The sequence below is a fragment of the Streptomyces sp. JN8 genome (assembly GCF_055808075.1).
In genome coordinates this window covers 1203638-1316584 of the sequence record NZ_CM147852.1, presented here as the reverse complement: position 1 = coordinate 1316584, position 112947 = coordinate 1203638, and the positions used below count along the sequence as shown (strand labels likewise).

Here is a 112947-nt window from a genome sequence, read left to right as displayed (position 1 = left end):
GTGAGGGAGCGGGCGTCGTCGAAGGTGGCCGGATGGATGCCCAGCCGGTTCAGCTCCGCCCACAGCCCGGTCAGTGACTCGTCGGGGTCGAAGCGGAACTCGCTCTCTCGGATACGCCAGAACGTCCAGCCCACCCGCTGGAGTTCACGATCGCGTCGTTGGTCGCGCCGGATCTGCCCGGGCGTGGAGTGGAATCGGTCGCCGTCGCATTCCACCGCCAGACGGCTGCGGGCACCCACCACCACGAGGTCGATGCGCCTGTTCCCAGCGGGGAACTGCGGGATGACGTGGTAGCCGCGTGCCTTCAGGCGCAGGTAGACCTGCTGCTCGAAGAGGGACTCGAACGGATCCCGTGGGATCTCCGCCGAGACATCGCCGATCTGGTCGGCGGTCGCCAGAACGGCGGGCGGGTTCTCCATGTAAGCGAGGAGATTGAACCGGAGGTCTTCGTTCTTCAGGCGGTCCGGCGGAATCGAGTAGAACAGCCGCATCTGGTCCTGAGCCCGGGAAGCGGCGACGTTGTACGCCTGCCGTTCACTGCGCGCACCACCCGCAATGCGTGGCGGGTTCGTCGCCACCATCGACAGCAGGATGACGTGTCGCTCGTCTCCCTGGAACGAGGCGGGATTGCCCACCCGAATCTGGTGGCGTTCGCGTACCGGCGCCGGAATCCTCTCGTTGATCAGCTGTTCCAGCAGCTTGACCTGCCCCACCGGGCCCTGCAGGGCGATGACGCCCATGGTCTTGTCCTGGTAGGCGGGATCCTCGACCAGCCGGGCCAGGCAGTCGGCAACGGCCTCGGCTTCCTTGGGATTGCGTAGGCGGCTGTCGCGGCCCTGGGTGACGGCTCCGTCGACGAAGTGCGTCACGAGCGGGTCGAGGCGCTCACCGCCGAACTGTCGAAGTGGTTGCAGCTTGTCGTTGTAGAAGGTCCGGGAGGACCAGCCGATGATCTCGGGCATGCAGCGGAAGTGCTCTTCCAGCCGGATCACCTTCGGGAAGAACGTGGACAGCAGCTGGTAGAGATTGGTGGCAGGGGTGTAGAGCTGGCGCAGCATGGGCGGCATATCCGGCAGGTGCGTGAGGAGCCGGTCCTGGATCGCCTGGAGCCGGCCCATGCCGCTGACCGGAGGCGCGCACTGCTTGTCGTCACCAACGACAATCACGCGGGGAGCGAGCCACAGCAGGAACAGCGCGTCCATGCCGGCCTGGCTGGCTTCATCGACGATGACGACGTCGAAGACGTCGCGCTTGGGCGACACCATCTCCGCCACCTGAGAGATGGGCATCACCCATGCGGGCACCGCTCCCTGCGCCGTCCGCATGGCGTCGTGCGCTGCGGCACGGTAGCGGCCCGCGTTGCGCCCCTTGCCCTTGCCGTACGAAGCCATGTGATTGCGGTATGCCTGCAGCGCCGAACGCTGCTCCTGCGTCATGCGCTCCAGGCAGTGCAACCTGCCCCATGCGGCCGCAAGATCGCCGGTCAGCGCCTCCAGACGGCGCTCGCACTCACCCAACTCGCCTTCCAGCTGACGTTCCCTACCCGGCGTGCGTAGGCGCTTCACGAACGCGGAGGCCGTCGCCCAGGCCCATGCCTCGGCCAGGGAGCCCAGCCGCTTTTCCCAGGTTGGGTTGTCGGAATCCTCCGTCAGCTGGTCCGCGAGCAGCGGGTGTGCCCGGCGCAGACTGTCCAGGAGCACAGCGCATCGTCGCTGGCGGTGCTCGCGCCGATGCGCCTCCCGCAACGCGTCAAGTTCCTTGGAATAGCGCTCGGTGTCCTGTTCCCGGATGGCGTGTGCTGCGGCCAGCGCCTCGGGGGCGGGACGCGAACCCTCCGACGGGGTACGCAACTGCTCCTCCCACGAGGCCAGTCGGATCAGCGCCTCGTCCGCGGCCCGCCGATCCGACAACGCTGCCAGTGCCTCGGCGAAGTCCTGCCAGGCCATGCGTGAGGTGAGATCGATGTGCAGGCCGTGGCGGACGAGGACGTCGTCGATGCGCTCGCGGGCGGCACCGAAGGCGTCGACCTGCCTCAGGCGCGTGTACGCCTCCGTCAAGGACGCCAGTCGGAGTTCCAAAGGACCGTCGGAGAGGGGGGCGCCTACCTGCGCCCACCGGTGCGCGATCGCGTCCACGATGGAGAGCGCCTGCAAGTGCGCGAGGACAGCGTCGAGTTCGCTCGTCGTACTGGGCGAATGACCGTCGACAGAGCAGACGTCGAGGAGGTCCTGGGCATCCTTCTGAGCCTTCGAGGCCAGGAGGCTGCCGCGCTTGCGTAGCCTGCCACCCCCGGCGAGATGGGTTCGCAGGGCAGCGCCGGCGGTGCTGAACGCGTCGGCCTGCTGCCCCGTGAGCGCCTGGGGCAGGACCACGCGCCGTGTGACAACGGCTTCCAGCTGCTGTGATACCCCGGTGAGCTGGTCGTTGAGAGCGTCCACCTGTCGCCACATGGCGAAGTTTTCGCGTGACAGGCGGTCGGACAGGGCTTTCGTCGTCCATTTGCCGGTGTCCCACTGCTTGGCGTTTGACGGCAGGCCGAGGTGGTGCAGGGCCGTACGGCAATCGCGCGCGAGCGAGGCCAGTTCGTCGGTGACGGAGGTGTCGAGTTGCGCGAGACTGTCGCGGATGCCGACCGCCTCGAGGGACAGGCCATCGTCGGTGATGCGTCCCGCCTCAATAGCCTGACTCAGGTCCTCGGGGGAGGGGAGGGTGTCGGGATCCGGCAAAGTACCTCCGGCCCGGGGTTCCGCGGCGCCCTCGCGCAGCAGGCTCAGCAGTTCGGCTGCCTGAGCGGGTGACAGCGGCGGGAAGGAGGGTGCCGGATCGCCCTCCGGAATCAGGCCGATCCAGGAGTGGTGCTCGGCGTTGTCGCGGACGCGCTGCACGATGACGGCGAGAACACCCCCGTACCCTGGAGCGATCTCCGGGTGCCGGTACACCTCTGCCTCCCGCAGTGAGATCACCTCCTCGGTGAGCGTGGCAATCCGTTCACGTACCTCCTCGCGCTGCCCCGCAAGTTGGCGGATCTCGTCCCGCAGCTGCTCCGGATCGCTGGCAGCGACCTGGTCAGTCAGTGCGTTGATCGTCCGCTCCAGTTCGTCCGTCCCGTCCTGGCGGGCGGAGCTGAGAAGGAGGACGCACAAGTCGCGTACGGCAGGAGGAAGTTTGTCCCGCAGGACGGTCAGGGCCTGGTCCCGGGCGCTGGTCACCAGGACCCTCTGCCCCTGGGCCAGCAATGCCGAGACAAGGTTGGCGATGGTGTGCGTCTTGCCGGTGCCTGGCGGACCCTGCACGACCACGCCGGTGTCGTGTTCCAGGCGCCGCAGCACACTGCGCTGGCGTTCATTGGTCTTGCCCGGGAAGAGCGGGTCGTCCCCGAACAGGGGCGGGATCTCTCGCCCGTCCCAGTTCGCACGAGCCTCCGCGTCCAGGGGCAGCACCAGCTGTGCCAGTGCCAACGGCGCGTGCGCCTCGGAAGCCACGCTGTCGGCGATCCGCTCATAGAAATTCAGCAGGGCGTTTCGGTCCCGGGGACGCAACACCAACGCCGGGGCATACGTGAGGCGAGCCCCCGGCTCCGGCTCGCGAGGAGGCTGCCACTCGGCGCTGAACGTCACAGGACGCTGCAGTACGCGTTCCTGCCACTGGGCCAGGTGCTCCAAGGTTTCCGAGCCGAGGAGATGCAGCGACTGGGCCGCGATCTCCTCGGCGAGCGCGGCCGACCGCTCGGGGATCCAGCCGTCGTCGGTGTCGAGAAACGCCTGGTCCTCCAGCCGTACCGCTCCTTCGGCCGTCAGCCGGACAGTGAGCCGGGCGGTTTTGCGGTCTACCGAAGTCTCCACCCGGTGGGTGAGGATGTGGCGATGGACTGCGTCGCCGCGTGGGTCACTCCATGTCAACAGACCTGTGACCAGGACGAGTTCGAGCTGGTCGTCCTGCTGGGTCAGTTTCTGGTGCCAGTGGTAGACCTGCTCGTACAGCTCCCGCAGGGCCCGCTCGGCGCGCTCCCGCTCGGCCCAGCGTCGCCACCGCGCCAGCCACGGTCCGTAGGCCCGCAACACTTCGGCCGCGTCCTCGCGGCGGACGCTGTGGTCGTCGGCCTCCTCCAGCCATTGGCGACCGTCCTCGGTACGCACCAACTCCTTCCCCGGTCCCTCGCTCGCGAGCGGCGGATCCTCACCGTCCGCGTCCCGGCACAGTTCAGGGGACACCCAGCCGTCCAGCACCTCCGGCAGTGGCGGCGGGGCAGCCTGGGGCACGTGGTCGAGGGTGAGCAGGGCGCCGTCGGGCCGGTCAACGGGGCGCCGTACAGAGGCCGGCAGACTGGCGAGCCACAAACGCTCCCGTGAACGCCGGTCGTCCCGTAGACGCTGGTGGCTGCTTTGGACGACCTCTCGCAAGAAGCCGATCAGCCCAGAGGTCTGCCCGATGACATCAGGGCTGTTCGCGGCGTACCGTGGCACCTTTACCTGTCTCCCCTCAGCTGGTGACGAACGTTCCAGAATCGGGTGACCGAGGAGGCACGACAACATGGTCCGGGAGAATGGCGCGATCCACACACTGTATAGGCTGGATTAACGCACTGTAATTGGACGGCGATGGGCTCCCTTCTGAGGGGACCGCGCAGAGCGTGGGGCCGTTGCGTAGCGATTCAGGTCCTTGCACCGCCCTCCCTTTGCGGCCCTTCTCGCGTTGTGGAGAGCTGAGCTTGCAGGGGGAGCCGCGCAGTGCCCGACGGAACTGCACGGCCAATGTCGGTGGCAACGTCTAGAGTCCGCCGCATGTCTGCTTCGTCAACTGAGCTCAAGGCTGAGGAACCCCTGGCGCCGGTCTACCCCTTCAATGCGCCAGGGGAGCCGATCACCCTCTACGACGGACCCATTGGACCGGCCGGGGCTGAGGTGCCCGGGGTTGTCCAGTACGACTGCTCCCCGAAGCCCGGAATCTCGTGGCGGTTGCGTACCGAGGACTATGACCCCACCTCTATGGACAGGACTGAGCTGAGTCTGCTCGACCTCGGCATCGAACTACCGGTGTCCGCCAGAGACGCTGTGAGCGGCTGGTCCAACGGCACTTCCTACGGAGACCCCACCGCCCCGCTCGACCGTGTCGTTGCCCACTGGTTCAATCTGCCCCGATGGCATGGATCAGCCCACCTCGAGGCTCATGCTGCTGAGGGGGCGCCGCGACTGGTGTCGGCCGGACGCAGTGTGTATGAGGCTGACGGGTGGAGGATCACGCTCGACGTCCGCCCCGACCACGAGGCCGTCTTCTCTGATGTGCGCCAGGCCGACGTCTACGTCATGACCCATGTGATGGAGATCCGTCGGCTGGACGGAACCACGTTCACGTCTGCCGAGGTCACCCCGGTTCTCAGCGCTCTGCACGTGGGGCTGTCCTTCGCGCTCGGCCGGTGGGTTGCCCCCGCCCTGCCCGTCGGCCTGAACGACCAGGAGCATGCGGTGTGGGGCCAGTGGGGCCCGATGCTCTGCGACCCGGCACGCCGCATCAGCTCCGGCTGGTGGTACCCCGAAGACCAGAAGTCCTTGGCAGATCTGCTGGCCTGCCTCCTGCCCACCTTCCGCGATCCCGGCAAGAGGCAGGCGCTTCGCCTGCAGATGCAGTACGCGATCACTGCCATTGTCGATCGAGGATTTGTCGAACAGCGGATCATGAGTGGAGCTGCCGGACTGGAGCATGTGATGTGGCAGGAACTCGTGCTTAGCGGTCGGCTCACGGAAGCCGAGTACGCATCCCGCGCACGGCCGGCTCATGACAAGCTGCGTACGCTCCTGACGGAGTCCGGGGTCGATCTGAGGGTGCGCGCAGACCGTCTGCCTGCAGCCGCTGCCTATGCGACCAGACAGCAGGTAGACGGCGCTCGGCCGGCGGACGGCGCCGACGTCGTCACCCGAGTCCGTAACCGTCTTGTGCATCCCAAGGAGACGCAAGAGCCCGTCTACGGGGTCAAAGGACTGGTCACCGACGCCTGGCTCCTGACCCGCCACTACCTCGCGCTGTTGGTGCTCCGCTCGATCGGCTATCGCGGCTCCTACCAGGACCTCTCCAGGACCAACAGGTGGGTCGGTGAGACCGAGCCCGTCCCATGGGCGTGAGGTCGCAAGCCTTCAGGAGCCGACAGCGCTCTCTCCGGGCTTGGAGGCCCCTGCGGTCGTGGCTTCCGGCGTCTGCGCGTTCGCTGGGAACGACGCGACGACATCCACGAAGCCTTCCTCGGCCTCGCCACCTGCCTCATCACCCACCGACACGTCCAACGCCTTTGGTAGAGGTCGTTTTCGCCCGATGTTTCATCCCTTGATGGGGTGTTCTGTGGTGTTCTTCGGGTCGCGCCAGGAGATGGTGTTCTCGCTGGTGAGGCGGCGGGCCGTGAGGCCGGTCATCGCGAGGTGGATCATGGCTTCGGAGCGGGTGGGCAGGGTTTCGTAGTCGCGGGCCAGGCGCCGGTGGAGCATGAGCCAGCCGTAGGTCCTTTTCACCGTCCACCGCTTCGGGATCGGAGTGAAACCCCTGGTCCCGGGCTTGCGGGTGGTGATCTCCATGTTGATGCCGAGAACGGCGGCATGCTCGACGAGGTGCTGTCGGTAGCCACCGTCGACCCACACCTTGCGGACCCGGGGTGGTCGGCGGCGACCTCGTCGAGCAGCGTGGTACTGGCCACCGAGTCCTGCACGCCTGCCGCGGTGACCAGTACGGCGAGGAGGAGTCCGAGCGTGTCAGTGACGATGCTCCGCTTCCGACCGACGATCTTCTTGCCGGCATCGATGCCCTGGCTCGAGGCCGGAACGCTGGTGGAGGTCTTGACGCTCTGCGCGTCGATCACACACGCCGAAGGCTCGCCGTTCCGGCCCTCCTTCTCGCGCAGCAGTTGCCGCAGGAGGCCGTTGAGCAGTGCGGGGCCGGTCAGACCGATCAGTGTGTACAGGCAAGCGGCGATGGTCAGGGTGAGGGTCCGGCCGCGTGGGGGTGTGGTCAGTAGCCAATCGCCTGGTTGACGGCGTTGCGGATGGCCATGTCCACGGCGCGTTCGCCCGCGAGTTCGTAGTACGAGCGGGCGCTGTCGGGGTGGTCTCGCAGTACGCCGGCGACGATCCGGGCGGCTTGGCCGCGCAGTCTGCGCAGCCATTTGCGGGTCTCGATCTGCTGGTCGAACTCGTTGGAGGCCTCGTCCCAGGTGCACATGCCGCGGGCGGCCTCTTCCAAGAGGTCCCACTGCTGGTCCTCGGCGGCGCGGCGGGTGACGCCGCGAAGCCAGGCGATGGCCCGCTTGCATTCGTTGTAGTGCGGCCAGCCGGTTCCGTCGCCCTGGACGTGCCCGGTCATTGCCTCCACCAGGGTGCGGGTCTGCTCGGGGTGGTCCAGCAGGAGCGGGGCAATCGTCTCCATGTCCAGGCCGGGCAGGACGTCCAGGTAGAGCTCGTAGTCGCCGTTGTGGTCGGCGACCAGGGCCAGCAGCCGGCGGGCGGCGTCGGTGTCCCCGTCCTGGGCGGCCGCCAGAAGTTGGTGGGCCCGTGCGACGGGCAGGCCGATCTGCGGTGTGGTCTCCTGCTCGACCAGGTCGAGGAAGTCGGCGATCGTCTGCGGCCGCTGTCGCGGGTCGCGGTAGGTGCACCTGCGGACGACACCTCGCCAGGGCCCGGGGGGCAGCAGCGGCACGTTCACCTCCGGGGTAAGGCCGGTGAGCAGCCAGCCGATGACCTTGCCCAGGCTGTAGATGTCGCTGGCGGGCGAGGCATTGTGCGGGTCGACAGACAGCTCGGGGGCGCCGAACTCGATGGTTCCGATCTTGGTGCCGGTGCGGTTGGGGTTGGTGGTCTGTCCGCGGGGACGGCGCACGATGCCCCAGTCTCCGAGGACCCAGCGGTCGTCGAGGAACAGGATGTTGGCGGGCTTGAGGTCGCGGTGCAGGTAGTCCATGTGGTGGGCGTCGGCCAGGGCGGAGGCGACCGCGTCGACCAGGGCCCGCAGGGCGGTCGGGTCGCGCTGCAGCTCAGGCTGCAGGCGTTCGGCGGTGTTCTGGGCCATCGGCATGACGAACCACTCGGCGCGTGGGCTGAAGTCGAGGACCGGCATCACGTGGCGGTTGGTGCCGAGCTTCTGCGCCACCTCGATCTCGCGTAGCATCCGCGCGGTCAGGTTCTCGCGCAGCGAACGGGGCTTCTTGAAGGCGACAACGGTCCCGGTCGCCTTGTGCACGGCCTCGTGGACGATGCCCATGCCGCCGTTGCCGTCCGGCAGCGGGAACTTTTCCAGCGCGTAGTCGCTCCTGACGCCGGCGGCCAGGCGGCGCACCTCGGCGTAGGCGTCGGCGGACGGCGGCTCGGGGTCCGGGCCAGCCGACGAGGCGGCGGCCGCGTGACCGGTGACCTTTACCAGTACGGGGTGGACGGCGTCGGTGTCGTTCGTCGCCCGCACCCCCAGCAGGTACGCGGGGCCGCCTGCCGGGTTCTGAACGAGCCCGAGGACGTCGCCGAGCTGTACCTCGGCGACCGGGTCGCTGGTGCGGCCGGCCGTGTCGAGGGCGTGCAGTTCCACGCCGACGCCGGAGCCAGCCCGTCCTGCCGCCAGCACGGTGTCGCCGCCGCTGCGCGCGAGATGTCCCGGGTAGGACACCGGAGTGAGCATCCAGTCCTCACGTGTTCCGGCGCTGGTGCTGACGGCGAGGTCGACGACGGCGCTGTGTCCGCCGGCGGCGAGGAGGAAGCGACGCTCGCCGAGCCAGGCGGCCGAGCGGACCGCCGCGTCGAAGTCGAGGGCGAAGCGCTGCTGGTCGCCCACCTGCTCGTCGAGCCGCGTGAGCGCCAGGGTCGAGCCGGTTCGGGTGCCGAGCGTCGCTCCGGACCCGGACAGGACCCACACGCTGGAGTCGGGGCCGAGCAGCAGGCTGGCGTTCGCCTCGAATCCGCCGCCGACCGCCCGCAGCTCGCCGTCGCGCCATCTCACCACGGCCGGCCCGCACAGCACCCACACCGAGCCGTCCGCCGGCACCGCCGCATCGCCGTGGACGCCGGGCAGGGGCAGCCGCCATCTGGTTCCGCCCCGCTGCAGGTCCACTTCCGCGACACCCACCTCGGTGGTGATCAGCGCGCGCTCGGCGGACTCCCAGGCCATCCCGGACGGGCGCACCGGCCAGTACTCGCCGGTCAGGACGACGCAGAGGTCGATCCCCTCCGGCGTCCGGGACGGCACGCTCGACGTTCCGGACGGGCGGGCCGCCAGGGCCAGCACGGGGGCAGGCTCTGCGGGCTCGTGCAGCAGGAGCTCGTGCAGCGGGGTGTGCGGTGGCCGTGGCGGCCGGAAGGCCGAGCGGATCAAGGCGGTGAGCGGGGCGAGGTCGCAGACGGCGGCCTCGAGATGGTTCCGGTCCAGGAGGACGCCCTGCGTCCGCAGGACGGCGCTGACCTCGGCTCCGATCTCCTGGCCTGCGGCCCTCGCGCAAATCAGGACCCATCGCACTCCCGCCCCGAGTTCTCGCTCTCGGGCGGTCACCGCGACGCGGGCCGCGGTCGCTGCCTCCTCTCCCACTGCGGTCGTTACCGTGATCGCGTAGTCGCGTCCGTCGAGCTCGAAGAACACGGCCGGCTCGTAGGGCGAGCGGTAGACGAGCGTCGCATCGGGATCGGTACGCCGGATCAGCGCCGCCACCACGTCGACCAGGAGCCGGTGGCGGTCCGCCTCCGGCAGCTCGTCGCTGTGGACCTGGCCGTACTCGGCCAGCAGTTCCCGTACCTCTTGCATCGTCCCGCCCGTGCGTCGTGCCTGCCCGGGCGCCGTGCCCGCCGGGCGATCGTCCCGTACGACCCGGACTCGACGAGCGGGGACAGCCAAATCAGCGGACACCCGGTTCCGTTGGGCCCGGAGCGGGTCTGTCAATCGAACGGTGTAACGAGGGTGGTTGGGGTTACTGACGGGCTGCGGAGAGCCGGCCGTCGAAGGTGATGTCGAAGGCGTTCAGGGCAGTTCTCAGCACAGGGTCCAGCGGGTTTGAAATGGGGTCGACGCCGGTCCGCATCCGGGCCGCGTAGGGGTGGCCGTCGACCGTGAAGACGGACGGCACACGGCGGCGGCCGGGTTTCACAGCACCACGGACAGCGCTGCGGTGATTGCGGCCGCGAGCGTCAGCGTGCCGGCGAAGGCAACGGCGGCCCGGGTCAAAGCAGCAGGGTACGAGGCGCCATCAAGACGGGCGAGTTTGCCCGCGCCGACAGCAGTCAGCAGGGCAAGGATAAGGACCAGTGCGGTGACGGGCAGCACGACGAAAAGGCTGGACATGAGCGCAGCTCCCGGAGAACGGAGGGGCATTGACGTGTCCGAAGGTCGCGGAGGAGATGTTCGCCGTGGTTCAGGCGGTGGATGATGAACAATGTCGAACAAGCGGGGCGAAGGGACACGGCGGGTGGGGGACCGAAGTCGAGAGCGCGATGCCGCGCTCGCCGAGATGCGCAGGCGTCTGGCCAATGGCTTGGCGCGCGCTCGCCTGACGAAGGTTCAGCTTGCGGCCCGGACAGGGCTGGGACGCACTACGGTCCAGCAAGCATTCAACGCCAACGCACCAGTGCCCTCGGCCGACACAGTCGCGGCTCTCGCCCTGGCCCTGGATCTGCCGCTAAGGGCTGTCCCGTAAATGATCTCCGGGTCGCCTCGGCCATGGTGATCACGGTGAAGTCCGTCGTCCTATCCGGCGAGCGCGAGGTTGTGCATCCGGGCGATGCCGAGCATCGCGTGGTGGACACCTTCTCCCTTGAGGCGGCAGTGCGGAGGATCTTCCAGGTCTTCGTGCGGGCGATGACGTGCTCGACCCGGGCCCGATCCTGCTTGTGGGAACTGTTGAGCTCTTCTGCCCAGCTGCCATCACGGCCGTGAACCGGGTGCAGTCCTTGGTGTTGCCGCCCGCCACGACGAGAGCGAGCGGACGGCCCCGCCCGTATCCCGCCAGATGGATCTTGCTGGTCAGGCCGCCTCTGGACGCTCTTCGAGTGCCCTTCGCAGGGAGCACGACGTGACCGAGCACACGTCGCAGCCCAGTTCGGATGCATGATCGGAGTGCGGGACAGGGCCGTGAGAACGGATCCGGGATGCGCCTTTGTTGCCGTTCGTGATTCCGTCGAATTCGATCAGGAGCAGGGCGGAGTCGTCCTGCTGGGGTTGTGCCGTGTGGAGCCTGACGTCTTCTCGTAGCCGCTCGACACACGCGTCCACGGGGGCGGTGCGGAGGGTTCCCGAACGCTCGCCCAGCGGGTAGAACCGGCCCTGTGCGTCACGGGCTTCGGTCAGTCCGTCGGTGTGGAAGAGGACGCGGTCGCCTGCTCGGAGCAGGGTGTCGTGACGGCCGGGTTCGCAGTCGGCCAGTGCTGTGAGCCCGAGCGGGAGTCCTGGCTGCGCGGGGTCGGCCCATTGCGGGGTTCCGTCGGCCCGGACCACCAGCGGACTGGGGTGGCCGTAGTTCAGTACCGTCAGATGGCCCCGGGAGGTCAGTTCGGCCAGGACCAGCGTGGCGAAGCGTTCCTCGTCCGGCCGACGGAGCATGGCGCAGGACATGCGCAGCCCGACTGTCGTCAGGTGCGTTTCCGACGGGGCGTTCTCTCGGAAGGCGCCGAGGAGCGCGGTGCTCAGCGCGACGGTGTTCAGGCCCTTGCCCTGGACGTCGCCCATCAGCACCCTCACGCCGTTCCTGATCGGTACCACTTCGCAGAGGTCGCCTCCGATCCTGGCTCCGGCCTCGGCCGACTCGTAGGACGCCGCGAGTCGTACCGGGCCGTGGACGGCGGGCAGGGGCGGGGCGATGGCGTGCTGAGCAGCCTGTGCCACCTGGCGGGTGGCGGTCAGCCTGGCTTCCTGGCGGCGCCGGTGCCTGGCCACCGCGGCGGCGAAGGCGGTGAACAGGAGGATGACGGCGAGGGAGGACAGCCCCCTGCGGGTGGTGAGGATGTTGTCGTTCAGGGCGACCAGTCCGGCGGTCAGGGCGGACACCGCCCCGGTTGTGATCACTGCGCGCGGGGTCCCCCGGACGGTGGACGCGGCGGGCCCGACCGCGTAGGCGGGGAGAAATCCGGCCCCGTCGCCGGTGGCGACATCGATCAGGGCCACCAGCAGGACGGCACTGATACCCCGGAAATCCACGGCGCCGTGGAACGGCGTTGTCAGGTGACGCATCGAAGGCTCCTCAGGACGTGGGGGCGGTGGACCCTCAGGATTCGGTGGCGACGGGACCGCTGCGGGTGCTCTCAGCGTTGCGCCGGGTCTTCGCCCAGCCCGTGCGGCCGCGCACCAGCCGGACGAAGCCGCGCGCGGAGACGATGAAGAGGTGGTAGGCGTACAGCCAGAGCGCGACCCCCCACAGCAGGCCCGTCAGCCGGGAGCGGTCCGGGGCGAACTCGCGCCGGTAGACCGGGCCCCACAGGACGAAGGGCACGATCGAGAGCACGGCCAGGGCGAGCGCGAGCGGCCACGATGCGAGCAGTACTCCGCCACCCACCAGCAGTGCGGCCGTCATGGCGACGGTCAGAAGCAGGGTGGCCAGGTGGGCGATCGGCTGGAAGAAGGTGTAGAGCGACTCCAGGACGCCCCGGGCCCGGTAGTGGCGTGAGCTGATGATCCGTACGGCGTAGCGGACACAGGTGATGTTCCCTTGGGCCCAGCGGGTGCGTTGGGTGAGGAAGCGGCGGGTGTGCGGGAGGGCTTCCTGGGAGACCCAGGTGTCGGCGACGTGTGTGACCTTGCATCCGGCCAGCCGCATGTGCAGACCGAGTTCGTAGTCCTCCAGGAGCGCGTCGTGCTGCCAGGGCCGGCGTTCGGTGTCGGCGATCCGGTCGAGGGCGGTGAGCCGGGTGAACTGGCCGTTGCCGCCGAGGCCGACGGAGCCGGTGCGTCGGCGCAGGAGCTGCATGCCGGTGTTGGGGACGGCGAACTCGATGTCCTGCATGCGGATGAGCAGGCGGGCGTAGGCGTTGGCGAGCCGCCCGCGGTCGGGCAGCGGGCGCGGGTCCTCGACGTTACGCATCCGCACTCCGATCTGCACGCCGCCCGTGTCCGGGTCGCCGAACGCCTCGGGGCCGCTGGCGAAGTCCAGGGCGTCGGACTGCATCCGGCCGTCGGCGTCGACGACGCAAACGATGACCCGGGATCGGTCGGCGTCCTGGGGGAGGTGGTCACCGAGCGCGTCGTAGGCCGCGTTGAGCGCGGCGCCCTTGCCCGTGCGGGCATGGGGGCGCCGGCGGGACACGAGGTGGACGCGCGGGTCGCGCTCGGCGAGGTCTAGGACGATGGAGCCGGTCCGGTCGTCGCTGGCGTCGTCGATCACCCAGACGCTGGACGCCGGAAAACGCGACCGTAGTTGCGTCGTCGTCGCCTTGATGACCGCTTCCTCGTCCCTGCACGGGACGAAGAAGTGCCAGTCGAATGCGTCGGGGTCTCCGGTGGGCGAGGGCTCGCGGCGGGCGTACGAGTGGCGGGCGCCGACCCAGTACAGCAGGAAGCAGCCCAGGAGGAGGAACGGGAACACGAACAGGAAGCAGTGGTCGAGCACAGGGGCCTCCTATGGTCCACATCGTGGGAACGGGCTGGGGCCGCGTGGCTCACGCGGCAGCCGGGAGCCGTGCGGTCTCGGTCGGGTGCGCTGCCCGCGCCGGGGGGAAGCACGGCTGAGCGGCGCGGTCGGAGCGGGCCGCCTCGGTGATCAGGCCGGCGATCCGTTCGGAGGCGTGGCCGTCTCCGAACGGGCTGGGAAGGGAGCCGAGGCGCCGCAGACCGGCCTCGCCCTGCGCGATCCGGCGGTGCACGGCCGTACTGATGCCGAGGCCCGGTGCGACAAGGTCGGCGAACTCGGCCAGGGCCTCGGGGCGTTCGGTGGACCTGCGGACGGCCACCAGCGGGCGTCCGAGAACGGTCGTCTCTTCCTGGACTCCGCCAGAGTCCGAGACGAGTACGGCGGCGTCCCCGGCCAGCGCGAGGAAGGTCGCGTAGTCGACCGGGGGGATACAGGTGATGTCGTCGAGCAGTGGCTCCAGGCCTGCCTCTTCAGTACGTATCCGGGTGCGCGGATGCAGCGGCAGGACCACGGGCAGCTCACGGGCGAGGCCGGCCAGTTCACCGAGCACGACGGCCAGGACGGCGGGATCGTCGGTGTTCTCGGGGCGGTGGATCGTCGCCAGCACGTAGCCGTCCCTGGTGAGGCCGTGCTCGGCCAGGACCGCTTCGCGGGTCTCGGCGCGGGGACGGTGGCGGCGGACGGCTTCCACCACGGTATTGCCGGTGACGGTGATCCTCTCGGCGGGGAGGCCTTCGGCCAGCAGGAGGGACCGGTTGTCCGGAGTGGCGGCGCACAGCACGTCGGCGAGCTGGTCGATCAGCACGCGGTTGTGTTCCTCGGGCATGGACCGGTCGTGGCTGCGCAGTCCGGCCTCGACATGAACCAGCGGGATCGCTCGGGCGTTGGCGGCCAGGGCCCCGGACAGTGCGGCGTTCGTGTCGCCCTGGACGACGACCGCCCGGGGACGATCGGCGGCGAACGACTCGTCGAGTTCCTCGAGAGCGGAGGCGAGCTGCACCGCCCGTGGCCGGCCGCCCACCCCGTGCAGGTATTCGGGGGCGGGCAGCCCGAGACCGGTGAGGACGTCCTGGGAGAGTTCGGCGTCGTAGTGCTGGCCGGTGTGCACGACCCGGGCCGCCGGGCCGAGCAGCCGGATCAGTTCGGCGAGCTTGACCAGCTCGGGACGGGTACCGAGTACGACAGCGGCACTACGCGTGGGCAATGAGGTGATGAGGTGGTTCATACCCAAGAACATTAATGAAAACGAATTTCACAAACAATGCACTAGTGTGCTCGACTTGCGCGTAATACCCCATTAGGGACTTTGGGTCGGGACTTTCGGCGGTCGATTTCCTCGGTATGGGGACCTTTGGCCCTGTTCTCGGCGGCGGAGGGGCCCATAGCGGACAGGCCGCGCACACGCGCCCGCAGGTCGGCGTCCCGGCCCGGCTTCGGGCCGCGCGAAGGCCCTCCTCTTCCACCGCGGGATCGGGGGCGCGCACCGAGAGGCTTCGGCGAGACGGGGCAGCGGGACGGCGTCGCCCTTGATGTACCGGGCGGCGATCGGCCCGAATTCGGCGACGATCGCCCCCAGGTCCTCGACCGCCTTCAGCACCACGACCGGCTCCTCGTCCACCATCTCATCCAAGCGCTCGCGCAAGGTCCGCGGCAGGGCGGCGATGTCGTCCGGCAGCGGGAGAGCGCGCGCGGCGACGTCGTCCATGTGCGCCTCCCAGTCCTCCTCGGGCCCGGAGACGTCGTACGCGTCGCGCCCGACGCGCTCGATCTCCTCCCAGTCGAGGGAGACGGTCCGCTCGCCGCGCCACCCGCACGCGCACCGGCCGCGCATCGCTGTCGCGGTCGGCCGGCGCATGGTGCCGTCGTACACCCACCAGTCGCTCGACTCGTGGAAGTACGCGGTGCTGCCCAGGTCGAAGATGACCGGGCGCGGCTCGGTGCCGTCCGCGAGCAGCACCCCGACCTCGCCCTCGTGCGTCTCGAACCCCTCACGCCGCCAGCCCATCGAACATCCCCTCATCGCAGGTAGAGGCGGCGCCCCTCGGGCCCACCGACTCCACGATGAGACAGCGGAGCGGGCCCCCTCAGCAGAGTCGGCATATTCCATCAGCACATTGGGAGCACGCGAGATGCCGCGCGCGCCCGATTAGACCAGCGCTCGGTCACACGTCGAGGTGGTCGCGGGCGTGGTGGAGCGGTGCTTCAACCGCCTGAAGCAGTGGCGCGGCATCGCCACCCGCTACGACAAGACCGCCCAGTCCTGCGAAGCAGCCCTCGCCCTCGTCTCGCTCCTGATGTGGATGCGACCTTGAAGACAGCGCCTGGAAGACTGCCGGAAATGTCGGGTTCTGGCCTCTCTTCTGGGCCGTGTTGTGGCCGTGATGTTTGCGCCCGGACCGTGCATCCGTGCGCTGGCGGAGCCGCCTTGAAGTGCCTCCTGGTGTGCGGTGAGGTTGGGGCGCTGTAGATCTTCCGCTGGAGAAGGGTTGGACGGCCGTGACGGATTCCGGGAAGCCGATGCCGGGTGAGCTGATGACGCGCGCGTACGTGGCGTCGCTGGCGCGGCAGGCGTACCTGTGGGGCTGGGCGCTGGAGAACGTGCACAACCGCAACGTGCTGTTCGAGCAGGTGCCGGAGCCGGGGTTGGCGGGCGGGGTGATGCCGGTGGCACCGCCCGGGCGGCTGGCGATGCTGCACGACTACATCTCGCCCGACGAGCGGCAGGTCGCCTGCCCCAACCAGGACGTCGTCTACGGCATGGGCCTGGTCACCGTCGCCAGCGGTCCGGCCGTCATCCAGGTCCCCGACTTCGGGGACCGGTTCTGGGTCTACCAGATCGTCGACCAGCGTACCGAGTCCTACGCCCCGCTGGGCAAGATGTACGGCACCGAGCCCGGCCTGTACCTGCTGGCGCCCGCCGGCTGGGACGGGGAGGTGCCCGAGGGCATCGCCGGGGTCTTCCGGTTCGACACGGCCGTCTCGGCGGTCATTCCGCGGGTGTTCATGGACGACACCGACGCCGACCGCGCGGCGATCCAGCCCGTCATCAATCAGATCATGATGTATCCGCTGGCCGAGTGCACCGGGCAGCTGCAGAGCACCGACTGGTCCAAGGCCCCCGTGCTGCCCTCCTCCGGCGGCGACAGCGGCGACAGCGAGACCCACTGGGTCGACCCCGAAACGTTCTTCGACGACCTGCCCGCCCTGCTCGCCGAGGTGCCCGCCCGCCCGGGCGAGGAGGCCCTGTACGACTGGATCGGCTCGCTGACCGACCCGGCCGTCGTCAAGGCCCACGCCCGCCTGCTGCGCGAGGCCGCCGTGGCCGCGGAGGAGGAGCTGATCGGCCCGCTCTTCGAGTTCCGCAACATCGGCGTCCCGGCCGGGCACCACTGGACCACCCAGCACGACGGTGCCCGCTTCGGCACCGACTACCTCTCGCGTACCGCCATGGCCAAGGCCAACATCTTCGTCAACGCGCCCAACGAGACCGCCTACTTCTACCTCGACCTCGACGGATCGGGCGAGCGCCTGGACGGCGACCGCGCCTACACGGTCACCTTCCCCGCCGGCCAGCTCCCGCCGGCCCGGGGCTTCTGGTCGCTGACCCTCTACAACCAGCACCACTTCTTCCATCCCAACGAGCTCGACCGCTACTCGCTGGGCACGAAGAACAAGGACCTGAAGCCCAACGCGGACGGCTCGCTCACCCTGACCGTCCAGGCCGCCCAGCCCGCCGAACCCGACGCGAACTGGCTGCCCGCCCCCGCGGGCGAGGCGTTCTCCCTCTACCTGCGCGCCTACTGGCCCGAGGACGCCATCCTCGACGGCCGCTGGACCCCGCCCCCGGCCATCCCCGCGCAGCAGTAACCGCCCCGCGCACCCCGGCCCGGGCCGGGGTGCGCGGGGCGGCCGGACCCGTCCCCGAACCGATCCGAGGAGAACGTCATGGCTGCACCCGTCGACACCACCGACGCCACCTTTCCCGCCCAGGTCCTGAACGTCCCCGGGCCGGTGATCGTGCACTTCTGGGCCGAGTGGGCCGGCCCGTCCAAAATGATCAAGGGCGACTTCGACGCGCTCGCCACCACCTACGCGGGCCGGCTGACTGTCGCGCGGCACAATGTCGACCAGCAGCCCGCCACCGGGCCCCAGCAGAACCTCACCGCCATCCCCACCCTGATCATCTACAAGAAGGGCGTCGAGGCCGCCCGCAAGGTCGGAGCCCTCAGCAAGGGCCAGCTGACGGAGTTCGTCGAGTCCAACCTGTAGAGCTGACCACGCCCTCGGCGGTGAGCGCTTTGCTGAAGGCCGGGCGTGCGACGCCGCCGTGCGCGTGCCGGTCAACGAAGCCGACGGCAGAAGGGCGGTACGAAGCAGCTGGTCGCCGGCGGCGACCAGCAGCTGTCCGTCTCCGCGGTGGGCGAGGGCAGGGGGCATCCTCCGTAACGTGAATGCCGCTGGGACCGGGCCACCGCGTGGACGGATCTGCGCCGGGCAGTCCAGGAGCGCGGTGGGTCCCGCCGCTCAACCCGGTCGGAGAGTTCTCGGTGGTCACCGCCTGGCTGGACGGCAAGCCGGCCCAGCAACGCGACACGGACAGATGGAGGGCCCGGCAGCCGCTGGGCGGCGGCACCGGCCCGACGCCCCGCACGGCCGCCCCCGTCGACAACGGCAAACGGAATGCGTCCTTTACGACCAGCAACGGCAAGCGCGTCCACGCCAGCGCCGACTCCCACACGGGCGCGTTCTGACGGACGGCGGGAGGGCGGTGCTCCTCCCGCCCTCCCCGGTGCTACACGGCGCGCAGGCGCAGTGCCTTCTTGTCGGGCTTGCCCGCATCGGTGAGGGGCAGGGCGTCGGCGAAGTCGACCCGGTCGGGGACGTACATCTCGCCGCGCCCGTCACGGACCAGAACCCGCAGCTCCTCGGCACTCACCTGCGTGCCGGGGTGCAGGACGACGGTGGCGTGGACACGCTCGTGGCCGCCGTCGCCGCGCACGCCGTAGACGGCGCATTGCCGCACCGCGGGGTGGGTGTGGAGGAAGTCCTCCAGTTCGGTGGTGTACACGTGGCCGCCGACGACGGCGATCATGTCCTTGATCCGGTCCACGACGGTGAGGTAGCCGCTCCCGTCGAGTCGGCCGAGGTCGCCGGTGTGCACCCAGCCCTCGCGCAGGACCTCGGCGGTCAGCTCGGGATTCTTCCAATAGCCCTCCATCACCCCCTCGGCCCGCACACAGATCTCCCCCACCCGCCCCTCAGGCAGGACGGTGCCGTCCTGGTCTCGGATCTCCACCTCGACGCCGGGCACCACGCGGCCCGCGGTGCGCAGTACGTCGAGGCGGTCCGGGGCGTGCTCGTCGGCGGGCAGGACACTGACCGCTCCCGCCTCGAACTGGCCGTAGCCCTGCTGGAGTACCGGCCCGAAGCGCCGGACGGCCTCGGCGATGCGCACCGGGGAGGAGGGGGTGCCGCCGTAGGTGACCTGCCGCAGGCTGGAGGTGTCGGTGTACGCGGAGTCGGGGTGGTCGAGTACCTGGTAGAGCAGCGGCGGCAGCAGGAACATGTGGGTGATCCGCTCACGGGCGACGGTGGCCAGCACCTCGGCCGGATCGAAGCCGTAGTGCAGGACGACGGTGCCGCCCTCGGCCAGGGTCGCGTCGGCGAGGAACCCGCCCGCGTGGGACAGCGGGGTGCACATCAGGTCGCGCCGCTCCCCGCCGCCGACCAGGGCTGCCACCAGGCGCAGGTCCTGCATGCGGGCGAAGGTGCTGCGGATTCCCTTGGGGTGGCCGGTGGTGCCGCCGGAGTGCCGGATGAAGCACAGGTCCTGCGGTCGGGCGGCGCTGGGCAGCGGTGACGGGTCCTGGGTGCCGGCGAGTGCGAGCAGGTCCTCGCCCAGCGTGTCGTCTCCGCCGAGTACCAGAACCTGCTTGACGGGCACCATGACCGACAGCTGCGCGGCGCGCTCGGCCAGGCGCGGGTCGACGACGAACGCGTACGTCTCGACGTCCGCCATCATCGCGGCCTGCACGTCGGCACCCAGCCGCATGTAGAGGTGGTTGAAGTGCGCCCCCAGCAGATTCACCGCGTACCGCACCGCCAGCGTCTCCGGCACGTTCCCGCACAGCAGGGTCACCGTACGACCCCGCTCCACGCCGCGCCCGCGCAGCGCCCGGGCCAGCCGGTACACCAGCGAGCGGAACTCGTCAGCGTCCAGGCGACGGCCGTCCCCGACCACCACCTCCCGCCCGGGGAGCGCAGACAGGCCGTCGAGGACCGTTTCCACGTAGTTGCGAAACGGAGGTTCGTCCTCGGTGGTGGCGCACGTGCTCGTCATTCCCGGACTCCTCACGACGGGACGGGACCCGGCACGGCGGCCCGCGCCGGGAAGGCCGACCTGTGGAAGGAGGCCCGCGCCATGATCACTCGCCGCCTCACGAGCCCGGCAGGGCGCACGCGCGGAGCGCGAGAAGCACGGCCGGGCGAAACCCCGCCTCCCACTCCCGCGGCGGGCGAGCCGACACCGAGGGCACCGGCTGCCGTGGCGACGGCCCCGGTCGGCAGCCGGTGCCGTCACCCTCGACGCCGCCGGGCAGCACCTGAGCGGCGGCAGCATCTACACGCTCCCGCCTGTGTCGCGGCTCCGCCCATCGGGCGACGACAGGAATGTGAAGACACCGCCTAAGGGCTGTCCCGCAACTGTCGGGAGGGGTAAGCGTCGGGCTGGTCTGCTGCTGCGGCCCAGCGACGGATGTGTGGGTCGGGATGGATGCGGGCGGATGCGAGTGTGCTTTCAAGTAGTTCGTGCAGGGGTGGCGGGTATGCCGCGCGGGAGGTAGGCAGGCCCAGCAGGACACGGTGGCGCATCTGCAGGTCGGTGGCTTCGGCGAACGCCCGCAGGGATGCCTCCAGCCAAGCGGCCTTGATGTCCTGTGACTCGTCCAGAGCGGGATCACGTACCCCGCCGGGTCCGTACGCTGGAGTCCGATCTGCACGCAAGGGCACATGGGCGCTGTACCAGGCCCGCACGGCACCAGCCCGCTCGGCGTCCGTGCCGATCCGCAGGTAGTCGACCAATGCCGCCATCACACGGCGGCGTCCGAATGCGTAGACCGCCGGCTCAACAAACCAGCGGCAGAAACTGGGATCCGGGTCGTACACGGCTGCCGCCATCAGCGGGGCGAACCACTCCTCGGGCAGACTCGCACGTTCGAGCAGGGGCTTACGCACCGCATGGGCAAGGTGGCGGGCATGCCGGTCCTTCGGCTCCATGCTGACGTCTCCGATGCCCAGCAGCCGGGCCACCTCTGTCACGCATGTCAGGAATGAACGCGGTTCTATGCCGCTCTGCTCGTCTTCGGTCACGGCAGCATTCTGGACCGGCCGTATCTGCAGGCACAGGCCCGATGGCCGCTGGCGCTTGGGCGGAAGAGCACTCGCTCGACCTCCCGCGGGTGGAACGATCACGGTGTGGCTGGTGTGATCACGGCGTCGGAGCCGTCCTGGATAGCCCCGTTCTCCGGGCTGAGCCCTCGCGCCTTCGGGAAGTTTGTGACTGTGCTTCGACGTGAGGGTGCGGATGTGGTCCGCAGGGGCCGGCCGTGGAGCCTTCCACTGGAGGACCGGGCCCTGTTGGTGGCAGCGTACTGGCGCACGAACCTGACCATGCGCCAGCTCGCCCCGTTGTTCGGGGTCTCCAAGTCTGCCGCGGACCGGATCATCGACCACCTCGGGCCGATGCTCGCGCTGCAGCCCCGTCAGCGTTTCGCCAAGAACACGGTGCTCATCGTGGACGGGACCTTGGTCCCCACCCGGGACCACAGCATTGCCGAGCGGTCGAAGAACTACCGGTACTCCACCAACCACCAGGTCGTCATCGACGCCGACACTAGGCGCGTCGTCGTGGTCGGCCGACCGCTCGCCGGGAACCGCAACGACTGCAGGGCCTGGGAGGAATCCGGCGCCAAGGCCGCTGTCGGCAAGACCCTCGTGATCGCCGACGGCGGCTACCCGGGCACCGGCCTCGTCATCCCACACCGTCGCGAGCGCGGTCAGATCGAACTGCCGGGCTGGAAAGAAGAGCACAACAGGTCCCACAAGCAGGTTCGGGCCCGGGTCGAGCACGTCTTCGCCCGCATGAAGACCTGGAAGATCCTCCGCGACTGCCGCCTCAAGGGAGACGGTGTCCACCACGCGATGCTCGGCATCGCTCGGATGCACAACCTCGCTCTCGCCGGATAGACCAACCGGCTTCACCGTGATCAACCATGGCCGAGGCGACCCGGAGATCATTTACGGGACAGCCCTTAGCCGTAGATGCTGGGGACGCCGACGCCCTGTGGGTCCTGGTCCTCTTGCAGGAACGGTCGGGCAACCACCTGAGCGCAGAGGAACTGGCACGACAAAGTGCCGCAGCCGGCCGCCCCCAAACCTTGCGCAACTTGGCGGTGTTGAGGGCGAAAGCGGGGGACGTCGCAAGCGCCGAGATCCTTTTCCGCCAGGCTGCCGACGCCGGATACCCCTACGCCCTGCGTGATCTTGCGCGGTGGCTGGACGAGACCGGGGACCGAGCTGGTGCAGAGGCCGTCTCTCGGCGGGCCACCGAAGTCGTTGGCTCACCTGACGGTCTGCGTGCCCTGGCTCGATGGCGAGAGTGGAACGGCGACGAGAAGCGTGCTGTGTCGATGTACCGCAAGGCCGCAGAAGCCGGTGACAGCTACGCCTTGATGGACCATGCGGCATTGTGCGAGAAGGCGGGCCGGCACAGCGAAGCCGCTGAGCTGTACCGTGCGGCAGCCGACGCCGGGAGTGCCGAGGCTCTGCGCGTCCTCATTTCGCGCCAGGAAGCACAGGGGAACTCGCAGGACGTGGAAGCGCTCTACCGCGAGGTAGCAGACACCGGCCGCTCATGGCTCTTCCGCCTGGAGCTCGAGGCGCGGTGGCCCCATGGACTGGACGCGGATGGGATCCCCAGCGAATCCTGGAAGTGACTGCGTCCCCGGCACGTACCGGGGGCGAGCAGGGTGATCTCGCTAGGGGTGAAGACGCGGAGTGGCGGGCTTTTGGGCTTCTGTTGACTCCAAGAATCAAGAACGGCTTTTGGCCCAAGAACCACACGGACTATACGCCGATGCCTGGGGCGTGGCCAGACATTCACATGACGCCCGCGCAGGGGGTCCAGGCCCATCTTGACCTGCAGGGAGGTGCTCCGGCCGGTGTGATGCTGCCGATTCACTGGGGGACCTTCAACCTGGCGCCGCATCCGTGGGCGGAGCCGGGGGAGTGGACGAAGGACGCGGCTGAGGAGGCGGGGCAGGCGGTGGCGTTCCCCTGTCCCGGTGAGCCGTTCGAGCCGGCGGGGAAGCTGCCGGCGGATGCTTGGTGGCGTGGGGTGTCTCAGCCGATCGCTCGTCCGTGGCGCCGGCCGAAGCCGGAGCGGGCTCCTGTCGATGCGTCCGAGCGGGATCTCGACCTTGCGGGTGATCGGTGACGTCGGGTGAGGATGAGCTGGGCAGGGTCGTGGCCCTGCTGGCTCGCCTCTCGGCCGAGGAGCGTGATCGTGTGGTGCGCGCTCTGGACGGCCCGTCTCGGCGGGAGCCTTCGGTGTGCGCGCCGCGGTTCGTGCTCTTGCCGACCGGGACGGGTTCGTCCTCGGTTGTTGTCCGAACGCGCGTCGTGGCTGCCTGAGACGTCATTGCATTTGGCAGGGTCGGTCAGCGGCGGACTCTGGTGGGGATCGCTGAACGGCTGGTGCTGCACGTGGCAGCAGTTGCCGTCCGCGTCGTTCGGGTCCTCGGGAGTGCCAGCCCGCCGGCGCTTCTCCGAGGGGACGAAGGCCAGAGGGGGGCCAATCTCTACCGCCTGGTCCTCGACGAGCTCAGGGCCCGAGGCGAGGTGGACTGGTCCCGCTGCGCGATCGACTCGGTGAACACGCGGGCCGTGAAAAGAGGGACCTGACAGGTCCGAATCCTGTGGACCGGGGCAAGTACGGCTCGAAGATTCACTTGATTACCGAGCGGACGGGTCTGCCCATCTCTCTGTCGCGATCTCGGCGGCGAACCTGCACGACAATCAGGTCCTGAAGCCGGTGGAACTCGCACAGGGCGAGTCCCAGGTTGGGGACCTGGACCTTGAGGGCGAGCGGTGGCGGCGGACGAGGAACTGGAGTAGGTCGCTCGCCTCTGGGGCAGTCTGATCTGATCTCCTAGGAACGCGAGCGAGCAGTTCTGGCCATAGGCGGTCCACCACGCGATGAGCCACGGGAGCGTCCTCAGAAGCCTGAGCTGCAGCCTCCGCGAAAGGATCTTCTTCGGTCGTCGTGCGCACGACGACCGACGTGGCAGGAGATCATGCTGCATGCCCCCGCTGTCACCCGATCAGGCAACGGTTCAGCCTGGCTGGGTGGGCTTGCTATGACGTAACGTCAGAAAGCTTTGCTTCCAGTGTCATTGTGTAGCTAGCATGCTTGAACCCTACTGCTGACGAGAGGTGGCGCCGGTTGGCCAGGCATCATCTGCGCTTCGCGCCTCAGATCCTCACACGTCTCGGAGAAGAGCTTGTTCCGCATCCGGACATGGGGATCATGGAGTTGGTGCGTAACGCGTACGACGCCGACGCCACCGAGTGCGGCATCGAGTTGGTCAACCCTGCGCGCCCTGGCGGCTCGATCATTGTTTCGGACGACGGTCACGGTATGACCGATGCCGAGCTCACCTCAGACTTCCTGCTGATCGGCAGTTCCAGGAAACCGTCGTTGCCGTTCACCAGGAGCGGTCGAAGGCGGGTCGGCGAGAAGGGACTCGGGCGTCTTGCGGCGCTGCGCCTGGGCCGGCGCGTGAAGGTCACGACACGATCCAAGGCTACTCCTGGGGTGCAGTACACCCTGGCGATCGACTGGGACGAACTCGACTCCGCTCACGCGGTGGAGGACGTAGCGCTCGAACTGCGCGACGTCCCGCCTCACGCCCGCGTGGGAACTCGTATCGAGATACATGATCTCCGGCAGGGGCTGAGCGTCGCTGATGTCGAGCGACTGACGCGCTCGCTCACACTGCTCACGGGCCCGTTTCAGACAGAGTCGACCTTCAAGATTCTCTGGAACCAAACGGCGTTCGGATACGAGGACCTCACCTCGGCCGTGACGGATGAACATCTGCAGTGGGCCGAGTTTCACCTGTCGGGGCGGCTCGGTGCGGATGGCAGCCAGTCGGCGGAACTCCGGGACCACCAGGGGCATCTGATCGGCACCGCAACGGCGGTCGACCTTCGGTCCGTGGCCGCAGGAGGTCGACGCCGAGCCACCGCCGACGACGGCCAGCGCCTTTTCAGCAGTTCCCCTGCGGCCAAGTTCGACCTTTGGATGTTCAACCTTAACCCGAGGCATTCGGTCGCCCTGCGTGACTCGATTCAGCCGACATCGGAGATCAAGAGCTGGCTCGCAGACGTCGGCGGTGTGCACCTGTATCACCACGGACTGCGAGTCCAGCCCTACGGCGACCCTGACGACGACTGGTTGAGCATCAACGTCCGCCGTGCTGTGCTCTCCGAATTCCGGCCCTACACGAATAACTCCGTAGGGGCTCTGGTCGTCAACGACCCGGAGGATCGCCTCCAGCCGAAGACGGACCGTAGCGGTTTCGTCCAGAACGCGGCCTTCGGTGAGCTACGTGAGTTCGCCCGGTCCGCGATCGAGTGGGCGTCACAGCGCCGTCGCCAGATTCGCGAGGCCGAACGGCAGGAACAACGCAAGCGAGCGAAGGCGCAAACTGCCGACGCCGAGGCCGAATTCACTAAGGCCAAGAAGGATCTTGAAAAGCAACTCGAGGACAACCAGGGCCGTCTGGACGGCAACTTCGACCGTGCGTCGGTTCAGCGCATCCTGACCACCTCACAGCTCCTCGCGGACCAGCGTCTGCGAGAGATCAAGGATCTCCACTCCGAGCTGCTCCTCTACCGGGCCCTCGCCACCGTGGGAACGAGTACCGCCGTGTTCGCCCATGAGGCGCAGCAGCCCGCTGATCGCATCCTCCAGGAAGTGCGCACAGTCGACCGGAGGGTGCGTCGGGACCTCGATCCGGCAACCGTCGACGACCGCTACAAACCGTCTCTGAGTGCCATCGCGGATGGGGCTCGCACCTTGCAGATCTTCGCGAAGCTCCCCCTGGAACTCCTTGTCCGCAAGAAGCGCGATCTGACATACGTGGACATCGACGAAGTGTGTCTGGCCACATTGCGGCTGTTCCACAACTTCCTAAGTGACCGCGGAATTCACGTCACCCAGGATCTCGACTGTCAGAACCTTCGCGTACGAACCTATGAGGCTGCGGTCGAATCCATCGTCTCTAATCTGCTCGTCAACTCCATCCACGCGCTAACGCGTACGCACGGCGGTTCTGAGCGCAGGATCCATCTCGCGACGTGCTCCTTCGTCGACAAGGACACCGAGTGGATTCGCCTCATCGTGGATGACTCGGGCCCAGGGATCCAGGATGCCTCAACCGAAGAGATCTGGGTTCCCGGATTCACGACGCGAGACGGCGGGACAGGCTTGGGTCTGACCATCGTCCGTGACACGGTCGGTGACATGCTGGGGCGTCAGAAAGCCTTCAAAAAAGGCCCTTTGGGAGGAGCTCGTCTCCTGATCGAGTTCCCTGCCTCGACTTCAGCCCCCGCCGCCGGGAGCGCGAGCGAAGACCGTGAGGAGTGACAATGGCTTTGCACCTTGAGGGTGTGCACAGGGTCGGTATCGTGGACGATGTGCAGGCCGACGCGGAAGCCCTTGGTCGGCTCTTCGAAGACTTCGACATGCAGGCTCTGATCATGCCCCGGCCGCAGCCCCGCGCCACAGCGGAGGAGTATCTGTCGACGCTGCCCTCTCTAGACGTGCTCGTCTGCGACCACCAGCTGAGCAACAGCTGGCCGATCGCGTTCACGGGAGCGGAGCTCGCTGCCCGCGCCAACAGCCGCCCTCACAAGCTTCCGGCGATCGTCATGAGTTCGCATGTAGGTACCCACGAGGCATCCTCGATCCACCGTTGGCGGGCCGACATCCCCGCGGTGGTCCCCAAGCACGCCGACGAAGAAGCAGTCCTTGGCGCCGTCCGATACGCCTTCGAAGAGGCGGCCGGCAAGTGGTCACGAGAGCGGAGCCGGTTCCGCACCCCGGTAGAGGTCCTCGCCGTGCACCCCGCAGGCGAAACGCCGTACGCCGAGGTGCTGGTCAGCGGCTGGAGCCTGACGCAGGTGGCGCACCTGCCACTCCTGCGCTTCGAGGAGGACACCGGGATGCCGGCCGATGCTCTGCTGCCAGGAACCTGGTTGCGGGCCGAGGTCAACTGCTACGCCCCTCGGGCTGAGGACCTCTGCTTCGCACACATCTCCCTGGCCCCCCAACTGTCCGAGGAAGTCCGCACCCTGTGACCGTTCCTTCTATCCCCCGTCAGAGCGCATCTCCCGAGGACGATCTTGCGGTCACGATCCTGGATGTTGGTCATGGCAACTCCGCCATCGTACGAGACGGGAAACGGTGCGCGGTTGTCGACGCCGCGGACGAGACCACACACGCCGAACTCGAACGACTAGGCTGCACGGACCTTGAGGAAGTCATCGTCTCGCATGTCGACAACGATCACATCGCGGGAATGAACAGGCTCCTCCTGGACCCGCGATGGTCGCTCGGCCGCGTCCGGGTCAACGCTGACGCGTCCAAGGACACGCGGGCGTGGCGGCACCTGCAGGAAACCCTGCAGCTCGTGGCAGACGACAAGCGCATCACGGGCATCCTGCCGGTCTCCACGGATACGGGCCTGCCCATCCGCGTGGGCCGGGCGGAGCTCGAAGTGTGCCATCCTCGGTCGCTGATGGCGCTCTCGGGTCCGCGCACGCGCGATGCCCGGTTCGGCACGGTAACGAGCAACACCATGTCCGCCGTCATCCGCATCCATCTCGACGGCGCTGCGGCCGTACTCCTTGCCAGCGACATCGACGGCATCGGCTTACGGGACATCTTGGATCGCCGGAGTCAGCAACTCTGCGCAAATGTTCTTGTCTTCCCGCATCATGGCGGCCTACCCGGAGCTATGAATCCGGTGGAGTTCGCCCGCTCGCTCACGTCCGCGGTTGACCCGCGCGTGGTGATCTTCTCGATGGGGACAAGCGGCCGAACAGCCAATCCGCGACCTGAAATCATCGAAGGAGTACGGGCTGCGGCCCCCAACGCGCACATCGCCTGCACGCAACTGTCGGCCCACTGCCACGGGGCAGGCTCTCCGCCGCCATCCGAGGGGCACCTCTCCAAGGCCATGGCCCGTGGCCGCTCTGCGAGTCGATGCTGCGCGGGCAGCATCGTGATCACCCGCACCGAGAGCGGCTTCGAGTATGCGCCGCCGCTGTCTCGTCATGGCGATTTCGTGCTCGCATTGGTGCCAGGGACGGGGACAGGAACATTGCCGTTGTGCCGCGCGGGGGCGCCGCCAATGCTGAATCCTCCGACAGGAAACAGCGTCAGATGACAGCAGGTGGAAGAAGTCAGCTGTATCTCGGCCCACACTGTCTTGGTGGAACGGAGTGGAGTCCAACCACACCCGAGTGGGCGGCTCCGAGCCGCCGCCATCTGCATCCCGCCGGATCCTCGCCCTACTCGAGGGCGGCGAGCGCGGCCTGAGGCCACCCAGAACAAGCGTGTCGAAGACGCCCCGGCAGCATGCCGTCGGCTTCCTCGATCTCGGCGATCTCGGCGATCTCGGCGATCTCGCTGTCGAAGGCGAAGGAGATCTTGTCGTCGACGAAGGCCCGGTTCTGCATGGCCTTGGAGGCGCGCAGGGTGGACGACGGTGACGGAGCGGGCGAAGCGGGTGAGGAAGGTGGCTTCCTCCATGGCGGTGTTGCCGCCGCCGACCACGACGATGTCGCGGTCCCGGAAGAAGAACCCGTCGCAGGTCGCGCACTTAGGGGTCGTGGCCGCAGGGTGCGTCGCGCCTGTGTCATGCGGACGCTGTATTGGCATAGCCGCGGCATCCTCAGGAGCGGCACCCTGCTCCTGCCTCAAGTCTGAATTCCGATGCTGACCAGCAGGTTTGAGCTCGAAAGCTCTCGTCGGTGAGTGCCCTATTCGGCTCCGCCGACCATCCGGATGGCTGTGTTCCGCCAGGGGACGACCATGATCACTCTGCCCGAACTGGCCCTACTCGGCTTCGCCGGGTACCGCGCGACGCAGCTTGCAGTCCACGCCACCATCCTTGAGCCCGTCCGCAAGCGGGTCTTCGCCTGGCGCGAGCGGAAGAAGGACAGTGGCGTCCGTAACGCCGTGGTGTCGCTGACCTCCTGCGTCTACTGCATGGGCTGGTGGATCTCCGGCGCCGTGCTCCTCGTGTACCTGGTGCTCACCGACCAATTCGCCGGCCTCCGCTGCTGCTCCACGGCCTGAAGTGGTTCGCTGTCGCCGGGACCGACGTGTTCATCAACCGGCTGGACGACACGATGGGCCGGCTCGGTTGATGAGCAAGCAACACCGCGTCATCACGGCCGCCGTCACCCGCTACACCCAGCGCACCGCCAAAACCAGAGAGTTCGAGGGGAAGGGAAGCGGGGTCGACTTCTGTCATGGACCCAACCTAGGCCGTAGAAGCCGCCACTGGCTTGCCGTGTGCGTGGAAGTGGCTGCTGGCAAGCCTGATATCTCGGCTGCGTAGTGGAACAACTGGCGCGAGGTCGATCAGAACGGCTCGGTGGCGGCGGTGATGGCGGCCATGGCGCGCGCGAGTGCAGGGAGGTCGCTGGCGTACTCCTGGAGGTGGGCGGCGATGCCGACCTCCGGGTCGTGGGTCTTGCCCGGTGCGTATGGCGTGGACTGCAGGACGCGTCGTTCAGAGGGGGAGAAGACCTCGATGTGGCCCTGGGTGGCGGGGAGCAGGGCGAGGACATCGGGGATGAGGACCTCGGGCTTGGTGATCAGCTCGTGTCTCTGGGAGGGGGCGAGGGGAGTGCGGAGCCAAACTTCGTATTCGGGGAGGTCCCAGACGCGCCAGAGCAGCTGGCTGGAGTGTTCGCTTTCTTGGTCGATCACGGCAGCGATGGGGCCGTTGTCAAAGCCAGACAGGGTGCGGATGGTGGTCTGCGGCCGGAGGAGCCAGCGGGCGATGTAGCTCACGGCGTGCCTCCTGCGTGGGGGGTGAATGCCTCGTGAAAGGCGGCTTGGACGTCGTCTCCCCATGGTACGGCGGCGTCCTTGCACATGACGGTCACGTGCCCGTCGCAGTAGCTGTGGTAGATGCAGAACTGGGCTCTGCGCAATGCGCCGGCGGTGGTGTAGCGGATGCGATCGGCCCGGTTCGCTTTCCTCTTGCGCACCCGGAGGGTGATGGTGTCGACGTCGAGATGACCGACAGAGAGGCTCAGCCCCCACCAGCAGAGCCCAGAGGGATCGGGTGCCTTGAAGAACTCCCAGATGGTGCCGTACTGGCTGAGCTCTTCCTCGTCGTCGACGTCGTCGAGGTCGGGGTGCGGTGGTTCGAGGCCCATGTACATGGCAGCTCCCGGATGGCGCCGGTCCCTTCACTGTGCCCTCGGCTCCGGAGGGGCGCATCCTGAGGGCTGTCGAGCGCCCCCTGGCCGGTGGCGAACCTTCGCCTGGTTCCACTGTCAGAGGCGCCCGACGCCGTCCGGTGAAGTCTCTACGTTCCCTGATGCCCCGCGGCATTGAGACCACCATCTACCTTCGGCCATTTTGCTGAGCCATCCCGACTCACCCTCTGAATTCATTCCATTGTCATATTTTTTCTTTCCGGCTCGCTAGAAGCGCCCTTTCGGGGGACGGCGGCGGTGCCCTGTGGAGGCTAGACTTCCGATCACTTTCGCGGGGGCGTGAAAATTTCGCAAGCTAGCGAAAGTGCAGGAGGGGCGACTCGGGAGAAGTCGCTTGGGCAGGACATCGCCGCTGTTCAGCGGCGGGAAGAAGGGTGAGCTGTGAGTGATATCGCCAACGGGATCGGCGCCGGCGAGCTGGTGGGCGCACGCTGGGTGAAGGCCAAGGCGAGCGACGGGATCGGTGAGTGCATCATGCTTGCCAAGGTCGGAGAAAGTGTCGCCATGAGCAACTCTCGAGATCCCGAAGGGCCGGCCCTGATCTTCACGAAGAGCGAGCTGTCTGCTTTCCTTGACGGAGCTACCAAGGGTGAATTCGACTGGATGACTGACTGAAATTTTCTGGCCACGGGTTGCGGTGGGCCGATCGGGCGAATAATGCTGCTCGCGGGACGGTGAGAACGCCGCCCACGCACGAGGAGTAAACACATGTCCGGTCAGCTCGCTTTCCTTCCCGGTGGGCAGGGGAAGAAGCCGTCGAAGACCGCGTCACACCCGGTGGCGCGGTCTGTCGGCGCGTTGATGCGCTTCCACCGCCATCAGAGGGGCTGGAACCAGGCCGAGGCCGTCCGGGCAGTGCCCGTGATGGGGTCGGTGCCTACGCTGAGCAAGTACGAGACCGGAACCACGAAGCAGGACCCCGTGAAGGTCGAGGCGTTTCTGCGTATGTGCGGCGCGCCGCCCTGGGTGCTGGAAGAGGCCGACCGGAGCCTGCGGCGGATCGACAACTCGCCGGCCTGGGCCATCGCATCGGACGTCGTCGACGAGCCTTTGGCCGGCCTCTTCGCCATGGAAGCCATCTCCAAGGTCATCCGCACCTATCAGGAGAGCGGCATCCCCGGCATGCTGCAGACTCGCGCCTACGCCAAGGCGCTCATGATCGACTACACCCGGGCTCAGTCGAACCCCGAGCGCCAGCGCATACTCCAGAGCCTGATCGACCGACGGCTCAATGTGCGCCTCCAGCGTCAGACCCTGCTCGAAGAGGACGATGCGCCCGTCTTCGAGGCGCTGATCGCCCAGCACGTGCTGACCATGGAGGTCGGAGGCCGCGTGGTGCTGCGTGAACAGCTCCGGCACCTGTACAACCTCGCGGAGAACCGGGGGCGCATCCACGTGCGGATCCTGGCCGGCGTGGGCGGAGCTATTCACCCCTCGATCATCCTGCTCAAGCCGCATGAGGAATCCGTCGGCCGCGCGGTCTACCTGGAAGCCAGGAACCGCGGCGGCGAGCTGCTGGTCGAGGAAGACGACGTCGAGATGTACCAGGCGGCCCTGGACGACCTGTGGGAACGGGCCCTGGACAAGCGGGAGTCGATGAAGTGCCTGGCCGATCACATCGACAGGCTTGTCGACTAGCAGCCCACCCCGAGCCGCTACCTGATCCTTGCCACCCCGCCGTACTCCACCCACTCCTGAGTTCGCTGCCGGGGGGCCAGGTCGCTGTCGGGCCTCCACAGGGAGACTTCGCAGGGCTGCTCGGCGCCGATCAGCTCCAAGCCCTGAAAGAGGCGGTTCACCTCGCTTATCGAACGGACCTGTCCCCACTGGCCACCGGTGATCTCCGCCATGAAGTCAGTGATCTGCGACCGGAGCTCCGCGTCATCGCTCGCGAGCTGCGAGACGACCATGTAGCTGCCGGCGGGCAGCCGCTCGGCCACCCGCCGGATCAGCCCCCACGGGTCGTCGCTGTCAGGGATGCAGTGCAGCACGGACACGAACAGAGCGGCCACCGGCTTGTCTTCTCGTAGCAGCCGTTGCACCTCAGGGGCCTCGAAGATCTGGTCCGTGTCACGGAAGTCGGCCTTCAGCACGGTCGTCGTGTGGGGGTCCTCGGCAAGCATCCCGCGCCCGTGGGCGTAGACGATGGGGTCGTTGTCGATGTAGACGACCTCGCTCGACGGGTCGACCTCCTGGGCGACCTGGTGGACGTTGGGTCTCGTAGGCAGACCGGACCCGTGATCCAGGAAACGGCGGACGCCGTGCTCGCGGGCAAGATGCCGCACCGCTCTGACGAGAAAGGCCCTGTTCACCTGGGCCAGTTCACGTGTACTGGGCGCCATTTCCAGCAGCGTCTCACACGCTTCCCGATCGACCTTGTAGTTGTCGGTCCCGCCGAGAAGATGATCATACATCCGCGCAACGCTGGGCTTACTGATGTCAAGGATGAGCTTGCTCCCCACACTTTCCCGGCCGCGCGCGCCCCTGTGGTACGCCGGTTTTCCGAGGGTGGAAGCGCCATGCTAGGAGGCCGGTCCGACCCACGGCTACCCGCTTTCGCGGACTCGTGAAACTTCTGGAAGCTGATTGGACACCGGCTTGGCTGGAAGTGCCCCGGCGCACAACTTTCCAGGTCAGGGCGCATCCGACGGTGGCATATGCGAGACGTGCTGGAAGGCGGCGGCCCTTCGCAAGGCGCTGCGCCTGAGCAGTTCAAAAGCGGTGGGGGTGATTCCCATTGCGTGACCCGCCTGCTGGGCGGACAGGCCGAGCCGGTGATGCAGTACGAGAGCGTCCACCTGGCGCGAATCGAGGGTTAGCTGAAGTGTTCGCATGGTGAGCGTCCGACTGGAGGCCGTGGTCGCGCCGAGCAACCTCCAGGCCAGGGCGGACGGCGCCGGGCTCCGCAAGGCGGTAGACCACTGGGCGCGCAGTTCACCGAAAGCCGCGCGTGCCGCCTGCTCACCCGTTGCCGGGTCGCCCGTGACAACGCCGGCATAACGGCGGTAGACCTCCCACTGCTCGCAGTAAAAGGCGGCGTAGGCCGCAGCAGCGCCAAGAGCAGGTTTGACACCGGGCAGCGGAAGGTCGGGCCATGCCTCCAGCCCGCTGTCAACAGCGTCAGGTCGAGAGGGAAGAAGCCACATCCCCGTCATGGTTGTCTCGCAGCCGGTAGGCCGCGGACGTCCGCAACGAGATGGAGGAGTCCGCGGCAAGGTGAGCCCCGAGCCTTGCCCGCGCGTGGAGCAGGGCTCGGGACGGGAACGGCTGCCGTCTCCATCGAGACGACAGCCCGCTTCGACCAGAGAGCGACAGGGCGTCAGGCGCGACGCCGGACCCGCAGGCAGGCGAATCCGCTGCGGTCCATGGCGGCAGCGCAGGTGATGCCGAGCAACACCTGCGAAGGCACGGGCTGCTCCCAGAAAGCGGGAGCGAGGATGGCGCCGAGCGTCAGGAGGGAGCTGAACCGAAGAGTCGTCATGCTGACGCTGGCTACGCCGGTTTGCAGGATGGTTGAAACCGGAATGCTAACCTCGGGCGCTGCCGGGAGAATTCGCGTGAGCTTTCGGCGGACGTGCTGCATCATGCCCTTTTCCTTACGTCGGGGTGTGGTCCGGCGCGGCGGTGGGGCCTCGGGGCTGACGCCAACCAACCCGGGGCCCTTTCCGTGCTGTCTCAGACGCTAGCTGCGAAGGCTGAGGGCCTGAGCTGAAGGAAAATCACGAAAGTGGAGCCAGGAACTCCATGTCTGGGTAGTGGTGGGGTGCGGTGAAGCTCCCTAGTGGGCAATCCTGAGCGCATCAATGCCGAGAAGGGTCATCGGTGATCGAATATGGCCGGAAAACCCTTTGTGCTCCGCAGAAACGCCGGTCATCTCGTGCGGCGATCTTCACTCTTTTGGGTGGGATCGGCGGGGAGTTGCCGACGGCTCGGAAAGTCGCGCTGATCTCGTGCGCGTAGTGCTGGAAACACCTGACATCCGGCACGTCCGATGGGTATGAGCTTGCGCTACCACTGCTGCGTCATCGGCTCGGTCATCTGAACTTCCGCGCCAGCTGCCCCCGCAGCTGGGCGCTGTGTCCTCCAGGACGCGCTACGGTGGCGCCACCGAGGGGGAGTCGACTGGTCGTTTGCTCCCCGCCTCGCCTGCGTCCCGCACCGAGAGGTGCGGGACGCAGGCGTTTGGCGATCCCTGCAAGGTGGTGCCTTTCAGATGATGCTGGGCGCGGCTGGCGGGCTGAGTGTGAATGCGGTCAACCTGGCTCCAGGCGTGATCGTTTCTGCGGTGAATCTGTCGCTCAGACGGCGGACGAATGTACCGCTACCGGCATGTCGCAGCGGTCGGGTCGGCAAGCTCTGCGTTCGTGATCAAGAACTTGCTCCGCGGGTCCACCGCGCTTCTGCTTGCCCTCGGCCCCCTCACTCTTCCCGCCACGGCCAGCGCCACGCCGCTCGCCCCCGGCTCGGCGGTGGCCGACAGCGTCACCCTCCCGCAGGCAGCCGCCGGCGCCCCGGCTCCCCTCGCGGGCGCAGGTGCGCTGGAGCAGGTGCTGCCGCTGTTCGACGCCATTGACCGCCTGCCCGTCGCCGCCGAGCACCGCGAGGGGTACGACCGGCGCCTGTACAAGCACTGGAACAAGGGCCTTAACGCGACCGACGGGTGCAACACCCGCAAGGAGGTCATCCTCGCCGAAGCCGTCGAGGCGCCCCAGGTCGCGGACCGCTGCGCGCTGACGGGCGGGTCCTGGCTCAGCAAGTACGACAACGTCACGGTCACCGACGCCGCCCGCCTCGATGTGGACCACTTCGTCCCGCTCGCCGAGGTCTACGACTCCGAGCAGGCGCCGTGGAGCCCGGAGCGGCGTGAGGCGTACGCGAACGACCAGGGCAGCCCCGACACTCTGATCGCGGTCACCGCGGCGTCGAACCGCTCGAAGGCGGACAAGGACCCGGCCGAGTGGCTGCCGTCGGACGCCTCCTACCACTGCGCCTATGCCGCGACCTGGGTCGGTACGAAGCTGCGCTGGGACCTGGCCGCCGACGAGGCCGAGCGCGACGCCCTCCTCGGCCTCGCGGAGGACTGCCCGGCGACCGTCGTCTCCTACGAGCCGGCGCCGTAGGGTCCCAGAGCGTCCGTTCTGCTCTTCGTCCGGCTGGGCGGAGAGAAGCGGGTTGAGGAAGGTCCGGGAAGGAGAGGATCTCCGCCCTGCCGTCCTCTCACTCCGCCTGGCACTTCACATACAGACCGGGCCGGGGGCCACTACGCGAGCTCCTCGCGGGCGCCGCCGTCTGCCGTGCAGCGGCGGAGGCCAGGATCCGTAGTCCCTTCTGGGAGGGGCTGCCGGGTTGGGCGGTCCAGACGACGATGTGCTGGTCGGGGGCGGTCGAACTGGTGAGGGTGTCCCAGTCGAGGGTGAGGGTTCCGGCGACGGGGTGGTGGAAGATCTTGTTGCCGGTGCCCTGGACGGCGACCTCCCGGGTTGCCCACCAGTGCTGGAAGTCCGCGTGGTGTGTCATCCGGGCCAGGAGGCGCTTGAGCCGGGGATCGTCCGGGCGGCGTGCGGTGTGCATGCGGAGGTAGGCCACGCAGGCGTGCGCTCCAGCGGTCCAGTCGCCGTAGAGCTCTCGCAGGGCAGGGTCGTTGAAGAGCAGCCAGACGTAGTTCCGGTCCGCTTCGGGGATTTGAGCGAAGTCGGTGAGGAGGGCGGCGGCGAGCCGGTTCCAGGCCAGGACGTCCATGGTGTCGGACAGGACCAGGGCGGGGGACTCGGTGAGCTGGTCGAGGAGCCGTCGGCAGTGCTCGGTGACCTCCCGGCCCGAGGGCGAGGGCTGCCCGCCCGGTGTGCGGCCGGCGAGCTCGAAGAGATAGGTGCGCTGGTCGCCGTTCAGGCGCAGGGCGCGGGCGATGGCCTCCAGGACGGGCAGGGACGCCTGCATGCGGCCCTGCTCGATCCGGGTGTAGTAGTCGGTGCTGATGGCGGCGAGCTGGGCCACCTCTTCGCGGCGCAGGCCGGCCACCCTGCGCTGGTTTCCGGGGTCGGGCAGACCTACCTGGAGCGGTTCGAGGTCGGCCCGGCGTGCCTTCAGGAAGACACCCAGTTCCTTCGGATCGGTGTTGCCGGTAGCCATGGTTCCAGTGTGGCAGCGAGCAGCGGCCGGGAGGCTCATCTCCGCGGAACACCGTCGCCGGAGGCGTTGCCGGCCCCTGTCGCCGGGGAGCGGTCCGCCGCTGTGCCGCCTGTCCAGGAGGCGAGGATCCGCAGCGCGTCATGGGACGGAGAACCGGGTTCGGCGGTCCAGACGACGAGCTGCTGGTCGGCGTCGACGGTCGGGGCGAGGGTGTCCCAGTCCAGGGTCAACTCGCCCACGACCGGGTGCCGCATCACTTTGGTGCCCACCCCGCGGACGGCGACGTGGTGGGCGGCCCACCACCGGCGGAAGTCGGCGTCCTGCACCGACAGCTCCCCGACGAGAGCGGCAAGCCGGGGGTTTTGAGGATCCCTCGCGGCTTCCATGCGCAGCTGCGCCACACAGGTGTGGGCGACATTGTCCCAGTCGGCATAAAGATCCCGCATCCTGGGATCGGTGAAAAGCATGCGTATATAGTTCCTATTCTTTTCCGGAACGCTGGAGAAATCGGTGACGAGGGCCGCTGCGAGCGGGTTCCAGGCGAGAATGTCCATGCGCCTTCCCAAGACGATTCCCGGGGTGGTTCCCAGGTCGTCCAGAAGCCTTCGCAGGCGGGGCTGTGCCTTCTGGGAGGTGCGGCGCGCCGGCCGGGCCGGGGGGCGGCCCGCGAGTTCGAGCATGTAGGTGCGCTGGTCGTCGTCGAGGTGAAGGACGCGGGCCAGGGCGTGCAGCACGGACGCGGATGCCTGTATGCGGCCCTGTTCGATACGGGTGTAGTAGTCGGTGCTGATGGCGGCCAGCACGGCGACCTCCTCACGCCGCAGGCCGCTGACGCGGCGCCTGCCTCCGGTCTCGGGAAGGCCGGCCGCGGTGGGGCTCAGCTCGGCCCGGCGGGCTTTGAGGAAAGCCCCGAGCTCGTCGGGGCGCGGCACGCTGGTGGTCATGGCCCCAGTTTCCCCGGGGCGCGACTTCGGTGGCAGGGAGAGTTTTATCCCTGGATGGATCCGTCCGGGGATGGAAGTGTCCTCTGGTAGAGGAGTGCGGGCCGTGCGACCGTCTTTCATGTGGCCAGGAAAAGCCCTCCGGAGAGTCGATATGAACTCTGGTTTAGGGATTTTCGAGCCGCGATTCTTCCCCCTATCCGTTGGAAGCCTCTACGGCGCCTGTGCGTAATGAAGGAGCTGGATTCTGATGCCCGACATCGACCGTGTCCTGGTCGTCGGGGCGACAGGCCGAACCGGCCGTCACACCGTCGAGGCGGCCGCCGCTCGCGGCCTCACCCCCGTGGCGCTGGCCCGGGACGCCTCCCGGGCCCGCCGGCTCCTGCCGCCGGGCACCGAGATCGTGACCGGTGACCTCACGGACCCGGGCACGCTCACCGAAGCCGTCGTCGGCGTCGACGCGGTGGTCTTCGTCCACGGCTCGGACGACGACGGACGCCCCGAGTCCTTCGAGCGGGTCGACTACGGCGGCGTCGCGAACGTCCTGACCGCCCTCGGCAGCCGCCGCCCGCGGATCGTCCTGCAGACGACGATCTTCGTCACCCGCCGGAACCACGCCTTCAACGACGGCGGCCACGCCCTGGACTGGAAGCGCCGCTCCGAGCGCCTCGTCCGGCTCAGCGGAGCCCCGTACACGATCGTGCGCCCGGGCTGGCTGGACGCTGGCGAGGGCGGCGGCCACCTGCGGATCGAGCAGGGCGACACCGGCGAGGGCGGCATCGGCCGCGACGTCCTGGGCGCGCTTCTGGTCGAAGCGCTCCTGGACGACACCGCGATCGGCCGGACCTTCGAAGTGTTCTCCGGTCCCGGCCCCGCCACCACCGACTTCACCGCCCTGTTCGCCGAGGCCGAGCCGGACGCGCCCGGAGCCCTGGACGCCGTCAAGGACACCGACAACCTGCCCCTGGACGCCGAACCGGCCCGCTTCCAGAACGACCTCGCGCACCTGCGCACCCACTGACCACCACACCACCTGACGACACCAGCAGGAGCATCACGATGGACGCCATCACCTTCCCCAACGGCCAGATCACCATGGCGGGCAACCTCTACCTGCCCGACGGCCTCGACCACACCACCCGCCACGCCGCCGTCGTCGTCGTCCACCCCGGCGGCGGCGTGAAGGAGCAGGCAGCCGGCCTGTACGCGGCCAAGCTCGCCGAGCAGGGCTTCGTCGCCCTCGCCTTCGACGCCTCCTACCAGGGCGACAGCGGCGGCGAGCCGCACCACCTGGAGGACCCCTACGCCCGCGTCGACGACGTCCGCGCCGCCGTCGACCACCTGCAGACGCTCGACTTCGTCGACCCCGAGCGCATCGGCGCCCTCGGCATCTGCGCCGGCGGCGGCTACGCCGTCAACGCCGCGATGACCGACTACCGCATCAAGGCCCTCACCACCGTCAGTGCCGTCAACATCGGCACCAACTTCCGCCGCGGCTGGTACGGCACCGACTCCGACGCCGCCGCCGTCCCCACCCTGAAGGCCGTCGCCCAGCAGCGCACCGCCGAAGCCGCCCAGGGCGCCGAGCCCGCCTACCTGCCCTACGTCCCGGCCGAGCCGGACGAGAACACCCCCCGCGACCTCGTCGAGGCCGGCGACTACTACCTCACCCCGCGCGCCCAGCATCCCAACGCCAAGAACAAGTTCCTCTTCACCAAGAGCGTCTCGCGGATCTTCACCTTCGACGCCTTCCACATGGTCGAAGACCTCCTGACCCAGCCCCTCCTCGTCGTCGCCGGCAGCGAAGCCGGATCGCTGTGGATGTCCACCGAACTCCACGGCCGCGCCCGCAGCCCCAAGAAGCTCACGCTCGTCGAGGGCGGCACCCACATGGACTTCTACGACATCCCCAAGTACGTCGACCAGGCCATCTCCGCCGCCACCCCGTTCTTCACCGAGCACCTCGCGGCCGAGCCCGCCGACCAGAGCTGACCCCATCCGCGGACAGACGGCCGGTCCCCGTACCGGCCGCCCCGCTTCACCGAGGAGACCCCGTGAGCGACAACATCAAGCACGTGGCCGTCAAGGCGCTCGCCTGGGACCTGGCCGCCGACATCCACCTCCCGCCCAGCTTCGACGAGAACACCACCTACCCCGCCATCGTCGCCGTCCACCCCATCGGCTCGTGCAAAGAACAGACCGCCGGCAACGTCTACGGCAGCGCACTGGCCGAAGAAGGGTTCGTCGTCATCGCCTTCGACGCCAGCTTCCAGGGCGAAAGCGGCGGACAGCCGCGCTCCATCGAGGACCCGGTGTACCGGTCCCAGGACATCAGCTACGTCATCGACCACCTGGTGACGCTGCCCTACGTCGACGCCGACCGCATCGGAGTCATCGGCGTGTGCGGTGGCGGCGGCTACTCCATCCACGCCGCCCTGACCGACCGCCGCATCAAGGCCGTCGGCAGCGTGACGGGCGTGAACTTCGGGCGCCTGATGCACGAGTCCTTCAGCGGCTACGACCCCATCGGGGCCCTCGACGCCATCGCCGAGCAGCGCACGGCCGAGGCACGGGGAGGCGAGCGGAAGGTGACCCAGTACCTGCCGGCCTCACCCGAAGCGGCCAAGGCACAGGGGCTCACGGAGATCGACCTGTCCGAGGCCACCGACTACTACCGCACCGAACGCGGTGAGAAGCCCGGCGGCCGCACCGAGGGACTGTTCTCCCGCCAGGGCTCCGCAATCGGCTGGGACGCCTTCCACCGCGCCGAAGTCCTCCTGACACGGCCGCTGTGCGTCGTCGTCGGAGACAAGCCCGGCGCGTTCGGCGCCTACCGGGACGGCCTGGAGATCTACCGCCGCGCGGCATCCAAGGACAAGGAACTGGTCGTGGCGGAAGGCTTCTCCCACTACGACCTGTACGACCAGCCCGAACCGGTCAAGATCGCCCTCGATCACCTGATCCCGTTCTACAAGAAGCACCTCAGCCGGTGAGGCTTGTCCGCCCAGCGGAGCAGCCCTCCACCGGGCGGACTGTTACGTCGTGGTGGCGGTCGGGCATCCATGTCGGGCCGCCACTGCTGACCGAGGCAGACGAGCCACACTTGCCCTCACCCAAGACGCAGGAGACCGCCATCATGAGCAGCGTGCCCGAGTCGCTGAGACTGCGGCGGGAGGTCTCGCCGCTGGAACTCTTCTACGACCTGGTCTTCGTCTTCGCCGTCTCCCAGCTCTCCCACCACCTCCTGGAACACCTCACCTGGCGCGGCGCGGCGGAGACCGCCGTCCTGCTGGTCGCCGTATTCGGCACCTGGGCCTACACCAGCTACGAAGCCACCCTCCTCGACGTCCACCGCGACGTCACCCGCTGGATGATCGTCATCGTCATGGGCCTGGGGCTGTTCATGAACGCCGCGGTCCCCGGCGCCTTCGCCGGCCGGTCCTGGGCGTTCGTCATCCCGCTCCTCGCCATCCTTTTCTTCGCGGGCGTGGTCACGGCCGTGGCCGGCCGCACCGGCGCCCTGCGCGAGCACTTCCGGCGCACCCTGGTCTGGATGGCGCTCTCCGCCCCTCTGTGGATCGCCGGCGCCGCGGTCGGCTCCGGCCCTCGCCTGCGGTGGTGGGCCGCCGCCGCCCTGATCGACCTCACCGGCACCTGGCTCGCCCACCCGCTGCCCGGCCGGACCCTCAGCGGCCGCGAGCTCGCCTTCGACGCCGAGCACATGCTCGAACGCCTCCGGCTGTTCTTCATCATCCTGCTCGGCGAGACCGTCCTCACCGCCGGCCGCGCCATGTCGGAGGCGCCCGTCGACGTCCCCAGCGTCCTCGCCACCGCGGGCGTCTTCACCGCCCTGGTGTGTCTGTGGGCCGCCTACTTCGGCGGCGGCGAAGACGTCATCACCACCGCCGTCACCACCTCCGCCGACCCCGTGCGCTCTGTCCGGCTCGGAGTCAACAGCGCCTACCTCGTGCTGGCCGCCCTGGTCGCCCTCGCCGTCGGCAGCGAACTCGTCATCGCCCACCCCACCGGCCACGGCTCCACCACCCTCGCCCTCCTCCTCTTCGGCGGCCCGGCGCTCTACCTCGCCACCACCGCCTGGTTCTTCGGCACCACCGCCGGCGGCGCCTGGAAAGAACGCCTCCTCGCCGCCACCACCCTCGCTATCACCGGCGTGGCCGCCATCTGGCTGCCCCCACTCGCCTCTCTCGCCCTCCTCGACATCATCCTCATCACCACCGCGGCCATCCTCACCCGCGCCCACCGACGCCTGACCACCTCACTGAAGACCGCCGCCACACGCTGAAGAACGCGACCACAGCCCCCGGAATACCGCACGATCCGAATGACGCGCCCTGCCAACCGAGCAGGCCCCGTGGAGCCCGGAGCGGCGTGAGGCGTACGCGAACGACCAGGACAGCCCCGACACCCTGATCGCCGTCACCGCCGCCTCCAATCGCTCGAAGGCCGACAAAGACCCGGCCGAGTGGTCGCCCTCGGACGCCTCCTACTACTGCGCCTACGCCGCGACCTGGGTCGGCACGAAGCTGCGCTGGGACCTGGCCGCAGATGAGACGGAGCGGGAGGCGCTGCTGGGTCTCGCCGAGGACTGCCCGACGACCGTCGTCGCGTACGAGCCTGCCGGGTAGTCGTTGGTGGAGGCTCGTCGTGCGGTGTACGCCAGCACCGCACCCGCTGGTTTCTGCGTTGATGAGGTGAGCCACGCCGTTGCCTCTGCGTGGAGCGGTGGCCCTGCTGGCTCGTCTCTCAGGTGAGGAGCGTGATCGTGCGCTCCGTGCTCTGGACGACCCATCCCGGCGGGGGGCTTCGGTGAGTGCCCAACGGTTCGTACCCTTGCCGCCCAGACGATGCCGTCCTAAGGAGCGCGGAAGAGCCCGTCACCCGATTAGGTGGCGGGCTTCGTCGTTACCCGCCAGCCGCCAGCGGGGTTGTCTGTCCGTGGATGACTTCGCTGACGCCGACTTCCCGTCCGCCCCTCGCCTGCCGCTGCTGACGGCGGCGGAGGCCCGTGAGGCGGTGGGCTACCTGCAGCTCCTGGAGCAGTTGGACCTCACGCCCGCGGGCGAGGCTGCCGGCCAGCTGGCGGCGGATCTGGCTCGGCGGCTGCCTGCGGACTAGGCAGGCTCACATCTCGGACCAGGGCTCATATTCCTGGATGCACTCGGCATGCTTCCACGCGCAGCAGTTGCCGCCGCGCGGCGTGCCTCGATCGACGAATTCCGGGCTAGTGGCGGTTCCGGATCAGGTGGGGTAGCCGGTGCGGCTGCGCTGCTGCATGCCCCGGAAGGCCGAGGCGGAACTGTCGAGGCGTTCCAGCGCGGTGGTGGCGAACGCCTGCACCAAGGCGTCGGGGTGGGACTTCAGCTTCTCCGCAGCCTCCCGGCGAGGGCGGATCACGGCGTCCAAGTCGGTGAAGACGGCGTTCACCGCGGCCAGCCCGTGCAAGATGAGGTCCTGGCTTTCAGGGGCCAGGCCAGCAACCAGGAGCTCTGGGACAACCTGTACCCAGGTACTGCTCGACCAGGCCAGGTGAACCGCCTTCGCTGCTCGACGGCGTGCGCTCGGCGGTCCGTCGGCCCACTCGACTAGTGTTCGCGACCAGGCGTCGGTGTCCTTGCCGATCGTAGTGAACGTCTCACACAGTGCGTCTTGGACGGAGTCGTTGAGGGCGGTGGCCGGTGCTGTCGACCAGCGCTGCTCGAAGGCGGCGGTGATCTTGTTACGCACCGCAATGTCGAGGCTCTCGAGGTGCTCCGTCCAGGGAGCTGGCAGGCGGCGACCGCTGAGGACATGTCCTGCCAGGACCTGGGCAAACCGCGCAGGCGACCGGCGAGCGATTTGGATTACTCCGTGGCTGATGAGGCCCAGGCTGTCGTTGTTCAGGAGGCCGGTGGTGACGGTGGTGAGCCCCCGCTCCAGCACGGCCACGCAACCGTCCACCGCTGCGGGGTCTACCGGTGTGTTGGAGTGGAGCACCGTACCGATCGCCTCCAGTACCGCAGGAACCGCCTGATCCGGCCCATGGGTGCCCAGCAGGGCCAGGCGCTCCAGCCGGTCCTCGGCTGACCGTGTGCAGCGCCACATGTGCCGGGCGACCTGTGTGCAGATGGCGGCCGGCTCGGCGGCCTCGGTTCCGGTTGCCGCGTCCGCGAGAGCGCGAAGGAGTTGCGCTTCCTGTTCGGGGTGATCGTCCGCCATCGCGAGTGCGAGCCCCGCGAGCCTGGCGTCACCCGCATGTTCCGAAACCCACTGCCAGACACGGTCCGTGTGCTGGGTCGCCAGGCCGACCAGCAGCGCAGCATCCCCTGGCAGTGACCCGCTGGCGATGCGGTCCAGGACGGGATCAGCGTCAGTCGCACTCTCGCCTACCGCTGCGGCGAAGGCCGGGAGCACCTCGTACGCCGTACCGAAGAAGGAGGGATCGGCTGCTTCCAGCAGGCCGATGGCCTGCGCGGTGGTCAGCTGGCCGGCCAGCGTGACGGCGGTGGACTTCTGAGTTGCGACGTCCTCGGCCCAGGTGGCGGTGAAGGTGTTGGGCGGCTGAACGACGAGGAGGTGCAATAGCCCCGGGTCGCTGAGTGCCGCCACGGCGATGGGCTCACCCTTGGCTGCAGCCCCTGCAAGGTCGGTCCGGCGGGTGCCTGTTCCGAGCGCGGCCTCGACCGCCCGTCGCCGAGCGGACAGCGGAAGGTCCGGCCACCGCGCGGCGATCTTCTCGGCAAACCTCGAGGCAGCCTCCACCAATACCTTTTCGGCGTGCGCGGGCAGCTTCTGGTGGTGGTTGCCGGGCAGGCCGCGGCCAGCGGCCTGGCGCAGTTGCTCGGGTACGGCGACCAGCGCGTTGAGGAGGTTCAGGTGCTCGGGCCGGTGCAAGGCCGGTTCGGCGAGCAGCGGTTCGAGTAGGTCGAGGGCCTGGTCGAGCTGGTACCGGGTCTCAGGAAGGTCAGGAAGCGCTGCGGTGCTGATGCTGAGAGTGTTTGCCTGCCCGGGGGTTCCGCGCTGCACGAGCTCGACAGTGACAGTCAGGTAGGGCTGCAGGGCCGCGAGGAGGACACGGGCGACGGACTCGGGGCCCCGCTTGGCCGCATCTGCGGGGTCGAGTCCCAGTGGTGGTTCGTCGGTGCGGTCGCGGACCCAGCGCGAGATCGCGCCGAGCAGAGCGCCTCGGCGGTCCATCAGTACTTGTCCGTTGTGCCAGTTGCTTGGACCTGTCCAGGTCTGGAACGTGCGCAGCAGGGTGTCGGGCTGGTGGCCGCCGAAGACAGGCCGGGCGGCATCCACCAGCCAAGCGATGTCCAGCACGGATGCCACGGCCGCCGGGGTGGTCTCGGGGTTGGTGCGCGCTGCCAGTCGGGCGAACTCCTCACATAGGCGGTCCAATTCGAACCGATAGTAGGAGACGGCATCTGTGTCGCCCCAGAGCTGCTCGGAGGCCGGCACCGGCCATCGCCGGACCAGCCGTTCGGTGAGCTGCGCGAGAAGTGTCGGATCAGCGGGGGCGGCCTGGGAAGCGAGGCGAACGACGCTGGCCCAGTGGCCGAGGTGGGCGTCTTCGGGGAGCAGGCCGAGCACGAAGGTGGTGATCGCCGAGGCAGCGGCCTGGTTGCCGCTGTCGCGGGCTGCGGCGGCCAGCACGCCGATTTGCGGGTCGAGCCGCCGCGTCGCGGCTTCCAGAACGTCCGCGTGCTCCTGCGGGGTGAGCCCTGGGGCGAGACCCGAGTGGGTGGCCAGGCGGCGCAGGGCTGCGTTGGTGTCCAGCCGGATCATGGCCCCCGGAGTGAGGGCGTCGGCCAGGACAACGGCGGCGGCAAGGTCGGGGCGGAAGGTGTAGGGCGGTGTGTCCACCAGCCCGGCGTCGGCAAGGTTGTCCAGGATCCGGTCGAGCCGGTCGGGCTCAGATGGCAAACCGGAGACCGCGCCGTGGAGAACGGCGATGTCCTGACCTCCGTGGTGCCCTGTCAGGTCGCCGGCCTTGGTCAGCAGAGCGAGGCCGACCGCGACCGTCCGGTGCAGGCCAGGGTCGTCCAGCGCCCGGAGCCTGTCGGCGACCAGTTCCCGTAGGAGGTCGGAGGCGTCGCCCCAGTCGAACTTGCCATTGGACAGGGCCACCTGGCAGGCGGTGTGGGCGAGCAAGGGATTGCCACCGGCCAGGGTGATGACGCCCTTGCGGAACTCGTCGCGCTGAATCCCGTGGTCCGTGATGATGGTGTCGATCTCCGGGCGGTCCAGCCGGCCAAGTACGACTGGGGCGCCGACGTGGTTCTCGGCTCCGGCGGCGTAGAGCGTCCGGTCGCGCTGGCCCGGGCGAACAGTGAGGACCAGTCGGACCCGGTCGAACCGCTGGTCGGCGAGCATCGCGGCCACCGCGGACAGGCTTTGGCTGCGATGGGCGTCGTCGATCACGAGGATCAACGGAGCGTCCAACCTCACCTCTGTGAACGAGTCAAGCGTGAAGGGAGCCCCAGAAGGGACGACCAGGGTTGTGGCGACGGACCGGGCCGTCTCGATCGCGATCCTGGTCTTCCCGCAGCCGCCAGGGCCCTCCACCACGACGACCCGGTCCTCAGAAGACTCCGGGGCGAGCCGGGCGCGGAGCTGATTCCCGATTTCGGCAGTGCCGCGGAGCTCAGCGGCCATCCCTGGCACCGTGCGGGAGAGCCGATCCAGGTACACCTCCGCAGTGGCCAGGGCCCTGGGCCGGCGCGGGCGGACTCCCAGCTCGTCCTCGGCCACCCGGCGCAGGTCGTCCGACTCAAGCTCGACGACGAGATCGCCGAGGTCGATGATCTCCAGGTTCACGCCGAAGTCGTTCTTCGCCCGATCCCTCTGCTTCTTCTTCGAGATGTCGTTCGTCGAACGGTTCGTCACGAAGATGGCCGGCGCGGTACGTCCGTGCTGCTTGTGCTTCTCCAACTCGATGGTGAGCTTCGTGGTCCACGTAGCCTGCAGGCTGACCCACAGCGCGACGTCGATCTCGTCCTCGAACAAGGGGCGATCGTAGCCGTCGAGGCCGGTGTCACCGGTGGCGCTGGTGAGGCGGAGAAGGGGGTAGCGCTTCCGGAGCACTCGCAGGGCCACCCGTTCCAGGGCCCGATCGTCCGTGAGTTGTTCCAGCGCCATCTTTGCGGTTTCGTACAGCACCCCTCGCCCCCTCCGCCTCACTGAGACCTGTGCGGGACCATTCTCCTCGCCCTCGCTGCCGGACCCTCTGACACGGAGGATGCGGGTGAGGTGGTCCGAGCCGAAGCGTCGCGAAGCGTACGCGAACGATCAGAGTGCTGCGGCGTCGCTGGTTGCGGTGACGGCACGCTTGAAGGGGGTGAAGGCCGATCGGGATCCGGCGGAGTGGGTGCCTCCGCTCCCCGAGGCCTGCTGTTGGTACGCGGGGGGAGGGGATGGCGGCGAAGCTGCGTTGGAGACTTGCCGCCGACCAGGTCGAGGCGGACGCGCTGAAGGCGTATCCCGACCGGGCGGCTGTCCCGCGCGCTGTATCCGTTCGCCTCGCGACGGGTCGTACGGGCGTTCACGAAAGCGCGCTCACGGGGGGAGGAGGAACGGTGGATCAGTGCGCGCCGACGGGGCAGGCCTCTGGTGACTCCAAGAATCAAGAACGGCTTCTGGCCCAAGAACCACACGGACTATACGCCGATGCCTGGGGCGTGGCCAGACATTCACATGACGCCTGCGCAGGGGGTCCAGGCCCATCTTGACCTGCAGGGAGGTGCTCCGGCCGGTGTGATGCTGCCGATCCACTGGGCCACCTTCAACCTGGCCCCGCACCCGTGGGCGGAGCCGGGGGAGTGGACGAAGGACGCGGCTGAGGAGGCGGGGCAGGCGGTGGCGTTCCCCCGTCCCGGTGAGCCGTTCGAGCCGGCGGGCAAGCTGCCCGCGGATACCTGGTGGCGCGGGGTGTCTCAGCCGATCGCTCGTCCGTGGCGCCGGCCGAAGCCGGCGCAGATTCCTGCCGAGGCGTCCGAGCGGGATCTCGACCTGGCTGGTGACCGGTGACGTCGGGTGAGGATGAGCTGGGCAGGGTCGTGGCCCTGCTGGCTCGTCTCTCGGGCGAGGAGCGCGACGGTGTGGTGCGCGCTCTGGACGGCCCCTCTCGGCGGGAGCCTTCGGTGAACACACCACGTTTCGTGCCCTTGCCGACCAGAGCGGGTTCGTCTCCGGTTGTCGTCCGAACGCGCTTCGTGGAGGGTTGACCTTGTAGACGGAGCAGGCTGGATGGTGTCCCCCGAACTGTTCAACACGCCGCCAAAACCGTCGGGTTGGAATTGGCTCAACGGAGCCCGCACCGGCTTCGGGGTCAGCGGCTTATCTGAAAGTCCGTTAGAGGCGAGGCCCCAAGCATGTCCCAGGGGGTCTAGATGTCCCTTTTGGGTCACATGCCAGTCTAGTTCTGTCCGGCGGGGCGGGGAGTGCCTTTCGGGAAATAATCTTGGTCCTCCGCGACGTTCTCGCTCGGCAATCGCTGAGTGGGGGGTGGCTGGACCTGAAACTGTTCGACACGGCAAACGGCGTGACCGAGGTCACGCCGTGGCTGGCTGAGGCTGAGGCCGATGTGCAGGCGCTCGTTGAGAGCGCGATGGAGCCCATGCTCGGGGTCCGCTTCCTGGCCACCGAGTACAGCACCGGACCCGTGCACGGAGGGCGCATCGACTCGCTCGGGCTGGACGAGAACGGCTCGCCGGTGATCGTCGAGTACAAGCGGGCGACCGACCCCGGCGTGCTGTCGCAGGGCCTGTTCTACGTGGCCTGGCTGATGGACCACCGGGAGGAGTTCGAGGCCCTGGTCCGCGAGCGGCTCGGGCCGGCGGCAGCCGCCGGAGTTCTGTGGAGCACGCCCCGGCTGATCTGCGTGGCGGGCGGCTTCACGCGCTACGACCTGCACGCGGTGCGCGAGCACCGGCGGTCCATCGACCTCGTGCGCTACACCATGCTCGGCGAGCACCACATCGCGCTGGAGACGGTCGCGTCGGTCGCTGCCCAGGGCGGCGGGACGCGGCGGCAGTGCCTGCGCGGCGGACGGGGCACGTCACCGCGCCGGCGGACCGACGCCATGGCGGAGCTCGCGGCCGTGGTCGACGAGGTGCTGCTCGGGCTGGGCGAGGGCGTGACGAAGGTCGAGCGCAAGCAGTACGACGCCTACCAGCGGCTGCGGAACTTCGCCTGCGTCACTGGACGGCAGGACAAGCTGCTGGTGTACCTCAAGGTCGCGCCGGCCACGGTGGAACTCGTGCCGGGCTTCACCCGGGACGTGACGGGACTGGGCCATCACGGCACGGGCGACCTGGAGGTCCAGCTGCGCTCCGAGAAGGACGTGGAGCGGGCACTGGAGCTGTTCCGGCTGTCGTACGTCGCTGCGTAGCGCGTGGTGGGGCGAGGATCTCGGTGGGGGCCCTTTCGACGGAGGGGCGGGGGAGTGGCGGTGGTGTCGTCCATCCTCCGCAGGATCCCCGGTTTCGGAAACCGGGGATCCTCGCCTATATTGCGCCCAGCCTCGGTCCGGCTTTGCGTGTGGGCAAGCGTCACGCCGCTGAGTCGAGGCGTCCTTCGCAAGATTCGAGAATCTTTGCAAGGTCCTCCCTTGCGTCCTTCAGTGCCACTTGATCACCCTCGATTGCCTGCTCCACCTTTTCTCGCAGGGTAACGATTACCTCGGAGGGGAGGAACGGAATTCCCAGGAACGCGTACCCCGTGTCTACATTGGTCCTCAGGTCGATCTCTACGGCATCCCAGGACCTTCGGGCCGCGTCACGTTCCTTCCGTTTTTCGCCGTCTTCTGCGAGTTCGATTTGCTGTAGATCGCGTTCGAGCTCCCGGGCGTTCTTGTAGAGTTGGGTGGAAATCTTTCGCAATCGTGCCCATGTCCGGTTGCTGGCTCCGATCATTGCGCCTCCCAGTGTGACGGCAACTGGAACGACGAGAGAGGGGCGACTATTGAGTACGGCCATGTATACGATGAGCCCGGCGAAGTAAATTCCTGCCGCATTCCCTACGGTGCGACTGATCGCTGCACGCCAGATGCGTGCACTCATCCGACCAAGCAATTGAGTATCGGACGGTTCCGCCGGATCGGCCCACTGGTGCCAGAAGGGAAGCGTCATCCAAGCGACCTGGAGCAGGAGCACGGGCAGGAAATTGCTGTTTTCCAACTCCCGCGGGTCGGTGGCGAGGCGATTGAGAAGTCGCCAGGCGTACAGGGCGACAAGGATCGTTCCGATGCCCCAGGCAAATATCTTCACGCCCCGCCAGCGTTCCTGCCAGGCTGGCTCGTTCCACCTGGAGGCGATGGACTGGTTCCAGCGGTGAGCGACTCGGGTGCGTATTCTCTGCCAGGGGCCCCAGTTTTGGGTGGCGCCACGCCAGAAGCGCGCCCCGTAAAATGCCAGGATTAATCCACCGAAGAACAGGAAAGCCCCCTCCGTCCTCCACGGTGTTCCGTAAAGCGTGTTTCCCCAGGTGTTGGCTACGAAACCGATGGGGAAGTACACCCTGCGCCAATGAGTGCGTATCGCCTCTGTGTGATGTCCCATTACTGGCATGGGTTTATGTTCGCGCGAGCGCTCTGATCTGGGGCGGTATTTGATGAAAATCAGAGGTTGGGCGTATGCCGCCTGCGCACGCAGCAGACATCGGCCCACCACTGCACGTTACGGGGACCGGTCGGTAGCCGAGCAATCCCTACCAGCCGGAGGGTTTGGTGGGCCCCAGGGCGCGCGTGACGGTGATCTCGATGACGACCCGGTTGGGGTTCACGCGCGGGGTTTTGTACCGCTCGGTGTAGCGGCGCTCGGCGTCGGCGACGGTGGCGGGGTCGTCCTTGATGACGGCGGTGCCTTCGAGGGTGGACCACCGTCGGCCTTCGGCCTGGCTCACGTTGACCCGGGCGTCGGTCCCGGCGGCCAGGGCGGCGCGGACGTTGCGGACCTTCTTGTTGCCGCCGTCGGTGATGACGCGGGCGATCCGCGTCTCGGGGTCGTAGGTGACGCCGACCGGGGTGGTGTGGGGGGAGCCGTCGGGGCGGAGGGTGGTCAGGAAGCAGGTCCGGCGCTCCTGCCAGAACAGGTCCCCGTCGGCGGGCAGGGGGGCAGTGTCCAACGGTCGATCTCCTCGGTGCGATGGCTCGGACGCCGGAGGCGCCGTGCAGGTCGCTTCGACCGTAACGCGAAGCTATCCACATCAGGGGATCAGGTGCTGCGGCCGAGCGAGGCCGGGGGCGAAATCGGGGGCGGCTTCGAGACGGGTGAGGGATGCGGGGCCGGGATGAACCTCGGGCCTACTGGTCCGGATCCTCAGCTGAGGATGGCTTCCGGTGCCGGCCGCGTCCCTTGCCCATGGCGGGCCGGTCCCACTCGGTGGGCTTCTCCTGCACGGGCGGCGGCGGATACAACAGGGCCTTCGCGGCGGCCAAGTCCTTGACGACGCCGACGACCGTCCACTCGGTGCCGGTCCACTCTTCGATCGCCCTCGGGGCGTCAGGGTCTACGTGGGCCCCGCGGTGCGGGCCGTCACTGAGCGGCACCGCGCGTCGCTTGCCCTTCGAGGCGGCCTGGCGTGCGTCGCGCCGGCGAGCCCACTCCTCCAGCGGTTCGTCATCCTGCATCAGGGCACCGTGGCTGAGAAGCGGTCCGGGCCGCCACCCAGTCACCCCCGCGGGTGATGATCGCCAGGAGACTCCGCACCGCTGCCGCCCCTATGGGAGGGGGCCCGCTCGGCCCGGCGTGCTTTCCACCACTTCCCTCTCGTCAGCTTGGCGTGCTCGGGCAAACGACAAGACCCTCCATCCTCGCCCGGGATAATCCATTCGCGCAGCCGAACGGCCCAGCCAGGCCCGGTCCTGCGACCTGCAGGACGCGCTCGGCGGTCGGTATCTCGTGGGCAGGACGACATGATTCATCCCGTCCGCTCCGGCCGGCCGAGGCGGAGCGGAACAACGCGGCCGGCGGCACGCGTTCCTGTCTCCGTAGGGCAGACGGACGCCCGCGGCCCCTTACTGAGCTGAGGAAGGTCTGATGGCAGGCACCGAGACGAGCCCTGGGACCGGCAAGTTGGTACGGGACCGGATCCCGCAGATCATCCGGAACGAGGGAGCCGAACCGGTCACCTACATCGCAGGGCCCGAGGAGTACCGGGCCCGACTCCTGGAGAAGCTGCGCGAGGAGGTCGCGGAGCTCCTGGACGCCGACGAAGGGGCGGCGCCCGGCGAACTAGCCGACGTGGCGGAGGTGCTGCTCGCGCTCGCTGCTGATCTCGGCCTCAGCTCAGAGCAGTTGGAAGCGATCCGCGTCGCGAAGGCACGCGAGCGAGGCAGCTTCGCCGGACGGATCGTCTGGATGGGCAACCGCTGACACAAGAGGCCGGGCGCCGACACCTCGAACAGGCCGCCATGAATTCCGACAGAGAAGACCATGGGAACGACGACGCCGACTGCCGGCGGGGTCCGGGACTGCTCGAAGGGCCGAGGTGCGTCCTCTCACCACACGCCGGCTGGATTCCTAGCCTTTTCTATCAGCCTTGATGAGGTCAGCGACCTTGTGTGTGTGCTGGGCGAGCACGGCTCCGGACGCGAATGCCTGGTCCCGCAGATGCCCGTACTCCTCCTTCAGCGCTGTTCGGGCTTCCTGATCGTCGGGGGCGACAGGAGCAGACGGCCGGCCGCGTTCATCACGCGCAGGTGCTCTGCAGCCTCGGCGCGGAGGTCCTCGGGCAGGCAAGTGAAGGCAACGTTGCCCACCGCGGCCATGGTTCTCTGGGAGCGCTGGCTGTCCGGGAAGCGCAGCCCGTGCCGGGCGACGAGGCGATAGGAAGCGGCAACGCAGACGGCGACGGTCAGGTCGGAGGCGACCCAGACCGGTGCCCGGGCCCCTTCGCCGAGGAAGAACGCGGCAAGCTCACCCGCGGTGCCGCCGGCCGCGAAAGTGATGAGCAAGATGGCGAAGGCTCCTAGGAGGGAGGTGATCTCGTCGAGTTCTTCGTCGATGATCTTCGGTGCGAGGTAGCGGGCAGGGCCTGCCAGGGTGGGGGCGGGTTCGGTGACCACGATGTTGTCTCCCCAGCTGATCATGGATGGCTCTTTCTGTGATGGTTTGAGGGGCTTGGGCGTACAGCCGTGGCCGGCTGTTCTGCCTCGGATCCGTTTTCACGGCGTGGGACCGTCACCTGCGCAGCGGCCGTGCCTGAGGTACGGCCGCCGGAAGGGGAGGCTCGGCAGCCGACCGCGAGGCGGGGGCGGGCGCCGGAAGCGGCCTGGGGCTCGGCTGCGTGGGGGACGGAAGCAGGTCGGCGGCGGTGCCGACGAGCTCGGCCAGGAGGGCGTGGGGAACGCCGGCAGACAGGCGGATGGTCCACGATGCCCGGTCGAGGCCCTCCCCGCCGTACAGCGCCCATCGGTCCGCCGTGGCGTGCGGGGTGGACTCGAAGACGATGGTCCGGTCCGGCGCCGCCCAGGTGGTGCGGGCGGGGTGGCTCGCTGGGCGCCAGGCGGCGCCGTGGAGGACGTCGTCCGGGTGGTCCGCAGTGCTGAGCGGCGGGGCATCGAGGTACTGGAGGATCGTGTGGATGAGGGGGACGGGGGTACCGACGGTGAGGGTGGCGTGCCACAACCGTTCGCCGACGGGGCCGTCGTACTCGGCGATCGTCCAGGCGACGTCGGTGCGGTGGCGCGCTTCGTGGTCGAACTCCACTCGTACAGTGAGGGATTCGTGGGAGGCAACGGTCGTCTCGTCGAAGGGGCGGTACCTCTCCCACTGGCGGTCCTCGTCGAAGAGGGCGGCGAGGAATGCTTCGTGCTCGCCGGGCTCCGCGACCGGCGGTTCGGCCGCGGGGGCAGGGGTCTCTTCGGGGGCGGACGGCGGCTGGCCCGCGAGGAGCTGGCGGACGGCCTGCTCTCGGCTGGTGAGCGGGGCGGGGCCGGGGCGGACGGCGACGCCGTAGAGGCGGTGGAACTCGGCGACGGCCTCCGCTTCGGTGCCGAAGGCGATGTCGGTCTCCTGGTGGAGGTGGTCCTCGCCGTGGAGGTGGACGTGCCGCCGGACGCCTTCCTTGTAGGAGCCGACGGCCACGGTGGTGTGCCCGTCGTGAGCGTGCAGGTGGATGACCAGGCGGCCTTCGGCGATGTCGTCGTGGATGCGCTGGGCCGCGGCGCCGACCTCGCGGATCTCCTCGCGGGTGCACCAGGGCATGGGGTAGTTCGCCCAGGTCCACTCGGTGGCGATCTCCTCCTGGAGGGCGGGGCCGATCTCGGTGGTGAAGCCGTACCGCCGGAGCTGCTCGGCGGCCTGGGCGGTGTAGTGGGGCTCTTCGCAGTCGATGCGGGCCAGCACCATCGTGGCCGGGCTGGTGCTGCGCCATCCGAGGTCGTGCAGGTGGGAGCGGGCGGCGTCGGCCGTGGGGCCCGTCGTGGTGGCGATGACGGCGGGATGGTGATCGGGGTGCAGGGCGAAGTGGACGTGGGCGTTGGCGGGGGCGTACGGCATCGGGGCCTTTCGGGGTCAGGGGGTCCGGCCGGCGGCGACGGGACGTGCCGGCGGCGAGACGGCGGGGGCGCGGCGGGCCGCGGGGCTGGCGCGCGCGGCTCGCGCCGGCGGGGGGAGGGAGTGCCCGGTGGCGTGCTGCCAGCGGGTGCGGATGGCACCGATGTCGGCGAGGGCCCGGCGAGCACCGGCAACGAGCTGGAACGGTGTGTTCATCGGGTCGTCGGAGTACGCCTGGATGCGCCGGCCGGCCTGGTCGGCGGCGGCCAAGAGCGAGCGCGTGAGGGCACGCTGGCCCCAGTGCCCGACGGACCCGGCGGGCTCGGCGAGGAGACGGAGTACGCCGCTCGGCTCACTTCCGTCGTGCAGCAGGCCGCGCTGCTGGGCCTCCCACAGGACGGTGACGGGGTCGACGGGCTCGTGCCGCCGGGCGAGGGCGGTGAGGCACTGCCACAGGCCGGCGTGCAGGGGCTGGGTGAAGTCCTCGGCAAGCAGCCACCGCACGGACTCGATGTCGGCGGGGCGGGCGGTGGCGGTGGCGAGCAGGAGCTGCTCCTCCTCCACCGCTTCGGTGGGGTCGGCCGCGGCGTTCGGCGGGGGTACCGGGGTGCGGGGCAGGATGCCGGCGCGGGGCGGGAAGCGTGTGGCGATGTCGTCCACCACGGCGGCGAGCGCGTCGGCCTCGGCGAGCACTGCCTCGACGGGCTCCGGCAGGGAGACGTCGTGGACCGTTTGGACGAGGAGGCCGGTGGCGTCCCGGAGGCGGCGGCGGGCGTGCTCGGCCTCGACCATCCGCGCGTAGGCCGCCGCGTGCCGGGGCCAGGGACAGACCTGGATGAGGGTGTGCAGGTAGGAAGCGCTCAGACCGCGTGCCTCCTCCCGGGCCGCGGCGAGCACCTGGGTGAGCCACGCGGTGGTCTTCCTGTGTTTGTTGGGATCGGGCGGCGGCAGGGTGCTGATCGCGGCGAACAAACTGGCGTGCGCGGCGGTGCTCCAGGAGTCGGCGGAGATGCCGGTCACGTCGCCGAGGACGCGTGGGTCGAAGAGGAGCGCGCCGAGGAGGGCTTGCTCGGCGTGGAACACCGGGTGCGACGCCGGGATCGTGCCGAGGTCGTCCTCGTTGGGATCGGGGCTGTGGGACATCAGGCGGCCAGGGTGAAGTCGTCGGTGGTGAGGGTGCGGTCGAGATGTGGGGCGAGGATGTGCGCTGCCAACCTCGGGGGGACGGCGTTGCCGATCTGGGAGAACTGCTGGCCCTTGTTCCCGGCCCACGGGTAGTCGGCGGGGAAGGTCTGCAGCATGCCCGCCTCGGCGGCGGTGATCCTGATCGGCGCTGGAGTCGGCGCGTCTTCGTTCCCGGCAGGGACTGGTGTGGCGATCCAGGTGCATTCGTTGGCGCGGTGCCCGAAGAACAGCGTCCCGGCCGGCTCGTCGAGGGGCCGTACGGTGGCGTTGGGCTGGTTGTTGCTGCGCAGGGACCACATCCAGTGGCCGGTCTTCCCGGTGCAGGTGGGGGCCGGTCCGGTGGCGGGGCTGTCGCCGCGGGCACCATGACGGGCGGTCCACCCCGCTCCGCGGGTCTGGGGCTTGAGGACGACGTCCTCGACGGCCGGGGGAGCCGTCCAGGTTCCGCGCGCCCGGGCGGCGACGAGGGTCTTGCGGGCCCCGGAGGGGAAGGGTTCGGGGCCTCCGCCGGGCCCGCCGCCGGCACAGACGGTCGGGACGGGCCGGTCGGTCGCCCCCCAGCCCAGAGCCTCGGCCATCGACACCCAGCGGGTGCGGTCCGGTCCGAAGAGGCTCTCGGGCTCGGCGACCTGGGCGTGGGTCGGCGTCGGGGGTGCGGCGGTACGGACACGGGAGGCGACCAGGATCGCCCGCCGCCGGGTCTGGGGCACCCCGTAGTCCGCGGAGTTGAGGATGCCGCACCACACGGAGAAGCCCCAGGACCTCAGGATCTGCGCGTACTGCCTCCACAGCGGCAGCACGTCGGGCACCTCCTCCATGGCCACCCACTCCGGCTCGCCCACGGCATTCAGGGCGTGGAGGTAGCGCATCGGCTCGGCTGCGAGCAGGGAGCGTTCGTCCCGGCAGGCGGCCAGGAGCTTGGTGCGGGTGTCGATGCCGGCGGCGAGGTCGGCGACCGCCTGGTGGACGAGGTCCTGGTCGAGCAGCCCGAGCCGTTTTCCCGCCCGGCTCCATGCCTGGCACGGGGGCGAGGCGATGAACCCCCGGACCCGGCCGGCGAAGACGTGCACCGGATACGCGGCCACGTCGGTGCGGATCGTCAGCAGGCCGGCCGCCGCCCGCGTCCGGCACGCCCACTCGTCCCACTCCAGCCCGACGTCCCGGATCCCGAAGCGGTGCAGAGGCACGCTCCAACCACCAGGTCCAGCAAAAAGATCAAGGACAAGCCCCTTCGGGGGGATCACGACGCGAGTCCGAAGTCGTCCTGCTCCGGCTCGTCCCCCCGGCAGCTCCAGGGCGAGCAGCCATTCACCACGCCCAGTTCGGCGGCGTCGGCCTCGGCTTCCGCCGCGGCGTCGAAGGCGGCGCGCTCGGCCCTGGTGACGTGGTCGATCGGGGCCTGGCCGAGGGGGACGCGCGAGCGGTGCAGGAACGCCTGGCCCAGCAGGGCGTTCCCCGTCGCGTTGGCGCGGGCGTTGCCCTTCCGGATCGCGGCGTCGAACTCGACGACGTCCGCCCATTCGTCGGGCGAGGTGTCACGGATTTGTCGCCACTGGGCATTTCCGTGGAACGGGCAGCCCAGGCAACTCGATTTCGGGGTGTCCGCGAGCCCGAGAGAGGTGAGATAGCGGATGCAGTCGGAGCGCGTCCAGTCCATGTCGATCAGCGGGTGCCGGTTGCGCATGTACTTCACGTCCGCGTCCTTGGCGCGATGGAATTCGTCGGTGGATATCCCGATCCACTGCTCGACGAAGACGTCCTTCGGGACCCGCCTCGGATAGGGGTATCCGAGGAGCTTGCGGACTTCCTTCTTGATGGGCTTGACCTTATACTCCCCGCTGCACTGGCGCCGGGTCATCCCAGGTCGGCCGTCCGCGTTGAGGATGTAGAGCGGCATCGAAGCGAAGCGGTGATCGGGGTCCAGAGCGTCGTTGCGAATGTTTCCGGAGGAGACCCGGAGAATGGGTATTCCGGCCGGTGCGGCGATTTCCTGTTCGAGACGGTCAAGGTGTGCGTAGACGCTTCGGGGCTCCCATCCGGTATCGGCGAAGATCGCGTAATCGACTTTCGGGAGAATTCCTTCTGCGGAGAGGGCGAGCAGGGTACTGGACTGGACGCCGGCGCCAAGGGAAAGAGCGCGGAACTGGGGCGAGGTGGAAATTTGGAAAATCCTTGGATGAGGGGGCGGAGAAGCGGCTCCTGGGGGCGGGAGCGGGCTCGGCGAGGAAGGGGCGTGGACGGGGCCGGGGCTTGCCGCGGTGGCGTCAACGGCGTTTCGCTGCGGGGAGGACAGCGGGAGGCGAAGCCGGTGCGGGGCCGGTGGCGGGGAGCGTGCGTGCGGGAGCGCCGGACCGGAGAAGCGAGGGAGGGGACGCCAGCTCGGTCGCGCTGGTCCGGAGGTCGATGGCCGTCGCGTCGAGGATCTCGTCGACTGCCTCACGGCAGCCGGATACCGCATCGATCACGCGCTGGGACGGAAGTACCGTCCCCATCGAGCCGAGTTGGCGCGTGGCGTCTGCGCTGAAGTTCCAGTGTGTGATCTCGGCATGCATGCGGCCGAGTTCTGTCAGCGCCTCGCCCAGCGGCGCCAGCGCGCCGTTGTAGGCCCTGAGCGCCGTCTTCGGCGAGGTGCCGGCGGACAGCTCGGACAAGCAGCTCTTGATGTGGGTGGTCACGTCCATGGTGATGGTGACCAGATCGACGATGAGTGCGGAGACGCTGTCCGCTGCCGGGGTCTTGGGTGCCGGCGGCAGCGTCTGGAGCTGGAAACGCAGGCGGTCGATTCGGCCGGCTGTGTCGTAGAGGGCGAGTGCCAGGGTGGTGGTCAGGGGAATCTCCGTGGGTGTGTACCTCGGCGTTTCGCCAGGGGTCAGAGGTTCGTGGTGTGCGGGGTCGGGCGGCTTGGCCGGGAGGCCGGGGCGGACGCCGACAGGTAGGGGGCCGGGGCGGTGAGCGTGGCCGCGAGGGCGCGGTGCCCGGCTGGTGTGGGGATGCAGCGGGACCAGAACCAGTGGAGCGGGGAGACCTCGCGGGTGGTCAGGCCGCGTGCTTCCAGGGAGCGGATCGTGGCGATAGCCACGGGGCGGCTCGCGCCGTGCAGGTGCACCGTCTTGTCGTCGCTCACGGCGACATGACCGAGGGCGATGGCCCGCAGGCCGGCGTGCTGAGCAGGCGACAGGCCCGCGGGCCGCTTCGAGGGGCAGGAACCCCGCTGCCGTAGGTCGGCGGCGAGCGCTTCCGCGGCGGCGAGGCAGTCCTGCGCCCCGAAGGCCATGAAGTCGCGGCCTGCGGCGACGGCGTCCCGGGCCAGCCTCCGGGCTTCCATCGCCCACGGGGCGCCCAGCTCCTCCAGGCTCGTGATCCTGCGGACCGGGGCGAGGGCGCCGGCGGCGTTGGCCAGGGCCTCGCTGGAGTCGGTGGCGAGCATGGCGAGCTGCCGCAGCCGCGCCTGGACCGACCTGAAGGTCTGGCCCTGGTGGAGCGGCAGGCCGGCGAGGTCCTCCTGCAGGTCCAGGGCTTGCCGGGCTAGGGACAGCGCCGTGGCGGCTCGGACGGCGATCTCGGGGGCCCCCTTGGGGGTGGTGAGGGCCGGTGAGGCCAGCAGGTCGTGCTGGAGGATGTGGTTTGTCCCGAAGGACAGGAGCTGCTCGATGAAGGAGACGGTCGCGCCGGGGGACCGCCCGGCGTATCGCGCACCGGCTTCCTGCGGGTGATCCGCAGTCATCGGCGGGCTCTCGCCGCGGAGGCAACGGGCCCGGCCGGCGGAGGGCTGGGCACCGACGGCGCCTCGGCGGCAGGGTGCTCCGGCCGGCCGAGGGTGGCTGCCAGGACGAGCCGTCCCATCGGGCTGGGCAGGACGCGGATCTCCTCGGCCCAGGAAGCGCAGGGCACAGGGTTGATCAGCCCCTGCTGGTCGAGAGCGCGGATCGCGCTCGGGTGGACGGCGGTCTTGTCCATTCCCACCCAGGGCTGGCCTTCCTCGTCGATCGAGACGACCCCGGTCGCAATGAGCCTCAGGGCCTTGAACTGGTCGGCGGTCATCTGGTGGTGGGCCTCGGGGACGGCGTAGTTGTTCCGATAGCGCTCCATCTCGGCGGCGACGCGCTCGGCACAGGCGAGGAGGTCGGAGGCCGCGGTGGCAAGCAGGTCCCGGGCCGCCTGTACATGGGTCAGCCTGGTGTCCGCGGCGGTCATCGAGACGGGGTCGGTGCTCTCGGCGGCGCGCTGCAGGGCTTCGGCTGCCGCCTTCGCCACCACCTGGAGCTGGGTCAGCCGGGAGGCGACCGTGTGGTCGGTGTGGTCGATGAGGGACATCGGCAGGCCCAGGTGGGCCGTGCCGACGGCCGCGGCGTCCTCGGCGAGCGAGGTGACCGCCGTGACCTGCTGGGCGATCCGCCCGGTCGCCTGTGGAGAAGCCAGCGAGCGGTCGTCGAGCACGTCGAAGCACTCGGCGGCCTTCGTCGCGAGGGTCAGCATCTGCAGGCAGACCTCGTAATGGGGGGCCTGAGGGAGGTGACGGGACATGGGGGGCTGCCTTCGGATCGGGGAGTGGGAGTACGGCTCAGCGGACGGGCGTCCGGCTTGCCCGGGTGGCGAGTGTGGCCGGGCGGGAGGCGACGGGGACACGGCCGAGCCAGGAGGCGAGAGCAATGCGGCCGGCCTCGGTGAGGTACAGACGGGCGGTCCGCGCCCCGGGCCAGGGGTGATGTGCCTCCCGGCGTACCCAGCCTCGTGACTCCAGGGACCGGACCGTGGCCATCGAGAACGACGCGTCCCTCATCCACGCCCACTCGCAGCCCCCGGTGTCCTCGACGCTCAGGCGTCCGGTCGCGATGGCGCGCAGCGCCTGGTACTGCGTGGGCGACATCGCCTGCGGTCTGCCGTCGATCAGCTTCTGGGCGCGTAGCGCACCCGCGAAATCCGTAGCGGCACGCAGGGCGTCGGAGGCAGCGAGCGAGGTCAGCAGGGACGCTTCCCGCAGATGGTGGCCTGCTTCGAGAAGGGTGTCGAGGACCCGGCCGCGCGGGTAGGGCCGGTGAACGCGCTCCTGGGGCGACACCTGGACGAGGTAGGCGTGGACCAGCCGCAGGTGCTCGCCTGCGAGGGCCGCCTGGGTCTCCAGGAGCCGGATGCGGCTGTACGCGTCCTCTACCGCGGGGCTCACGTAGAGCTGGACCTTGCCGATCTCGGTCCTCACCGCCCTCGCGGTATCGGCGAGGTCATCGGCGCGTCCTGCGTGTGCCAGGGCTTCCGACGGAGCGGCCGGTCGGTGGAACTCCAGCGTGGCGAGCTGATCACGGACCCGTGTGACTTCCTCTGCCAGCAGCAGGACGTGGGCGGGGGCAAGCTCGGCCGGCGGAGACGGGCGGGAATCCGAAGGGCTTGTCATCGCCGGCGCCCCTCCCCGTTGGTGGGCAGATCTCCGAGGGCGTGGACGACCTGCGCCCCGAGCCCCGAGGGGAGACCGGTGAGCGAGGTCAGTCGGGCCTCGCTCCGCGCCAGGTACGGGACGTCCGCGAGGGTGCGCTCCACCGGGTCGGGCGTGGCCAGGACGGTGAGGAACTGGGCCGGGAGCTGAGCCGGGACGGCGCCCGTGGCGTGGACGGCCCAGTGTGTGTCGAATCCGTCGAACACGGCGTGCTCCACCCGCCACGGCTGGCCGGGCGTGTCGTGCATGGTGCAGTGCCCGTCGGGAGAGGTGTACGACCCTGCGCCCGCGGTCCAGTCGTACAGGTCGGCGATGTCGGCGACGGAACGTTCCGTCAGCGGGATGCGGTCCGAATGCCGCATGTCGCCCAGCAGTTGGGGCAGCGCCTGGGTGATGCTGGCGAGGGCCTCCAGCGGCGTCTGCCGCGTAGCGGTGATCTTCCAGGCCAGGTCGTTGCGCGCGATCGTCCACCACATACCGTCCAGGCGGGACGGCGAGAAGTCGACATGGAGTGTGTCGTCGGGACTGACCACCGTGACCTGTCCGGTCTCCCGATCGTGAGTCCAGGACCATCCGAAAGCGTGGATCAGAGGCCCGAGGACGTCGGTGAGACGGTCCCCGGCTCCGGCCAGGTGCCGCGGTGAGACCAGGAATCGGCCCTGCTCATCGGTCATGGCGCTCACCTCGCCCGTCCGGCAGTTGCCCCGTGTGCGACAGGAGCGGGCCGGCCTGTGGGGGTGGCCGGACGGGACTGGGCGAGAAGCCGCCGGGCGCGGTCCGTGACGGTCACACGCTGGCCCTGGCGGTCGGAGGTGTCGGCCTCGACCTGGACCAGGCGGTACTTCTCGAAGAAGGCGAAGGTGGCCGGATGGACGGAGGACCCGCCGGATACGTAGACCTTGGTCTTGCGGCCGAAGCTGTCCTCGTACCGTCGCCCTTCGCTCTGGGCCAGGTCCTCAAGGGCGGTCGTCTGCTTGGTGTTGAGCTTGGGCAGGGGCATGGCTGCCTCCGCGCGTTCGAGGGCGCGGCCGATGCTGGTGGCGGCGTAGGAGCAGCAGGTGGCGGTGAGGTCGAGGTCGTGGAGGGCTTCGGCCAGGCCTCCACGATGCCGCTCTCGGCATCGGTCTCGCGGGCCTGACGGACGGCCTTCTCGTCGACCGCCGCGCCGGGAAGGCTCGCGCCGATCAGAGGATTGACGGAAATGGCCTGGGCGAGGTGGGTGGTCACGAGGGCCGCGCTGGAGACGGTGGCGGTGAGGGTGTCCAGGGTGCTGCGGCTGCCGGGCACGGTGACGTACTCGCTCGTGCTGAGCCGCGACAACGCTGTGACGGGCTGTCTCGTCAGTTGCTGGGATTCCAGGAGGAGCGGCGTGACCGTGGAGAGGAGCCCGGGACCCGGCGCCTTGTCCACGGCGTCGACTTGGGCGCGCAGTTTCGCGAAGTGGGTGGCGAGGACCCGGAAGGGTGCGGCGGTGTCCGAGGTGGATGAGGGTGTGATGGGAGGAGATCCTTTCGGGGATGGGAAATTCGGCGGCCACGGCGAACCTGGTCGCGACGTGCTGGGGGCGTGCACCCGCGGCCGGGGACGGCTGGTCACGCCGCTGAGTCGTAGTCGTCCTGCCGGGAGGCCGTCTTGGCGAGGGCCCGGGCGGTGATGTCCTTCGAGGCCCGGGCGGAGGCGGCGGCGAGTTCGTCGGCGCCGGGCTCGGCGTACCAGGGGCGCAGGTCGAGCATCGCGACGCGCATGCCGGTGGCCAGGCACAGGGCGCTGCCCTTGGGGAGCGCGCGGATCGCGTCGGCCGGCAGGATCCGCTCCTGCCGCATCGACACCGAGGTCGACTTCCCGGACTCGGAGTGCGAGGTGGAGACGGTCTCGACGTCGTGGTCGCCGACCATCCGCGAGAGCTTGTCCGCGAAATCGGGGTCGTCGATCCCGCTACCGATGATCTTCACGGTGGCCGCGCTCCACATGGCGTCCATGCCCGTGTCCCCCCAGACTTTCTGGCCCTGGCGGTAGGACTGCAGGATCGTGATCGGGATGATCCCGCGCGATCCGAGGTGGGAGTACAGGTCGGGCAAGTCCGAGATCTTGCAGACGTTGGCGGCCTCGTCGAGGATCGCGAGCATCGGCGGGTCGAGTCGGCCGCCGGCGCGTTCTGCCTGGGCGGTCGCGGCCCGCATCACGCTGTCGGCGCACGCTGCGATCAGCGCGCTCGCGCCGCCGCCGCCGTCCTTCGACAGCAGGAACAACGAGTCGTTGCTTGTCACGAAGTTGGTCGGCCGGAACTCGGGGACGTCCTTCTGAGGGGTGACCCAGGCGGCGATCTCGGCGTTGAGCAGGGCGGAGGCGTACTGGCGGGCGGTCTCGTAGATGCCGTCCCGGGTCTCCGGCGGCCCTTCCACAGTGCCCTTCAGCTGGGAGGCGACCGCGGTGAACTTGTGGTCGCGCAGGATGTCGAGCGGGCGCCGGTCGGCGGGGAAGGCGAGCCACTGCATCACGTCGGTGATCGGCCGCTCGTCCAGGGCGGCGGCCAGGAACAACTGGCTGAGGATGTTGCTGCCGGCCTTGGACCAGAAGTCGCCCTGCTGGCTCGCGTCCACGCTCGCGGCGAGGAAGTGCCCGGCCAGCCGGTTGGCGCCGTCGAGGGTCTTCGCGTCGGCGAGGGGGTTCCACCACATCTCGCGGGCGGCGTGGGCGATCTGCTGAGGGTCCATCGACCACACCCGGCCCACGGCGGCACGGGCGTCGAAGGTCGCCGTAAAGGCGTCGCCTGCCGCCTTGTTGGAGGTGAGCAGGACCGGTCCGGGCGCGGCGAGGATCGAGGGGATGGCGAGGCTGGTGGTCTTGCCGGAGCGCGGGGCCATGATCGCGACGGCGACGTCCTCGAAGCCCATGCGGACCTCGTGGCGGGTCCCGGCGAGGTTGCCGACGAGGATGCCGGCGTCGCGGGGTTCGATGTGCTTGGCGTGCTTCAGGCTCGGCCGCAGGGAGCGGGCCTTGGCTTCGACGGCTTTGGCGAGCAGCGGCTGGATGTCGCGGGCCGTCGCCATCCCGTTGACGGTCTTCTTCCTGCCGCCGGACCGGTTCTTGTACCGGAGCCACAGGACGCCCGCGCCGGCGGCGAGGGCCAGCGTCAGCAGGACAGGGACGATACGGGTGGCGACGAGGAGGAACGTTTCTCCTGCTGCGGGCCAGAGCTGTTCGGGGTGCAGGAGCGCGTCGGCCGGCCGGTAGGGCACCCAGGGGCCACCGGTCGCCCAGGCGGCGATGTTGCCGCTCAGCCAGGCGATGGAGGCGGCGGGAAGACCGACGGCGAAGGCGGCGAGGAGCACCTTCAGGGCTATGTCGTAGCCGTCGGAGCCGGACGAAGGGGAACTGGGCAAGGGGCGGTGGTTCCTTGGACGGTGCCACCAGGGTCGGCGGCGGGATGGTCAGCGGGGGTGGCGCCTTGTCGGCGGGGACGGGCGTGCCGAGGGCGGGGGAGGAGCGCCGGGCCGGCGGGCGGCCAGGCGAGCGACGCGGGCGGGCAGGACAGATGCGAGCCTTTCGGCCGGCACCTGCTCCCACTGCAGGTCGAGCCGGCGCCGGCTGAGACCGAGGGTCTGCTCGTGGGTCCGCCGCAGTGGCGCTGGGCTGGAGAGGGCCTGGGTGAAGGCGGCCACGATGCGGGTGGGGGTGCGGCCGTCGAAGCGGGCGTCCCAGAGCGGCACGTCTTCCTTCCGGCCGGCGGTGATGAACCAGGAGGCCGAGCCGGCGAAGGTGAGCCGCTCGCCCTCGACGACTCCATCCGGCGAGCGGAATTCGCCGTCCGGTGCCGTCTCCCATCCCCGAAGACGCAGGACGCGAAGAGGGTCGTCCGCCATCATCCGCTCGTTGGGAGCGGGGTCGGTCAGGGCGTCGGTGACCGCGGCGATCAGCTCCACCGGGGTCCGGGAGCCGAAGGAGGCGTACCAGCTGGTTGCGGCTGAACCCCCGTTGTGGGTGATGCGCCACCACTGGTCGCCGGGGACGGGGTCGAGGCGCAGGAGCGTCTTCTGGTCGGGGCTGGAGAGGACGACCCGGGGCAGCAGCGGCTCGTGGCCGTGACTCCACCCGGACGCCTGGTGCAGGGGTACGGTGACCCAGGCCGGGTCACCGGGGCCGGCGAGGTAGCGGGGCGCGACGAGCGCCTGGTCGATCATGTCGGTCACCGAAGCCTCCGCCCTGCCAGGGCGAGACCGGTTCCACCGGCTGGAGACGGCGGCGGCGAGGGAGCCGCGCGCCGGGCGGCGAGCGTCGACCCGCTCGGACAGGGCCCGGCCGACGTGCTCGGCCGGCCGCCGCTCCCACTCCAGAGTGATCCCGCGGCGCGGGAAGCCCTTCATCTGCTCGGCGGAGCGCCGTGCCGGTTCCGGGGAGGCGAGGGCCTTGAAGAGCGAGGCCAGGATGACGGTGGGTGTGCCTGCGGACAGGAAGGCATGCCACAGGGGGTCGTCCTCGTCGAGTCTGGCGATGATCTGCCAGGAGCGGCTGCCGGCGAGGGTGTTCCGGCTGCCGCGGACGTGTCCCTCCGGGGAAAGGAAGGCCCCCCGGCTGGGGTCGGTGGTCCAGCCTGCCTGCCGCAGGGGCTCGTAGGGGTCGACCGGCTGCCGCAGGGGGTAGCCGGGGTGGGTCAGGGCGTCGGTGACGGCGGCGATCAGCTCGACAGGCGTGGACCCGTCGAAGGAGGCGTGCCAGTTCGTTCCGGTGCGGCCGTCTCGGTGCGACACATGCCACCACGGCCCCTCCAGCACCGGCTCCAGACGAAGCTCGCTCTTGGAAAGGGGACCGGTCAGCACGACATGAGGAACGAGGGGGGCGTTCAGCGCCGTCCAGCCGGACACCGTGGTCAGAGGCACGGTGACCCAGGCCGGGTCGCCGGGGCCGGCGAGGTAGACGGGGGACACCAGCGCCTGGTCGACCAGCTCGTGCTTGGTCATCAGCGCCTCACCGCCGACCGGCTGGTGGTGGGCAGACGGGTGGGGTCCGCGACGGCGATGGGGGCAGGGGCGGGGGCTTTGAGGGCGACGAAGTGCAGGTCGAGGAGGGCGTGTCCGTGGATGGCCCAGGTGTCCAGTTCGCTCCACGCCTCCGCATTGCGTTCGGCCAGAGCGTCGATGAACTGGGCATGCGCCGGCTGGGAGATGCGCCGGTCCTCGCGGGCCTTGGCCCACTCGGTGCGCAGAGCTTCCAGGCGGTCGAGCGCCTGGGCGAGCTCGGACAGCTGCCACGGCCAGCGGGGCTCGATGTCGCCGGCGGCGATGTGCTGCAGCTGGAACCGCGCCGTGGCGAGGAGGTAGCGCGCCGAAGGGCGGACGGGCTCGAAAGCGCGCCAGGTCTGTGCGTCTCGCTGGACCTTGCGCCAGCCGTACGACTCGTCGTCGTACGGCCAGCCGTCGGTGTCGGTGTGTTCGTCGGAGTAGGAGTCCCAGGAGGCGAGGATCATCTCGCTCTGCACCAGGAACACCGCCAGTGCCTGGAGGGCGGCGGCGTGCTGGTCGGCGCGATAGGGGAACGGGGAGGTCAGGGTGGTTCCTTCGGTCGGGATGGTGATCACGGGGTACGGCGGGGGAGGGGACCGCCCGGGCGCTGCGGGGAAGGCGGTAGCTCGCGGATGGTGCTCAGGGGGAAGAGCCGGTCGACCCGGGCCCACAGCGTTGCCTCCGCCTGCTGGGCCGGGACGCGTTCGCGCTGGATGCGGACGCTGTACCGCAGCGCGGGGGCCATGGTCCGTTCGTGGCGCAGGACCGGGTCGGGGGAGACGAGGTCGGTGAGGAACGCGGCGACCACGTGAGGCGGGGTGTGCTCGGTGAAGTGCGCTTCCCAGACGGCCACTTGCTGCTGCGAGGTCCGCCAGGGTTCCATGCCGGCGGTGACCTTGATGTGCCACGAGCCGTTGGCGAGACGGCCGATGTGGACGTGCCCGTCGGGGGAGTCGAAGTGCCGTTGGTGGCGCGAGGGCCAGCCGGCCTGTTCGAGGACCGTGACGGGATCGAGGAGGTCTTCGGGCGTGGGACCGGCGGCGTAGGCGATGGTCGCCGCCGTGATGATCTCAGCCGGTGTGCGGGCCCCGAACGACATCGTCCAGGACTCCTCCTCACCGGCCCCGAGGTGCCGCAGGATCCACCAGGGCTGGTCGAGGTCGGGCGACAGATGCAGCTCGGCCTTGCGGTCGCGGGGGATCACACGCACCACCGGGCTGAGGGGGAGGTGCGCGATCTGCCACCGGTAGACCTGCTGGAGGGGCGCGGTGACCCAGCGGGGGTCACCGCCTCCGGCGAGGTACCGGGGCGAGACCTGGGCGAGTGCGGGCTGCCGGGCGATCTCGGTCACGGGCGGCCCGGGGCAGGAGCGTCGACGGCGAGGGTGATGTGGCCGTTGGTGGCGCTGCGGCGGGCGACGGCGAGACCGATGGTGTCGGCGTACGTTGCGATCAGGCCTACGCGGGAGGAGTCCAGGTCGCCCTCGGGCGGGAGGAGGACCTCGTCGCCCTCCTCCATCAGCCAGGCCGGGCCGTGGACCCATCCGGCCGTCTCGGCGAAGCCGGAGGCGATGCTCCGCTGGACGAGGGTGCCGGACGTCGGGGCATACAGGACCTGGATGGCGACGGCCTGCTGGCGGGTGGGCGTCAGGTCGGGGGCGGCGCCGACGGCGATGTCGGCGGCGATACGGGCGAGGGGCAGGCCGAGGGCCTGTTCGACGGCCCAGCCGATCCAGTCGCCGCCGATCCGCCCGTTGACCTCGATCACGCGCGGGCCCGTGGGGGTGAGGCGGATCTCCACGTGTTGGATGCCCCCGGTCACGCCGGTCGCCCGCACGGCGGCCTTGGCGATCGGGGCGACGGTCTCCAGGAGCGGGTCGCCGGCCGTGAGGGTGTGGCCGGTCTCCTCGAAGAGCGGCTCGCTGCCGAGTTCCTTGCGGGTGACGGCGACCGGCGTGGTCACGCCCTGGTAGGTGACGCACTCGACGCTCACCTCCGGGCCGGACAGGTACTCCTCGACGAGGACGCTGCAGTTGTCGCCGCCGTGCTGCTGCACGCCGCGGGTCGCGAACGCGTACGCCTCGGCGAGGTCCTCGCGGGTCTCGGCCTTGATGACGCCGATGCTGCCGCCCACGGCCGCCGGCTTGACCACGACGGGGAAGCCGATCGCCTCGGCGACCGCGAGGGCCTCGTCGAGGGACGCGGCGGCGACGGAGCGGGCGGAGGGCACGCCGTGGCGGGCGAACGCGGCGCGGCTGGCGGCCTTGTCCCGGCAGGTGCGGACCGACTCCGTGGGCGTGACCGCCAGGCCGAGACGTTCGGCCAGCTGGGCGACCGCGGTCAGGTGGGACTCGTTCCAGGTCAGCACGCCCGCGACCGGCCGGCGCGTGGTGATGGCTTCGGCGGCGTTGAGCAGGGCGTCCACGTCGTCGAAGTCCGGCACCGTCTCGTGGTCGACGACGTACGGCTTCTCCCAGGTGAGGGGGCCGGTGGTGAGGACGGCGACGTCGTAGGCGTCGGCGACCTGGCGCAGGCAGTAGCCGCGGTACACGTCATCACCAGGGGCGACGACCAGGACGAGCGGGCGCTGGGACACGAAGGGCTCCAAGAAAGTGAGGTGAGGAAGAGGAAGAGAGAGAAGGGGGGTTCAGCGGCGGCGGGCGGGCGATGCCGTTGTGGCGGCAAGCGGTGCGCGGGTGGTGAGGCGGATGCCGGTCTGCCCGGCCCGCACGGTGGCGGCGTGGATCTCCAGCACGGCACGTCCGTGGGTGAGCCAGTCGACCAGGGCTTCGGAGGCTTGCCTGTTGCGTACGGCGGAGGCTGCGAGGAGGTCCTCGGCGCTCGTGGACGGATCGGTCACCACCCGCTCGTACTCGGTGTGGGCGGTGTCGACCCGTTCGAGGGCCCCGCGCAGATGAGCGAGCTGCCAGCTCCAGCGGGCCTGGCCGGACTTCCCGGCGAGATGGTCGGCGGACGTCTCGGCAGCGTCCAGCAGGGCGGCGGCTTGCTCTCGCAGGGGAGAGAAGCGGCGCCAGAGGGCGGCGTCCTTCTCGGCCTGCCGGGCGTCGTAGGCGTCCTGGTCGTACGGCCACCCGTCGAGATCGGTGTGCTCGTCGTCGAACCGCTCCCACGCGGCCAACACGGCGTCGCCTTGCAGCAGGAAGGTGGAGAGCCGGGCGATCAGTGGAGTGCGGTCCGGGGGCGGGGGGACGGAAGGAGAAGGGTGGGGCACGGGGGGGTCTTTCGAAGGTCAGCGAAGGGGGACGGAGGCGGGGGCGGAGGGCGCGGTCGGTGCGGGCAGGGAGACCACAGGCCTGGTGCGGCGATTGGGCCGGGCCCGCCGGTCGAAGGCGTCGACTCGGGCGAAGTGCGCTTCGACTGCCTCCTCCGGGGCAAGGCCGCTCGGCTCCTGCCGGGCGCCGTGGCTCTCCGGGTCGTACATGCCGCGGACGACGGGGGCGGTGGTGACGAGCTGCTCGGCGAGACCGTCCAACAAGTGCTCCGGGATCGCGCCACTGATCCACATGCGCCAGACAGGCGCCCCGCCGTATTCCGGGAGGGCTTCGATCCTCCAGGCCGTCTGCTCCGGGTTGTCCTCGTAGACCTTGGCGAGCGCGGCCCGTATCTGATGGGGACCGGAGGAGCAGGCTTCGGCGGTGCCGTCGGGCCGCCGCTCGACGACCCAGCCCGCCTCCTCCATCCGCGCCCACGGGCCGATGCCGCTGTGCGGGGTCCCGGCGATGAGGCGGTCGGTGAACCCGGCGACGATCTCGGCGGGCACCATCCGGCCGAAGGTGGCGCACCAGCTCCAGTCGGCGGATTCGATCTGCCAGTAGGAGGTGGAGAGCGGGTCGAGGACGAGCCGGTGACGGGCCTGGGCGGGGCCAGCCAGCACGGTGCGGGGGTCGCCGGGGGCGGAGGTGACGCTCCAGCCGGCGGCGAGCAGCGCGTGGGTGACGTGCCGGGGGTCGCCGGGGCCGGCGAGGTGCCGGGGCTCGGTGAGGAACGGGATCTTCGAGTGGTGGTCGCGGCTGTAGGAGGCTCGCTGGGAGGTGCTCAGAGCCACGCGCCCGCCTGCGTGAATTCGGTGGCGCCGGTCTCGGCCGGATCCGGAACGGTGGGACATGAGAGCGGAGAAGGCACGGGGGTCCTGGGGTCAGTGGGGGTTGTGCTGGCGTGCCTTGGTACGGGGCCGGGCGACGCGGACGGAGTTGCGGGCCCAGGTGGCGGCGCGGGCGGCGGTGATGCGCGCCTGCTGCCAGCCTCTGAGCTGTTCGGGAAGGACGGACACGGAGGTGACCCGGATGCGCTTGCTCGGCGGCACGTGTCCGCGCGGTCGCATCACCGGCTCGGGGGAGGCCAGAGCCTCGGTCAGGCCCTGCAGCAGGTGCAGCGGGGTCGTCGGGGCGGCCTGCAGATTCCAGACCGCGCCGTGCTCGTTGCGGGCGCCGATCCACCAGTGCTGATCGGGGCCGGTACCGACGTACTGGACGAAGGCGTCCCGGGTGGGGCTGACGGCGGTGTACTCCTGGCCGGTGTCGGTGGACCAGCCGTGTTCGGAGAGCGGCGCCCACACGTTGGGGGCGTGTGCGGAGCGTTCCTTGGTCAGTGCGTCGGTGAGGCCGGCGACGATCTCCACCGGCGTCTGCGCGGTGAACGTGACCTGCCAGGCCGGCTGGTGCCCTTGGGCGGCGCCGTGGATCTGCCAGCCGCCCGGTGGCTGGTAGGCGACACGGACGGCCCCGTCGGGAGAGCCGAAGACGAGAGCGGCGGACGACCGGGGGGTGCTGTCCTTCCAGCCGGAGGCGCGCAGGTATTCGGTGATGTGCCGCAGGTCCCCGCCGCCGGCCAGGTAGCGGGGCTCGATGAGGTAGTGCTGCTGTGCGGCCTGCTGGTCGCCCCAGCCAGACCACTTCTGTCGCTGTTTGCTCACCGGTGCCGCCCCCGGGCGACGAACGCGGTGGCCTTCGGCGGCGCGGAGGCGGGTGCCTGTTTGCCGATCTGCTCGAAGGCGCTCCGATGCTGGTCGAGGTCGCCCGAGACATTGGCCAGCGTGTTGCCGGCACGGCCGAAGGCCAGCCACGCCTCTGGCGGGAACAGTCCGTCCGCGGCATGGTTGCGGGACGCCCGGCTGCAGTCAGTGACGAGGTCGGTCAGCTTGCGAAGGACACCGTCCTCCAGGTCCACGACCCGCGCCAGGATCTGTGCGGCCCTCCGAGCGTCTGCCTGCAGCAGATGGTTGGCGAGCTGGTCGAGGTGCTGGGCGATGGCGTCGAGGAGGGCGTCGTCGGTGACGGGCGGGTTCATGGCGTTCCAAGGGGATTGGCCCGCGAAGCTGGTCAGCGGGTTCGGCGGGAGACGGGCGCAGCCGGACCGGAGGGCGGCGCCGGACGGGCAGGAAGACTGCTGGTCCCGCCCGCCTTGACCACCGCCGCGCGCAGGTAGCGGCGCAGAACGAAGACGGCGAGGCGAGGCCGGCGGACCGGATCGAGCGGAGGAACGGACGGGCGCGGGGTACGGGCCTGCGTCACCGGTGGCGAAGGGCCGCGCGGCCACCGGGCTGGGACGCGGGAAGGGAGACATCAGCCGCGGGGCGGGGGGCCGTTCGCAGCGCCACACCGATGCCGAGGCGGGCGAGACGGGCGCCGGCGGCCTGGACCGCGTGGCCCTGGGCGCGGGTGTCGTCGCCAGCCAGCACGTAGGAGTTCGAGGCGGTCTCCCACACGAAGCCCTCGGCGAGCAGCACCTCGGATGCGGGCCGGGCGGTGGTCGTCGCCGCGAGGGAGCCGTCCTCCCGCCAGGTCATCACGACCGTCGTGTCGGGGCGGGAAGCGGGCTGCGGGGGATTCATGACGGCGTGCCTGACCTGGGCGAGTGCGACCTCGTAGCGGGGCAGGAGGTCGGCGGTGACGGCGTGAGCGGCCCGCTCGGGATCGCCCGGCACGGCGATTCCGTCGGGCTCCCGGACCCCTTCGAACGCCTCGGCGGCGATCGATCCGGTCGGGGCGATGGCCGCCACCAGGAACTCGTCGTCGTGCAGCGGGCGGATCGTGACGTACAGGCGGGTGCCGTCCTGCCGGATCAGGTGGGCGTCCTCGCGCAGGACGAACTCGGCGATGGCGCCGCTGACCAGGTTGAGGTCCCAGACGTCTTCGGCGTGCCGGAACTGGTCCTCGTCGCCTTGGTGCGGGTGGTACTCGACCGTCCAGTCGCCGTCCAGGTGCTCGGCGAGGAGGGTGGCGAACGACTCCAGGTCGCGGTCGTCGTCGGGGAGGGATCGGGGGAGGGACATGGGCTCCTCGATGAGGGGACAGGGGGAAAGGTCATCGGGTCCGTCCGAAGGCGGTAGACGTCGGTGGAGCCGGCGGCGGGGAGTGAGGCCCGCGACGGCCCGGAAGCGTGGCGCGGTCCGCGAGGGTGGCACGTACGCTCCTCAACTCCGTTGCAAGAAGTCGCAGTTCGTGATCCGCCTCGCTGCGCAGGCGGGAACCCCAGCGCGGATCGTCCGGTCCGCTGAACCGGTCGTACGCGTCGGCGAGCGCGTGCAGGACCAGACCGAGCGAGGCGACGATGCCGTCGTGCGTCGCGGTGAGCTCCGCGAGCTCGAAGGCGAGGTCGTCCACGGAGGCTGCCTCACGGATCCGGCCGGCGAGGTTCTCGATCGCCCGGCCCGTCGTCACGTAACGTGCCTCGGTGCCCTCCCAGGCGAACTCCGGAGAGGCGAGGACCCGGTACCCGGCGGCCTGGAGACGCGCCACAGCCATACGGGCGACGTCCTGCTCCTCCCCGGGCGTGACCGTGGGAGACAGCCGGTGCCAGGTGACCCCGTGCGTCTCCCGCAGGAAGAAGGAGCGCTCCAGGATGCCGTGGGCCAGACCGTCCCCGCCGCTCGCGGTGATCACATCGGTCGCCAGATCGCGCACGATGACCACCGTCTGCTCGGCGTCCGCGTCCGCCGTGCTCACCGCCGCACCGACGCGGACGGCGTAGACGTCCGCGGGAGTGCGGGCGCCGGGCCTCGGGCGGGCGGAGCGGGCGCGAGGCGGGCAGCGATCTGTCCGAGCTGATCCTGCACGCCGTGGAGGCGGCGGGCCGCCCAGAACAGGTCCCGGCCGGCGGCGGCGGTCTCGTGGCCGGGCAGGGCGGCGGCCTGGCGGCCGACCTGCTCGACGAGCTGCCGCACCGCCGCGATCGGCCCGGCCTGTTCGGCGGCCAGCTGGTTCAGGATGCCCGCGAGCGGACTTGTCGCAGCCGGAGTGCGAGCCGGTGCGCCGGCGGTCGGCCGGGCCGCCGCGGGCGCCTTCTCCTGGACGGACGGGTGTCCGGTGTGAAGAAGCAGGTCGGCTTCGATCCGGCGGGCTTCCGCCTCCAGGGCTTCGGCCAGGCGGCGGGGGGTGGTTGCCCAGGCGCCGTCGAGGCGGATGAGGTTGCCGATCAGGTCCATGCGGTTGGCCTTGTCCCGGACGGCGACCCAGCGGCAGGACCACTCGTCGCCGGGCGGAGCCAGGCCGGCCGTGCGCGCCAGTCGGTGGCTGACCTCGGACCACTCGGCCGGGGAGAGTTCCCGGTCCAGTGGATGCAGGCGCACGTACAGGTGGAGGATCGCGCGTCGGGAGCCGTCCGGGGCGGCGGCGAAGGGATGCTCGACCAGCGGATCGGCGAGGTGCTGGGCCCACTCCGGTGTCGTCCAGTACCGGCTCTCGTCGGTGTATCGGTCGAGCTGGTCCCAGTAGGCCACCACGGTGCCGCCGGGCTCGGTCGTGAGCCCCTCGTGCGCGCTGAGGGGGCGACCGAGTGCATCGGCCAGGGCGTCGGCGGCTTCGAAGCCGTGCCGGTACAGGTGAATGATCATGTTCTCGCTGGGTGTCGGACTGACAGGTAGGGGGCGGAGGGATGTGGGCCTGTCCGTCTATCGGCTGACGTCAGCGACGTGGACCAGCTGGTTGAGCGCGGTCACCGAGTACCAGCGGCAGTCGACCGGCTCCTCGCCGGTCCCGACGCGCGGTATCAGGTACTCGCGCAGGGCCTGCTGGTGCACGAGGCACTCGGGGCACTGGGTGGACAGGTGCACCATGTAGCGGGGGTGGGCGGTGAGGTAGGAGCGGTGGCCGCCGTTCGGGTCGAGCAGCCGCCACCCGTTCTCGTCGGTCGGTATGTGCAGCGAGTCGGTGACCACTTTCATCGCGTCGCCCCACAGCCGCCCCTCGGCGGCCCCCTTGAAGATCACCACGTGCTCCCCGGGCCGGAAGTGCGCGTGGGTGATGTCCCGCTTCGGGGTGAGCGGGTCGTGCGGCAGGTACACGGGGCGGGTCTCAGGCACGGACGGTCCTTCCACGAGGTCGCGGGGCGGCGGTGGAAGACAAAGGGTCCGGAGAATCCCCGGTTTCGGAAACCGGGGATCCGCCGCTATATTGCGCGCTGCGCGCTTACCGGAACGGGTTCTCCGTAGGCCGGTCCCGGTCGCTCGCGGCCTCGACGAGTTCCGGCAGATCCACGCCGTCGGCGTCCCGCTGGTCCACCCACCACCCGGCCCGGGTCAGCAGGCGGACCTGCTCCTCCAGCTGCGCCCAGTCGGCTTCGTCCCAGCTCCCCTCGGTGACGAGCGCCTCGTACGCACTGGTCACGAGCTGGTGCCGGCAGCGCTCGCCCCAGCCGAGGATCTTCTCGGGACCCTCCAGCTCGGGCATGTCGAACTGAGTGGCCCACGCCGCCGCGGCGGCCTGTTCGTTGGCGCGCTTGGCGGCCAGCCACTCCGCGGTGCTCGCGGCATCGGCCTGATGCTCGGCTCGCCAGCACTCGGTGCACTTCCGTTCGGCGAGCCACCGGGCGTACCTGGCGCGCTGGTCGGCCGACCGGGTCGACAGGTCGTAGGGGACGGCGTGTCCACAGCTGTGGACGACTTCGAAGGACGTGGGCACGGCCATGAAGATCTCCTTGGGTTCGAGAAGGGAAAGAGGGAAGGGGGTGTCAGGCGGGACGGGCCGAAGCCCTTCCCGCGCGGTGCGCGGGAACACGGCGGTGCCGACCGCGGCGTGCGCGGGTGCCGGGTACGTAGATCCAGCTCCACGCCGCGGCGAGCACGGCGATGGTGAGCGCCGCTCCGGCGGCGGGGAGGCCGGCGCCGAGCTGGGGGTGGGTGGTGAGTTGGCCGGCGAAGGCTGTGCCCGTGGCCTGGCCGATGCCGATGGCGGCGATCAGCCACGCGTACGCCTCGGTGACAGTGCCGGCCGGGGCGAGCGCGTCCACGGTGAGGAAGGCGCTGGTCACCAGTGCCGGGAGGGCCAGACCCGGCAGGGCGGATACGGCGACGGCCGCTGCCGGTCCCGGGCTCAGGAGCAGGGGGAGCCAGCACATGGCGAAGGCGGCGGAACCCGCAACGAGCTGAGCGGTGAGACTGCCCGGCCACGCCCGTCGGCTGTAGAGCGTGCCGCCGAGGAGGCTGCCGACGGACAGTGCCGCCGGCAGGAGTCCCAGCAGCAGAGCGCTCTCGTTCCGCTCGGCAAGTGCGACGGCCCAGACCGTGTGGGCGCCGAGTGCGACGCCGGTCCCGGTCATGGCGACGAGCAGAGCGACCAGCCCAAGCGAGCGCAGGGGGCCGAGAAGCCCGGACGACGCGGCCGTGCCGGGGCGCCAGCTCCGGGACGGGGCGGCGCTCAGGACGACCGCCGCCCCGACCAGGCCGAGCATGGCTGTCGCGACCATGGCGGTGTCCGGTCCGGCGAACGTGGTGATGGCGGCGACCAGCGGGGGCCCCGCGATGAAGATCAGCCCCTGCGAGCCGGTGTCCAGGGCGAGCGCGGCGCGCTGCTGCTGAGGATCGGGCAGCACGCTCGGCCACAGGGCTCGAAGGTTGGCCTCGGCCGGCGGGGTGGAGATGCCGGCGAGGACGACCAGGGCGATGAACAGCGGCGTCTGCGTGGTCGAGTCGACGTGGGGCATGGCCAGCATCGCCAGACTGGTGACGCCGGTAGCCGTCCAGGTCACGGCCGTCTGCCCGTGCCGGTCCACGACCCGGCCGAGTGCCGGCTGCCCGAGCGCGGAGGCCAGCCCGTACGCCGCGCACATCAGGGCGGCCGTGGACGCTGCCCCGCCTTGGTCGGCGACCAGCAGGAGGAGGACGACCGGCACCATGCCGGTCGGGAGCCGCGCGATCATGGTGCCGACCAGCAGCCGGGCCACGTACGGCGCACCCAGAACCGGTCCCGACGTCCGTGCGGTCGTCACCTGCTCATCCCCGGCCGGCGCCCTTGCTGTGGCGGCCCGGGCGGGAGGGGAGCAGGTGCCGACGGTGTGACCGAGGAGGCGGTGAAGTTCGGGTCGAGGGACTGCACCAGGTCGACGAGCAGTGTGCCCTGCTGTAGCCAGCGCTCCAGGAGCTGAACAGCTCCTTCCTCGTCCTGCGCGCTGCCTTCGGTCAGGGCTGTATCGGCTCCGCGGAGGAGATCGTCCAGAGCCTTCGGCAGCGGACCGTACACGCCTTGGCGTAGATGCTGGTCGAGGCTGTACCAGTGGTGGCAGAGGTCCTCGTTCAACGCCCGGACGCGGGGCAGGGCGCCGTTTGTCCGGGCCGACCGGATCTGATCAAGGACGCGTCCTAGGAGCCGGAAGTGGGCCTGAGCCAGGGCGTGTTCGTAGGAAGGCAGGAGTGTCTCCGTGATCTTCTTCAGGACGCCGGCGACATCGGGTGCGGCGATGCTGACCGGTGCCGCCGTCCCCAGCGAGGTGAACTGTGCATCCGGAGCGAGGGCGCCGACGACGATCTGTCCGTCCCACGGGCGTCGCAGCACCGCCAGTTCGAGGCCGTTTTCTGAGCGGAGGAAGGCCACTGCCGATACCTGCTCCGAGTACGACTGCATGACGTAGGGCAGCGATCCCCCCAGGGAGTCCCAGAGGAAGTTCAGGCGGCTACGTGAATCCGAGGGTGAAAGCATGCAGTTGCCGACCTCCACCGTCCAGGAGTCGTCCAGGCGTGCAGCGATGCCTCGCCCGATGTCGCTGATGAACGTCTGGGGGGTGGTGGTCACTGTGATGCCGAACCGGTGCGCGTTGGTGTAGAGCGTGTCGAGCGCCTTCTGCGCACGGTCGAGGTCGGACATCGGAAGGACGTGGATTCCTTCGTCGGCCGACTCGAAGTGCGCGAGGTCAAGGGCGATGACGGCCCATTCGGCACCTGGCCCGCCGGGGAGGGCGACGATGCCGTCGTCAGGGCTTGAGTACAGAGTGATGTGGGCGGTAGGGGACACGGGTGTTCTCCGGAAGGTGGCGCTTCAGCGGCGTCGCGACGGAGCCGCGCGCAGGGCGGGAGCGCGGCGATGAGGCGGGGCGGGGGGAGGGGCGGAGCTGAGGCTGGAGTCGAGGTCGACGGGGTACCGCGCGGTGCGGAGCATGTCGGCGGCCCACTGGGCGCGGTCGTTCTCCCAGGTCTCGCCCATGTCGAACGGGAGACGGATCCAGGGGCCTCTCAGCGTCGGCTGGGTCAGGAAGCCGGCCCGCAGGAGCAGTTCCATGGCGAGCGAGTCGACGGGGCCGGTGACTTCCACTTCGCCGCCGCGCTCACGGACGATGCGAATCGAGGCGTCGTCCACGGGTCACCGCCCCCGCGAGACAGCAGCGCGAACTGGTCCGGCGGCGGGGATGGGCGCCGTTGTCGCGGGCGCGGTCGTGAGGGGGCGCTGAGGGGAACGGCTGGCTGCCGCCGCTGCGATGCGGGCTCGGCGCTCGGCCAGCCCGGTGCCTCGCGTTGGAGCGGGCGGGGCGGACTGGGCGGGATCGAGGCTGTAGTCGGACTGGACGGCGAATCCGGCTTGGCGGAGATCGTGTACGGCTTGTCGGCCTCGTCGCCAAGGATCGTGGTCCTGCCGGGTGAGCCGGTACAGATCTGCGGTGCCGGGCACGAGATCGAACTGCTCATGCACGAGGTACCAGTTGGCCAGATGCGGCGTGATCTCTGTTGTCGGTCGGGCTACGACACCGAGGTCGGGGTCGAGGCCGAAGTGGAAATGGGGGACATGGGGCATGTACGTCCTCGGAGTGGGAGGGGAGGAAGGAGAGCGGGGTCACCGGCCGCGACCTGAGGTGGTCGGGGCTGCGGGGGCTCGGGGAGCCGAGGCGAGCGCCCTGCGGGAGTCGGCCGCGGACGGGGGTGGCAGGGTGGCCCGGGCGTGCTTCAGGAGTACGGGGGCGTCGGCGAGCCATCGGCGTACGTCGTCGGCCGACGCAGGGGGCAGCGGGGCGGGCGCCCTGAATACAGAGGGCCGGTCGCCTCGCCCCGGCCGGAGCAGAACGTCCAGCCGATCCAGCGCCTCGGCATCCGCCCGGTCCGGGGTGGTGGCCCACCAGACTCGGTCGAGGAGGTGCGCCGCGTGGGGGCGCAGCCGGCGGAGTACGGCCGTCGAGCTCTCGGCGTGGCCGTCACCGGCAGAGCGCCGCAGGTCTACCAGACGTCCGTGCCCGCTCTCGACCTCCGCCAGCAGGCGCTTGTGCACCGCGTGCTCATAGCGGGGGAGAAAGCTGGTCGTCACCTGGGCGGCGGCGAGCTTCGGGTATTTGGGCAACCCGATGGCCGGCGGAGCGAACGGATTGTCGTAGTTGTCGTCGAAGGTGCTGCTCGCGCACGCGCCGAGCAGGTAGCGACCTGCGGCGCCGGGCTGTTCGATCAGGAGCAGTTCCGCGCCGGTCGAGCTGGTGAGGACAGCGCCGTACGGGACGCGGCAGCGCTCCATCGCCTCGGTGAGCTGACCGCTGTCCCACAGCAGAGGGAGCCAGTCCTCCTGCCATACAGGGTGGGCGTAGACCTCGACCGTCGCTGTCCAGGCGCTGGGCAGGCAGCGCGCCAGCTTCTGGGCGTAGTCCCCCAGATACGGGTTGGAGCTGGTGGTCAGTGCGACCCGATAGAGCTTGGCGGCCTGGGCCAGCGCGGGCATCACGTCGCGCATCGTGCTGAGGTCGCGCAGGACGTGGAAGCCCGCCTTCTGTTTCTCGAAGGCGCCCGTCGAGCGGAGGGCGGTGTGTCCGTAGGAGTACTTCTCGCCCACGGGGATGGCGACCAGGCCCCCCTTGGCGCTGACACAGAGGATGATCTCGGCGTCCGGCCGTGCCTGCGGCAGTTCGGTGCCGGCCATGTTCACGCTGCCCGGGCGGCGACGAAGGCGTTGCGCAGGGCGTGGCCGTAGGCGTGGGCGTGCTGCCGGGCGGCGAGCTCCAGCTCGTCGTACTGCTCGCCCTGCGTCATCTGCCCGTCGTGCTTCCGGTACTTGTAGACGGGCAGGGGCAGCAGGACGCCGGGGGCCAGGTTGGTGACGCCGACGGCGGCCATGTAGTCCTCGCCCTGGACGAGGCCGCCCATGCCGCCGGCCGCGCGTACGAGGCGGGTGCGGGCCAGGATCGTCGTGGGCCCGATCGGGATCGTGTCCTGCGGGAGCGGCCAGTACGTGACCACGTCGCCGGCGGCGTGGAAACCGGGCGGCGTGGGGCACTCCCACACGCGGGTGGTGCCGTCCGGCAGCCAGTCCGCGCTGTACCCGGCAACCCACCCGAGGCGGTCGGTGACTGCGGCCAGCCGTACGCCCAGGCTCCAGTCGGGGAAGACGTCATCGTCGTCGGCCCAGTTCACGAACTCGGTGTTCACGAGGTTCAGGCCGAGGTTGCGGGCGCAGGCGGCGCCGACTGAACGGGGCAGGGGGAGAACCCGTACCCGCGGGTCGGCGGCGATCGGGGCAGGCACGTTTTCGGGCGGGGCGCCGTCGAGGACGAGCACGGCCTCCCACGGAACGGTCTGCCGGGTGAGGCTCGCGTGCATCTGCTCCAGGTAGAGCAGGCGGTCGGGGCGGAGCTGGGTGGCGATGACGACGGTGATCTGCGGGGCGGACAGGGATGGGCTCCTGGAGTCGGGGTCAGCGGGTGACGCGGGTCTTGGCCGGGACCGGCAGGGGACTGGCGGGCGCGGCGACCTTCAGCGCGGGGCGGACTGGCCGGACGGGTACGGGCTGGTCGCGGCCCCACAGCGACGGGGTTCCCTGGAAGCGTGTGAGCGGGGAGGTGTCCCAGCTGACGATGGGGCCTCCGCGGTCGTCCCAGGTCAGGGCGATGACCTCGATGCCGTGGTCGTGCAGGACGTAGCCCCATTCGAGGCCGCCGGCGTTGGCCTGCGTGATGGTGATGGGCTCGGCCGGCTCGCCCGACAGGGTGACGACGTCGTCGAGGGGGCGGCTGGGGAAGCGCTCCGCGTGTGGATCGATCTGGTTCAGCACGTGCTCGGGGGCGCCTTCCATCAGGTCCATGCCGAGCCCCGACCAATCGTGCGGGGCGTCGACGAGATGGCGGCGAAGGGCTTCGAGGTCTCCGGCGAATCGATACTGCAGACCGCCGAGCAGCAGAGGGAGCTGGTTCTCGGGGTAGCCGTCGAAGTGGCAGTAACGGCCGGCGTACCGGCTTCCGGTCGAGGGGTCGGTGGGGCGAGCGATGAAGGAACGGGTCGACAAGTTCAGCCTTCGGAAGGGTGTTAGCGGCTGGGCTTAGGGCCGGAGGACGGCGCCTCAGGCGGGGCAGGCGGGAGGCCCGGTGCGGGCTTCGACCCCGGTTGTGTAGGAGCGGGGTCGTACGTCGCCCGGAGCGCGGCGAGGTCGGCTGCCTCGGCGTCCCAGAGCGTGGACATGAGGCGGTTGGCCGCCTCCATCACCTTCCGGGACGGGGAGTCGGCTTCCGACTTCCCATACCGGCCGTTCCAGTCGGCGATGTCTGACAGGACCTGGCCCATCGACTCCAGCACGGGCCTGCAGGCTTCGATCAGGTGTCTGGTGACCGCACTGACCTCGGCGATTGTCCGGGCCTCGTTGAGTGCGACGCGATATGCGGCGGTGTCGAGGGGGACAGGCGAGCCAGTCGGCAGAGGACGCTCGGCGAGGTATGCCTCGGCGTCACGACGAGCCCATCGCAGGAGGTCGCCCTCCGTCGCCATGCCGAAGTGCGCGGCGATGATCTGTTCGGTGCTACGACCGATGTTGTCGTAGTGCTCGTAATCGGGGTGCAGGGGAACTCCAGGAGAAGGGGTCAATGCATACGGGAATCGGTGTCGAAAAGGTCCAATTCGGCTGCGTGTAGCTGATGTTGGACGACGAAGCTGCGTCCGGCGACCTTCCAGAGGCCGCGGCCCCGGCTGAGGTGGGACAGGGCTCCGGCTTCTACGGAGGTCAGGCCGAGGAGGCTGGAGGCGGCGGCGAGCTGGTCGGTCTCCTGGCGGTAGATCACGCGCGTGCTGCAGTCGGCGAGCAGGCCCTCGGCCAGGGCGCGGCTCTGGCTGCCGGCGTCGCCGGCGGAGAGCAGGTCGGACAGGCGGTGGATCACCATCAGGTTCGCGATGCCCAGGCCGCGGGAGAGCTTCCACTGGCCCTGCATGCGCATGAGGAGGGCAGGGTGGCGCAGCACGCGCCACGCCTCGTCGTAGACCACCCAGCGCCGTCCGCCGCCGGGGTCGGTGAGGGCGGCTTCCATCCACGCGGAGGCGCAGGTCATGGCGAGGACGAGCGCGGTGTCGTCGCTGCCGCCGAGGCGGGAGAGGTCGACGGTGAGCATCGGCCGGTAGGGGTCGAAGACCGTGGTCGACGGGGCGTCGAACATGCCCGCCAGGTCGCCGAAGACCAGGCGGCGCATGGCGTGGGCGAGGTCGCGGGCGGCATCTCCGAGGCGTCCGGAGAGCAGGCCGCCGGCCAGTTCGAGGCCGGGACCGTCGGCCAGGGCGTGGGCGACGTCGCCGAGGAGAGGCTCGCGGCTGGCGGCGGCGGCCCGGGCGACGGCGCTGTCGAGCGCGATGTCGAGGGCCGTGTGCTCCATGGGCAGCAGATCGCGGCCCAGGACGGTGCGGGCCAGGGAAGCAAGCAGGAGCAGACGGCGAGTGCGGACCTCTCCCGCCCATTCGGTCTGTGGGACCGAGGAGGGCCGGGGTGCGGCGTCGAGGGGGTTGAGGCGGCCGGGCAGGCCCGGGCCGAGCGCGATGGACTCGCCGCCCAAGGCCCGGGCGACGTCAGACCATTCGCCCTTGGGGTCACACGGGACGTAGACGCGGTAGCCGAAGGCGATGCTGCGCAGGGCCAGGCTCTTGGCCAGGGCGGACTTGCCCTGGCCGATCACCCCGGCGAGCAGCACGTTGGGGTTGGTGAAGCCCTCGACGCGCCCGTACAGGGAGAACGGGTCGAAGGTGAAGCTGCCTTCGGCGTGGAGGTCCTTGCCGATGTAGATGCCGTCGGCGCCCAGGCCGCCTTCGGCGAGGAAGGGGTAGGCGGCGCTGGCGACGGCGGTGGTCATGTGGTGGGCGGGGAGCTTGAGGCGGTTGCCGCGGGCGGAGGCGGGACCGGGACGTCCGGTGGGTGGGTAGAACGGCGCGGGGGAGGCTGCTTCCCCGGACTGCTGGTCGGGTCCGGTGCCGGCGGCGGTGCGGGCCCGGGCTTCTGCGCGGGCGGTCTGCTTGCGCAGAGCCCGGCGCTGGGCGCGGTCGATGCCATGCGGGGTGAACAGGGGAGTGGCGCTGGCGCGGCGGTGGGACAAGGGACGCTTCCAGTAGGACGGTTCAGGACGCGAGGTCGGCGGCGGTGGTCTTGCGCCGGATCGCGTGGACGGCGGCGAGGTGCCGCTGGCAGATGGTGAGGAAGGGCGGTCCCTCGGGAAGCCGGTCGGGCTGGCACTTCTCGTCCTCCGTGGCCGCAGGGACCAGGTGGAAGGCCGCGTGGACGGAGTCGGCGGCCTGCCACACGCGGGCGTGGGCCGTGGCCAGGCGACGTCCGGCTGCCGGGCGCTCGGGGCGGGTCTGCTCGGTGGCCTGGTCGATGAGGCGGTGCAGGGCGGTGAGGTGGGCGTGGAGCGCGTCAAGTTGGGGCCGGTCGCTGGGCTGGGCCTGGCCGGTCGCGCTCTGGGCGCGGGTGTGGTGGCGCAGCCCGGCGGTGGCGGCCCGCAGGTAGGGGTACGCGTCACCGTCGAAGGCGTCGCGGCGGTCATCAGGGGACATGGGCTTCTCGCGGGGAAGGAGGACGCCGTCGGGCGGCAGGGCGGGCTACAGGGTGCTGCGGGCGAGCGGGAGGGCCGCGGTGATGAAGGCATCGGCCTGCTGGTAGATCAGGCGCCGCAGGTCGACCTGGGCGTCGGCGGCGGCCGTCTCGATCTGGGTGCAGGCGGCGTCGAGGTCCTGGTCGGTGTCGGCGGAGACGGTGAGCAGTCCGGTGAGGGCGACGTCGGCGTGGCCGGAGATGAGCTGCTTCTCGCGGGTCTTCACGTCGGCGTACTCGACGCTGTCGGCTTCGGAGTCGACCTGTCCTCGGCGCTGGCGCTCGGAGGCGTCCGCGATGATCGCGGCCTTGCGGCGCTGGACGTCCCGCAGAGCGGAGTCGATGCCCTGGGGCGCGTAGATGAGGGAGAAGGTGCGGCGGACGCCGGCGCTGAACATCAGGCTGTGCAGGAAGCCCGGGCTCGTCTCGGTCCGCGGCCAGTTCTCGATCCAGAAGGTGGCGTGCCGGGCGCTGTCGGTGACCAGCCGGTCGGCCTCCTCGACCTGGGCGACCGGTCCGGCGGCGGCAGGATCGGCCTCTGCCTGACCGGTCTCGGACCACTGCTGCAAGTGCGCGGTGGACGCCGGGTCGTACGCGGTGCGCAGCACGGCGGCGATCTCCTGGGGCCCCAGCCATCCGGAGACGGTCAGGCCCGCGTTGCGGGCGGCCTGGGCGACCGAGGAGGTGGTCTGTTCCATGACGGTGAAGGCGCCGGCGAGGCCGCCGCCGGCCTGGCTGATCAGGCGCTTGGCGGCCTTCAGGTCCAGGGCGATGGCGAGGTACGCCTCGTGCGGGGCGGCGGCAGGTCCGGCCGAAGCGAGGAGTTCGGCGTAGATCTGGCCGGCGATCGGGGCATGGGGGTTGCCGTGCTCGGTCCAGTGCCGGGTGAGGCTGTCGCCGGAGTTCGGCACGGTCCGCTCCAGGACCTGCACGGTCGAGATGCGTCCGGTGCGGGCGATGCCGGCGAGAGCCCGGCCCCACGCGGATACGTTGGCGGTCTGGGTGGCCGGGTCGAGCAGTGCGAAGGCGCGGGAGCTGACGCGGGCGACGGCGGTCAGGGTCTGGGTGTGGGGGTCGTGGACGGCGGCGGCCCCGGAGTCGGCGGTGGCGACGCGCAGGGATGCGGCGGTGCCGGGCAGGTGCAGCAGCCCCTCCACTCGGGGCCGGGAGACGGGGCGGGCGCGCCACAGGGTCTGGCCGGTCCGACGGCGGTGGGCGAAGCGTCCGGCGAGCGGCGCCCAGTCGATCAGGGAGCGGCCGTCGCGCCGTACGCCGACCAGGACGGCGGTGGTGAGCCACAGCGGAGCCAGGACGACGGCGCCGAGCAGGCCCGCGGTCACCACGGTGGCCAGCAGCACGGCGAGGGTCGAGGAGACCAGGACGAGCTGGGGGAGGGTCAGGCCGAGGAGGATGCCGCGACGCGACCGGGTAGGGAATTTGACGGTGAGAACGGAGGACACGATCGCTTCCGGGAGGGAGGAGCCGGGGCAGGGCGGGGAGGGTCCCCTGCCCCCGGCGGCGGGTGTACGGGAGGGGCGGCTACGGGCCCGGCGGCGGGCCGGCGGGCGCGGAGTCGCTGCTCGCGGCCCCGTGAGCGGGCGGCATCGCGGCCGAGCTGCTGCCGAGCTCACCGCTCTGCTGTCCCGCGGGGGCGGCTTCGCTGCCGGCCCAGTTCCCGCTCCAGCTCGGAGGGGTGCCCTCCTGGCCGTCGGGCGTGCCGCCGCCCTGGGACTGAGGCGAGATCGTCTGCTGGAGCAGGTCCTGCAGACGGCTCTCCGAGTCGCCCTTGGAGCCTTCGCTCTGCATGCCGGTGCCGGTCGCGGGGTTGGCGGCGATGTCACCGGGGAACCCGCCACCGCCGGCCTGGGCACCTCCTGCCGCGCCGGCTTCGGCGGCGGCGCCGCCCGTGCCGGCGGTCGCCGCTGCGGCTGCTGCCTTACGGCCGGCGTTCTCGGCGTGCTGGCGGGCCACTGAGGCTCCTGCGCCACCGGCGCGGTGGATGGATTCGCCGTCGGTGCCCTCGGACGCCCAGTGGACGAACTTGAAGACCATGTACGGGCACAGCAGCACGAGCAGCATGATCACCATGCCTGCCGCAACGTCCGCCAGGGCGGCGAGGCCGTCCTTGCTGTCGGCTTCGCCGAGCGCGGAGATGCCGAGGACGAAGACGATCGTCATCAGAAGCTTGGAGACGACGAGGGTGGCGGTGGCTTCGATCCAGCCGCGGCGCCACCGGCGGGCGACCTCCCAGCCGCCGCCCGCTCCCGCGAACACGGCCAAGGTGACGAGGATCAGGATGCCGACCTTCCGGACCATCATCACGCACCAGAACAGGAACGCTCCTGCGGCTGAGGCGAGGGCGGCGATGACCGCGACGAGCCAGCCCAGTCCGGCGACGGCACCGATGGCCGAGACCTTCACGATCCGGCGCACGGCGGAGGCGATGTCCGTGCCGGCCGCCGCGAACAGTCCGGCGGACAGCGCGTCGACGACTTCGATGGCCACGGTGGTGAAGGTGATCGCACAGAATGCGAAGAGAACGCCGCTCGCTGTTCCGGTGAGGGCCTGGACGAGGGCTTGGCCGTCTCGCTTGACGGCGGCTCTGACGAGCTGGGCGCAGAAGGTGGCGACCAGCACGATGAGGCCGATGGGCAAGATCGTCTCGTAGTTGTCGCGGAACCAGCTCGCGCCGAGGTCGATGGCGGTGGTGCGGTCGATGGCCTTGGCAGCCAGGTCGGCCGCCGCGGCGGCGAGGTCACCGGCGCTCTGCACCATCCAGTTCCCGATCGCGCCGACGGGATCGGAGGCGAACTCGATCGCGTCGCCGATGTCGCAGATCGAACCGGCGACGGGCAGGTCACAGAAGCCCACGTCGGGCGTCCTTTCGGGTCAGGAAGTACGGGAGAGGGCTACGGGGCGACGCGCGGGGCGACGGCGACCAGGCGGCAGTCCGCGCTGGGCCGGCACTGGACGGCCAGGGTGATCTGGCGGTCCTCGGCTCCCGACCCGCCCCCGGTCCAGGCCAGCTGGGTCTTGCCGCGCACGGTGACGGCGTAGATGTACGCCTCGGTGATCGCGGCGGGATCGTCGGCGATGGCCTGCTTGAAGGCACTGGGGAAGTGCGCCTCGGAGACGGCTGCGGTGGCGTGCTGGCCGTTGTCCTTCAGCCACGACCACAGCACCGGGTCGGGGATCTGGGCCTGCACGGAGTTCCAGTCCGCGTAGGCGGATTCGGACGTCATCCAGGACTTCATCCCGGCGAGCTGCTCGGCGTGGCTGGTGGTCCGGGCGTCGAAGGACCACAGCATCACCGCGCTGGCCCGGGCGAAGACGAGCGGGTCAGAGACCGGAGGCGGCCCGGCCACCGGCGCTGCCGATTCGCCGTCCGGAGGAGGAGCCGAACCGGCGGCGCCGGCAGGGGGCGAGGTCGTGGCGTGCGGCTGTGGCGAGGCGTCGGCCGTCTTGCTGCTGCCGGTCCACCAGGCGACCACGCTGGCCACGAGCAGCAGCATGATCAGTGCGCCGGCGGCGATGACGATCCGTCGTGATGGCCTCCAGCCGACACGGGGGGAGAGGGAACGTTTCCCCATTACTGGACCTGGGACCCGAGGGCGGAGAAGAAGGCCACGATGCCGTTGGCGGCGCCGAGCCCGAGGGCGGCGCCGGCGGCGACCACGGCGCCCTTCTTGCCGTTGGCCTCGGCCTGGTGGCCGCCGGTGTGGTGACCCCAGGCCCACACGCCGAGGCTGACGGCGAGCGCGCCGACCACGGCCACGATGCCGAACAAATTGATGCTGTTCACGACGGTGCGCAGGACTTCGAGGCCCGGCAGACCGCCGCCCTTCGGGGAAACGCCGGGGTCGAAGGCGAGCAGGAGACGGTAGTACGGGAGGGCGGTGAGGGTGGCGGGGGAGATGGTGGTGCGCTCCTTGTGAGGGCAGGGCTCAGCGGCCCGTGCCGGGGAACGGGAGAAGAAGGAAGGAGAGGGGGGAGAAGTGCTCGGCGGCGCGAAGTTGGCCGGGCCCGCCCGGCGCCTCGAAAGGGCGGGCCGGGCGGGGCCGGTGTCAGAGGACCCGGCGCGCGCTGTGGGCGGCGTAGTCCGCGAGGGTGCTGAACCGGACGTTGCGGCCGGTGCGCGGGGCCTCGATGACGAGCCCGTGGCCCGCGTACAGACCGACGTGCTCAGGGGCGGCCTTGGTCCCGCGGCTGAACAGCAGATCGCCCGGGCGGAGCTGGGTGAGGGAGACGGCTCGCCCTTCGTGCGCCTGGGTCTGGGAGACCCGGGTGAGAGCGATGCCGGCGGCCTTGTACGACTGCTGGGTCAGGGAGCTGCAGTCGCAGCGCTTAAGGGCGTCTTGGCCGTGCGCGTCCGTGCAGGACCCGCCCCACTGATACGGCGTACCGAGCTGGTGCATGGCCCAGCCGAGAGCAGTCTTCGCGCGAGGATCGGCGTCCGCGGGGATCGTGTATCCCTTCGGGACCGTGCCTTCGGGGATCGGACCGGTGGCGGCACCGCCGGTCTGCGGCTCGCACGAGTCGGCCGGCCGCTGGGCCGGTGTTCCGCCTGCGGAACCGTCGGGCGCGTGGAGTGCGGTCATCAGCGCCTGCTGCAGGGCGCGGGCGAGAGGCTCCCACTGGGCGTAGGCGTCCGGGAAGCCGGAGCGCTGTACCGCCTGCGCGGCCTGGGTGATGGTCATCTGCTGCCAGCCGGAGACCTTCAGCAGGCCCTCGTAGAACTTCCTGCTGGCGTAGGCGGGGTCGCGGATCTGAGCGGGAGTTCCCCAGCCCTGGCTCGGGCGCTGCTGGAACAGACCGAGCGAATCGCGGTCGCCGTACGACAAGTTGCGCAGCCGGGACTCCTGGATCGCGGTGGCCAGCGCGACGACCTGGCCGCGTTCGGGAACGCCGAGGTCGATGCCGGTGGCGACGATGGTGCGGGCGTGCGGGATCTGTTCATCGGGCAGTTCGAGGCCCTCGATACGCGAGCCCTTGGCTCCGGACCCACCGAGAACGGCGGCGACCTGCTTCTGTACAGCGGCGGCGTCGACCGGGGCGGTGGTGCAGGACGGCACCGTCACGGCCGAGGATCCGCCGGCGGCGGCGACAACGGCCGTGCCGGCGAGGAGAAGAGGGGGAAGGCAGAGCGCGCCGATCGCGGCGGCGATGCCCTTCACTCGCGGGCGGTCTCCGGACGGCGGTCAGCGAAGCGGTCGCATGGGGAGGGGAAGGGGCGGGACAGGAACACAGCGAGTCCTTCGGGGAGGGCTCCGGCCGCACGGTGCGCGAGAGGAAGGGCCGTGCGGCCGGAGCGGTGGTGCGGAAGCGGGCTGGCCGGGGTGCGTGTTGGCTCACGCACCCCGTCAGGCGGGGGTGTTACGGACGGAACATCAGCAGGACCTCCATGGAGCGGGGAGGGAAGACGAGGAGTTCGGGCGGGGTCAGCAGGGGCGGTACATGACGGCCTCCGTCTCAGGTCGGTGGTGCTGGGGAGGAAAGGGCGAACAGGGCGGCGCGGAGCGCGTGCGGGGTCACGGACGGAACACAAGGGCCTCCTGGGCAGGAGTGGGGAGAGGGAGAGGGCGCCATCAGCGGTGTCCGCCGGGCAATGACAAGACAGTAAACCCGGATCCCCGGTCACCGAAATCGCCAGCCGGAATCGGAGCGCATTTCCTGGCTCTTCGGCGGTGATGCTTCTCAACCGGGGATCGTGCCCTAGAGTTTCGTCCTCCCCCCTTTGCGCCCGGTCGAACTCGGCTTCTTCCGCCGGGCCTGCCATCAGGGGACCCTCCTTCCGTTTCTCCTCCGAATTGGGGCACCCTCATGTCTTTTTTCCTGCACCACGGTGACGCGCTGAGCGTCCTGTCGACCCTGCCCGACGGCTGCGCCGACTCCGTCATCACCGACCCGCCGTACAACTCGGGTGGCCGGACCGCGCAGGAGCGCACGAGCCGTTCGGCCCGGCAGAAGTACGTCTCCGCAGACGCCAAGCACGTCCTGCCGGACTTCACGGGCGAGAACATGGACCAGCGCAGTTACACGCTCTGGCTGACGCAGATCATGACCGAGGCGCACCGGGCCACGAAGACCGGCGGGACGGCGCTGCTGTTCACCGACTGGCGCCAGCTCCCGGCGACCACAGATGCCCTCCAGGCTGCCGGCTGGCTGTGGCTGGGTGTCCTGACCTGGCACAAGCCGCAGGCCAGGCCCCAGAAGGGCAAGTTCCGGCAGGACTGCGAGTTCATCGTCTGGGGAACGAAGGGCCGGGTCAACGCCGCCGCGAACCCCGTCTACCTGCCCGGCCTCTACAGCGCCTCGCAGCCCTCGGGCAAGGACCGCAAGCACATCACCCAGAAGCCCGTCTCGGTGATGCGCGAGCTCGTCAAGATCGCCCCGCCCGGCGGCACGGTCCTGGACTTCTGCGCCGGATCCGGCTCCACCGGCGTGGCCGCTCTGCTCGAAGGACGGCAGTTCATCGGCATCGAGAAGACCGAGGAGTACGCGTCCGTCGCCACCGAGCGCCTGTCGGAGACCCTGCGAGAGACCGCATCCCAGGAGGACTTCGTCCTCGGCGCCTGAGCGGCAGGGCGCAATATAGCGGCCGATCCCCGGTTTCCGAAACCGGGGATTCTCCGGACCATCGGAGCCACTGAGTCACCGGCTCCGGCTGCAAGGAGATCCTTTTCGTGTCCGAATTCACCGAGTCCCCCGACGGTGGGGAATTGGAGCCCGTCCGTGTTCCGGAGCCGGACCTCGAATCGATCGAGGTGTCCGTCCGGAAACTCCTCGATCGCTCGGCCGAACAAGCGCGGGTCATCGACCGGCTCGCCGCCACGCCGCCAGCCGATCCGAGGTCGGCGGGCATGCCGTTCGCCGGCTTCCCCGGCATGCCGGCCTTCACCCCGCCACCGGACCCCAAGCCGATCCTGGAGCTGGAAGGCAACGAGTTCGAGGACGAGCTGGCTGTGTTGAGCGACTGGGTCGACGACGTCCTGATGGACGTCTACGGCGCCGAGATCACCACCGCCGCTCCCTGGTGCCCCGAGTGGCAGGAGCACCTCGACGTCGTGGCGTGGCTGCACGCCTTGTGGATGGCCTACCAGCAGCACAAGGAGCCGGACGCTGGCGCGTCCGGGATGTTCGTCTGGCACCGCGACTTCCTCACCCACGCCATGGCCCACGTTCGCTCACCCGGCGGGCCGCTCAGCGCCTGCCAGACGGACCCGGAGCGTCCCGAGCACCGGCTCCTCCGTGGTCCCGGCCCGTCGACCAGGACCCTCGCCCGCGATGCCCGATCGCGGCAGGAGAACGGTGACGCGCCCTCGACCGAAGCCGGCCCCGCGTCATGACGGCCGAACCCCGCCCTGCCTACGGGCTGTCGTTCAACCCCGGCGCCCTCACGGACCTGCGTGCCCTGCCGCAGGACATCCGGGACCGGGCACTCGACCTGATCGAGGGCGTCGTCCGGGCCCGGATCACCGGCCCTGAACTCGCCTACGAGCTGCGCGAGTACCGCAAGCTCTACCTCGGCGCCGGCGCCGAATGGCGGATCGTCTACCGCCTGCAGAAGGCCCCGCCCAGCTCTCAGCACACCGTCGAGGCGCACATCGTCGCCGTCCGGCCCCGCGCCCGGCACGAGGTGTACGACGTCGTCCGCGCCCGCGTGAACCGGCCGCGCCCACCCGCGGGCCCTCGTGTCCACGCGGCCCGCACCATCCCGCCTCAGCTGCAGAGCAGCGCTCCGCAGCCTGCGGCCAGGGCCGCCACGACTGCTTCGCCGGCGCCGCCGTGGCGACCGGCGGACCCGTTCACCTCGCCCACGCACCACAACGACCCCAAAGGACCTCAGCGTTGACCACCCGAAGCCCGTTCCTCCGCCTCCTTGGCGCCCTCCTGGACGACGACCTCACGGGCGCCCGCACGCCCGAGCCGAACCCGCACCATCAGGCACTCCTGGACGCGAAGGCACGCCAGGACGACCTCGAACGTGAACTGCTCGACATCGTCAACGGGCCGAGGCCGGTCACCGAAGGTGAGGTCGACGACGAGATCGAGGACATCGCGGCCATCCTCAAGGATCTGATCGCAGCAGGGCGGGAGGTGGACCGCCTGCTGGGCGACGACACCTGCTCGGCACCGGCCGCACCGGTCGAGACCGACCCGGGCGGGGCCGCCCCTCAGCTGGACCCGTGCTGCTTCCCTCGTCGTCCTCTCGGCGGAGAGTGCATCGCGGCTGCCTGTCTGGCCGTCTTCTCCGCGTATGGCTCCCCGGACGCCCTGGCCTCCGCTGACCTCGTCGACGGACTTCGGACTTTGCCGGGTGTGGCCGAGGGCCGCTGGCCGTACGCGTCCCTCACACAGGCCAGGCTGGCCACGCTGCTTCGCCCGTACGAGGTCTCCAGCCGCGACATCACCCTCCCCGACGGCCGACGCCGCAAGTCCTACCGGCGCACGGCCCTCCTCGCCGTCCTCTGCTCGGACTGCGCAGGCTTCTGGCAGACCCGGTGACAGCTGCCCCCCGCACCACGGCCCCGACAGCCCTGGACGGACCGATCGAGCAAGCCGTCGGAGACCTGGCCGGCCTGCACCACGATCACCACGCCGGACTGCTCTCGGAAGACCGCACCGCCCTGGCGTCCGCCCACCGCGACCTCGGGGTCGCCGAAACCGCGGTCGCCTACCACCGCAACGTGCTGATGCAGCTGTCCTCCGGCGCGCACGTCGTCGACGACGCCCTGCTCGACCGGATGCGGCGGACCCTACGGGACCTCGCCCAGGCCGTTGACCACCGGGACGAGAAGCAACTCCGTGCCGCTGCTGCCCTGGAGAGGGTCCGAGCCTCCGCCCCGCCTACGCCCGCGATCAGCACCGACCTCACCGCGCACGACCTGGCCGCCCTGCTCTCGCTCGCCGCCGGCGGAACCGTCCGCGAACACCTGCACACCCACCGGGTCTCCGTCCGAACGACCCAGGGCCGTCTCGTGGACTACATGGCCTTCCAGCGCCTCGAACACCACGGCCTCGTCGCGAGAGACACCTCCCGCGACCTGATCGTCGGCCAGCCCATCACCCTCACCGACGCCGGCCGCTCCACCCTCGTCGGCTCCCGCCACCCCGCCCAACAGAAGCCTGCCGCGCCCGTACATCCCGCCGGCGCCTGGCCAGTTCCGGCGCGCAGCCGCTGAATCACCGCCCGCCGCCCAACGGCGGACGGCCCCGAGGCCACCAGCCTCGCCGCCGGCGGACGCCCTGCCCGCCCAGCAGCCCCGCCTTCCCTCATCCCCAGAACCCTCAAGGAGTTCCTCCGTGCGTTTCACCCGTGCCGCCCTGTGCGCCGTCGCCCTCGCCACCGCCGCTGTCCCGGTCGCAGCCTCCGCGGCCACCGCCGCGACCACCACAGCCCCTGCGGCCACGCCGCTCGTCCGTGCCTGCGACCTCCCCGGTCCGTGGACCATCGGCACCAGCGCCGTCAAGATCCGCCAGAGCCCCACGACCAGCTCCACCGCCGTGGGCGTCCTCTACAAGGGCCACCGCTTCACCGTCCACTCCTCCCGCAGCGGCTGGCACTACATCACCGACCTCACCACCGGCGTGAAGGGCTGGGTCTCCGGCACCTACGTCTACCGCGACGTCCGCATGTGCCTCGACTGATCCCCCAACCAGGCGCTGCCCGACCTTCCGGCCACCCCCGTCCGGCACCCGCGTGACTCGTCGCACCGCGTCGTGTCCCCGCTCCCGTAGCGGGGACACGACGGCGGCGCGACCGCCCTCCCTTCGACCGAAAGCCCCATCCCTACGTGACCGACGACAACCCCGCCTACGAACTCGACGGCTTCGAGCCCGCCGCCCCCTGCCACCAGGACCTTCTCGAAGCCGTGGAGAGCTCGTCGTACAAGGTCCTCGGCGAGCACCGCACGTGGACCGACGCCTACTTCGTCCTGTACGACGAGGGCGCTCCCTGGGGCATTCCCGGAGAACCCCAACTCAGAGCGGTACACGTCGCCCGGGACCTGAAAGCCCGCACCTTCACGATCGACAGCACAGAGCTTCCGCTGATCGCGATGGCCGAATCGTGGCTGATCGCGCGAGGCTGCCCGGCCGCCGTGGTCGGCCCCGACCGCTACCAGCCGGCCGACGCCATCACACAAGCCCTGGAAACCCGCATCCGCCGAGACGGCGACCACTTCGCCCTGCTCGCGAGCTACACCGACGACGAGCGCGACGCCCCCGAGACCGCGGTGATGCTGCGCTCCCTCGACCCTCACGCCGGACCGGAGTTCAGGATCCTGCGGGAGTGCGTCGATATGAGCGCAGGCACGCACACCCTGCGCGAGGGCGGCTTCGCCACCTACGACCAGGCCATCCAGTGGTGGGAAGCCTGGAGGGACGGAGACGCCCCGCCGCTCAAGCCGCCCGCCCCCACCGTCCTGCGCACCGTGCCGACGGCCGCGCCCGTCACCCCGGCACCGACAGCGGCCAGGCCACCAGGACGCTGACCTGGCCGACCTACGCCACTGGAGCCGCCCCTCCCGGACAGGTTCGGCCAGCATCAAAAGTGCGCAATATAGCGGCGAATCCCCGGTTTCCGAAACCGGGGATTCTCCGGACCCTTGCCCACTACAGCGGCCCTCTCGCAGGGCTGCATTTTCCCTGTTCCCCCTGGTACGGAGCCTCCGCCGTGTGCTACTCGCCTGCTTCCATCGAAGCCACCGTCCTTCCGAGCCGCCCCCTCGCGTCTCATCCGCCCCGGGCGGCCGGCCGGACGGCCCCATCCGGCGGAGGACGTCACGTCGCCCCAGCCGCAAGCGCCCCCGGCTCAGCCGACGCCGGGCACAACCGCCGCGACGACCGCGACCGCCCCTGACCTTCCCCGCCTTTCATCCCTTTCTGGAGCACCTTCCGTGTCCGAGACCCCCGACTTCCTCGACGGCGAGATCGTCGCCGTGCTGGCCGGCCGCATCGAAACCCGATTCGGGACGCCGCTCGACGAACTGATCCGGTTCACGAACCAGGCGTCCGCCACGGCCGGACTCACCAGCGTCATCCACGCTTACGGCCTGCTCACGCAGGCGCAGTCGGCGCTGGAGGAAGCCGAGGACGCGCTCGTCGCCGCCCTGGAGACGGCCACGGGCGAGGTTCTGGACGACCCGGTGATGAGCCTGGCCCACCAGGTGAACCGGGCTGTCGAAGCGCGGGACCTGTACGCCCAGTGGGTGACCGCGCTGGTGGAGGTCCCGGCCGGACCACAGCGCGCGCGAACCAGTCCGGCGCCCCGGCTGACCACCACGCTCCCTGTGGCCGTCCCGGCTCGGCCCGCGCAGATCGGAATCGCACGATGAGCGTCGCCGACAAGAAGAGCAGCCGTGACGAGGCACTGGAGCGGGCGTTCGGCGCTCCGCTCGCCGACCTGTACGCGCAGGTCGTTCGGTCGGGGGCGTCCCCCGCGCTCACCCGAGCCCTTGAGGTGCGGGCGATGCTCGCCCTGTCCGAGGAGCAGGTCGTCCGCGTCCGCGACCGCGTCCACGCGAGCATGGCCCCCGCCGGAAACCTGGACGAGCTCTCGGCGGAGACCCTCCAGACCGACGTGTACTGGCTCGACGCCGCGCTCGACGGCCGGCGCGGATACATCCGCACGCTGGACGCACTTCTGGCCGCGATGCCGCCGCCGACCACCCGCCTCACCCCCCTGACCAGCACTCTGCCTCCCACGCAGCCCGCCTCCTCGACACAGATCCGGCCGGCAGCACGGGGACGCTGAGTGCCCGATCCGTACGCCGCCTCCCGGGCGGCGGGGGACCGGATCGCAGCTCTCTACGGCCGGCCGGTCACCGAACTCGCGGTCGGCGCCGAACCGGGCACCATGCGGTACGCCCTGCTCAACGCCTTCGACGCCCTGCAGCACGCCGACCACGGCGTCGCCTTCCACGCCGAGCAGCTGCATCGCCTGACCGCCCCCGGGCGCGCCTTCGAGGCCACGGACGTCGGGCACATCATCGACGCCGCCCGCCGCCTCGCTCACGCCGTCACCGCCCGAGACGCACACGACCAGGTCCTTGGCGACGTCCTGCAGAGCCTCCACCGCGTACCCGAGTCAGCGCCGGCCACCCCACCAGCCGTCCCCGAGACCGCCGTCGACCTGCCGCCGGCCGTCGCCTCTCCTGCCGCCCGCGCGCGGTAACCCGCTTCCCACCCCGTTCCTCTTCTTCCGCTGGAGTTCCGTCGTGGCCGCTGCCCGAGCCCTTTCCCCCGACCTGCGTCGCGTCGCCGAGACGCTGGAGATGATCGCGCCGCGCTGGAGCGTCTGGATGCTCATGACCCTCGCCTCCGAGCCGAAGGGCCTGCGCTACACCGAGATCCAGTCCCGCCTGCCCTGGCTCATCGCCAGTCAGATCACCCCGCGCCTGCGCGCCCTGTGCGAGACCGGGCTACTGGAGCGCACCGCCGTGACCTCGCGGCACGTCACCTACGGCCTCACCGACCGCGGCCGTGCACTCCTCCCGACGCTGCACGCCCTAGCGGAGTACGGCGACCAGCACCTCGACAAGCAGCTCATCGACACGACGATCATCAAGGACGGCAAGCCGCAGGTGGTGCAGCTGCCCGAACGGATCCCGGCCGCCCAGAACGCCGAGGACGCCCTCGCCCTGGTTTCCTACCGGCACGCCACCCCCCTGCTGTGGGCCCTCAAGGAACGCGGACCGTCCAGCATCGTGTCCCTGCGTAAGACGCTGCTCCCCGGCTTCAGCCCCAGCGCCGTGTACCCGCCCGTGCACCGGCTCATCGACGACCGCCTGGTCTCCACCCGCCAGCCCGTCTGGCCCACCGGCGCCGAGGACGAGGGCATGGAGCTGCGCCTCACCGACGCCGCCCACGCGCTGGCCCCCGTCTACCGGGCCGCCTCCGCCTGGGCGAGCGGCCGGCCCCACAAGGACGCCGACAGCCACCCGCTGTGGGGCGCCCCCCGCCTTCCGGCCGCCGCGCGCACGGGGCAGTGGGCCGCCCACCAGGCCCGCCAGAGCACGCGTCCTGCCCTGCCGGTCGCCCAGCCGCCTGCTCCCGCTCCGGCGAAGACCTGGCGGCCGGCCGACCTGTTCTCCTCCCCGACGACCGGGCCGTGCCGGTGACCGGGCCGCGGCAACCGACGCCCCGACTAGGCGAAGCCACCGTGCGCTCCCTGCTGGGAGGGATCCCCGTCCGGAACCCTGCCAGCGGCCAGGCGGCTGCTCTCCTCGGCCGCCTCATCCGTAAGGAAGCAGATGTGCTCGACGGCATCGACGAGCAACTCCAAGGGCAGGCCGAGTACGCCATCGATCAGCTCAGCCGCGTCGTCGACGGCCGCAACCAGTACCGCCACCACACCACCGACGGCGTCCTGCAGTTCACCGGCCCGAAGATCGACATCCTCGTCGCCCGCCGCGGCGACGCCGTACGCCACCTGACCGGTCTGTGCACCGCCTTCAAGGCCCTCTCTCAGACCACCGCCGCGCCCGCCCCGGCCGTCAGCCGTGCCCCGGCCCACCGTCCCAACGGCCGCTGAACCTCAGTACCTTCCACCGGAAACGCCCGATGCCCCGCACGCACTCCACATCCCGGCCACCCGCCGGCCGCCACGCCCGCATTCCGGCCTTCGGCCCCGTGCGCGGCGTCTACGTCCCTCGTACCGCAGACGCCGGCGCGTTCGCGATGAGCACCTACGGCATTCCCCTGCTCGTTCTCGCCGTCACCGACTCCGCCGCCCTCACCGGCCTGGCGTTCGTCCTCGAATGGCTCCCCAGGCTCTCGGCGTTCGCGTTCGCGGGCGCCGCAGTCGACAGGGTCGGCAGCACGCGGGTGCTGCGCACCGCCTCGGTGCTGCGGGCCGTGGTCGCCCTGGCCGCCGCTGGCGCCTTGCCCGCGATGGGCGTCGGCCTGGGCGCCGTGGTCACCGTCATGGTGCTCGCCGCCGCGACGGGCGTCCTCAGCGAGTTCGCGTACATCGCGGCCGAGACCGCCGGCGGCGCCGCGAGCCGGGACGCGGGCGAACACGCCCACCGGGTCCAGGCCGTCCTGCTCGGCATCGACCAGTGCGCCACGCTCGCAGGCCCGGCCCTGGCCGGCGTCCTGCTGCAGTACGTCGGCGCGACCGGCATGCTCCTGACGATCGCCGCCTGCTCCCTGCTCGGCGCCGCGCTCGCCCCGCGCCAGCGCCCGATCTGGCCGCACGAGGCGCCCACCCCGGTCGTCCAGGGCATGAAGACCGGCTGGAGAACGCTCCGGTCGCTGCCAGCCCTGGGCTGGCTCTGTGTCGGCCTGCTCCTCTCCAACTGCGCGATCGGCTTGGTCCAGGCCGCCGGCCCCGTACTGGTCATCCAGCAGCTCGGCGGTACCAGCAGCCAGGTCGGACTGGTCTGGTCGGCCGCCGCCGTCGCCTCCCTGGCCATGGTCGCCCTCGCCCGACTCGCCATCGACCGCGTCGGCCTGTGGCCGGTCGGCGCCGCAGCCGCCGCCCTCGCCTCCGCCACCTGCCTCGCCCTGGCCGCCGCCCACACCTACACCGTCTTCCTGGTCCTCGTGGCCCTCCTCATGGCCGGCGAGGCAGGCATGACCGTCGTCCTGCGCACCCTGCGCGCCCGCCTGGTCCCCGCCGAGGTCTTCGGCGCCACCCTCTCCCTGATCATCCTGCTACTCCTGGCCCCCTTCCCGATCGCCGGAGCCCTGGTCGCTCTCACTCCGCCCGACCTGCTGGGCCACGCCATCACCGCCTGCGCCGTCCTGCAGGCCCTCGGACTCGCCGTCTCCTTCGCCAAGCTCCGTAGCCACCCCGCCGCCCGGCGCCCCGCGACCGCATGACCTCTACCCGTACAAGGAACCGCCCCGCCATGACTCAGCCGACCGACGACACCCGGCACGAGCGTCTGCACCTGCACGAGGTCGCCTCCCTCGACGACCACGCCTTCGACCTCTATATAGAGGAGCGGTTCGACCAGCTGGTCACGGCTGCGATAGCCGACGCCGACGGCCGGCTCCGCCCCGAACAGCACACGGCCCTCCACGCCCCCGGGCGTCTCCTTCAGCTGCACGACGCCCTCACCTTCGCCCAGGGCGACCTCCAGGTCGCCGCCGAGCGGATGACCTACCACGGCGACGCCCGCGCCGCCCGGACCACCCGCCTCCTGCGACGCGTCCGCACCGCCCTGCACGAGGTCACCCGGAAGACCACCGCCGTGCGACGCGAGGAGGGACGACAGCGCGAAGCCGAAGCCACGCCACCCTCCAACGACGTCATCGTCATGGCCCGCAACTGGCTCGTGGAAGCCCTTCCCGACCACTGCAACCGGCTGCTCACCCGAACGTTCGCCGAGGCCGGATTTCCTCCCCGCCCGGCCGCTGCCGACGTCTTCGGCACGGTCGAGGAAGGATGGGACGACGGTCTCCTCACCGAGCCGCGCACCCAGCAGGTGGACGAGCTGCTCGCCAAGGGCGCCGTCGCCTTCCGCGGCCTGGTCGCCGACGACGTCCGATCCCAGAACGCCCGCACCACGGCACTGCGCCACCCGCTCCTCCAGCGGCGCTGGGCCCAGGCCCTGGACGAACTCGCCGAGCTGACCACCCCCGTGGCCCAGGCGTCCAGCTCCTCAGCCCTCGGCGCGCTGCCCGCCGGCGTCTACGACCTGCCGGAGACCGACGCGTACAAGGTCTTCAACGGCCGCCGCTTCCTCACCGCCGTCTGGCAGCGCCAGGCCGAACACAAGCACCTCCTCCGCCACTACGCCCTCACCGTCACCGAACGCCGCCGCTCCTCCCCGGAACACGACCGGCGCCGCCGGGCCGTCGAGACAGCCATCGACCAACTCGTCAACCAGCAGCCGGTTGCCGCCTCTCGCATTGTCACCGGCCTGTGCCCGCACATCACCGGCGACGGCCTGATCGAACTACCACCCGGCGAACGCGCTGGCCTCAAACGCCAGCTCGTCGCCGAGGCCCGCGCCGCCGCCGTGCCGACGCGGACACCGGACACGGCGCCGCCCCCGCCCCCGCCCGCGCCTGCCCCGCGTCCAGCCCCAGCCACGCCCGCCATGCGCTGATCACCCCCTCCTCACCCACCCGGAGCTACCCCTGCCTGCCCTCCAGCCCGTGGACGGCGACGTCTACGTCACCCCCCGATACCTGGCCGGTTCCTCCGGCCACGGCGACGCCGGCTTCGCGCCCGTCTCTCACTGGCCCCACCACCACCTCGACGACGGCCCCCACCAGCTCGTCGTCACCAGCCCGGACCACCGCATCCGGATTGGCTGGGCCGGAGACGACTACGACCTGTGGACCATCAGCGCCGCACCCGACGCGATGTCCTCACCGCAGTGGACGGCCACCGCCAACCAGAACACGCCCCCCGAACTGGTCGGCGCCCTGACCGCCGCGCTCGCGCACGACTGGGCGGAAGACAGCGACCGCTTCCTCCACGCCGCTGGCCTCCGGTCCGACGCCGTCGCGCCGCTGATCGCGGCCGGCTGGACGCTCAGCGGCCCGGACCGCGGACGGCTGCACGTCACCGCCCCTGACGGGCAGGCCGGGGCGAGCATCGACATCGTCGACCGGTACCCCGACGAGGCGATCACGCTGTGGGCCGGACCCTCTGGGTGGGGCACGCGCGCCGGGATCGCCTTCAGCTCCCGGACGCCCTCCCACTTGATAGCCGCCACCGCGAAAGCGTTCACCGACCCGGCACCTCTGCCCCGCTGGCGAGACACCCTTCATCCGCGTCTGGCCGCCCACGCCACCCTCACTCCGGTCGAACCGCCCCAGGCACCGGTCCCCACGCCGCGCGACATCCGATCCCGGATCGCTGTCCGCCGCCCGGTCCCCGTCGGCAGCGTCCCACGCTGGAGCACGGCCACCCCCTCGGCGCTCCTGCCCGCCCGCCCCGCTGCCCGCCGCTGACCACCGGGAGTCCGCACTTGTCCCTGTTCGCCGAGCAGTTCTTCGACGACCACCTCACCCTCCCGTATCCGGAGGCGGTCGTCGTCGGAGACACCTACTACGCCAGACCCGCCCCCGACCTGCCTCTCCGACTGCGAATCAGCTTCACCGACACCCGCATGCACCAGCGCTACGACGGCCTGCGCCTCGAAGTCGTGCACCTGGAAAGCGGGTTGATCGACGCCCAGTGGCTGAGCTTCGCCGACCACGACGCCTTCGTCGCCCGGGACAAACGACTGGGCACCAGGCCCGGGGAAGGGAGCTACGGCACCTTCACCGACTGGGGCCACGCCGACGCGCCGCCCTGGCAGGGCATCGGCACCGCCGGCCTCCGCAAGGCGATCGACCGCTACGTCCAGCTCTGGTTCCCCGGCGCCCTACGGATCCGCACGGAAACGAAGCCCTCTGCGGCTCTGCCCGGGCGGGCCGTCGCCCCGCTCTCACACAGCCGGTAGCCCCACCTCGCCGGTTCCCTCCCCACCGACACCCACTCCGACAGGACTTCACCATCTCCATGCGTCTTCGCTCCGCCCGATCTGTACACCTGGCCGTCGCGGTCGCCGCCTGCACGGCGGGCACTGTCCTGGCCACCCCGGCCCTGGCGGCGCCTTCGGCCGGCGAGATCCTCGGCCCGGGCTACACCATCCCGGACTCCGAAGGGAACGCCGGCTCCAGCCACATCGGTGCCTACGGCCCGCCCGGACCGGCCGTTCACGGCGACGCCGAGACCTACTGCGCCGACCCCGAGCGCAAGGGCCCCGCCGACGCAGGCGGCTACAGCACCCCGCGGCCGGTGACGTCCTGGACGTCGTCGGTGACCGGCAAGGCCGTGCCGAAGGAGCGTCTCGCCCAGGCGGCGTACGTGATCGGGCGGTACGGTCAGACCCGCGACAACGCGCGGGCGGCGGCAGTGGACGCGGTCGTGTACGAGTACCTGGCCGGCGGCACGTACGCCCTCGACGGCCCCCGCGGCAAGCAGCGCCTGGCCTACCCGGTCGTCTCGCCGACTGCCCGCACCCTCGCCCAGGGCTACATCGCCGAGGCCAAGCGGCTCGGCGGCCCCTACACCCTGACGATCACCCCGTCGGTGACGACCACCACCGCCGGGACCAAGGTCACCGTCGCTGTGAAGGTCGCCACGAGCGCGGGCGCCCCCGTGCCGAAGGTGACCGTCTCGCTGGCCGAGTCCGGCTCCGGCACCGCCTCGGGGAAGGTCACCACGAGCACGAGCGGCACCGCGCAGTGGGCATTCACCGCGAAGACCGCGGGCACCGCCAGCCTCACGGCGAAGGCCGACGGCCTGCCCGCCACCGACCTTCAGGTCCTCACCCCGAAGAACCCCGCCGCCCAGCGCATGCTCCTCGCCGGCGGCACCACCAGCGTGACGGACTCGGCCACCGTCACCGTGGACGAGGCAACCGGCGGCGTCACCATCCGCAAGAAGGACCCCGAGGGCAGCCGCCTGGTCGGCGCCGCCTTCGAACTCCTGGACAAGGACGGGAAGAAGGTCGCCGCGGGCAAGACCGACGAGCACGGCGTCCTCGCCTTCGACCAGCTCCGGGCCGGCACCTACCGCCTGCGCGAAACGTCCTCCGGCAGCCCCGTCCACGACCTCGTGCCCGAGCAGACCCTCACGATCACCGCCGGACGCACCGCCCAGGCCAACCCGATCGACCTGGTCGACCCGTTCATGAAGGCCGATCTGTCGGTGAAGAAGATCGACAAGAACACCGGCCGGGCGCTCGCGGGCGCGGTCATTGCCATCCGGGCCGACGAGACGGACAAGACCGGCAAGCACATCCCCGGCAAGGTCGTCACCACGCTGACCACTGGCAAGAACGGCACCGCCGAGGCCGACCTCGACGTCACCCTCAAGGCCGGCACCCGCTACTGGGCCGCCGAGACCAAGGCCCCCGACGGCTACCAGCTCGACACCACCCCCGTCGCCTTCACCGCGAAGCCCGACGCCGACGTCACGGTCACCCTCGCCGACCAGCCCGTCCCGACCACCCCGCCGCCGAGCCCGAGCATCACGCCTTCGGCTCCGCCGACCACGCCGCCGACCCCGCCCACGACACCCCCGGTCGCGCCGACCACGCCCCCGGCACCGCCGTCCGGCTCCCTCGCCCACACCGGCGCGGACACCACACCGTGGCTGATCGCCGGCGCGACCGCTCTGCTCGCCAGCGGCTCGGGCCTTTACCTGTTCAGCCGCCGCCGACGCACGAGCGACACGGCCAGCTGACCGGGAGCCTCGGGTCCCGCTCCACCGGTCCCGAATCCGACAACCCTCAGCGTGTAGACGGACAGGCAGCACGCCCTCGTCCTAGCCGCCACCCGACGGCACGCGGCCACTTCTCCTTCGGACGAGCCCACCTCCCGCACGCCCCGCCCCGGCACCCGTCCCAACGCCGACTACCCGCTCTCGCCGACCTCCGCCCTCAAGGCGTTCCGCCCACCACCTGACCGAGGAGAACTCCTTCTTCATGCGTGCCCCCCGCCGTACCGCGGCCACCGTCGCGGCGACCACCCTGGCGACCAGCTCTCTGATCTGGGCCCCGACCGCCTTCGCCAACGCCCCCGAGATCCCGCCGGGCGCCGTCGAGATCACCAAGAAGGACCCGGACGGAGCCCTGCTCGCCGGCGCCGCGTTCGCCCTCCTCGACACCCTCAACGGCACCAAGGCCCTGACCGGCAAGACGAACGCTGACGGCATCCTGCTCTTCGAGGGCGTCCACCCCGGCACCTACCGCCTCAAGGAGACCGCGACCGGCAGCCCCCTCCACGACCTGGCCCCCGACCAGGACGTCATCGTCACCCCCGAGCACACCGCGAAGCTCACGATCACCGACACCTTCAAGCCCGCCGAGCTGCTCGTGAAGAAGACCGACAAGAAGACCGGCAAGCCCCTGGCCGGCGCCGTCATCAACATCACCCCTGCCACCGGCACCGGCAAGATGATCACGCTGACCACCGGTGAGGACGGCACCGCCACCACCCCGCTCCCCGTCTCCTCCCGCAAGGGCACCGCCTACACCGGCACCGAGACCAAGGCTCCCACCGGCTACGAACTCGACCCCACCCCCGTCAAGATCACCGCCAAGCCCGCCGCGAAGACCACCGCCACCTTCCCCAACACCAAGAAGAACAAGCCCACCCCGCCCCCCACGACTCCGCCCCCGACGACCACACCGCCCACCACGCCCCCGACGACCCCGCCCACCACACCGGCGACGACCCCGCCGGCCACCCCGACCCCGACCCGGTCCACCTCCACCGCACCGGTGCCCCCGACCGACACCCCGAGCACCCCGCCCTCCGAAGGCTCCCTCGCGCACACCGGCGCCGACTCCACCGCGTGGCTCCTCGCGGCCGGCGGCCTGCTGATCGCGGCCGGCGGAGGGGCGCTGATCGTGGCACGACGGAAGAAGACGCAGGACGAGGCGGAGACTCCGACCACCGGCTGATCAGAAGGACCTGCCAGGACTCGAGGCGCGAGCACTCGGCACAGGCAAGCCCCTCTCAGCCCGAAGGCCCTGGGAACCACCATGGTTCCCAGGGCCTTCGCCATGTCTGCGGAGACCGTTACCGCTCCGCTGTAGCGTCAGACGCGCATGACGGCCACCGACGCGAGGGCGCCGGCCGCCCACGCGAGGAGCAGGCCCTGCTCCCTGCTGAGGCCGTTCGCGTCGGCCCACCGCTTCGCGAGGGAACGCACGATCATTCCGGTCACCGCCGCTGCCGTATTCCTGGACATGGACAAGTCCTTTCGAGAGGGGAGAGCAGCGCCCGAGTTGGCGCCGCGCACCCACAGAAGCAGCGCAAACCTGCTGGTGGCAACGGGGGTCGGGCCGTTTGCAAGTTAGAGCGCCCTGGAGTGGGAGTACTCGGCTCGCACGGCTTGCCGCAGCGCCCCTACGCTGCCCGGCATGGCAGTCGAACCCCGTCTCCTACAGCGCGCCGACCTTCTGCGCACCGCCGTATCCGCCGGCTTCACCACCATGACCGCGAGGAAGCTGGAGAGCTTCATCAGCAACGGCCTGATGCCCCATCCCACCCGAACCGGCAACGACGGACGCCGCCCGGTCTGGATCTACCCGCCGGACAGCGACCGTCAGCTGGTCCAGCTCCTGCGCTGGCGCGAGCGCACACGGGACGTGAACATGCTGCGCGTCGTGCTGTGGGTCGAGGGCTTCCCTTTCGACCTCGACGCCGTCCGCACCTCCGCGACCATCGTGGTAGACGACCTGTCGCATGAGCTGGAGCAGCTCCTTCACGCCGAGGCAGCCCGCCAGGGCCTCGACCCGGTCGACGACCAGGACACGGTCGTGGGCGCCCTCGCCGCGACCATAGCCGCGATGCGAGGCAAGAACGCGCTGCCCCGCCCGATCCGTGTCCCGGCCGGCGACCGGGCAACGGCTGTCGCGCACATGCTCCAGATCTTCGCCCTCGGCACGCGGCCCGGGGTGACGGAAGACGAGGCGGGAACGATCGAGAAGGTCCTTGGCGTCTCGCCGGGCAGACGGCAGCGGGTGGAAGGCGCCGAGCCGTGGCTGACCGGTCCGGCGAGCCTCCTCGTCGGCGCGGCCGACTTCGTATCCCTGCCCCGGATGAGCGAGGCGCTCGCCGAAGCCACCGACCCAGAATGGGAAGACGCCCGCTCGGTGGCCACGGCGCTCTTCCTCCAGCTCCCCATTGTCGCCCGGGCTGTCGCCACCCACACCGGCAAGGAGAACCCCGCAGGGCTCGGGGTCCTCGCCGGTTTCGACAGCGAACCCCTCTTCGCCGTCCTCCTGCTCGCCTTCGCCCTGGGAGCACGCAGGGCCGAGTGGTCCGGCAACGTTGAGGAACTGACCGACTCGCTTGCGCCATGGCCCGACCTCATCGGCGAGATGAGGCTGGTGCTTGACATGCAGCAGCACGAACTCGACCACAACCTCGCCGGCCACGGACCCGAGACGCGTGCCCGCACCGAGAGGATCATCCAGGCCCTTGTGGACGGCGAGCTGGACCCAAGCCTCAGACCTGACCGCTAGCTAGTAGTGCTTCGTTACGTCGGGTGATCTCGGCTGGTGGTGGGCATCTTCCGGTTATGAGGCTGGGGGAGGTGGAACGGCTCCGGGGTGAGTTGTCGGAGTTCGTTGCCGATGTGTTCGCCTCGCTTCCGCGGCGGGATCAGCGGCGGTGGGGCGGGTGTTATCTGCGGGGTCTGATGCTGGACGGGCGGCGGAAGTCGATCCAGCCGATGGCCGAGCGGCTGCCGGACGGAAACATGCAGGCCCTGCAGCAGTTCGTGAACCAGTCACCGTGGGATCCGCTGCCGGTGCGGCGGCGGATCGCCGAGCGGTTGAGCGAGGCGATCGCGCCTGAGGTGTGGGTGATCGACGATGTGTCGTTCCCCAAGTGCGGCACCGCTTCGGTGGGGGTGGCCCGGCAGTACTGCGGGGCGTTGGGCAAGCGGGCGAACTGCCAGGTCGCGGTCAGCGTCCACGCGGCGACCGACACGGCTTCGTGCCCGCTGGAGTGGGAGTTGTTCCTGCCCGAGGAATGGGCCCGTGATGACCGGCGGCGACGGCAAGCCGGGGTCCCGGACGAGGTCGGGCATGTCTCCAAGGGAAGGCTGGCTCTGGGGCTTCTGGACCGGCTGGCCGCGCAGGGTCTGGCGGTGCCGGTGATCGTGGCGGACGCCGGTTACGGCCGCAGCGTGTCTTTCCGGCTGGAGCTGGAGGAACGCGGCTGGTCGTATGTGATGGCGGTCGACCCCAAGGAGATCGCCCGCCCGGCCGCGGCCGAGCCGTTCCAGCCGGTCTACGGCGGTCTGGGGCCGCCCACGCTGCCCCGCTACCGCGAGTCGGCCCGGCCCCTGACCTCGTTCGTCACCCCGGACACCTCGTTCGAAGAGGTCGTCTGGCGGCAGGGCAGCAAGGGCCTGATGACCTCCCGTTTCGCCGTGGTCGAGGTCAGGCCGTCGGGCAAGGAAGCCTGCCGCACCGCCCAGGAACAGGCCGGAGGACGCAGCCGCTGGGACGGTGTCCTGCCGCTGCGGACCCTGCTGGTCGAACAGCCCGAAGACGCGGACGGGCCGACCGGCTACTGGATGACCAACCTGCCCGCCACCACACCCGTCACCGACCTGGTCCGCTGGGCGAAGATGCGCTGGCGCATCGAACACGACTACCGCGAACTCAAACACGGCCTGGGCCTGGACCACTTCGAAGGCCGCACCTGGCGCGGCTGGCACCACCACGTCACCCTCGTCACCGCCGCCCAGGCCTTCCTCACCCTGCGGCGGCTCGACCCCAAAGCACACACGCCGGCCTGACGCTCTACCAGGTCCTCGACGCCCTCCAGGACCTGCTGCAGTGCTGGACCGGCACCTGCACCACCTGCGGCCGACGCCTACCCCGCAACAGAACCAGACTGAGAACCTAACGAAGCACTACTAGGCGTGGATCGGGGGCAGGTCGTAGCGGCTGACGGCCAGGTACGTTTCCGGGGTCGCCGCTTCGAGGAGCCCTTCGTCACTCGTCAGGTCGAGGTCCGGCTCCTCGGGACGGCGCAGCAGGTCGCGCCAGTCGCTCGTCTCTCCACGCTCATAGGCTTCCCGGAGCAGGAAGCGCAGCCGGGGGCGGGCCTCCTCCTGCTGCTCGTGGAAGATCCGCCGCTGCTTGAGCCGCTGCTCTTCCTGATCCTCTTCGCTGCCCCGCTCGTCGACGGCCAGCTGGTCCTCGGCCCGCAGCCCCGGGGTGCGCCGGGCGATGGCGAGATCTTCCTCGTGGAGGCGCGCGCAGACAGCGAACAGCTTCCGGGACATGCCGAGATGGACTTCGGTGCCGGGGATGCGGCAGGTGAGGAAGTCGTCGATCCCCCAGGAGCGGATCTGGGAACGCGTGAGGTCCGGATTGAGATGAAGTGCCGCTCCGCGGAAGTCGGCCCGCATGGCGCGGGTGCGGTCGTCGTCTTCCAGCGGTGTGGTCAGTCCGTGGCGTCGGTGGCGCGAAGTGCGGTCGGCCGCCACCGGGACGGTGCGCAGCTGTGAGGGGGGAGCGGAGCGCAGTGCCTGGTAGACGAGCATCTGGGCGCGGGCTGCGCCGATGAGCGCGTCGTCGTTGTCGCCGAGGTGGTCTTCGAGGTTGCCCTCGCCCGTGGCTTCCTTGCCGTCGGGGTCGGATCCGGCCGGGGGGAGGGGCGGCTGGCCGGGGTGCAGGGCGTGGTCGATGGTCAGGAAGAGGTCGTCCCCGGGCCGCACGGCGGCTCCGACCAGGACGCTGCGGTGCGCGTACGAGCCGAGGACCTTGCTCCCGGACTCCAGCTGCGCCCACCCCTTGCGGAGGGTGCCGACGTCGCAGATACCGCCCTTGGCCTCGATCAGCCAGTACACCTTCTCCGCCTCGTGCCGTCCCCACAGGTCCGGCAGCTTTTTCTTAGGGTCCTTGAAGGTGGTGCTCAGGGCTGGGACGGGGCCGCCGAGTTCGAGGTGCTCGGTCTGCCCCAGACCCAGCAGCGAGCGACAGGCCCACTCGGTCATCGTCATGCCCAGCCGGTAGGCGGCAGCGCTCTTCGCGGTGCGCTCGGTGCCGTAGGCGTAGACCGGGTTCAGCGTCAGGCGCCGGCCCGTGGCGCCCGGCACGGGGGGCTGGTGCTTGAAGGGGTGCGCACCGAGGTAGGCGTACAGCGGGGCGACTCGGGCGACGAGCTCCCCGTGTGCGTACCGCGGCTGGTTCTGCAGGTGCGGGGTGATGTCGCGGCCGACCTCGGTGGCCGCCTTGATGATCTCCCGCCACGTGGTGGTCGGGGCGTACCAGCCGTCCGTCTTCGGGAACCCGTCCATCGCGCTCCACGCCTTGTGCTTGGCCGTCCGCCACTGCTTCCAGGGCTTGTCCGCGGGACCGTTACGGAACAGGACCGGTATGTCGAAGCTGTCGGCGTAGGTGAGCGGCGGCTCGTCGGGGACGTGCGCAGGGATCATCGGCGTCATGGAGACAACCCTGGCACGGGCCTCGACGCTCCCAGGACCGGGCCGCGGTCCTCCGGCCGGCGCCCGACGGCTGCCCGCCGCCGTCTCTGGGCTGCTGCGCGTGGCTAGGCTTCAGGAGTGACCGAACTGTCCACCCTGCCCGGCGACCCGTCCGAGCTGCGCCTGCGTATCTCCTACACCGATGACCTTGCCGACACCCCTCAGGCCGACACCCTGGAGCGGTGGGACGTGTCCGTCCTCCATGAGGAGAGGACGGTGGGATCGATCACCTTCTATCGGGTGCATCTCGACCGGGGCATGAACGCCGTCCGGGTCATGGAGGAGGAATCCGAAGAACTCGACGAGATCGCTCAGGCCCTGCTGGATCCGATCACGGGGTCCTTCACCGAGGACGCCAGCAGCTCGCTTCCGTACGTGGGGTCCTCCCTGCTCGTCATGGACAAGGTGACCCTGGACGAGCCGTGGCGCGGGCACGGCCTCGGCGCCATCCTCGTCACCGAGGCGATCCACCGGCTCATGGCCGGCTGCCGCGCCATCGCATGCTCGCCGGGCGTCACCGACCTCAGCAGCGACCGCCTGAGAGACCGGACGGAGTGGGACCGGGTGACCGCCAAGATGGCCAGGGGATGGGAGCTCGTCGGGTTCCGGCAGTACCAGGGGAACGTTTACCTCCTCTCGCCGACCTCGTTGGAGTTGGAGGAGCAACGCGGGGCAATGAGAGGGCGACTCGCAGACCTCGGCTTTGTCTGGCGCCGCACCCAAGCCCACGACATCTCGCCCCGACCTGGGGGTGGGTGGAGCCGCGGCCTCGTCGGGGGACAGCTTCGCTGCCGGACCTGAGGACCGTAGCCGCTTCCTCCGCAGAGGGCTCGCCATGCCAGTTCGCCTCTGGCAGACAGGAAAGATCGCGAAAGGACTGGTACACCCTTCAGGGGCATGTCAACCTAGACGACCCTTTCCGGGGAACCCGGAAAATAGCAGGTCAGAGAGGTGATGCCGTGACAGTGGAGCTGAGTTCCGCAGGATTCCGGACCACGACCGAGCGCCTGAGGCTGCACGACTGGCTCCTGGGGCCGGGACAGGCGACCGAGGTCATCGACACCTTCCCCGCCGCGAACGGCGACTTCCACTTCATCGTCGACGACCGGGCCGACACCCATATCGCCTCCGCCGACGGCCGCTTCTACCTCGGCCACTTCCCCGCCGGCCGACCCGGCGCCGAGCACGAAGGCTGGGTACTCGCGGTCACCGGCACCGCTCGGACTCCCGGCTACAGGATCACCTTTGATCCCCACACGCCGGCCCACCTGGTCGCGAGGACCGTCTCCGAGGTCCTGGCTACGGCCAAGCGTCTCTGACGGAGGCACCGTCCAGGCGTTCCCGTTGTCCCCGAGCCTCCGCCTTCCCCGTCCCCGCAAGGAGTGCACATGCCCGCACCTGCATCAGACATGACCGTCCGCCACCTGATCGACCGCCTCGCCGTCCTGGACCCTGACACCCCCGTCCGTCTCGCCATCAACCCCTTCTGCCCGATGGCCCACCGTCTCGCTGACGTCCTCGTCGCTGAGGACCCGGACGGACAGCCGGTGGCGTACCTCGCCGAAGACCCCGAGGCCGTGCAGTACGGCTACCTGCCCCGGCCAGTCGCCGAGGCGCTGACCTGGATGCCGCCGGTCGACCCGCCGACGAGTTCGCGCCGCAGACTGCGCGCCGTCTCCCCCTGACCGCCCGTACGACAAGGAGCACTTCTGCGCCCGTCCACGCCTTCCGATCCGTCCGACGTTCCGGCCCTTCCCGCCTGGTGGGTCACCCCGCGCCACCTTGCCGGTGACGACGGAGCACTCGCAGACCACGTCGCCTCCCACCTTTTCGCCGCCGGCTGGACTTCCCTGACACTCGCTCGCGGCCGTCGTGAACCTGTTGATCCGGATGATCCGGACGCGGTTCAGCAGGTGGTTCGCAGCACCGTGCTGTACGTCGCTCCCGACGGACTTCGCTGGGCCCAGTGGGTGCTTGCCGACGAGCCGATCATCCTCGGGGACCTGCCAGTCGCGTGGACCGTCTCCGCCCGTCCGACCGCGGACGGCCTGGCTGAGTGGACCGCCTACTTCACCACCGGCGTCCCGCCCGAAGCCGTTGCCGACTTCCTGCTCGCCCTGGAGGCCCGTCCGGATCCGGCGCACGGGTATGCAGGCCCGCACGTGGTCTTCGAGTCGCTCGCGGAGCGCGGCTGGGTCCGCGACATCGACAATCCGGCCGCCTTCTCCGATCCGCAGCTGGCCGCGGGCATGGCGCTGAGCCTCCTCCCGGAGTACCTCCAGGACGGAAACCCGCTCTGCCTCGACCCCACCGCCGAGCAAACCGGCTGGCTGGCCTGGTGCGAGCCCCGGATCGGGCGGGGCTACCTCTGGGCCACGGGGTTCTCCGCGAGCACTCCACACGACCTCGTCGCCGCCTTCGCCGCCTCCCTCGCCTCTCCCGACCCCGTACTCCGGCACACCCTGCCCGGCGACAGCGAGGGACAACTCTCCCTGCGCCCTACCGTCTGACCCCCGGGGCCAGCCGCCAGCAGGGCCTCGTACCTCTTCGGGCCCAACAGCCGTCCCTCAGCACACACAGCAGCACAAACAGGGCCTGGTGCCAGGTCATTCGACCTGGCACCGGGCCCTTTGGCGAGCATCCTTTGGCTTTGTTCACGCCTTTGGGCTCTGGCTCACTTTCCGTGAAACCACGCCGCTCGGGGCTCGCACAGAGTTCTGGACGAGCTGTTGACCTGACGGTTCACCAGGACTGTCAGCATCGGACACCGAGGACCGGCACGGCTTCACGGAAGTTGCGCCAGAACCCATACTCGTGAACAAAGCCACATCCTTGGATTCTTCCGGGAGGTCGGGCCGCCCGGCACCTGGTTTCCTCCAGACCGGCTCGGCGCATACCCTCAGCGGCGTGGAGGCCGGCGGCGAGCTCGCGGCCCGGGAAGCCAGCCTCACCCGGGGCGGCTGAGCAGGGCGCGGGACCACGTCACCGGTTCAGAGGCCGAAGTCGTCCAGGCCCTCGTCCAGGGAGCCGTACGTCGAGCTGGTGGGACCGGCGTTCCGGTTGAACCATTCGAGACTCAGGCGAGGCTCCGGCGTCACATGCTTGGCAGGGCACCGGAGCCAGATCTGGCCCTCCACCGCGAGGATGGCCCAGTCGCGGTACGCCGCGCACTGCGGGCAGGAGCGGACTTCGCCCTCCAGGACCAGCGGCCGGCGCCATACCAGGAAGCGCTTCGTGCTCAGATCGAGCCGGAGGTCCGCCGGGAGGAAGTCCTCGCCCGCCGACGCGGCCGGGGTCTCCTCGACGGGCGCGGCCTCCTGCGGCCATGTCGGCGCTGGGTAGTTCAGCCACGGCACGCCCGCCGGCCCCAGCTCGCCCTCGCTCTTCCGCGCCTTCCTGCGCCCGAACATACGGCCTCCCCTCGCATTCGGCTGCCTCGCCCCGGCAGCGGACGACGAGAGTGCCCCACGGGTGGGACGTCGGGCAACTCTCGAATCCGTGAACGGCGGGGCCGGCTACCGGTGCCGTCGGCGGTCCCGGTCGCGAGGCGGGGCCGAGGCTGTACCAGGCATGCGCTGAACTGCGGGAGCGCTCGCTGCGTCAGCCGGAAGGTCTGCGGCGCGGCGCAGTCGCCACACCAGGACGTCGCTGATCGACTCGGCGGTGCCCAGTTCGCGGTGTCCGGCTGCTTCGGAGAGCAGGGGGACGGGGTCGTGGCCGGCGGCCTCGGCCTCGGCGAGCGTGGCGGCGAGGGCCGGCCAGCCGGGCTCGGCCAGGACCTGCTCGGCCAGCTCGGGGATCGCCGCGTGCACCGCCTCGGCCTGGCGCCGCAGCACAGGGCGGGCGAGGCGACGGCCACGCTGGTGGAGGACGGCGAGCGGGTACTCCGCGGCAGCCCGGTAGGCGGTTCGCAGGTGCTCAGCTGCTCGATGGGCGGCTTCGGCCTGCTGGGCGTGGCCCTTCCTGGCGTGCCAGTGCGCGGCAGCGGTGATGAGGAAGAGCAGCATGTCGATCGCCATGGCCGTGGTCGCGCCCTCCTCGCCGCGGCCGAGAGCCGACCCGCCATGGACGAGGTCCCGGGCAGCCTGCCGCAGGGCCCGATCGTGGCCGCGGACGGCGCGGACGTGGGACCGAGAGGCCCGCTCGAACGCCCAGGCGGCTTCTCGCAGTTCTTGCCGGGTGTGGGCGGCGGAGGTTTTGGCGAGCGCGTCGAGGACTTCGCCGGCGGCGGCGATGTACGCGGCGGCGAGGCCGTCCTCGCCGTGCTCGACGACCAGGACGGCCTGCCAGGCGGCAGCCGCCGTGCGCCGCCGCGCGGCGGCCGGCGCCCCAGCCGCCCCCGGAGCCTCGAGCCCGGCTCTGTCCTGGAGGCCGCCGCCGGCCCAGCGTTCACGGATGCGGGGCAGGGAGAGGTCGGGGGCCAGACGCGCGCCCGGATAGAACACCGGCTCGCCGTCCTTGTTCCGGTCGTCGGGCAGGGCGACCTTGTAGCCGAGCAGGTCCCCGGAGGGAGCGGCGCGCTTCTTCACCAGGAGGCCGGCGTCGGCCAGACGGCTGAAGAACTCCTCCTCACCCTGGGCGCCGGCCACCGCCCGCCGTACGGCTTCGCGGAGTTCCTCACGGGCGGTGCGCTCGCGTCCCTGCCGTTCGGCCTTGTGCCGTTCGGCGCTGGTCGGCCGCTGGGCGGCGGTGCCGTCGCCGGGCGCGACCTGGTGCAGGCCGAGCTCCTTCTCGATGAGCCGGGCCTCGGCCTGAGCGCGTTTGCCGGAGCGGAAGTCGTCGGGCCGGGTGCCGTCCTCGCACACGAGGGTGGCAACGATGTGGATGTGGTCGTCCGCGTGCCGTACGGCGGCCCAGCGGCAGCCGGGCTGCCCCTCGCCCGGGTCGATCCCGGTGGCGGCGACGATCCGGCGGGCAACCTCGGCCCACTCCTCGTCGGACAGCATCCGGTCGCCGGGCGCGGTGCGCACGGAGGTGTGCCAGACGTGCTTGGCGGGACGGGCGTGCTCCGGCAGCGCCTGGACGGGCTGATCCAGGAGCTGCTGGAGGGCCTTCAGCGTGGCGCTCGGGTCGCGGCCGGGGTCGGGGGCCATGCCGTCGAACGAGGCGACGAGGTGCGGGTCGACGTGCTCCTCGCGCTTGCCGGGGCCGTAGAGATAGGCGAGCAGACCGATGGTCCGGTCGCCGGGCGGGTTGATACTGGGGATCATGCCGCCTGCTGCCGGTCGAGGACGGCGGTCGCAGCGGCGTGCACGGCGTCGGCGGCCCGCCGCACGGCCGCGAGGCTTGCCTCCAGCTGAGGGACGGCGGCATCGGCACCGGCGTTGAGGGCCTTCGTCACCTGGTTGAGGTTGCTGCCGGCCCAGCCGAGCTTGCGCCGGCTGTCGAACAGCGCGGTGAGCATGTCGCGCTCGGTGGCGATCTCGGCGCTGGTGCGGTCGAGGTCACGAGCTGCGGCGAGGGCGGAGCGGGCGAGGAAGCCGGCGACGGTCAGGTGGCACTGGGCGGCGGCGGCGACGACGAGCGCGTACTCGTCGTCGTTGAAACGCGTCGAGGGCTGGTGGCGGCGCTTCTTCGCGGGCGGCTGACGCGGACGCTGGCGGACACGGCGCTCGCGA

At 70.2% G+C, this 112947-nt stretch carries 112 protein-coding genes and 8 pseudogenes (2 of these 120 only partly in view); 50 read left to right on the top strand and 70 right to left on the bottom strand.

The window, feature by feature from the left end:
• Nucleotides 1-4259, bottom strand: partial view of an AAA domain-containing protein gene (locus tag ACY0MR_RS05705; RefSeq protein WP_473559571.1) — the 5' portion only. 175 nt of this gene lie to the left of the window's left edge; the window shows 4259 of its 4434 coding nt (coding positions 1-4259); its start codon is at nt 4257-4259; its stop codon lies off the left edge, out of view.
• A 522-nt stretch (nt 4260-4781) separates the two neighbouring features.
• Here ACY0MR_RS05705 and ACY0MR_RS05700 point away from each other — a divergent pair.
• Both ACY0MR_RS05700 and ACY0MR_RS05695 read left to right on the top strand, forming a co-directional pair.
• Entirely contained in the window at nt 4782-6116 is a 1335-nt protein-coding gene (locus tag ACY0MR_RS05700; RefSeq protein WP_351850206.1) for a YopA family protein, read from the top strand.
• Nucleotides 6117-6176: 60 nt separating this feature from the next.
• Nucleotides 6177-6287, top strand: a pseudogene (locus ACY0MR_RS05695) (IS5/IS1182 family transposase); the annotation flags it as partial.
• A gap of 21 nt (nt 6288-6308) precedes the next feature.
• Here the strand turns inward: ACY0MR_RS05695 and ACY0MR_RS05690 are convergent.
• The 4 genes and pseudogenes from ACY0MR_RS05690 to ACY0MR_RS05675 all read right to left on the bottom strand — a co-directional run.
• A pseudogene (locus ACY0MR_RS05690) lies at nt 6309-6907 on the bottom strand (transposase); the annotation flags it as partial.
• A gap of 83 nt (nt 6908-6990) precedes the next feature.
• Nucleotides 6991-9756: a serine/threonine-protein kinase gene (locus ACY0MR_RS05685; RefSeq protein ID WP_473559569.1), complete on the bottom strand. Its 2766-nt coding sequence runs from the start codon at nt 9754-9756 to the stop codon at nt 6991-6993.
• A 163-nt stretch (nt 9757-9919) separates the two neighbouring features.
• On the bottom strand, nt 9920-10096 hold the full coding sequence (locus ACY0MR_RS05680) for a hypothetical protein (protein WP_473562011.1): 177 nt from the start codon (nt 10094-10096) through the stop codon (nt 9920-9922).
• On the bottom strand, nt 10093-10290 hold the full coding sequence (locus ACY0MR_RS05675) for a hypothetical protein (protein ID WP_473559567.1): 198 nt from the start codon (nt 10288-10290) through the stop codon (nt 10093-10095). The genes ACY0MR_RS05680 and ACY0MR_RS05675 overlap by 4 nt, the downstream gene beginning before the upstream one ends.
• 91 nt (nt 10291-10381) lie before the next feature.
• Between ACY0MR_RS05675 and ACY0MR_RS05670 the strand changes: the two genes are divergently transcribed.
• The gene (locus tag ACY0MR_RS05670; RefSeq protein ID WP_473559565.1) at nt 10382-10642 is read left to right on the top strand and encodes a helix-turn-helix domain-containing protein; all 261 of its coding nucleotides are present in this window, start codon (nt 10382-10384) and stop codon (nt 10640-10642) included.
• Between the two features lie 50 nt (nt 10643-10692).
• Here the strand turns inward: ACY0MR_RS05670 and ACY0MR_RS05665 are convergent.
• From ACY0MR_RS05665 to ACY0MR_RS05640, 6 genes and pseudogenes are all read right to left on the bottom strand, one after another.
• A pseudogene (locus ACY0MR_RS05665) lies at nt 10693-10913 on the bottom strand (transposase); the annotation flags it as partial.
• Nucleotides 10868-10984, bottom strand: a pseudogene (locus ACY0MR_RS05660) (IS5/IS1182 family transposase); the annotation flags it as partial. The pseudogenes ACY0MR_RS05660 and ACY0MR_RS05665, both read right to left, overlap by 46 nt.
• Entirely contained in the window at nt 10969-12171 is a 1203-nt protein-coding gene (locus tag ACY0MR_RS05655; RefSeq protein WP_473559563.1) for a PP2C family protein-serine/threonine phosphatase, read from the bottom strand. The pseudogene ACY0MR_RS05660 and the gene ACY0MR_RS05655, both read right to left, overlap by 16 nt.
• A 34-nt stretch (nt 12172-12205) precedes the next feature.
• Nucleotides 12206-13543, bottom strand: coding sequence for a glycosyltransferase family 2 protein (locus tag ACY0MR_RS05650; protein ID WP_473559561.1), 1338 nt, complete (start codon nt 13541-13543; stop codon nt 12206-12208).
• A gap of 49 nt (nt 13544-13592) precedes the next feature.
• Nucleotides 13593-14789: a non-hydrolyzing UDP-N-acetylglucosamine 2-epimerase gene (gene wecB, locus ACY0MR_RS05645; protein ID WP_473559559.1), complete on the bottom strand. Its 1197-nt coding sequence runs from the start codon at nt 14787-14789 to the stop codon at nt 13593-13595.
• A 72-nt stretch (nt 14790-14861) separates the two neighbouring features.
• A complete protein-coding gene (locus ACY0MR_RS05640; protein WP_473559557.1) occupies nt 14862-15569 on the bottom strand; it encodes a hypothetical protein in 708 nt (235 codons plus the stop codon).
• Nucleotides 15570-15738: 169 nt separating this feature from the next.
• Between ACY0MR_RS05640 and ACY0MR_RS05635 the strand changes: the two genes are divergently transcribed.
• The 4 genes from ACY0MR_RS05635 (at nt 15739) to ACY0MR_RS05620 (ending at nt 18315) form a co-directional block, all read left to right on the top strand.
• The gene (locus tag ACY0MR_RS05635; protein ID WP_473559555.1) at nt 15739-15876 is read left to right on the top strand and encodes a transposase; all 138 of its coding nucleotides are present in this window, start codon (nt 15739-15741) and stop codon (nt 15874-15876) included.
• Between the two features lie 184 nt (nt 15877-16060).
• A complete protein-coding gene (locus tag ACY0MR_RS05630) occupies nt 16061-17431 on the top strand; it encodes a DUF1214 domain-containing protein (protein WP_473559553.1) in 1371 nt (456 codons plus the stop codon).
• Between the two features lie 78 nt (nt 17432-17509).
• Entirely contained in the window at nt 17510-17833 is a 324-nt protein-coding gene (locus tag ACY0MR_RS05625; protein WP_473559551.1) for a thioredoxin family protein, read from the top strand.
• A 206-nt stretch (nt 17834-18039) separates the two neighbouring features.
• Nucleotides 18040-18315, top strand: a complete 276-nt coding sequence (locus tag ACY0MR_RS05620) for a hypothetical protein (protein WP_473559549.1) — start codon at nt 18040-18042, stop codon at nt 18313-18315.
• Between the two features lie 41 nt (nt 18316-18356).
• Here the strand turns inward: ACY0MR_RS05620 and ACY0MR_RS05615 are convergent, their stop codons facing one another.
• Nucleotides 18357-19904 carry an AMP-binding protein gene (locus ACY0MR_RS05615; protein ID WP_473559548.1) on the bottom strand — a complete coding sequence of 516 codons (1548 nt, stop codon included), beginning with the start codon at nt 19902-19904 and terminating at the stop codon, nt 18357-18359.
• A gap of 344 nt (nt 19905-20248) precedes the next feature.
• The gene (locus tag ACY0MR_RS05610; RefSeq protein WP_473559546.1) at nt 20249-20932 is read right to left on the bottom strand and encodes a hypothetical protein; all 684 of its coding nucleotides are present in this window, start codon (nt 20930-20932) and stop codon (nt 20249-20251) included.
• Between the two features lie 105 nt (nt 20933-21037).
• Here ACY0MR_RS05610 and ACY0MR_RS05605 point away from each other — a divergent pair, with 105 nt between their 5' ends.
• From ACY0MR_RS05605 to ACY0MR_RS05575, 7 genes and pseudogenes are all read left to right on the top strand, one after another.
• Complete coding sequence (locus tag ACY0MR_RS05605; RefSeq protein WP_473559544.1) at nt 21038-21808, top strand: transposase; 771 nt, start codon at nt 21038-21040, stop codon at nt 21806-21808.
• A 26-nt stretch (nt 21809-21834) separates the two neighbouring features.
• Entirely contained in the window at nt 21835-22557 is a 723-nt protein-coding gene (locus tag ACY0MR_RS05600; protein WP_473559542.1) for a tetratricopeptide repeat protein, read from the top strand.
• 152 nt (nt 22558-22709) lie between these two features.
• A pseudogene (locus ACY0MR_RS05595) lies at nt 22710-23057 on the top strand (MBL fold metallo-hydrolase); the annotation flags it as partial.
• 264 nt (nt 23058-23321) lie between these two features.
• A pseudogene (locus ACY0MR_RS05590) lies at nt 23322-23648 on the top strand (transposase family protein); the annotation flags it as partial.
• Between the two features lie 417 nt (nt 23649-24065).
• Complete coding sequence (locus tag ACY0MR_RS05585; protein WP_473559540.1) at nt 24066-26273, top strand: ATP-binding protein; 2208 nt, start codon at nt 24066-24068, stop codon at nt 26271-26273.
• A gap of 41 nt (nt 26274-26314) precedes the next feature.
• Nucleotides 26315-26986: a response regulator gene (locus tag ACY0MR_RS05580; protein ID WP_473559538.1), complete on the top strand. Its 672-nt coding sequence runs from the start codon at nt 26315-26317 to the stop codon at nt 26984-26986.
• Nucleotides 26983-28077: a ComEC/Rec2 family competence protein gene (locus ACY0MR_RS05575; protein ID WP_473559536.1), complete on the top strand. Its 1095-nt coding sequence runs from the start codon at nt 26983-26985 to the stop codon at nt 28075-28077. The genes ACY0MR_RS05580 and ACY0MR_RS05575 overlap by 4 nt, the downstream gene beginning before the upstream one ends.
• Before the next feature lie 124 nt (nt 28078-28201).
• Here ACY0MR_RS05575 and ACY0MR_RS05570 read toward each other — a convergent pair whose 3' ends face one another.
• Both ACY0MR_RS05570 and ACY0MR_RS05565 read right to left on the bottom strand, forming a co-directional pair.
• On the bottom strand, nt 28202-28369 hold the full coding sequence (locus tag ACY0MR_RS05570; RefSeq protein ID WP_473562009.1) for a hypothetical protein: 168 nt from the start codon (nt 28367-28369) through the stop codon (nt 28202-28204).
• 1 nt (nt 28370) lies between these two features.
• Nucleotides 28371-28571 (bottom strand): annotated as a pseudogene (locus ACY0MR_RS05565) (NAD(P)/FAD-dependent oxidoreductase); the annotation flags it as partial.
• A gap of 153 nt (nt 28572-28724) precedes the next feature.
• Between ACY0MR_RS05565 and ACY0MR_RS05560 the strand changes: the two are divergent.
• Complete coding sequence (locus tag ACY0MR_RS05560; protein ID WP_473559534.1) at nt 28725-28991, top strand: DUF1360 domain-containing protein; 267 nt, start codon at nt 28725-28727, stop codon at nt 28989-28991.
• A 288-nt stretch (nt 28992-29279) separates the two neighbouring features.
• Here ACY0MR_RS05560 and ACY0MR_RS05555 read toward each other — a convergent pair whose 3' ends face one another.
• Nucleotides 29280-29714: a hypothetical protein gene (locus ACY0MR_RS05555; RefSeq protein WP_473559531.1), complete on the bottom strand. Its 435-nt coding sequence runs from the start codon at nt 29712-29714 to the stop codon at nt 29280-29282.
• Entirely contained in the window at nt 29711-30091 is a 381-nt protein-coding gene (locus tag ACY0MR_RS05550) for a hypothetical protein (RefSeq protein WP_473559529.1), read from the bottom strand. Before ACY0MR_RS05550 ends, ACY0MR_RS05555 begins: the two co-directional genes overlap by 4 nt.
• 438 nt (nt 30092-30529) lie before the next feature.
• Here ACY0MR_RS05550 and ACY0MR_RS05545 point away from each other — a divergent pair, with 438 nt between their 5' ends.
• Together ACY0MR_RS05545 and ACY0MR_RS05540 are read left to right on the top strand one after the other, a co-directional pair.
• A complete protein-coding gene (locus ACY0MR_RS05545) occupies nt 30530-30763 on the top strand; it encodes a DUF397 domain-containing protein (RefSeq protein WP_451702167.1) in 234 nt (77 codons plus the stop codon).
• 93 nt (nt 30764-30856) lie between these two features.
• Entirely contained in the window at nt 30857-31786 is a 930-nt protein-coding gene (locus tag ACY0MR_RS05540; RefSeq protein ID WP_473559527.1) for a Scr1 family TA system antitoxin-like transcriptional regulator, read from the top strand.
• Nucleotides 31787-31803: 17 nt separating this feature from the next.
• Here the strand turns inward: ACY0MR_RS05540 and ACY0MR_RS05535 are convergent, their stop codons facing one another.
• The 3 genes from ACY0MR_RS05535 to ACY0MR_RS05525 all read right to left on the bottom strand — a co-directional run bounded on the left by ACY0MR_RS05535 (nt 31804) and on the right by ACY0MR_RS05525 (nt 33734).
• Entirely contained in the window at nt 31804-32610 is an 807-nt protein-coding gene (locus tag ACY0MR_RS05535) for an SAM-dependent methyltransferase (RefSeq protein ID WP_473559525.1), read from the bottom strand.
• 171 nt (nt 32611-32781) lie between these two features.
• Nucleotides 32782-33294: a hypothetical protein gene (locus tag ACY0MR_RS05530; RefSeq protein WP_473559523.1), complete on the bottom strand. Its 513-nt coding sequence runs from the start codon at nt 33292-33294 to the stop codon at nt 32782-32784.
• 173 nt (nt 33295-33467) lie between these two features.
• Nucleotides 33468-33734, bottom strand: a complete 267-nt coding sequence (locus ACY0MR_RS05525; RefSeq protein ID WP_473559522.1) for a hypothetical protein — start codon at nt 33732-33734, stop codon at nt 33468-33470.
• A gap of 778 nt (nt 33735-34512) precedes the next feature.
• On the opposite strand from ACY0MR_RS05525, the gene ACY0MR_RS05520 reads away from it, so the two are divergent.
• Nucleotides 34513-35268, top strand: coding sequence for an HNH endonuclease family protein (locus ACY0MR_RS05520; RefSeq protein WP_473559520.1), 756 nt, complete (start codon nt 34513-34515; stop codon nt 35266-35268).
• 97 nt (nt 35269-35365) lie between these two features.
• Here ACY0MR_RS05520 and ACY0MR_RS05515 read toward each other — a convergent pair whose 3' ends face one another.
• Together ACY0MR_RS05515 and ACY0MR_RS05510 are read right to left on the bottom strand one after the other, a co-directional pair.
• Nucleotides 35366-36277 carry a helix-turn-helix domain-containing protein gene (locus ACY0MR_RS05515; RefSeq protein WP_473559518.1) on the bottom strand — a complete coding sequence of 304 codons (912 nt, stop codon included), beginning with the start codon at nt 36275-36277 and terminating at the stop codon, nt 35366-35368.
• A 35-nt stretch (nt 36278-36312) separates the two neighbouring features.
• A complete protein-coding gene (locus tag ACY0MR_RS05510) occupies nt 36313-37221 on the bottom strand; it encodes a helix-turn-helix domain-containing protein (protein ID WP_473559516.1) in 909 nt (302 codons plus the stop codon).
• A 247-nt stretch (nt 37222-37468) separates the two neighbouring features.
• Between ACY0MR_RS05510 and ACY0MR_RS05505 the strand changes: the two genes are divergently transcribed.
• The 5 genes from ACY0MR_RS05505 (at nt 37469) to ACY0MR_RS05485 (ending at nt 42354) form a co-directional block, all read left to right on the top strand.
• Complete coding sequence (locus ACY0MR_RS05505) at nt 37469-38239, top strand: SDR family oxidoreductase (protein ID WP_381269817.1); 771 nt, start codon at nt 37469-37471, stop codon at nt 38237-38239.
• Nucleotides 38240-38277: 38 nt separating this feature from the next.
• Nucleotides 38278-39210, top strand: a complete 933-nt coding sequence (locus ACY0MR_RS05500) for an alpha/beta hydrolase (protein WP_473559513.1) — start codon at nt 38278-38280, stop codon at nt 39208-39210.
• A gap of 62 nt (nt 39211-39272) precedes the next feature.
• Complete coding sequence (locus ACY0MR_RS05495) at nt 39273-40211, top strand: alpha/beta hydrolase (RefSeq protein ID WP_473559511.1); 939 nt, start codon at nt 39273-39275, stop codon at nt 40209-40211.
• 143 nt (nt 40212-40354) lie between these two features.
• Complete coding sequence (locus tag ACY0MR_RS05490; RefSeq protein ID WP_473559509.1) at nt 40355-41521, top strand: low temperature requirement protein A; 1167 nt, start codon at nt 40355-40357, stop codon at nt 41519-41521.
• Between the two features lie 653 nt (nt 41522-42174).
• Entirely contained in the window at nt 42175-42354 is a 180-nt protein-coding gene (locus ACY0MR_RS05485; protein ID WP_381409198.1) for a hypothetical protein, read from the top strand.
• Nucleotides 42355-42477: 123 nt separating this feature from the next.
• On the opposite strand, the gene ACY0MR_RS05480 is transcribed toward ACY0MR_RS05485, so the two are convergent.
• Nucleotides 42478-46377: a hypothetical protein gene (locus ACY0MR_RS05480; protein ID WP_473559507.1), complete on the bottom strand. Its 3900-nt coding sequence runs from the start codon at nt 46375-46377 to the stop codon at nt 42478-42480.
• Nucleotides 46378-46896: 519 nt separating this feature from the next.
• On the opposite strand from ACY0MR_RS05480, the pseudogene ACY0MR_RS05475 reads away from it, so the two are divergent.
• Both ACY0MR_RS05475 and ACY0MR_RS05470 read left to right on the top strand, forming a co-directional pair.
• Nucleotides 46897-47244 (top strand): annotated as a pseudogene (locus ACY0MR_RS05475) (MBL fold metallo-hydrolase); the annotation flags it as partial.
• A gap of 514 nt (nt 47245-47758) precedes the next feature.
• Entirely contained in the window at nt 47759-48607 is an 849-nt protein-coding gene (locus ACY0MR_RS05470; RefSeq protein ID WP_473559505.1) for a transporter, read from the top strand.
• Between the two features lie 160 nt (nt 48608-48767).
• Here the strand turns inward: ACY0MR_RS05470 and ACY0MR_RS05465 are convergent, their stop codons facing one another.
• From ACY0MR_RS05465 to ACY0MR_RS05455, 3 genes are all read right to left on the bottom strand, one after another.
• Complete coding sequence (locus ACY0MR_RS05465; RefSeq protein WP_473559503.1) at nt 48768-49484, bottom strand: hypothetical protein; 717 nt, start codon at nt 49482-49484, stop codon at nt 48768-48770.
• Nucleotides 49485-49923: 439 nt separating this feature from the next.
• A complete protein-coding gene (locus tag ACY0MR_RS05460; protein ID WP_376424975.1) occupies nt 49924-50340 on the bottom strand; it encodes a PPOX class F420-dependent oxidoreductase in 417 nt (138 codons plus the stop codon).
• Nucleotides 50341-50518: 178 nt separating this feature from the next.
• The gene (locus ACY0MR_RS05455) at nt 50519-50845 is read right to left on the bottom strand and encodes a DUF6087 family protein (protein WP_473559500.1); all 327 of its coding nucleotides are present in this window, start codon (nt 50843-50845) and stop codon (nt 50519-50521) included.
• 409 nt (nt 50846-51254) lie between these two features.
• Here ACY0MR_RS05455 and ACY0MR_RS05450 point away from each other — a divergent pair, with 409 nt between their 5' ends.
• The gene (locus ACY0MR_RS05450; protein ID WP_473559499.1) at nt 51255-51590 is read left to right on the top strand and encodes a nucleoside triphosphate pyrophosphohydrolase; all 336 of its coding nucleotides are present in this window, start codon (nt 51255-51257) and stop codon (nt 51588-51590) included.
• A gap of 254 nt (nt 51591-51844) precedes the next feature.
• Here the strand turns inward: ACY0MR_RS05450 and ACY0MR_RS05445 are convergent, their stop codons facing one another.
• The 39 genes from ACY0MR_RS05445 to ACY0MR_RS05255 all read right to left on the bottom strand — a co-directional run bounded on the left by ACY0MR_RS05445 (nt 51845) and on the right by ACY0MR_RS05255 (nt 87533).
• Nucleotides 51845-52306 carry a hypothetical protein gene (locus ACY0MR_RS05445; RefSeq protein WP_473559497.1) on the bottom strand — a complete coding sequence of 154 codons (462 nt, stop codon included), beginning with the start codon at nt 52304-52306 and terminating at the stop codon, nt 51845-51847.
• 91 nt (nt 52307-52397) lie between these two features.
• On the bottom strand, nt 52398-53717 hold the full coding sequence (locus tag ACY0MR_RS05440) for a DUF317 domain-containing protein (RefSeq protein ID WP_473559495.1): 1320 nt from the start codon (nt 53715-53717) through the stop codon (nt 52398-52400).
• 15 nt (nt 53718-53732) lie between these two features.
• On the bottom strand, nt 53733-54857 hold the full coding sequence (locus tag ACY0MR_RS05435; protein ID WP_473559493.1) for a DnaB-like helicase N-terminal domain-containing protein: 1125 nt from the start codon (nt 54855-54857) through the stop codon (nt 53733-53735).
• Entirely contained in the window at nt 54857-56086 is a 1230-nt protein-coding gene (locus tag ACY0MR_RS05430; RefSeq protein WP_473559491.1) for a DNA cytosine methyltransferase, read from the bottom strand. Before ACY0MR_RS05430 ends, ACY0MR_RS05435 begins: the two co-directional genes overlap by 1 nt.
• Nucleotides 56087-56139: 53 nt before the next feature.
• Complete coding sequence (locus ACY0MR_RS05425; protein WP_473561704.1) at nt 56140-57000, bottom strand: adenine nucleotide alpha hydrolase family protein; 861 nt, start codon at nt 56998-57000, stop codon at nt 56140-56142.
• A gap of 163 nt (nt 57001-57163) precedes the next feature.
• Nucleotides 57164-57580 (bottom strand): hypothetical protein, encoded by a 417-nt coding sequence (locus ACY0MR_RS05420; protein WP_473562007.1) that lies wholly within the window; start codon nt 57578-57580, stop codon nt 57164-57166.
• Between the two features lie 188 nt (nt 57581-57768).
• The gene (locus tag ACY0MR_RS05415) at nt 57769-58623 is read right to left on the bottom strand and encodes a hypothetical protein (protein WP_473559488.1); all 855 of its coding nucleotides are present in this window, start codon (nt 58621-58623) and stop codon (nt 57769-57771) included.
• Nucleotides 58620-59423, bottom strand: a complete 804-nt coding sequence (locus ACY0MR_RS05410) for a hypothetical protein (protein WP_473559486.1) — start codon at nt 59421-59423, stop codon at nt 58620-58622. Before ACY0MR_RS05410 ends, ACY0MR_RS05415 begins: the two co-directional genes overlap by 4 nt.
• A gap of 37 nt (nt 59424-59460) precedes the next feature.
• Complete coding sequence (locus ACY0MR_RS05405) at nt 59461-60096, bottom strand: hypothetical protein (RefSeq protein ID WP_473559484.1); 636 nt, start codon at nt 60094-60096, stop codon at nt 59461-59463.
• 188 nt (nt 60097-60284) lie between these two features.
• Nucleotides 60285-61001, bottom strand: coding sequence for an SPDY domain-containing protein (locus tag ACY0MR_RS05400; protein WP_473559482.1), 717 nt, complete (start codon nt 60999-61001; stop codon nt 60285-60287).
• A 5-nt stretch (nt 61002-61006) separates the two neighbouring features.
• Nucleotides 61007-61327 (bottom strand): hypothetical protein, encoded by a 321-nt coding sequence (locus ACY0MR_RS05395; protein WP_473559480.1) that lies wholly within the window; start codon nt 61325-61327, stop codon nt 61007-61009.
• A 592-nt stretch (nt 61328-61919) separates the two neighbouring features.
• Nucleotides 61920-63710, bottom strand: a complete 1791-nt coding sequence (locus ACY0MR_RS05390; RefSeq protein WP_473559478.1) for a type IV secretory system conjugative DNA transfer family protein — start codon at nt 63708-63710, stop codon at nt 61920-61922.
• A gap of 48 nt (nt 63711-63758) precedes the next feature.
• Nucleotides 63759-65285 (bottom strand): SPDY domain-containing protein, encoded by a 1527-nt coding sequence (locus ACY0MR_RS05385; protein ID WP_473559476.1) that lies wholly within the window; start codon nt 65283-65285, stop codon nt 63759-63761.
• Complete coding sequence (locus ACY0MR_RS05380; RefSeq protein ID WP_473559474.1) at nt 65285-65902, bottom strand: hypothetical protein; 618 nt, start codon at nt 65900-65902, stop codon at nt 65285-65287. The genes ACY0MR_RS05385 and ACY0MR_RS05380 overlap by 1 nt, the downstream gene beginning before the upstream one ends.
• Entirely contained in the window at nt 65899-66678 is a 780-nt protein-coding gene (locus ACY0MR_RS05375) for an SPDY domain-containing protein (protein ID WP_473559472.1), read from the bottom strand. Before ACY0MR_RS05375 ends, ACY0MR_RS05380 begins: the two co-directional genes overlap by 4 nt.
• Nucleotides 66675-67922 carry an ATP-grasp domain-containing protein gene (locus tag ACY0MR_RS05370; RefSeq protein WP_473559470.1) on the bottom strand — a complete coding sequence of 416 codons (1248 nt, stop codon included), beginning with the start codon at nt 67920-67922 and terminating at the stop codon, nt 66675-66677. The genes ACY0MR_RS05375 and ACY0MR_RS05370 overlap by 4 nt, the downstream gene beginning before the upstream one ends.
• Before the next feature lie 51 nt (nt 67923-67973).
• Complete coding sequence (locus ACY0MR_RS05365) at nt 67974-68558, bottom strand: hypothetical protein (protein WP_473559468.1); 585 nt, start codon at nt 68556-68558, stop codon at nt 67974-67976.
• Nucleotides 68559-68576: 18 nt separating this feature from the next.
• Nucleotides 68577-69392, bottom strand: coding sequence for a DUF317 domain-containing protein (locus ACY0MR_RS05360; protein ID WP_473559466.1), 816 nt, complete (start codon nt 69390-69392; stop codon nt 68577-68579).
• Nucleotides 69393-69482: 90 nt separating this feature from the next.
• Nucleotides 69483-70259, bottom strand: a complete 777-nt coding sequence (locus tag ACY0MR_RS05355; RefSeq protein WP_473559464.1) for an SPDY domain-containing protein — start codon at nt 70257-70259, stop codon at nt 69483-69485.
• Nucleotides 70256-70633 (bottom strand): hypothetical protein, encoded by a 378-nt coding sequence (locus tag ACY0MR_RS05350; RefSeq protein WP_453751590.1) that lies wholly within the window; start codon nt 70631-70633, stop codon nt 70256-70258. The genes ACY0MR_RS05355 and ACY0MR_RS05350 overlap by 4 nt, the downstream gene beginning before the upstream one ends.
• Before the next feature lie 220 nt (nt 70634-70853).
• On the bottom strand, nt 70854-71618 hold the full coding sequence (locus ACY0MR_RS05345; RefSeq protein WP_473559462.1) for a hypothetical protein: 765 nt from the start codon (nt 71616-71618) through the stop codon (nt 70854-70856).
• 31 nt (nt 71619-71649) lie between these two features.
• The gene (locus ACY0MR_RS05340; RefSeq protein ID WP_473559460.1) at nt 71650-72291 is read right to left on the bottom strand and encodes a hypothetical protein; all 642 of its coding nucleotides are present in this window, start codon (nt 72289-72291) and stop codon (nt 71650-71652) included.
• Nucleotides 72288-73178, bottom strand: coding sequence for a relaxase/mobilization nuclease (locus tag ACY0MR_RS05335; protein ID WP_473559458.1), 891 nt, complete (start codon nt 73176-73178; stop codon nt 72288-72290). The genes ACY0MR_RS05340 and ACY0MR_RS05335 overlap by 4 nt, the downstream gene beginning before the upstream one ends.
• Nucleotides 73179-73235: 57 nt before the next feature.
• Nucleotides 73236-73646: a hypothetical protein gene (locus ACY0MR_RS05330; protein WP_473559456.1), complete on the bottom strand. Its 411-nt coding sequence runs from the start codon at nt 73644-73646 to the stop codon at nt 73236-73238.
• 106 nt (nt 73647-73752) lie between these two features.
• Nucleotides 73753-74250: a hypothetical protein gene (locus ACY0MR_RS05325; RefSeq protein WP_473559454.1), complete on the bottom strand. Its 498-nt coding sequence runs from the start codon at nt 74248-74250 to the stop codon at nt 73753-73755.
• 43 nt (nt 74251-74293) lie between these two features.
• On the bottom strand, nt 74294-75550 hold the full coding sequence (locus tag ACY0MR_RS05320; protein WP_473559452.1) for an MFS transporter: 1257 nt from the start codon (nt 75548-75550) through the stop codon (nt 74294-74296).
• A complete protein-coding gene (locus ACY0MR_RS05315) occupies nt 75547-76569 on the bottom strand; it encodes a hypothetical protein (protein WP_473559450.1) in 1023 nt (340 codons plus the stop codon). Before ACY0MR_RS05315 ends, ACY0MR_RS05320 begins: the two co-directional genes overlap by 4 nt.
• Before the next feature lie 24 nt (nt 76570-76593).
• Nucleotides 76594-76911 (bottom strand): hypothetical protein, encoded by a 318-nt coding sequence (locus tag ACY0MR_RS05310; RefSeq protein WP_473559448.1) that lies wholly within the window; start codon nt 76909-76911, stop codon nt 76594-76596.
• 471 nt (nt 76912-77382) lie between these two features.
• Complete coding sequence (locus ACY0MR_RS05305; protein ID WP_473559446.1) at nt 77383-78447, bottom strand: hypothetical protein; 1065 nt, start codon at nt 78445-78447, stop codon at nt 77383-77385.
• 2 nt (nt 78448-78449) lie between these two features.
• Complete coding sequence (locus ACY0MR_RS05300; protein WP_346172343.1) at nt 78450-79181, bottom strand: glycosyltransferase family 2 protein; 732 nt, start codon at nt 79179-79181, stop codon at nt 78450-78452.
• A gap of 37 nt (nt 79182-79218) precedes the next feature.
• A complete protein-coding gene (locus ACY0MR_RS05295; protein WP_473559445.1) occupies nt 79219-79806 on the bottom strand; it encodes a hypothetical protein in 588 nt (195 codons plus the stop codon).
• A 20-nt stretch (nt 79807-79826) separates the two neighbouring features.
• Nucleotides 79827-80378: a hypothetical protein gene (locus ACY0MR_RS05290; RefSeq protein WP_388688839.1), complete on the bottom strand. Its 552-nt coding sequence runs from the start codon at nt 80376-80378 to the stop codon at nt 79827-79829.
• Nucleotides 80375-81865: an ATP-binding protein gene (locus ACY0MR_RS05285; RefSeq protein ID WP_473559442.1), complete on the bottom strand. Its 1491-nt coding sequence runs from the start codon at nt 81863-81865 to the stop codon at nt 80375-80377. The genes ACY0MR_RS05290 and ACY0MR_RS05285 overlap by 4 nt, the downstream gene beginning before the upstream one ends.
• A gap of 22 nt (nt 81866-81887) precedes the next feature.
• On the bottom strand, nt 81888-82322 hold the full coding sequence (locus ACY0MR_RS05280) for a DUF6238 family protein (protein ID WP_473559440.1): 435 nt from the start codon (nt 82320-82322) through the stop codon (nt 81888-81890).
• 45 nt (nt 82323-82367) lie between these two features.
• Nucleotides 82368-83819: an SCO6880 family protein gene (locus ACY0MR_RS05275; RefSeq protein WP_473559438.1), complete on the bottom strand. Its 1452-nt coding sequence runs from the start codon at nt 83817-83819 to the stop codon at nt 82368-82370.
• A 79-nt stretch (nt 83820-83898) separates the two neighbouring features.
• On the bottom strand, nt 83899-85230 hold the full coding sequence (locus tag ACY0MR_RS05270) for an SCO6881 family protein (protein ID WP_473559436.1): 1332 nt from the start codon (nt 85228-85230) through the stop codon (nt 83899-83901).
• Between the two features lie 38 nt (nt 85231-85268).
• Nucleotides 85269-85949: a hypothetical protein gene (locus tag ACY0MR_RS05265; protein ID WP_473559434.1), complete on the bottom strand. Its 681-nt coding sequence runs from the start codon at nt 85947-85949 to the stop codon at nt 85269-85271.
• A complete protein-coding gene (locus tag ACY0MR_RS05260; RefSeq protein ID WP_031008868.1) occupies nt 85949-86233 on the bottom strand; it encodes a DUF6112 family protein in 285 nt (94 codons plus the stop codon). Before ACY0MR_RS05260 ends, ACY0MR_RS05265 begins: the two co-directional genes overlap by 1 nt.
• A gap of 190 nt (nt 86234-86423) precedes the next feature.
• A complete protein-coding gene (locus ACY0MR_RS05255; protein WP_473559432.1) occupies nt 86424-87533 on the bottom strand; it encodes a C40 family peptidase in 1110 nt (369 codons plus the stop codon).
• Nucleotides 87534-88179: 646 nt separating this feature from the next.
• Between ACY0MR_RS05255 and ACY0MR_RS05250 the strand changes: the two genes are divergently transcribed.
• From ACY0MR_RS05250 to ACY0MR_RS05165, 18 genes are all read left to right on the top strand, one after another.
• Nucleotides 88180-88935 (top strand): DNA-methyltransferase, encoded by a 756-nt coding sequence (locus ACY0MR_RS05250; RefSeq protein WP_473559430.1) that lies wholly within the window; start codon nt 88180-88182, stop codon nt 88933-88935.
• Nucleotides 88936-89042: 107 nt separating this feature from the next.
• A complete protein-coding gene (locus tag ACY0MR_RS05245; protein ID WP_473559428.1) occupies nt 89043-89705 on the top strand; it encodes a DUF4913 domain-containing protein in 663 nt (220 codons plus the stop codon).
• Complete coding sequence (locus ACY0MR_RS05240) at nt 89702-90211, top strand: hypothetical protein (protein ID WP_473559427.1); 510 nt, start codon at nt 89702-89704, stop codon at nt 90209-90211. The genes ACY0MR_RS05245 and ACY0MR_RS05240 overlap by 4 nt, the downstream gene beginning before the upstream one ends.
• Nucleotides 90208-90864 carry a DUF3631 domain-containing protein gene (locus tag ACY0MR_RS05235; RefSeq protein WP_391094527.1) on the top strand — a complete coding sequence of 219 codons (657 nt, stop codon included), beginning with the start codon at nt 90208-90210 and terminating at the stop codon, nt 90862-90864. The genes ACY0MR_RS05240 and ACY0MR_RS05235 overlap by 4 nt, the downstream gene beginning before the upstream one ends.
• Nucleotides 90861-91541 carry a hypothetical protein gene (locus ACY0MR_RS05230; RefSeq protein ID WP_473559425.1) on the top strand — a complete coding sequence of 227 codons (681 nt, stop codon included), beginning with the start codon at nt 90861-90863 and terminating at the stop codon, nt 91539-91541. The genes ACY0MR_RS05235 and ACY0MR_RS05230 overlap by 4 nt, the downstream gene beginning before the upstream one ends.
• Before the next feature lie 121 nt (nt 91542-91662).
• Complete coding sequence (locus tag ACY0MR_RS05225; protein ID WP_473559423.1) at nt 91663-92007, top strand: SH3 domain-containing protein; 345 nt, start codon at nt 91663-91665, stop codon at nt 92005-92007.
• Between the two features lie 146 nt (nt 92008-92153).
• A complete protein-coding gene (locus ACY0MR_RS05220) occupies nt 92154-92852 on the top strand; it encodes a hypothetical protein (protein ID WP_473559422.1) in 699 nt (232 codons plus the stop codon).
• A 405-nt stretch (nt 92853-93257) separates the two neighbouring features.
• Nucleotides 93258-93695, top strand: a complete 438-nt coding sequence (locus ACY0MR_RS05215) for a hypothetical protein (protein WP_473559420.1) — start codon at nt 93258-93260, stop codon at nt 93693-93695.
• On the top strand, nt 93692-94114 hold the full coding sequence (locus ACY0MR_RS05210; protein WP_376402118.1) for a hypothetical protein: 423 nt from the start codon (nt 93692-93694) through the stop codon (nt 94112-94114). The genes ACY0MR_RS05215 and ACY0MR_RS05210 overlap by 4 nt, the downstream gene beginning before the upstream one ends.
• On the top strand, nt 94115-94534 hold the full coding sequence (locus tag ACY0MR_RS05205) for a hypothetical protein (RefSeq protein ID WP_473559418.1): 420 nt from the start codon (nt 94115-94117) through the stop codon (nt 94532-94534). It begins immediately after the preceding gene.
• 43 nt (nt 94535-94577) lie between these two features.
• The gene (locus tag ACY0MR_RS05200; RefSeq protein ID WP_473559416.1) at nt 94578-95480 is read left to right on the top strand and encodes a winged helix-turn-helix transcriptional regulator; all 903 of its coding nucleotides are present in this window, start codon (nt 94578-94580) and stop codon (nt 95478-95480) included.
• A 134-nt stretch (nt 95481-95614) separates the two neighbouring features.
• Nucleotides 95615-95893, top strand: a complete 279-nt coding sequence (locus ACY0MR_RS05195) for a hypothetical protein (protein WP_473559414.1) — start codon at nt 95615-95617, stop codon at nt 95891-95893.
• A 29-nt stretch (nt 95894-95922) separates the two neighbouring features.
• Nucleotides 95923-97185, top strand: a complete 1263-nt coding sequence (locus tag ACY0MR_RS05190; protein WP_473559411.1) for an MFS transporter — start codon at nt 95923-95925, stop codon at nt 97183-97185.
• A gap of 29 nt (nt 97186-97214) precedes the next feature.
• Nucleotides 97215-98420, top strand: a complete 1206-nt coding sequence (locus tag ACY0MR_RS05185) for a hypothetical protein (protein ID WP_473559409.1) — start codon at nt 97215-97217, stop codon at nt 98418-98420.
• Between the two features lie 49 nt (nt 98421-98469).
• Nucleotides 98470-99273 (top strand): DUF317 domain-containing protein, encoded by an 804-nt coding sequence (locus tag ACY0MR_RS05180; protein ID WP_473559407.1) that lies wholly within the window; start codon nt 98470-98472, stop codon nt 99271-99273.
• Nucleotides 99274-99290: 17 nt separating this feature from the next.
• The gene (locus ACY0MR_RS05175) at nt 99291-99767 is read left to right on the top strand and encodes a hypothetical protein (protein WP_473559405.1); all 477 of its coding nucleotides are present in this window, start codon (nt 99291-99293) and stop codon (nt 99765-99767) included.
• Between the two features lie 59 nt (nt 99768-99826).
• On the top strand, nt 99827-101557 hold the full coding sequence (locus ACY0MR_RS05170) for an MSCRAMM family protein (RefSeq protein ID WP_473559403.1): 1731 nt from the start codon (nt 99827-99829) through the stop codon (nt 101555-101557).
• Nucleotides 101558-101798: 241 nt separating this feature from the next.
• Complete coding sequence (locus ACY0MR_RS05165; protein ID WP_473559401.1) at nt 101799-102779, top strand: MSCRAMM family protein; 981 nt, start codon at nt 101799-101801, stop codon at nt 102777-102779.
• Between the two features lie 137 nt (nt 102780-102916).
• On the opposite strand, the gene ACY0MR_RS05160 is transcribed toward ACY0MR_RS05165, so the two are convergent.
• Nucleotides 102917-103069 (bottom strand): hypothetical protein, encoded by a 153-nt coding sequence (locus ACY0MR_RS05160; protein ID WP_346171698.1) that lies wholly within the window; start codon nt 103067-103069, stop codon nt 102917-102919.
• Between the two features lie 172 nt (nt 103070-103241).
• Between ACY0MR_RS05160 and ACY0MR_RS05155 the strand changes: the two genes are divergently transcribed.
• Nucleotides 103242-104348, top strand: coding sequence for a hypothetical protein (locus ACY0MR_RS05155; protein WP_473559399.1), 1107 nt, complete (start codon nt 103242-103244; stop codon nt 104346-104348).
• A 56-nt stretch (nt 104349-104404) separates the two neighbouring features.
• Nucleotides 104405-105634 carry an IS701 family transposase gene (locus tag ACY0MR_RS05150; protein WP_386566616.1) on the top strand — a complete coding sequence of 410 codons (1230 nt, stop codon included), beginning with the start codon at nt 104405-104407 and terminating at the stop codon, nt 105632-105634.
• 120 nt (nt 105635-105754) lie between these two features.
• Here the strand turns inward: ACY0MR_RS05150 and ACY0MR_RS05145 are convergent, their stop codons facing one another.
• On the bottom strand, nt 105755-107290 hold the full coding sequence (locus tag ACY0MR_RS05145; RefSeq protein WP_473559397.1) for a gamma-glutamyltransferase: 1536 nt from the start codon (nt 107288-107290) through the stop codon (nt 105755-105757).
• A gap of 117 nt (nt 107291-107407) precedes the next feature.
• Between ACY0MR_RS05145 and ACY0MR_RS05140 the strand changes: the two genes are divergently transcribed.
• From ACY0MR_RS05140 to ACY0MR_RS05125, 4 genes are all read left to right on the top strand, one after another.
• A complete protein-coding gene (locus ACY0MR_RS05140) occupies nt 107408-108130 on the top strand; it encodes a hypothetical protein (RefSeq protein WP_473559395.1) in 723 nt (240 codons plus the stop codon).
• Nucleotides 108131-108288: 158 nt separating this feature from the next.
• Complete coding sequence (locus ACY0MR_RS05135; RefSeq protein ID WP_043224570.1) at nt 108289-108648, top strand: SPDY domain-containing protein; 360 nt, start codon at nt 108289-108291, stop codon at nt 108646-108648.
• 69 nt (nt 108649-108717) lie between these two features.
• A complete protein-coding gene (locus ACY0MR_RS05130; protein ID WP_388688870.1) occupies nt 108718-109014 on the top strand; it encodes a hypothetical protein in 297 nt (98 codons plus the stop codon).
• A 228-nt stretch (nt 109015-109242) separates the two neighbouring features.
• Complete coding sequence (locus tag ACY0MR_RS05125) at nt 109243-109839, top strand: SPDY domain-containing protein (protein ID WP_364289574.1); 597 nt, start codon at nt 109243-109245, stop codon at nt 109837-109839.
• 480 nt (nt 109840-110319) lie between these two features.
• Here the strand turns inward: ACY0MR_RS05125 and ACY0MR_RS05120 are convergent, their stop codons facing one another.
• From ACY0MR_RS05120 to ACY0MR_RS05110, 3 genes are all read right to left on the bottom strand, one after another.
• Entirely contained in the window at nt 110320-110739 is a 420-nt protein-coding gene (locus tag ACY0MR_RS05120; RefSeq protein ID WP_473559392.1) for a hypothetical protein, read from the bottom strand.
• A gap of 105 nt (nt 110740-110844) precedes the next feature.
• Nucleotides 110845-112539 (bottom strand): relaxase/mobilization nuclease domain-containing protein, encoded by a 1695-nt coding sequence (locus tag ACY0MR_RS05115; protein ID WP_473559390.1) that lies wholly within the window; start codon nt 112537-112539, stop codon nt 110845-110847.
• On the bottom strand, nt 112536-112947 hold the 3' portion of the coding sequence (locus ACY0MR_RS05110; RefSeq protein WP_473559388.1) for a plasmid mobilization protein. 254 nt of this gene lie beyond the right edge of the window; the window shows 412 of its 666 coding nt (coding positions 255-666); its start codon lies off the right edge, out of view; the stop codon is at nt 112536-112538. The genes ACY0MR_RS05115 and ACY0MR_RS05110 overlap by 4 nt, the downstream gene beginning before the upstream one ends.

What these genes read in the sequence shown, in the direction of transcription:
- ACY0MR_RS05700 (WP_351850206.1), top strand. Translation starts at nt 4,782, where the DNA reads ATGTCTGCTTCGTCAACTGAGCTCAAGGCTGAGGAACCCCTGGCGCCG.
- ACY0MR_RS05685 (WP_473559569.1), bottom strand. Translation starts at nt 9,756, where the DNA reads ATGCAAGAGGTACGGGAACTGCTGGCCGAGTACGGCCAGGTCCACAGC.
- ACY0MR_RS05675 (WP_473559567.1), bottom strand. Translation starts at nt 10,290, where the DNA reads ATGTCCAGCCTTTTCGTCGTGCTGCCCGTCACCGCACTGGTCCTTATC.
- ACY0MR_RS05670 (WP_473559565.1), top strand. Translation starts at nt 10,382, where the DNA reads ATGTCGAACAAGCGGGGCGAAGGGACACGGCGGGTGGGGGACCGAAGT.
- ACY0MR_RS05655 (WP_473559563.1), bottom strand. Translation starts at nt 12,171, where the DNA reads ATGCGTCACCTGACAACGCCGTTCCACGGCGCCGTGGATTTCCGGGGT.
- wecB (WP_473559559.1), bottom strand. Translation starts at nt 14,789, where the DNA reads ATGAACCACCTCATCACCTCATTGCCCACGCGTAGTGCCGCTGTCGTA.
- ACY0MR_RS05640 (WP_473559557.1), bottom strand. Translation starts at nt 15,569, where the DNA reads ATGGGCTGGCGGCGTGAGGGGTTCGAGACGCACGAGGGCGAGGTCGGG.
- ACY0MR_RS05625 (WP_473559551.1), top strand. Translation starts at nt 17,510, where the DNA reads ATGGCTGCACCCGTCGACACCACCGACGCCACCTTTCCCGCCCAGGTC.
- ACY0MR_RS05615 (WP_473559548.1), bottom strand. Translation starts at nt 19,904, where the DNA reads ATGACGAGCACGTGCGCCACCACCGAGGACGAACCTCCGTTTCGCAAC.
- ACY0MR_RS05600 (WP_473559542.1), top strand. Translation starts at nt 21,835, where the DNA reads ATGGCCGAGGCGACCCGGAGATCATTTACGGGACAGCCCTTAGCCGTA.
- ACY0MR_RS05570 (WP_473562009.1), bottom strand. Translation starts at nt 28,369, where the DNA reads ATGCAGAACCGGGCCTTCGTCGACGACAAGATCTCCTTCGCCTTCGAC.
- ACY0MR_RS05560 (WP_473559534.1), top strand. Translation starts at nt 28,725, where the DNA reads ATGATCACTCTGCCCGAACTGGCCCTACTCGGCTTCGCCGGGTACCGC.
- ACY0MR_RS05550 (WP_473559529.1), bottom strand. Translation starts at nt 30,091, where the DNA reads ATGTACATGGGCCTCGAACCACCGCACCCCGACCTCGACGACGTCGAC.
- ACY0MR_RS05540 (WP_473559527.1), top strand. Translation starts at nt 30,857, where the DNA reads ATGTCCGGTCAGCTCGCTTTCCTTCCCGGTGGGCAGGGGAAGAAGCCG.
- ACY0MR_RS05530 (WP_473559523.1), bottom strand. Translation starts at nt 33,294, where the DNA reads ATGTGGCTTCTTCCCTCTCGACCTGACGCTGTTGACAGCGGGCTGGAG.
- ACY0MR_RS05525 (WP_473559522.1), bottom strand. Translation starts at nt 33,734, where the DNA reads ATGATGCAGCACGTCCGCCGAAAGCTCACGCGAATTCTCCCGGCAGCG.
- ACY0MR_RS05515 (WP_473559518.1), bottom strand. Translation starts at nt 36,277, where the DNA reads ATGGCTACCGGCAACACCGATCCGAAGGAACTGGGTGTCTTCCTGAAG.
- ACY0MR_RS05510 (WP_473559516.1), bottom strand. Translation starts at nt 37,221, where the DNA reads ATGACCACCAGCGTGCCGCGCCCCGACGAGCTCGGGGCTTTCCTCAAA.
- ACY0MR_RS05505 (WP_381269817.1), top strand. Translation starts at nt 37,469, where the DNA reads ATGCCCGACATCGACCGTGTCCTGGTCGTCGGGGCGACAGGCCGAACC.
- ACY0MR_RS05500 (WP_473559513.1), top strand. Translation starts at nt 38,278, where the DNA reads ATGGACGCCATCACCTTCCCCAACGGCCAGATCACCATGGCGGGCAAC.
- ACY0MR_RS05490 (WP_473559509.1), top strand. Translation starts at nt 40,355, where the DNA reads ATGAGCAGCGTGCCCGAGTCGCTGAGACTGCGGCGGGAGGTCTCGCCG.
- ACY0MR_RS05455 (WP_473559500.1), bottom strand. Translation starts at nt 50,845, where the DNA reads ATGCAGGATGACGAACCGCTGGAGGAGTGGGCTCGCCGGCGCGACGCA.
- ACY0MR_RS05450 (WP_473559499.1), top strand. Translation starts at nt 51,255, where the DNA reads ATGGCAGGCACCGAGACGAGCCCTGGGACCGGCAAGTTGGTACGGGAC.
- ACY0MR_RS05445 (WP_473559497.1), bottom strand. Translation starts at nt 52,306, where the DNA reads ATGATCAGCTGGGGAGACAACATCGTGGTCACCGAACCCGCCCCCACC.
- ACY0MR_RS05440 (WP_473559495.1), bottom strand. Translation starts at nt 53,717, where the DNA reads ATGCCGTACGCCCCCGCCAACGCCCACGTCCACTTCGCCCTGCACCCC.
- ACY0MR_RS05435 (WP_473559493.1), bottom strand. Translation starts at nt 54,857, where the DNA reads ATGTCCCACAGCCCCGATCCCAACGAGGACGACCTCGGCACGATCCCG.
- ACY0MR_RS05420 (WP_473562007.1), bottom strand. Translation starts at nt 57,580, where the DNA reads ATGGACGTGACCACCCACATCAAGAGCTGCTTGTCCGAGCTGTCCGCC.
- ACY0MR_RS05415 (WP_473559488.1), bottom strand. Translation starts at nt 58,623, where the DNA reads ATGACTGCGGATCACCCGCAGGAAGCCGGTGCGCGATACGCCGGGCGG.
- ACY0MR_RS05410 (WP_473559486.1), bottom strand. Translation starts at nt 59,423, where the DNA reads ATGTCCCGTCACCTCCCTCAGGCCCCCCATTACGAGGTCTGCCTGCAG.
- ACY0MR_RS05400 (WP_473559482.1), bottom strand. Translation starts at nt 61,001, where the DNA reads ATGACCGATGAGCAGGGCCGATTCCTGGTCTCACCGCGGCACCTGGCC.
- ACY0MR_RS05395 (WP_473559480.1), bottom strand. Translation starts at nt 61,327, where the DNA reads ATGCCCCTGCCCAAGCTCAACACCAAGCAGACGACCGCCCTTGAGGAC.
- ACY0MR_RS05385 (WP_473559476.1), bottom strand. Translation starts at nt 65,285, where the DNA reads ATGACCAAGCACGAGCTGGTCGACCAGGCGCTGGTGTCCCCCGTCTAC.
- ACY0MR_RS05350 (WP_453751590.1), bottom strand. Translation starts at nt 70,633, where the DNA reads ATGAACCCGCCCGTCACCGACGACGCCCTCCTCGACGCCATCGCCCAG.
- ACY0MR_RS05345 (WP_473559462.1), bottom strand. Translation starts at nt 71,618, where the DNA reads ATGTCCCTCCCCCGATCCCTCCCCGACGACGACCGCGACCTGGAGTCG.
- ACY0MR_RS05335 (WP_473559458.1), bottom strand. Translation starts at nt 73,178, where the DNA reads ATGATCATTCACCTGTACCGGCACGGCTTCGAAGCCGCCGACGCCCTG.
- ACY0MR_RS05325 (WP_473559454.1), bottom strand. Translation starts at nt 74,250, where the DNA reads ATGGCCGTGCCCACGTCCTTCGAAGTCGTCCACAGCTGTGGACACGCC.
- ACY0MR_RS05305 (WP_473559446.1), bottom strand. Translation starts at nt 78,447, where the DNA reads ATGGCCGGCACCGAACTGCCGCAGGCACGGCCGGACGCCGAGATCATC.
- ACY0MR_RS05280 (WP_473559440.1), bottom strand. Translation starts at nt 82,322, where the DNA reads ATGTCCCCTGATGACCGCCGCGACGCCTTCGACGGTGACGCGTACCCC.
- ACY0MR_RS05265 (WP_473559434.1), bottom strand. Translation starts at nt 85,949, where the DNA reads ATGGGGAAACGTTCCCTCTCCCCCCGTGTCGGCTGGAGGCCATCACGA.
- ACY0MR_RS05250 (WP_473559430.1), top strand. Translation starts at nt 88,180, where the DNA reads ATGTCTTTTTTCCTGCACCACGGTGACGCGCTGAGCGTCCTGTCGACC.
- ACY0MR_RS05240 (WP_473559427.1), top strand. Translation starts at nt 89,702, where the DNA reads ATGACGGCCGAACCCCGCCCTGCCTACGGGCTGTCGTTCAACCCCGGC.
- ACY0MR_RS05210 (WP_376402118.1), top strand. Translation starts at nt 93,692, where the DNA reads ATGAGCGTCGCCGACAAGAAGAGCAGCCGTGACGAGGCACTGGAGCGG.
- ACY0MR_RS05190 (WP_473559411.1), top strand. Translation starts at nt 95,923, where the DNA reads ATGCCCCGCACGCACTCCACATCCCGGCCACCCGCCGGCCGCCACGCC.
- ACY0MR_RS05185 (WP_473559409.1), top strand. Translation starts at nt 97,215, where the DNA reads ATGACTCAGCCGACCGACGACACCCGGCACGAGCGTCTGCACCTGCAC.
- ACY0MR_RS05170 (WP_473559403.1), top strand. Translation starts at nt 99,827, where the DNA reads ATGCGTCTTCGCTCCGCCCGATCTGTACACCTGGCCGTCGCGGTCGCC.
- ACY0MR_RS05165 (WP_473559401.1), top strand. Translation starts at nt 101,799, where the DNA reads ATGCGTGCCCCCCGCCGTACCGCGGCCACCGTCGCGGCGACCACCCTG.
- ACY0MR_RS05160 (WP_346171698.1), bottom strand. Translation starts at nt 103,069, where the DNA reads ATGTCCAGGAATACGGCAGCGGCGGTGACCGGAATGATCGTGCGTTCC.
- ACY0MR_RS05155 (WP_473559399.1), top strand. Translation starts at nt 103,242, where the DNA reads ATGGCAGTCGAACCCCGTCTCCTACAGCGCGCCGACCTTCTGCGCACC.
- ACY0MR_RS05150 (WP_386566616.1), top strand. Translation starts at nt 104,405, where the DNA reads ATGAGGCTGGGGGAGGTGGAACGGCTCCGGGGTGAGTTGTCGGAGTTC.
- ACY0MR_RS05145 (WP_473559397.1), bottom strand. Translation starts at nt 107,290, where the DNA reads ATGACGCCGATGATCCCTGCGCACGTCCCCGACGAGCCGCCGCTCACC.
- ACY0MR_RS05130 (WP_388688870.1), top strand. Translation starts at nt 108,718, where the DNA reads ATGCCCGCACCTGCATCAGACATGACCGTCCGCCACCTGATCGACCGC.
- ACY0MR_RS05120 (WP_473559392.1), bottom strand. Translation starts at nt 110,739, where the DNA reads ATGTTCGGGCGCAGGAAGGCGCGGAAGAGCGAGGGCGAGCTGGGGCCG.
- ACY0MR_RS05115 (WP_473559390.1), bottom strand. Translation starts at nt 112,539, where the DNA reads ATGATCCCCAGTATCAACCCGCCCGGCGACCGGACCATCGGTCTGCTC.